General features: G+C 63.4%; 102 protein-coding genes, 1 tRNA gene and 12 pseudogenes (2 of these 115 only partly in view). 63 read left to right on the forward strand and 52 right to left on the reverse strand.

Annotated features, from left to right (window positions below; genetic code table 11):
- Window positions 1–46: the end of a YkgJ family cysteine cluster protein gene (locus tag HAP41_RS41620; RefSeq protein WP_028148856.1), read on the forward strand. 278 nt of this gene lie to the left of the window's left edge; the window shows 46 of its 324 coding nt (coding positions 279–324); its start codon lies beyond the left edge, outside the window; its stop codon occupies window positions 44–46.
- Here the strand turns inward: HAP41_RS41620 and HAP41_RS41625 are convergent.
- Entirely contained in the window at window positions 43–456 is a 414-nt protein-coding gene (locus HAP41_RS41625; protein WP_028148857.1) for a hypothetical protein, read from the reverse strand. The genes HAP41_RS41620 and HAP41_RS41625 overlap by 4 nt on opposite strands.
- Window positions 457–835: 379 nt before the next feature.
- The gene (locus tag HAP41_RS41630; RefSeq protein ID WP_175618257.1) at window positions 836–1,183 is read right to left on the reverse strand and encodes a DUF3307 domain-containing protein; all 348 of its coding nucleotides are present in this window, start codon (window positions 1,181–1,183) and stop codon (window positions 836–838) included.
- Window positions 1,184–1,585: 402 nt separating this feature from the next.
- Here HAP41_RS41630 and HAP41_RS41635 point away from each other — a divergent pair, with 402 nt between their 5' ends.
- The 4 genes from HAP41_RS41635 (at window position 1,586) to HAP41_RS41650 (ending at window position 5,440) form a co-directional block, all read left to right on the forward strand.
- A complete protein-coding gene (locus HAP41_RS41635; RefSeq protein WP_166078267.1) occupies window positions 1,586–3,031 on the forward strand; it encodes a TAXI family TRAP transporter solute-binding subunit in 1,446 nt (481 codons plus the stop codon).
- A 123-nt stretch (window positions 3,032–3,154) separates the two neighbouring features.
- Entirely contained in the window at window positions 3,155–3,373 is a 219-nt protein-coding gene (locus HAP41_RS41640; RefSeq protein WP_166078266.1) for a hypothetical protein, read from the forward strand.
- Window positions 3,374–3,532: 159 nt separating this feature from the next.
- The gene (locus tag HAP41_RS41645; protein WP_166078265.1) at window positions 3,533–4,642 is read left to right on the forward strand and encodes a cyclic nucleotide-gated ion channel; all 1,110 of its coding nucleotides are present in this window, start codon (window positions 3,533–3,535) and stop codon (window positions 4,640–4,642) included.
- 12 nt (window positions 4,643–4,654) lie between these two features.
- Complete coding sequence (locus HAP41_RS41650) at window positions 4,655–5,440, forward strand: enoyl-CoA hydratase/isomerase family protein (protein WP_166078264.1); 786 nt, start codon at window positions 4,655–4,657, stop codon at window positions 5,438–5,440.
- On the opposite strand, the gene HAP41_RS41655 is transcribed toward HAP41_RS41650, so the two are convergent.
- Both HAP41_RS41655 and HAP41_RS41660 read right to left on the reverse strand, forming a co-directional pair.
- On the reverse strand, window positions 5,441–5,863 hold the full coding sequence (locus tag HAP41_RS41655) for a DUF6157 family protein (protein WP_224580604.1): 423 nt from the start codon (window positions 5,861–5,863) through the stop codon (window positions 5,441–5,443).
- Between the two features lie 29 nt (window positions 5,864–5,892).
- A complete protein-coding gene (locus HAP41_RS41660) occupies window positions 5,893–6,537 on the reverse strand; it encodes a glutathione S-transferase family protein (protein WP_166078262.1) in 645 nt (214 codons plus the stop codon).
- An 84-nt stretch (window positions 6,538–6,621) separates the two neighbouring features.
- On the opposite strand from HAP41_RS41660, the gene HAP41_RS41665 reads away from it, so the two are divergent.
- Both HAP41_RS41665 and HAP41_RS41670 read left to right on the forward strand, forming a co-directional pair.
- A complete protein-coding gene (locus tag HAP41_RS41665) occupies window positions 6,622–7,605 on the forward strand; it encodes a helix-turn-helix transcriptional regulator (protein WP_166078261.1) in 984 nt (327 codons plus the stop codon).
- A gap of 138 nt (window positions 7,606–7,743) precedes the next feature.
- Entirely contained in the window at window positions 7,744–7,977 is a 234-nt protein-coding gene (locus HAP41_RS41670; RefSeq protein ID WP_166078260.1) for a hypothetical protein, read from the forward strand.
- A gap of 56 nt (window positions 7,978–8,033) precedes the next feature.
- On the opposite strand, the pseudogene HAP41_RS41675 reads toward HAP41_RS41670, so the two are convergent.
- The 5 genes and pseudogenes from HAP41_RS41675 to HAP41_RS41695 form a co-directional block, all read right to left on the reverse strand.
- A pseudogene (locus HAP41_RS41675) lies at window positions 8,034–8,891 on the reverse strand (fatty acid desaturase); the annotation flags it as partial.
- Window positions 8,890–9,725: pseudogene (locus HAP41_RS41680) on the reverse strand (IS5 family transposase). The pseudogenes HAP41_RS41680 and HAP41_RS41675, both read right to left, overlap by 2 nt.
- Before the next feature lie 91 nt (window positions 9,726–9,816).
- Window positions 9,817–9,921: pseudogene (locus tag HAP41_RS41685) on the reverse strand (fatty acid desaturase); the annotation flags it as partial.
- A 15-nt stretch (window positions 9,922–9,936) separates the two neighbouring features.
- The gene (locus HAP41_RS41690; protein WP_166078259.1) at window positions 9,937–10,956 is read right to left on the reverse strand and encodes an alpha/beta fold hydrolase; all 1,020 of its coding nucleotides are present in this window, start codon (window positions 10,954–10,956) and stop codon (window positions 9,937–9,939) included.
- A gap of 156 nt (window positions 10,957–11,112) precedes the next feature.
- Window positions 11,113–11,916, reverse strand: coding sequence for an MBL fold metallo-hydrolase (locus HAP41_RS41695; protein WP_166078258.1), 804 nt, complete (start codon window positions 11,914–11,916; stop codon window positions 11,113–11,115).
- Between the two features lie 153 nt (window positions 11,917–12,069).
- Between HAP41_RS41695 and HAP41_RS41700 the strand changes: the two genes are divergently transcribed.
- Window positions 12,070–13,455: a helix-turn-helix transcriptional regulator gene (locus tag HAP41_RS41700; RefSeq protein ID WP_224580603.1), complete on the forward strand. Its 1,386-nt coding sequence runs from the start codon at window positions 12,070–12,072 to the stop codon at window positions 13,453–13,455.
- Here the strand turns inward: HAP41_RS41700 and HAP41_RS41705 are convergent.
- From HAP41_RS41705 to HAP41_RS41715, 3 genes are all read right to left on the reverse strand, one after another.
- On the reverse strand, window positions 13,452–14,459 hold the full coding sequence (locus HAP41_RS41705; RefSeq protein WP_166078257.1) for a zinc-dependent alcohol dehydrogenase family protein: 1,008 nt from the start codon (window positions 14,457–14,459) through the stop codon (window positions 13,452–13,454). The genes HAP41_RS41700 and HAP41_RS41705 overlap by 4 nt on opposite strands.
- A 16-nt stretch (window positions 14,460–14,475) precedes the next feature.
- Complete coding sequence (locus HAP41_RS41710; RefSeq protein WP_166078256.1) at window positions 14,476–16,089, reverse strand: acyl-CoA synthetase; 1,614 nt, start codon at window positions 16,087–16,089, stop codon at window positions 14,476–14,478.
- Between the two features lie 68 nt (window positions 16,090–16,157).
- A complete protein-coding gene (locus HAP41_RS41715) occupies window positions 16,158–16,937 on the reverse strand; it encodes a FadR/GntR family transcriptional regulator (RefSeq protein ID WP_175617993.1) in 780 nt (259 codons plus the stop codon).
- A gap of 153 nt (window positions 16,938–17,090) precedes the next feature.
- Here HAP41_RS41715 and HAP41_RS41720 point away from each other — a divergent pair, with 153 nt between their 5' ends.
- Window positions 17,091–18,296 (forward strand): ABC transporter substrate-binding protein, encoded by a 1,206-nt coding sequence (locus HAP41_RS41720; protein WP_166078255.1) that lies wholly within the window; start codon window positions 17,091–17,093, stop codon window positions 18,294–18,296.
- A gap of 45 nt (window positions 18,297–18,341) precedes the next feature.
- On the opposite strand, the gene HAP41_RS41725 is transcribed toward HAP41_RS41720, so the two are convergent.
- Window positions 18,342–19,286 carry a helix-turn-helix domain-containing protein gene (locus HAP41_RS41725; RefSeq protein WP_028148873.1) on the reverse strand — a complete coding sequence of 315 codons (945 nt, stop codon included), beginning with the start codon at window positions 19,284–19,286 and terminating at the stop codon, window positions 18,342–18,344.
- A gap of 261 nt (window positions 19,287–19,547) precedes the next feature.
- Here HAP41_RS41725 and HAP41_RS41730 point away from each other — a divergent pair, with 261 nt between their 5' ends.
- From HAP41_RS41730 to HAP41_RS41755, 6 genes are all read left to right on the forward strand, one after another.
- The gene (locus HAP41_RS41730) at window positions 19,548–21,449 is read left to right on the forward strand and encodes an AMP-binding protein (protein WP_248577152.1); all 1,902 of its coding nucleotides are present in this window, start codon (window positions 19,548–19,550) and stop codon (window positions 21,447–21,449) included.
- Between the two features lie 40 nt (window positions 21,450–21,489).
- The gene (locus HAP41_RS41735) at window positions 21,490–22,461 is read left to right on the forward strand and encodes an ABC transporter permease (RefSeq protein WP_166078254.1); all 972 of its coding nucleotides are present in this window, start codon (window positions 21,490–21,492) and stop codon (window positions 22,459–22,461) included.
- 41 nt (window positions 22,462–22,502) lie between these two features.
- Window positions 22,503–23,519: a sugar ABC transporter substrate-binding protein gene (locus tag HAP41_RS41740; protein WP_166078253.1), complete on the forward strand. Its 1,017-nt coding sequence runs from the start codon at window positions 22,503–22,505 to the stop codon at window positions 23,517–23,519.
- Window positions 23,520–23,602: 83 nt separating this feature from the next.
- Window positions 23,603–25,720 (forward strand): ABC transporter permease, encoded by a 2,118-nt coding sequence (locus HAP41_RS41745; RefSeq protein ID WP_166078252.1) that lies wholly within the window; start codon window positions 23,603–23,605, stop codon window positions 25,718–25,720.
- The gene (locus HAP41_RS41750) at window positions 25,717–26,814 is read left to right on the forward strand and encodes an SMP-30/gluconolactonase/LRE family protein (protein ID WP_166105481.1); all 1,098 of its coding nucleotides are present in this window, start codon (window positions 25,717–25,719) and stop codon (window positions 26,812–26,814) included. Before HAP41_RS41745 ends, HAP41_RS41750 begins: the two co-directional genes overlap by 4 nt.
- Entirely contained in the window at window positions 26,811–28,307 is a 1,497-nt protein-coding gene (locus tag HAP41_RS41755) for a sugar ABC transporter ATP-binding protein (protein WP_166078251.1), read from the forward strand. The genes HAP41_RS41750 and HAP41_RS41755 overlap by 4 nt, the downstream gene beginning before the upstream one ends.
- A gap of 10 nt (window positions 28,308–28,317) precedes the next feature.
- Here HAP41_RS41755 and HAP41_RS41760 read toward each other — a convergent pair whose 3' ends face one another.
- From HAP41_RS41760 to HAP41_RS41770, 3 genes and pseudogenes are all read right to left on the reverse strand, one after another.
- Window positions 28,318–28,725 (reverse strand): DUF2059 domain-containing protein, encoded by a 408-nt coding sequence (locus tag HAP41_RS41760; protein WP_166078250.1) that lies wholly within the window; start codon window positions 28,723–28,725, stop codon window positions 28,318–28,320.
- Window positions 28,726–28,766: 41 nt separating this feature from the next.
- Entirely contained in the window at window positions 28,767–29,987 is a 1,221-nt protein-coding gene (locus tag HAP41_RS41765) for an OpgC domain-containing protein (RefSeq protein WP_166078249.1), read from the reverse strand.
- Between the two features lie 340 nt (window positions 29,988–30,327).
- Window positions 30,328–33,371: pseudogene (locus tag HAP41_RS41770) on the reverse strand (ATP-binding protein).
- A gap of 257 nt (window positions 33,372–33,628) precedes the next feature.
- Between HAP41_RS41770 and HAP41_RS41775 the strand changes: the two are divergent.
- The 7 genes and pseudogenes from HAP41_RS41775 (at window position 33,629) to HAP41_RS41805 (ending at window position 39,861) form a co-directional block, all read left to right on the forward strand.
- Window positions 33,629–34,574: pseudogene (locus HAP41_RS41775) on the forward strand (IS630 family transposase).
- Between the two features lie 142 nt (window positions 34,575–34,716).
- Entirely contained in the window at window positions 34,717–35,217 is a 501-nt protein-coding gene (locus tag HAP41_RS41780) for a hypothetical protein (protein ID WP_166078248.1), read from the forward strand.
- A 39-nt stretch (window positions 35,218–35,256) separates the two neighbouring features.
- A pseudogene (locus HAP41_RS41785) lies at window positions 35,257–35,514 on the forward strand (MATE family efflux transporter); the annotation flags it as partial.
- 89 nt (window positions 35,515–35,603) lie between these two features.
- Window positions 35,604–36,641: a thermonuclease family protein gene (locus HAP41_RS41790; protein ID WP_166078247.1), complete on the forward strand. Its 1,038-nt coding sequence runs from the start codon at window positions 35,604–35,606 to the stop codon at window positions 36,639–36,641.
- 356 nt (window positions 36,642–36,997) lie between these two features.
- Window positions 36,998–38,530 carry a tyrosinase family protein gene (locus HAP41_RS41795; RefSeq protein WP_166078246.1) on the forward strand — a complete coding sequence of 511 codons (1,533 nt, stop codon included), beginning with the start codon at window positions 36,998–37,000 and terminating at the stop codon, window positions 38,528–38,530.
- Window positions 38,531–38,539: 9 nt separating this feature from the next.
- Window positions 38,540–39,319, forward strand: a complete 780-nt coding sequence (locus HAP41_RS41800; RefSeq protein ID WP_166078245.1) for a DUF2182 domain-containing protein — start codon at window positions 38,540–38,542, stop codon at window positions 39,317–39,319.
- 188 nt (window positions 39,320–39,507) lie between these two features.
- Window positions 39,508–39,861 carry a hypothetical protein gene (locus HAP41_RS41805; RefSeq protein WP_166078244.1) on the forward strand — a complete coding sequence of 118 codons (354 nt, stop codon included), beginning with the start codon at window positions 39,508–39,510 and terminating at the stop codon, window positions 39,859–39,861.
- A 77-nt stretch (window positions 39,862–39,938) separates the two neighbouring features.
- Here the strand turns inward: HAP41_RS41805 and HAP41_RS41810 are convergent, their stop codons facing one another.
- From HAP41_RS41810 to HAP41_RS41865, 12 genes and pseudogenes are all read right to left on the reverse strand, one after another.
- Window positions 39,939–40,250: a chorismate mutase gene (locus tag HAP41_RS41810; RefSeq protein ID WP_166078243.1), complete on the reverse strand. Its 312-nt coding sequence runs from the start codon at window positions 40,248–40,250 to the stop codon at window positions 39,939–39,941.
- A complete protein-coding gene (gene ureG / locus HAP41_RS41815) occupies window positions 40,247–40,936 on the reverse strand; it encodes an urease accessory protein UreG (protein WP_166078242.1) in 690 nt (229 codons plus the stop codon). Before ureG ends, HAP41_RS41810 begins: the two co-directional genes overlap by 4 nt.
- Window positions 40,933–41,517 carry an urease accessory protein UreF gene (locus HAP41_RS41820; RefSeq protein ID WP_224580602.1) on the reverse strand — a complete coding sequence of 195 codons (585 nt, stop codon included), beginning with the start codon at window positions 41,515–41,517 and terminating at the stop codon, window positions 40,933–40,935. Before HAP41_RS41820 ends, ureG begins: the two co-directional genes overlap by 4 nt.
- A gap of 137 nt (window positions 41,518–41,654) precedes the next feature.
- Window positions 41,655–43,358 (reverse strand): urease subunit alpha, encoded by a 1,704-nt coding sequence (gene ureC, locus HAP41_RS41825; protein WP_166078240.1) that lies wholly within the window; start codon window positions 43,356–43,358, stop codon window positions 41,655–41,657.
- Window positions 43,359–43,370: 12 nt separating this feature from the next.
- Complete coding sequence (locus HAP41_RS41830) at window positions 43,371–43,709, reverse strand: urease subunit beta (RefSeq protein ID WP_166078239.1); 339 nt, start codon at window positions 43,707–43,709, stop codon at window positions 43,371–43,373.
- Window positions 43,706–44,281 carry a HupE/UreJ family protein gene (locus HAP41_RS41835; protein ID WP_166078238.1) on the reverse strand — a complete coding sequence of 192 codons (576 nt, stop codon included), beginning with the start codon at window positions 44,279–44,281 and terminating at the stop codon, window positions 43,706–43,708. Before HAP41_RS41835 ends, HAP41_RS41830 begins: the two co-directional genes overlap by 4 nt.
- A 9-nt stretch (window positions 44,282–44,290) precedes the next feature.
- Window positions 44,291–44,593, reverse strand: a complete 303-nt coding sequence (locus HAP41_RS41840) for an urease subunit gamma (protein WP_166078237.1) — start codon at window positions 44,591–44,593, stop codon at window positions 44,291–44,293.
- A 26-nt stretch (window positions 44,594–44,619) separates the two neighbouring features.
- A complete protein-coding gene (locus HAP41_RS41845; protein ID WP_224580601.1) occupies window positions 44,620–45,531 on the reverse strand; it encodes an urease accessory protein UreD in 912 nt (303 codons plus the stop codon).
- Between the two features lie 111 nt (window positions 45,532–45,642).
- Window positions 45,643–47,055: a lactonase family protein gene (locus HAP41_RS41850; protein ID WP_225048993.1), complete on the reverse strand. Its 1,413-nt coding sequence runs from the start codon at window positions 47,053–47,055 to the stop codon at window positions 45,643–45,645.
- The gene (locus HAP41_RS41855; RefSeq protein ID WP_166078236.1) at window positions 46,980–47,561 is read right to left on the reverse strand and encodes a cytochrome P460 family protein; all 582 of its coding nucleotides are present in this window, start codon (window positions 47,559–47,561) and stop codon (window positions 46,980–46,982) included. Before HAP41_RS41855 ends, HAP41_RS41850 begins: the two co-directional genes overlap by 76 nt.
- Window positions 47,562–47,585: 24 nt before the next feature.
- Entirely contained in the window at window positions 47,586–48,194 is a 609-nt protein-coding gene (locus HAP41_RS41860; RefSeq protein ID WP_166078235.1) for a cytochrome P460 family protein, read from the reverse strand.
- A gap of 247 nt (window positions 48,195–48,441) precedes the next feature.
- Window positions 48,442–50,100 (reverse strand): annotated as a pseudogene (locus HAP41_RS41865) (amidase).
- Window positions 50,101–50,202: 102 nt separating this feature from the next.
- On the opposite strand from HAP41_RS41865, the gene HAP41_RS41870 reads away from it, so the two are divergent.
- From HAP41_RS41870 to HAP41_RS41885, 4 genes are read left to right on the forward strand one after another with little or no spacing between them, the layout of a single operon-like run.
- Entirely contained in the window at window positions 50,203–50,820 is a 618-nt protein-coding gene (locus HAP41_RS41870) for a sulfite oxidase-like oxidoreductase (RefSeq protein ID WP_166078234.1), read from the forward strand.
- Window positions 50,807–51,568 (forward strand): ferredoxin reductase, encoded by a 762-nt coding sequence (locus HAP41_RS41875; RefSeq protein ID WP_166078233.1) that lies wholly within the window; start codon window positions 50,807–50,809, stop codon window positions 51,566–51,568. Before HAP41_RS41870 ends, HAP41_RS41875 begins: the two co-directional genes overlap by 14 nt.
- 5 nt (window positions 51,569–51,573) lie before the next feature.
- Complete coding sequence (locus tag HAP41_RS41880) at window positions 51,574–51,840, forward strand: DUF6510 family protein (RefSeq protein ID WP_224580600.1); 267 nt, start codon at window positions 51,574–51,576, stop codon at window positions 51,838–51,840.
- Entirely contained in the window at window positions 51,806–52,099 is a 294-nt protein-coding gene (locus tag HAP41_RS41885; protein WP_224580599.1) for a hypothetical protein, read from the forward strand. The genes HAP41_RS41880 and HAP41_RS41885 overlap by 35 nt, the downstream gene beginning before the upstream one ends.
- Before the next feature lie 29 nt (window positions 52,100–52,128).
- Here HAP41_RS41885 and HAP41_RS41890 read toward each other — a convergent pair whose 3' ends face one another.
- The 7 genes from HAP41_RS41890 to HAP41_RS41920 all read right to left on the reverse strand — a co-directional run bounded on the left by HAP41_RS41890 (window position 52,129) and on the right by HAP41_RS41920 (window position 59,074).
- Window positions 52,129–52,539 (reverse strand): DUF2000 family protein, encoded by a 411-nt coding sequence (locus tag HAP41_RS41890; protein ID WP_166105471.1) that lies wholly within the window; start codon window positions 52,537–52,539, stop codon window positions 52,129–52,131.
- 122 nt (window positions 52,540–52,661) lie between these two features.
- Window positions 52,662–53,432 carry an SDR family oxidoreductase gene (locus HAP41_RS41895; RefSeq protein WP_166078232.1) on the reverse strand — a complete coding sequence of 257 codons (771 nt, stop codon included), beginning with the start codon at window positions 53,430–53,432 and terminating at the stop codon, window positions 52,662–52,664.
- Between the two features lie 32 nt (window positions 53,433–53,464).
- Window positions 53,465–54,439, reverse strand: coding sequence for a zinc-binding alcohol dehydrogenase family protein (locus HAP41_RS41900; RefSeq protein WP_166078231.1), 975 nt, complete (start codon window positions 54,437–54,439; stop codon window positions 53,465–53,467).
- A 41-nt stretch (window positions 54,440–54,480) separates the two neighbouring features.
- Window positions 54,481–55,350, reverse strand: a complete 870-nt coding sequence (locus HAP41_RS41905) for an alpha/beta fold hydrolase (RefSeq protein WP_166078230.1) — start codon at window positions 55,348–55,350, stop codon at window positions 54,481–54,483.
- A 187-nt stretch (window positions 55,351–55,537) separates the two neighbouring features.
- Window positions 55,538–56,470, reverse strand: coding sequence for a helix-turn-helix transcriptional regulator (locus tag HAP41_RS41910; RefSeq protein WP_166078229.1), 933 nt, complete (start codon window positions 56,468–56,470; stop codon window positions 55,538–55,540).
- 340 nt (window positions 56,471–56,810) lie between these two features.
- On the reverse strand, window positions 56,811–57,425 hold the full coding sequence (locus tag HAP41_RS41915) for a response regulator transcription factor (RefSeq protein ID WP_166078228.1): 615 nt from the start codon (window positions 57,423–57,425) through the stop codon (window positions 56,811–56,813).
- A gap of 2 nt (window positions 57,426–57,427) precedes the next feature.
- Entirely contained in the window at window positions 57,428–59,074 is a 1,647-nt protein-coding gene (locus tag HAP41_RS41920) for an ATP-binding protein (protein WP_166078227.1), read from the reverse strand.
- A gap of 366 nt (window positions 59,075–59,440) precedes the next feature.
- Here HAP41_RS41920 and HAP41_RS41925 point away from each other — a divergent pair.
- A pseudogene (locus HAP41_RS41925) lies at window positions 59,441–59,662 on the forward strand (TMEM175 family protein); the annotation flags it as partial.
- Window positions 59,663–59,993: 331 nt separating this feature from the next.
- Here the strand turns inward: HAP41_RS41925 and HAP41_RS41930 are convergent.
- The 6 genes from HAP41_RS41930 to HAP41_RS41955 all read right to left on the reverse strand — a co-directional run bounded on the left by HAP41_RS41930 (window position 59,994) and on the right by HAP41_RS41955 (window position 63,631).
- Window positions 59,994–60,506 carry a YkgB family protein gene (locus HAP41_RS41930; RefSeq protein ID WP_084794953.1) on the reverse strand — a complete coding sequence of 171 codons (513 nt, stop codon included), beginning with the start codon at window positions 60,504–60,506 and terminating at the stop codon, window positions 59,994–59,996.
- A gap of 19 nt (window positions 60,507–60,525) precedes the next feature.
- A complete protein-coding gene (locus HAP41_RS41935) occupies window positions 60,526–61,212 on the reverse strand; it encodes a sensor histidine kinase (RefSeq protein ID WP_166078226.1) in 687 nt (228 codons plus the stop codon).
- Window positions 61,213–61,249: 37 nt separating this feature from the next.
- Window positions 61,250–61,504 (reverse strand): hypothetical protein, encoded by a 255-nt coding sequence (locus HAP41_RS41940; protein WP_063980878.1) that lies wholly within the window; start codon window positions 61,502–61,504, stop codon window positions 61,250–61,252.
- 134 nt (window positions 61,505–61,638) lie between these two features.
- A complete protein-coding gene (gene egtD, locus HAP41_RS41945) occupies window positions 61,639–62,598 on the reverse strand; it encodes an L-histidine N(alpha)-methyltransferase (RefSeq protein ID WP_166078225.1) in 960 nt (319 codons plus the stop codon).
- Window positions 62,599–62,675: 77 nt separating this feature from the next.
- Entirely contained in the window at window positions 62,676–63,119 is a 444-nt protein-coding gene (locus tag HAP41_RS41950) for a sigma-70 family RNA polymerase sigma factor (RefSeq protein ID WP_223153778.1), read from the reverse strand.
- A 212-nt stretch (window positions 63,120–63,331) separates the two neighbouring features.
- On the reverse strand, window positions 63,332–63,631 hold the full coding sequence (locus HAP41_RS41955) for a response regulator (RefSeq protein ID WP_248577153.1): 300 nt from the start codon (window positions 63,629–63,631) through the stop codon (window positions 63,332–63,334).
- 542 nt (window positions 63,632–64,173) lie between these two features.
- On the opposite strand from HAP41_RS41955, the gene HAP41_RS41960 reads away from it, so the two are divergent.
- The 6 genes and pseudogenes from HAP41_RS41960 (at window position 64,174) to HAP41_RS41985 (ending at window position 73,195) form a co-directional block, all read left to right on the forward strand.
- Window positions 64,174–64,701: a YkgB family protein gene (locus HAP41_RS41960; RefSeq protein WP_028148910.1), complete on the forward strand. Its 528-nt coding sequence runs from the start codon at window positions 64,174–64,176 to the stop codon at window positions 64,699–64,701.
- 407 nt (window positions 64,702–65,108) lie between these two features.
- Window positions 65,109–66,898, forward strand: a pseudogene (locus tag HAP41_RS41965) (ATP-binding protein).
- Window positions 66,899–66,989: 91 nt separating this feature from the next.
- Window positions 66,990–67,936, forward strand: a protein-coding gene (locus tag HAP41_RS41970) for an IS630 family transposase (RefSeq protein WP_166055883.1) whose coding sequence is annotated in 2 segments (ribosomal slippage) — window positions 66,990–67,329 and window positions 67,329–67,936 — 948 coding nt in all. Because the reading frame shifts where the segments join, the coding sequence is not laid out codon by codon here.
- 49 nt (window positions 67,937–67,985) lie between these two features.
- Complete coding sequence (locus HAP41_RS41975) at window positions 67,986–71,681, forward strand: ATP-binding protein (RefSeq protein WP_166078224.1); 3,696 nt, start codon at window positions 67,986–67,988, stop codon at window positions 71,679–71,681.
- A 163-nt stretch (window positions 71,682–71,844) separates the two neighbouring features.
- On the forward strand, window positions 71,845–72,732 hold the full coding sequence (locus HAP41_RS41980; protein WP_166078223.1) for a DUF427 domain-containing protein: 888 nt from the start codon (window positions 71,845–71,847) through the stop codon (window positions 72,730–72,732).
- Between the two features lie 145 nt (window positions 72,733–72,877).
- Window positions 72,878–73,195, forward strand: a complete 318-nt coding sequence (locus tag HAP41_RS41985; protein ID WP_166078222.1) for a hypothetical protein — start codon at window positions 72,878–72,880, stop codon at window positions 73,193–73,195.
- Between the two features lie 29 nt (window positions 73,196–73,224).
- On the opposite strand, the gene HAP41_RS41990 is transcribed toward HAP41_RS41985, so the two are convergent.
- On the reverse strand, window positions 73,225–74,220 hold the full coding sequence (locus tag HAP41_RS41990) for an AraC family transcriptional regulator (RefSeq protein WP_166078221.1): 996 nt from the start codon (window positions 74,218–74,220) through the stop codon (window positions 73,225–73,227).
- A gap of 130 nt (window positions 74,221–74,350) precedes the next feature.
- On the opposite strand from HAP41_RS41990, the gene HAP41_RS41995 reads away from it, so the two are divergent.
- Together HAP41_RS41995 and HAP41_RS42000 are read left to right on the forward strand one after the other, a co-directional pair.
- Window positions 74,351–74,887: a carboxymuconolactone decarboxylase family protein gene (locus HAP41_RS41995; protein ID WP_166078220.1), complete on the forward strand. Its 537-nt coding sequence runs from the start codon at window positions 74,351–74,353 to the stop codon at window positions 74,885–74,887.
- Between the two features lie 45 nt (window positions 74,888–74,932).
- A complete protein-coding gene (locus tag HAP41_RS42000; protein ID WP_028148915.1) occupies window positions 74,933–75,442 on the forward strand; it encodes a YkgB family protein in 510 nt (169 codons plus the stop codon).
- Between the two features lie 74 nt (window positions 75,443–75,516).
- Here HAP41_RS42000 and HAP41_RS42005 read toward each other — a convergent pair whose 3' ends face one another.
- The gene (locus tag HAP41_RS42005) at window positions 75,517–76,488 is read right to left on the reverse strand and encodes a LysR family transcriptional regulator (protein ID WP_224580598.1); all 972 of its coding nucleotides are present in this window, start codon (window positions 76,486–76,488) and stop codon (window positions 75,517–75,519) included.
- 34 nt (window positions 76,489–76,522) lie between these two features.
- Here HAP41_RS42005 and HAP41_RS42010 point away from each other — a divergent pair, with 34 nt between their 5' ends.
- The 5 genes from HAP41_RS42010 (at window position 76,523) to HAP41_RS42030 (ending at window position 81,018) form a co-directional block, all read left to right on the forward strand.
- Window positions 76,523–77,626, forward strand: a complete 1,104-nt coding sequence (locus HAP41_RS42010; protein WP_166105467.1) for an NADH:flavin oxidoreductase — start codon at window positions 76,523–76,525, stop codon at window positions 77,624–77,626.
- A 584-nt stretch (window positions 77,627–78,210) separates the two neighbouring features.
- Window positions 78,211–78,507 carry a putative quinol monooxygenase gene (locus HAP41_RS42015; protein WP_166078219.1) on the forward strand — a complete coding sequence of 99 codons (297 nt, stop codon included), beginning with the start codon at window positions 78,211–78,213 and terminating at the stop codon, window positions 78,505–78,507.
- 113 nt (window positions 78,508–78,620) lie between these two features.
- Complete coding sequence (locus tag HAP41_RS42020; protein WP_166078218.1) at window positions 78,621–79,346, forward strand: alpha/beta fold hydrolase; 726 nt, start codon at window positions 78,621–78,623, stop codon at window positions 79,344–79,346.
- Between the two features lie 55 nt (window positions 79,347–79,401).
- Window positions 79,402–80,328 (forward strand): MBL fold metallo-hydrolase, encoded by a 927-nt coding sequence (locus HAP41_RS42025; protein WP_166078217.1) that lies wholly within the window; start codon window positions 79,402–79,404, stop codon window positions 80,326–80,328.
- 459 nt (window positions 80,329–80,787) lie between these two features.
- Window positions 80,788–81,018, forward strand: coding sequence for a hypothetical protein (locus tag HAP41_RS42030; RefSeq protein ID WP_166078216.1), 231 nt, complete (start codon window positions 80,788–80,790; stop codon window positions 81,016–81,018).
- Between the two features lie 109 nt (window positions 81,019–81,127).
- On the opposite strand, the gene HAP41_RS42035 is transcribed toward HAP41_RS42030, so the two are convergent.
- Both HAP41_RS42035 and HAP41_RS42040 read right to left on the reverse strand, forming a co-directional pair.
- On the reverse strand, window positions 81,128–82,462 hold the full coding sequence (locus HAP41_RS42035) for an IS5 family transposase (protein ID WP_085398139.1): 1,335 nt from the start codon (window positions 82,460–82,462) through the stop codon (window positions 81,128–81,130).
- Between the two features lie 306 nt (window positions 82,463–82,768).
- The gene (locus HAP41_RS42040) at window positions 82,769–83,521 is read right to left on the reverse strand and encodes an SDR family NAD(P)-dependent oxidoreductase (protein WP_166078214.1); all 753 of its coding nucleotides are present in this window, start codon (window positions 83,519–83,521) and stop codon (window positions 82,769–82,771) included.
- Window positions 83,522–83,613: 92 nt separating this feature from the next.
- On the opposite strand from HAP41_RS42040, the pseudogene HAP41_RS42045 reads away from it, so the two are divergent.
- Window positions 83,614–83,920: pseudogene (locus HAP41_RS42045) on the forward strand (ArsR/SmtB family transcription factor).
- Between the two features lie 180 nt (window positions 83,921–84,100).
- Here HAP41_RS42045 and HAP41_RS42050 read toward each other — a convergent pair.
- Window positions 84,101–84,982 carry a PhzF family phenazine biosynthesis protein gene (locus tag HAP41_RS42050; RefSeq protein ID WP_135216236.1) on the reverse strand — a complete coding sequence of 294 codons (882 nt, stop codon included), beginning with the start codon at window positions 84,980–84,982 and terminating at the stop codon, window positions 84,101–84,103.
- Window positions 84,983–85,211: 229 nt separating this feature from the next.
- Here HAP41_RS42050 and HAP41_RS42055 point away from each other — a divergent pair, with 229 nt between their 5' ends.
- The 4 genes from HAP41_RS42055 to HAP41_RS42070 all read left to right on the forward strand — a co-directional run bounded on the left by HAP41_RS42055 (window position 85,212) and on the right by HAP41_RS42070 (window position 89,229).
- A complete protein-coding gene (locus HAP41_RS42055; RefSeq protein WP_166078165.1) occupies window positions 85,212–86,021 on the forward strand; it encodes an IS5 family transposase in 810 nt (269 codons plus the stop codon).
- Window positions 86,022–86,109: 88 nt separating this feature from the next.
- Window positions 86,110–87,159 (forward strand): type III polyketide synthase, encoded by a 1,050-nt coding sequence (locus tag HAP41_RS42060; protein WP_166078155.1) that lies wholly within the window; start codon window positions 86,110–86,112, stop codon window positions 87,157–87,159.
- Window positions 87,156–87,674 carry an isoprenylcysteine carboxyl methyltransferase family protein gene (locus tag HAP41_RS42065; RefSeq protein ID WP_166078151.1) on the forward strand — a complete coding sequence of 173 codons (519 nt, stop codon included), beginning with the start codon at window positions 87,156–87,158 and terminating at the stop codon, window positions 87,672–87,674. The genes HAP41_RS42060 and HAP41_RS42065 overlap by 4 nt, the downstream gene beginning before the upstream one ends.
- Complete coding sequence (locus HAP41_RS42070) at window positions 87,667–89,229, forward strand: DHA2 family efflux MFS transporter permease subunit (RefSeq protein ID WP_224580596.1); 1,563 nt, start codon at window positions 87,667–87,669, stop codon at window positions 89,227–89,229. Before HAP41_RS42065 ends, HAP41_RS42070 begins: the two co-directional genes overlap by 8 nt.
- Window positions 89,230–89,427: 198 nt before the next feature.
- On the opposite strand, the gene HAP41_RS42075 is transcribed toward HAP41_RS42070, so the two are convergent.
- Window positions 89,428–89,504, reverse strand: a tRNA-Met gene (locus HAP41_RS42075).
- Between the two features lie 311 nt (window positions 89,505–89,815).
- Here HAP41_RS42075 and HAP41_RS42080 point away from each other — a divergent pair.
- The 4 genes from HAP41_RS42080 to HAP41_RS42095 all read left to right on the forward strand — a co-directional run bounded on the left by HAP41_RS42080 (window position 89,816) and on the right by HAP41_RS42095 (window position 95,139).
- Entirely contained in the window at window positions 89,816–91,261 is a 1,446-nt protein-coding gene (locus HAP41_RS42080) for a coniferyl aldehyde dehydrogenase (protein ID WP_166078128.1), read from the forward strand.
- Window positions 91,262–91,378: 117 nt separating this feature from the next.
- On the forward strand, window positions 91,379–92,977 hold the full coding sequence (locus HAP41_RS42085; protein ID WP_176400476.1) for a GMC family oxidoreductase: 1,599 nt from the start codon (window positions 91,379–91,381) through the stop codon (window positions 92,975–92,977).
- A 105-nt stretch (window positions 92,978–93,082) separates the two neighbouring features.
- Complete coding sequence (locus HAP41_RS42090; protein ID WP_166105447.1) at window positions 93,083–94,054, forward strand: HlyD family secretion protein; 972 nt, start codon at window positions 93,083–93,085, stop codon at window positions 94,052–94,054.
- Complete coding sequence (locus HAP41_RS42095; RefSeq protein ID WP_166078112.1) at window positions 94,051–95,139, forward strand: FUSC family protein; 1,089 nt, start codon at window positions 94,051–94,053, stop codon at window positions 95,137–95,139. Before HAP41_RS42090 ends, HAP41_RS42095 begins: the two co-directional genes overlap by 4 nt.
- Window positions 95,140–95,306: 167 nt before the next feature.
- Here HAP41_RS42095 and HAP41_RS42100 read toward each other — a convergent pair whose 3' ends face one another.
- Complete coding sequence (locus HAP41_RS42100) at window positions 95,307–96,068, reverse strand: SDR family oxidoreductase (RefSeq protein WP_071916812.1); 762 nt, start codon at window positions 96,066–96,068, stop codon at window positions 95,307–95,309.
- 138 nt (window positions 96,069–96,206) lie between these two features.
- On the opposite strand from HAP41_RS42100, the gene HAP41_RS42105 reads away from it, so the two are divergent.
- The 3 genes from HAP41_RS42105 (at window position 96,207) to HAP41_RS42115 (ending at window position 98,672) form a co-directional block, all read left to right on the forward strand.
- A complete protein-coding gene (locus HAP41_RS42105) occupies window positions 96,207–96,719 on the forward strand; it encodes a CvpA family protein (protein WP_166078088.1) in 513 nt (170 codons plus the stop codon).
- A 184-nt stretch (window positions 96,720–96,903) separates the two neighbouring features.
- Complete coding sequence (locus HAP41_RS42110; protein ID WP_014498394.1) at window positions 96,904–97,686, forward strand: SDR family oxidoreductase; 783 nt, start codon at window positions 96,904–96,906, stop codon at window positions 97,684–97,686.
- The gene (locus HAP41_RS42115; protein ID WP_166078068.1) at window positions 97,683–98,672 is read left to right on the forward strand and encodes an NADPH:quinone reductase; all 990 of its coding nucleotides are present in this window, start codon (window positions 97,683–97,685) and stop codon (window positions 98,670–98,672) included. Before HAP41_RS42110 ends, HAP41_RS42115 begins: the two co-directional genes overlap by 4 nt.
- Window positions 98,673–98,676: 4 nt before the next feature.
- Here HAP41_RS42115 and HAP41_RS42120 read toward each other — a convergent pair whose 3' ends face one another.
- Complete coding sequence (locus HAP41_RS42120) at window positions 98,677–99,108, reverse strand: DUF3775 domain-containing protein (protein WP_028149244.1); 432 nt, start codon at window positions 99,106–99,108, stop codon at window positions 98,677–98,679.
- A 121-nt stretch (window positions 99,109–99,229) separates the two neighbouring features.
- On the opposite strand from HAP41_RS42120, the pseudogene HAP41_RS42125 reads away from it, so the two are divergent.
- From HAP41_RS42125 to HAP41_RS42165, 9 genes and pseudogenes are all read left to right on the forward strand, one after another.
- Window positions 99,230–100,082 (forward strand): annotated as a pseudogene (locus tag HAP41_RS42125) (MBL fold metallo-hydrolase).
- 224 nt (window positions 100,083–100,306) lie between these two features.
- Window positions 100,307–101,149, forward strand: a complete 843-nt coding sequence (locus HAP41_RS42130) for a fumarylacetoacetate hydrolase family protein (RefSeq protein WP_166078056.1) — start codon at window positions 100,307–100,309, stop codon at window positions 101,147–101,149.
- A 154-nt stretch (window positions 101,150–101,303) separates the two neighbouring features.
- Window positions 101,304–101,914 (forward strand): annotated as a pseudogene (locus HAP41_RS42135) (glutathione S-transferase family protein).
- A 23-nt stretch (window positions 101,915–101,937) separates the two neighbouring features.
- A complete protein-coding gene (locus HAP41_RS42140; RefSeq protein WP_166078035.1) occupies window positions 101,938–103,128 on the forward strand; it encodes a serine hydrolase domain-containing protein in 1,191 nt (396 codons plus the stop codon).
- 17 nt (window positions 103,129–103,145) lie between these two features.
- Window positions 103,146–104,015 (forward strand): MBL fold metallo-hydrolase, encoded by an 870-nt coding sequence (locus tag HAP41_RS42145; protein ID WP_166078033.1) that lies wholly within the window; start codon window positions 103,146–103,148, stop codon window positions 104,013–104,015.
- Window positions 104,016–104,138: 123 nt separating this feature from the next.
- On the forward strand, window positions 104,139–105,281 hold the full coding sequence (locus HAP41_RS42150; RefSeq protein WP_166078025.1) for an alpha/beta hydrolase: 1,143 nt from the start codon (window positions 104,139–104,141) through the stop codon (window positions 105,279–105,281).
- A 66-nt stretch (window positions 105,282–105,347) separates the two neighbouring features.
- Complete coding sequence (mbfA, locus tag HAP41_RS42155) at window positions 105,348–106,319, forward strand: iron exporter MbfA (RefSeq protein ID WP_085403465.1); 972 nt, start codon at window positions 105,348–105,350, stop codon at window positions 106,317–106,319.
- 232 nt (window positions 106,320–106,551) lie between these two features.
- A complete protein-coding gene (locus HAP41_RS42160; protein ID WP_166105445.1) occupies window positions 106,552–108,024 on the forward strand; it encodes an amidase in 1,473 nt (490 codons plus the stop codon).
- A gap of 126 nt (window positions 108,025–108,150) precedes the next feature.
- Window positions 108,151–108,504 (forward strand): nuclear transport factor 2 family protein, encoded by a 354-nt coding sequence (locus HAP41_RS42165; protein WP_166077998.1) that lies wholly within the window; start codon window positions 108,151–108,153, stop codon window positions 108,502–108,504.
- Between the two features lie 148 nt (window positions 108,505–108,652).
- Here the strand turns inward: HAP41_RS42165 and HAP41_RS42170 are convergent, their stop codons facing one another.
- A complete protein-coding gene (locus tag HAP41_RS42170; RefSeq protein WP_166077992.1) occupies window positions 108,653–109,741 on the reverse strand; it encodes a Zn-dependent alcohol dehydrogenase in 1,089 nt (362 codons plus the stop codon).
- 45 nt (window positions 109,742–109,786) lie between these two features.
- The gene (locus HAP41_RS42175; protein ID WP_166077979.1) at window positions 109,787–111,571 is read right to left on the reverse strand and encodes an acyl-CoA dehydrogenase family protein; all 1,785 of its coding nucleotides are present in this window, start codon (window positions 111,569–111,571) and stop codon (window positions 109,787–109,789) included.
- A gap of 222 nt (window positions 111,572–111,793) precedes the next feature.
- On the opposite strand from HAP41_RS42175, the gene HAP41_RS42180 reads away from it, so the two are divergent.
- Together HAP41_RS42180 and HAP41_RS42185 are read left to right on the forward strand one after the other, a co-directional pair.
- Window positions 111,794–112,495: an SDR family NAD(P)-dependent oxidoreductase gene (locus HAP41_RS42180; protein WP_166077962.1), complete on the forward strand. Its 702-nt coding sequence runs from the start codon at window positions 111,794–111,796 to the stop codon at window positions 112,493–112,495.
- Window positions 112,496–112,606: 111 nt separating this feature from the next.
- Entirely contained in the window at window positions 112,607–113,437 is an 831-nt protein-coding gene (locus tag HAP41_RS42185) for an enoyl-CoA hydratase (RefSeq protein WP_166077921.1), read from the forward strand.
- 105 nt (window positions 113,438–113,542) lie between these two features.
- Here HAP41_RS42185 and HAP41_RS42190 read toward each other — a convergent pair whose 3' ends face one another.
- Window positions 113,543–114,036, reverse strand: the 3' portion of a protein-coding gene (locus HAP41_RS42190) for a GNAT family N-acetyltransferase (RefSeq protein WP_166077909.1). 130 nt of this gene lie beyond the right edge of the window; 494 of the gene's 624 nt are visible here — the last part of the coding sequence; its start codon lies beyond the right edge, outside the window; the stop codon is at window positions 113,543–113,545.

Raw genomic sequence — 114,036 nt, forward strand, 5'->3', positions numbered from 1 at the left:
GATGGCGCGGCGGAAATTCGGACTGCCGGTAATCGAGGTCGCTTAGGCTGGAACGGCTACCGCTGGAACGGCTTCGCTGACCTCGTCGTCGAACCCGTCCTCAAGCGGTGCAAGCACCGAGAGCGGCTTGGTCGACAGCGTGATCGGCTTGCGGCCCCCCGACAGCGACGGCGACGATTTGACCGTGCTTTCGCGCGACAGCGCGTAAAGCGTCGAGCCGACGCGGCCGCCATTGTCGATCAGGTCACGCTCGTTGCAGCTGGCTGCGATCGCGACCGCCAGCGAATGCAGATGGCTGCGGCGATAGCAGAACAGCGCCAGCCTGGCGCGCGCGTCAGGGGAAACACTCTCAACCAGCCTCGGCAGGCCACTCTCGCTGGCGCGATACATCTCGCCAAGGAGCTCGTCGCGGACCGGGCAGAAATCGCTTTCATATGCGTCGCGGCTTGAAAACATTGCGGTTCTCCTCGTTGCCGAAGATGCAGCGCAATTCTCTAATGAAAGGTTAACCACGCCGCCCGGTAGTCACCCGGGGTCCTTGCGCCCTGGTCGCGAATCGGAGGCGCCCGAATGGGGGTCGGGCCACCACATCTGAGCCGATAAGTCGGGACGCCAATGCCTCCACGGCGTCATGGCCGGGCATAGCCGTCCGAAGGACGGCGTCGCTTCCGCTCGCCTTTGTCCCGGCCATCCACGGCTGGCCACGCGGCACGAAGAACGTGGATGCCCGGGCCTTCGCCTCGCCGAAGCGGCTTCGGCCGCGCAGGCGGGACAAGCCCGGGCATGACGACCTCTTGTGAATGCCGATCGACGACTATCCGCAGGCCCGCCGGCCTCAGTTCGCCGCCATGAAGATGGAAAGGCCGAAGCCGGTCAAATGATGCAGGGCCTGGTCGACGCCGATCAGGGTCCAGAACCAGGGATGCTGCAGGTCGACACCGAAATTGGCGGAGACGAACCCCTTGGCGCGGTCGATGGTGATGTGGATCGCGAAGTCGATGAACGCGACGAACCAGAATCGCGGCGCCACTATCAGGATCAGCGGCAGCGCAACCGCGAGGTGAATCAGGCAATGCACCAGAAGCGGCAAAGCCCAGCCGTGCTTCTGGTCCTTGCCGTGCGCCATCCAGGCGGTCTGGAGCACGAAATCGGCGATGATGTGCTTGAAGGTGAGCAGCAACATCCAGCCAATGAGCGCTTCGACCGGAACCGCCGATGACATGGGTGGAAACGACAAGCTGACGCCCTCATTGACGTGACAAGAAAGATCGGAGCGTTAGCGCAACTTCTTTTTGGACCGGTCAAATCGCCGGGACGTGTGATTTATGACATCTCCCGCGACGGAATGCAGCCGGGGGGAACTGGAAAATCGCCAACTGTGGCTAACTGGTGATAGGATGACCAATCGCCGCGGCCAGATCGAGTAAGGTTACCTCCGGCTCGAATTTTGCATTCCGGTACCGGCGCGCTATCATTGTCGGCAGAGAATATCGTTCTTTTTTCAGACGTTTAGGAATTGCAGGGCGCCCGCCGCGATCGCATTCGCGAGCCGTCCGCCACTCAGGAATAGGGCCGGAGTGCTGCCATGAGTACTGAAGGCCCAACCTCGTCACCGACCGAACCGCCGCCGCGGCGCCCCAAGGTGATCAAAACCAATCAGCAGCAGGTCTTTCTCTACGTCGTGCTGACCCTGCTGCTGTCGCTCGCCACCGTCTGGGGCGGCCGCGCCATGCTGCACAATTCGGAGACGCTGACCTTTGCCGTCGGCACCCCCAACAGCGACGAGGCGCTGTTCGCCGCCAAGCTCGCCACGCTGCTGAAGAACAACGCCTCGCGCTTCCGGATCAAGATCGTCAACAACGCAGACAATGCCAAGGCGCTCGCACAGTTCGACCGCAAGCAGGCCGACCTCGCCGTCCTTCGCACCGACACCAAGGTGCCGCTGCGGGCGCGCACGCTCGCGATCCTTGAGCACGATCTGGTGCTGCTGCTCGGTCCCGGCAACAAGAAGATCAAATCGCTCGCCGAGTTGAAGAAGAAGAAAGTTGCCGTCGTCGCCGAGAACGAATCCTCGCTCGCCTTCGTCCGTAGCATCCTCGACATCCCCGACGGTCCGGATGCCGCCAGGATCCAGATGGCGCCGCAGGGTGCAACGCTCGACAAGCTGTTTGCGCCGGCGAGCGGCTTCGGCGCGGTGATCGCCATCGTCCATGCCTCCAGGGCGGTGCGGGACAAGGCCTATGAGCAGGTCGCCAAGCGCGGCGGCTTCACGCTGAACGCGATCGACGAGGCCAAGGCGCTCGCGCGCAAGATTCCCGGCATTTCCAGCGAAACGCTGACTGCGGGCACGCTGTCCGCATCGCCGGAAATTCCCGACGACGACCTCGACACGATCGGGCTCGAATGGCTGCTGGTCGCGCAATCCAGGATGTCGGCGAGCACGGCGGGCGAGCTCGCGCGCGTCGTCTATGAGAACAAGTCCGCGCTCGGGCTCGACAACGGCTTCGCCAGCCGAATCGAGCCGGCCTCCGTCGAGAAGGATGCCTACGTGATGGCGCATCAGGGGGCGGCCGACTACATCAACGACGACACCAAGTCGTTCATGGATAAGTACAGCGACCTGATGTATCTGGGCGCCGCCGCGCTCAGCGTGATCGGCTCGATCTTCGCAGCGATCTACGCCAAGATCACCCGGATCGCGCCTGAGAAGGCTGGCGAGCTTTCCACCGCCGTCCTCGACATCGGCGAACGCATCGAGCACGCCCATTCGCTGGACCAGCTCGAATGTCTCCAGGATGAGCTGGAGGGCATTCTGCGCGGCGCGGTCATAGGTCTCAGGGACGGCACGATCAGTACCGACGGGCTCGACACCTTCAAGCTCGGCTACGAGTTCGTCCGCGACGAGATCGGCATGCGCCGCGACTATCTCAAACGCCACTGCGGCGAGGCCGACAAGGTCGCCCAGGATACGGCCCCTCCCCAGCAGGACGAGAGCAAGATCGTCGTGGTGAAGACAGCTCAGAGTGCCTGACCTGTCGATCTGACGGGTCTCGCAGCAGCGCCTTGCCGACATTTCCCGCGAATCGCCGGGCCGAATCCGCGAACCGCCCCCATCCACAACCGTTTGCTCCCGGATACAACCGGAGCACGCGCCATGCGTACACTCCTCGTCATCATCCTTCTGGGCATGCTGGTGGCGGCCCGCTATTTCGCCTATTCCGCAATGGCGATCGAGGGCGAGCCGATCCCGACGGAAGGCTATGTGGCGTTGGCGCTGGGCGCGGGTTTCGCCATCGTCGTCGGCATCGGCCTGATGATGCTGCTTTTTTTCAGCAGCCGCCGCGGCTACGACGAGCCGCCGCATTTCAGGTAGCGACCCGGATCCACCGCGGCACCGGGCTTTCCGCGCTCCTGTCCGACGATGCTGCGGGCAGTCCCCTGCCCGTCGTTGACGGCTCCTGCCTGGGCGGGCACTTTGGCGGTGGCGTCCCAGCCGGGACCGCAAGAGACACGACCGAGCCCGCCTTCCCGCATGTCCAAGCCGCTGATCCCCGCATTGGCCCAGTTCGTGGCCGCCACGGCCGGCCGCAACATGACCAAGGCGGCCTATGTGGCGGTCGGGCTCGGCGTGCTCAGCATGGTGCTGCTGACGGTCAACCCGGCCTATGAGACGGCGCACCGCTGGGTCGATGCCCTGCTATGGGCCTGCCTCGTCTATTTCGTGTTCGAATGGGTGGTCCGGCTGCGCCACATGGCACAAACGGGGCGCCTGTCGCTCTACATGACCTCCTCTGCCGGAGTGGTCGATGCTCTGGGCGCGCTGGCCGTGCCGGTCGCGCTCCTGATCGGCATCGAGCCGAAGACGGCGTGGCTGCTCAGCGTGCTCTGGGTATTGAAGGTGGTGCCGGGCATTCCGGGCCTGCGGCAGCTGCGCCGGGTGCTGGTGCTGGAATCGGGGCCGCTGGTCAGCGTGCTCGTGATCTTCCTGATGGTGGTGTTCCTCGCTTCCGTCGCTGAATATTTCCTGGAACGGGACGTGCAGCCCCAAACCTTCGGCAGCGTTCCCGCCGCGCTGTGGTGGGCTGTCGTCACGCTGACGACGACGGGCTATGGCGATGTCGTGCCGGTGACGCCGCTCGGGCGCGTGGTGGCGGCGATGGTGATGATCTCGGGCCTCGGCGTGTTCGGGCTGTGGACTGGTATCCTGGCGACCGGCTTTGCCGCCGAGACAAGGCGCGACAATTTCCTCAAGACCTGGGAATCCGTCAGCAAGGTGCCGTTCTTCGCAGCGCTCGGCCCTGCCGCCATCGCCGACGTCACCCACATGCTGCGCACCATGGAGCTGCCGGCGCGCACCATGATCATCCGCAAGGGCACGCAGGGCGACTGCATGTATTTCATCGCCGCCGGCGAGGTCGAGGTCGACCTGCCCGGCAAGAAGGTCCAGCTCGGCGAGGGCGCGTTCTTCGGCGAGATGGCGCTGCTCGGCAACAACAAGCGCGGCGCCAATGTCTCGACCACGAAGGTGTCGCGGCTGCTGGTGCTCGACCTCGTCGATTTCCGCGTGCTGATGGCGCGGCATCCCGATCTCGCCGAGACCATCGATGCGGAAGCCAAGCGCCGCACACTCGAAAACAAATAAATGGAGACAAGAATGTCGGACACAGCCGACGCAGCCTCAGGCCCCGTGCTCGAACGCGACGGCGCACGCGCCACCATCCGCCTCAACCGGCCCAAACATCTCAACCGGCTCCAGGCCGAGGATCTCGGCGAGCTGGTCAGACTTTTCGACCGGATCGAGGCCGATCCTGATATCCGCGTGCTGGTGCTGACCGGCACGGGGCGGGCCTTCTCGGCGGGCTATGACCTCAACTCGGTTGCCGAGCGCGCGGTCAGCGCCAACGAGCAGCAGAGTGCGGGCTCGGCGTTCGAGGTCGTCGTCAACCGGCTGGAGGATCTCGGCGTGCCGACGATCTGCCGGCTCAATGGCGGCGTCTATGGCGGGTCGACCGACCTCGCGCTCGCCTGCGATTTCCGCATCGGCGTCGACACCGCCGAGATGTTCATGCCGGCGGCGCGGCTCGGGCTGCATTACTACAGAAACGGCATCAAGCGTTACGTGACGCGGCTCGGCGTCGACAATGCGAAAAAGCTATTCCTCACCGCGCAGAAGATCAGCGCGCCGGAGATGCTGCGGATCGGCTATCTCACCGCCATGGTGCCGGTGGAATTCCTGGACGAGGAGGTCGACAAGCTCGCCACGGTTCTCGCCGGCAACGCGCCGCAGGCGATGGCCGGCATGAAGCGCGCCATCAACGAATTCGCCCGTGGCGAATTGGACGAAGCGGCCGCCGATCAGCGCCACCGCGACAGCATGCGCGGCGACGAGATCAAGGAGGGTATCAAGGCGTTCGCGGAAAAACGGCCGCCAAAATTCTGATCACGCCCGCTGCGACCTCATCGCGCGCACCTGCGTGAGCTTGGGATCGCGGACGAGCGCCTGGTAGCGCTTGCTGTCGACGGCGTAAATCGCGATCCGGCCCTCACCGTTGGCATGAACGCCCCAGCCGAAGCGCTTGCCCAGGCTCGACGCCCTCATGCACGCCTGCCCCCGGGAGAAGAACGCTTCACGGGCCGCATGCCTCTCCGTCTTCGGAGCCTTCACATCGAGCTCCCGTCCCGGCGCAGACGTCGCGAAGATCACGTCGTCGGAGGTGTGCTTGTAGGGTGCCTTGGCGATCATCTCGTATTGCAGGCACGCCACCGTCGGCTTTCCCGCGCGCAGCGGCGGCTCCTCGCGGGTATGCGCGGGACAGTCTTCAGCGACCCGGATGAAGGTGTTGAAGCAGTTGGTCGTGTGCATCGACTTTGTCATCTGCAACCCTGGATCATTCAACCACCTGCAGCCGCGGCATGCTGCGCCGCCATCTCATCGTCGGCGGCATTGATCCGCTGGAACGCGGGCCGGGACGTCATCCGCTCAGCATAACGAACGAATACACCTTTTTTCGGCACGATGCCGAACATCATCGTCCAGCTGAACGCGACACCCCACAAGATATCGGCAGCCGTCATGCGCTCGCCGAGCAGATACGGTCCCTTCGATAATTGCATCTCGAGGGCGCCCAGCATGGTGTCGTAATCGGCATAGGGCGACTGCATGATCGGCGCCGGCTCGCGCTGCATGAACTTGTCGATCAAGGCCGGCTCGAACGATGCGCCATAGTAGGCGATCCAGCGCAGGTAAGGACCGCGCAGCGGATCGTTCAGTGCGGGCGTCAGCCCCGCCTGCGGAAACAGATCGGCGAGATAGATGGTGATCGCGACCTGCTCGGTCACCAGCGCCTCGCCGTGGCGGACCGCCGGCACCTTGCCGAGCGGATTGATGGCGAGATAGGTGCCCTGGCGCTGCTCGCCGGCCTTCATGTTGAGGACGTGGAGATCGTAGGGCGCGCCCAACTCCTCCAGCAGCACCCGCGTGCCGGTGGCGCGGCTTTGCGGCGAATAATACAGGGTGATGCGGTTTTGATCGGTCATAACAGGTCTCCATCTGGCCGGCTGGCGATGGCGCTTGTAGCGGACCATACCTGACATCCTGTGTCAGGTATCGTTTAAGGGATCATGCGCGCGAGCAGAATGCTGTCGATCCTCACCACCCTCCAGGCCAGGGGGCAGGTCACTGCGCCCGAGCTTGCGGAAGCCTGCGAGGTCTCGGTGCGCACGATCTATCGCGACATCGACGCGCTCGCGGCGTCCGGCGTCCCCGTTTATGCCGACCGCGGCGCGGAGGGCGGCTATCGCCTGCTCGACGGTTATCGCGTGCGTTTGAACGGCCTGTCGCAGAACGAGGCGGAGGCCCTGTTCCTTGCGGGACTGCCGGGACCGGCCGCGGCGCTCGGGCTGGACGCGGCGATGATCGCCGCACAGAACAAGCTGATGGCGGCACTCCCGGCCAACCTTCGCGAAGACGCCGGGCGGATGCAGGAGCGATTTCACCTGGACGCACCCGGCTGGTTCGGCGAGACAGAAGAACCCAAACATCTGCGCACCATTGCCGGCGCGGCTCTGCGCGGGACGCTGATCAAGATCCGCTACCAGAGCTGGCGCGCGGAGAAGCAGCGCCGCGTCGCACCGCTCGGGCTCGTGCTGAAAGGCGGCAGCTGGTATCTCGCCGGTCACGTCGACGGCAGCACGCGCACCTATCGCATCGCGCGCGTGCTGGACTGTACCGCGCTCGACGATCGCTTCGATCGTCCCGCCGCGTTCGATCTCGCCGCCTATTGGCAGGCCGCGACGCTTCGCCTCGAAGCCGAGATGCATCCCAATATCGCGATCGTGCGGCTGTCGCCGTTCGGCGTCAAACTGCTCGACGCGCTGAGCCAGCCTTACGTCAGGGCGCGCACACAGATTGAAGAGACCACGGATGCCGACGGCTGGCGCATCGCGCGCGTGCCGACCGGCAAAACGACATGGCACGCGGCATCCGAATTGTTGCGGCTGGGGTCCGAAGCCGAAGTGCTGGAGCCCGCCGATCTCCGCGAGAAGATGGCGGAGATGACGCAGGCGATGGCTGCGCGCTATCGCGCAGCGGCGCGAAAAGCCTGACAGCGGCGCATTTCACCGAAGCTCACGAAACATTCCTGAAACACGATTCCTGCCTCGCGCCCTGAACGCGTTTGCGTCTCAGCCCGACGGAGAAGCAGGGACACAACAACGGCCTTAGCGCCACACTGGAGAATGAAAATGTTTCGTAAGCTTGCTCTTGGTCTGATCGCCGCTGGTTCGCTTGGTGTTGCCGCTCTCGCGCCAACCGCGGCTTCGGCCCACGGCTTCCATCATCACTGGGGTCCCGGCTGGGGCTTTGGCGGCGTCTACGTCAACACCGGCGTCAGCAATTGCTACCAGGAGCGCGTCGTCCGGACCCGCCATGGCCTGCGCGTCCGCGTCGTGAATGTCTGCGCCTACGGGATCTACTGATACCTGACGCCCTCGACAAAGCTCCGGTCGCATCGCGGCCGGAGTTTTGCATTGGGTTAACCAATCTGCCGATGCCGGCGAAACCAGGCCCAGGTCTCGCGCGTCGTCCTGATATAGCCGCGGCCGCGATAGACGATCTCGTTGTCGACGATCTCGTTCAGCTTCGGCAGCGCGTGAAACGGGATCGAGGGATAGGCGTGGTGCTCGACGTGGTAGGGCATATTCCACGCGAACCATTTGACGATCGCGCCGGTATAAGTGGTGCGGGTGTTCTGGAAGGCGCTGCGGGTGCGGTCGCAGCCGGTGTGCTCGGCATAGAGATAGGGCCGCAGGAAGAACTGCCCGATCACGAGCGGGACGATCCAGACCCAGAGCAGCAACGCTGAGGAAAACCACAGCGAGAGCGCGAGCAGCAGCGCATAGAGCCCAGCATAGGCGCGGGCCTCGCGCACGATGACGGCGCGCTTGTTTTCGGGAATCCAGGGCACGGTGACCTTGCCGGTGACGGCGTGGCCGAGCATCAACCGGAGGCGGCCGGCGACCTGAAGCAGGCCGCTATAGGCGAGCGCGAGCTGCGTGTCGGATGTCGGCTTCACGCCGACGATCAGCTCCGGGTCCTTGTCCGGATCCTGGGTGTAGCGGTGATAGTCCCAGTGAAACAGGCAGTAATATTCGTAAGGTTGTCCGATGATGAAGGCCGAGGGATAGCCGACCGCAAGGTTGAGGCCACGGCTCCTGAACGCGGTCTTGTGCGCGGTCTCGTGCAGCGCCATGAATAGGAAGGCGACGAAATAGCCCTGCACCGCCATCAGCGGCAGCGCCCATAACACGCCCCAGGCTGAAGAGACCTTCCAGACCAGCGCGCCGACCAGCACGACCAGGCCGTAATGGCTGAGAGTCTGTCCGGAAAGATTACCTTGGATTGCATAGCTTTCGCAGCATGAGTCGGATGGAGGCCAGCTTGAGAAAGGCGAGCGCCCTGTGATTGAAGCATTCCCAATCTTTGGACAGTCTTCGGCATCGCCCGAGCCAGGCAAAGGTACGCTCGACGATCCAGCGTTTGGGCAAGACGACGAAACGGTGAGCCTGATCGGAGCGTTTGACGATTTCGAGGTTCACGCGCTTCAGAGCGCTACGCAGCCCCTTCTGGAAATGTGGCCCTTGATATCCGCCGTCGGCGTAGAGCTTCAGAAGAAAGGGATAGAGGCCGAACAACGTTGCCATCAGGAGCACGCCGCCGTCGCGATCCTGGATGTCCGCCGCATGCACGATGGCGTGCATCAAGAGGCCTTGCGTGTCGACGAGAATGTGCCGCTTCTTGCCCTTGATCTTCTTGCCCGCGTCGTAGCCATGGAGATCATGAGGCCCCCTTTTTCAGCGCTTTTCACGCTCTGGCTATCGATGATGGCGGCGGTGGGAGAAGCCTCGCGCTCGGCCCTTTCGCGACATTCGACATAGAGGGCGTGATGAATTTTATCGAGCGTGCCGTTCCAGCTCCACAGATCGAAGTAGCCATACAGCGTCGAGCGCGGCGGCAGGTCCTTGGGGATCGCGCGCCACTGGCAACCTGTGCTCAGGATGTACATCAGCCCGTTGGCAATCTCGCGCAGGTCCACCGTACGCTTGTTGCCGCCGCGCTTGGCCGGCGGGATGCGAGGCGCGATCAGCGCCCACTCCTCGTCGGTCAAGTCGCTCGGATAGCGCAGGCGGCTGCGGTCGTAGCGTGCACGGTTCTCGGTAGTCCACATTGGCGGCGCGTCCCCATCGAATCAGGCCGCTCACCTTGAATCACAACCGATTCATTCGACTCAACATGTTTTGGAACAGACACTGAGACTTTTCGCGGCCCCCCCTGAGATTGGAGCGCACCGACAATTCGCGCAGCATGGCCGGGCTCAGCGGCTTCAGGCGATGGCCGGGCTCTGAAACGGTCGCGTCAGTCATGATCGAGGACTCGCCCTATTTGCTGAGAAGCTCTGCGACGTCGGCCTTGAGGAAGGCCTGGTCGCGCGGATTGTTGACGGGGTTGCCGGCGCGATGGCCGTGCAGCGACGGGATCGGATGCAGCACCGCCGATTTTGCGTTGACCAGCCTGCCGAGCTCGTCCTCATTGTCGCGGACATCGAAATAGCGGTCGGTCGCACCCGGCATCAGCAGCATGTGCGCCTTGATCGCGGCCAGCGCCCGATCGAGATCGCCGCCGAATGACGCGCAACGACTGATGTCACCGCGCTGCCAGATTCCGGCTTGCGCGAGGAGATCGTTGGCGTCACGCCGGGCAAAGGTCGCGTCCCAATTGCGGACCAGATAGTCCTCGAGCGAGGTGAAGCCCGCCTCGCGCCAGAGCTCGTCGCGATAGAAGCCGTGCGACATCGCCCAGCCGGCATAGACGCGTCCCATGGCGCGATAGCCGGCAACGGGCTTCTCGACGAAGCGGCCGTCGCGGAAGGCGGGATCACCGGTCAGCGCAGCCTTCACACTTTCGAGGAAGACGTAATTATAGGGCGCGCAGCGCGCACTGCCGCAGACCACCGCGGCCCGCGCGACCATGTCGGGATGCAGCGCCGCCCAATGATAGGTCTGCATGCCGCCCATCGACCAGCCATAGACCAGCGCGAGTTTTGTGATGCCGAAACGCTCGGTCAGCAGCCGGTGCTGGATCGCGATGGCGTCGTGATAGGTGATTTGCGGGAATGGCGCCTCGCCGGAATTCGACGGCGAGGACGACAGGCCGTTGCCGAACAGGTTCGGGATGATGATGAAGTAGCGCGTAGGGTCGAGCACGCCATCGGGCCCGATCAGCCATTCCGTGTCGTAGTGTTGGGCGCTGAACGAGGTCGGGTAGAGGATGACGTTGTCCCTGGCGGGGCTGAGGGTGCCGTAGGTCTTGTAGGCGAGCTTCATCGCGGGGAAGACGGCGCCGGACTGAAGCGTGACGTCGCCGGCTTCAAATATCTCGTAGTCGCGCTGCCCGGTCATGGGTCCAACTCCCGCTCACGCGGCCGCAGGATGCGCCCGCCGAGACAACGATGCATTGTTCGTGCCGGACCGGCAAACGCATCGTTGCGTCGCGCTTAATATCTGTACTTATAGTACAGTTATTAGATCAGAACAAGGGGGTTTGGTCGTCGCGCGTCAGGCGATGGCCGCGATGTATCGCTGCACGGACGCTGCGAATGCGGCCTTGGCACCTGAAGCGATGTTGCGGCCCCACCAGGCGCCGTAGATGCGGTCAAAGGCGAGCGGCTCCACAGCGACTGCGATCCGCCGCACCGCGGCGGCGTTGAGCGGCATGTAGTTCGGATAGGAGTACATGAAGCTGACGAAGCGGCGGTCCATCGTCACCTGCGCGATGTCGCCCGTGAGCAGCGCGCCCTTGCCATCCGCACCGCGCGCATGGTGCAGCATGGTGGCGCCCGCGAAATGACCGCCGGTGCGCAGCAGCAGCACATCGTCGGAGATGCGCTGCTGATCGCCGGTCCAATGCACGATCGAGGGATGCGGACGCGTCACCCATTGGCGATCATCGGCATGCAGATAGACCGGCACGCCGCCGAACGCCTCGCTCCAGTCGGCAAGCGCGCCATAGTAGTGTGGATGCGAGATCGCGATCGCCTTCAGCCCGCCGAGCGAACGCACATGCGCGATAGCTTCCGACGTCGCTAGCGGGACGCAGTCCCACATCAGACAGCCGTCGCCGAGCGGCACCAACAGCGCGCGCTGGCCGATCGCGAAGCTCGGCTCGGACCCGATGCCGGTGAGGCCGAGATCATCCCGCCAGGCAAGGCGGTGCCGTTCCGCCAGCGCTTCGCGTGTGAGGAAGGTTTGGCCCTTCCAGTTCACGAACTGCCGCTCGTCCTCGCAGATCGGACAGGATGCGGGCGGTTTTTCGCCTTCCGGAAATTGGGCGCCGCAGGTTTCGCAGGTCCAGAGAGGCATGGCCGTGATCCAGAAGAAGGAGGGGACACCCACGAGATGACGCCGTAGCCCTCCTCGCGAGTGCGGAGGAACCAACCCGGCTAGCACATGTTACTTTCCGGTCCGCCCCGGCGCCAGTTGGCCGGTCATGTGAGCCCGTCTTGTCAGCCCTGCTTGTGCAAGACCATTTCCGCCGGCCGTCATCCAACGCTCGATGGCTTCGCGCTCCCCTCCCCGCCGCTATCGGGCTGTCTTGGCTACAAGTTCGGCTATGTCGCCGTGTTCGTGCTGGCAGCCGCGTTCGGCGCCGTCGCGATTGCCTGCGTGCTGATGATCCCCGGAAAGGCGATCGACGATCGCGCCTCGCGCGGCTGCAACGAGGATGCCCCCGACAGCGCGCCGGATGCGTTCACCATGCTGCTCAAGCACCGGGCGCTGCTCGTGCTGGCGCTTTTTCATCTCGGCACACCAGGCTGCGGCACCAGGTCGCGGTCACAGGGCGTCATTGCGAGTGGCTTATCACGCAATCCAGCCCTTTTGCGGTTGCGGCGCACCGGCCTGACGATACAACCTGCCGTAAATCGCCAACTAACCTGCCCTTCCCGATCGATGATCCAGCCTCAACTCTCATTCGATGGCGACCCGAATGGCCAGGCCTATGAAAGCTGGCGCGAGCAGTTCTGCCGCCAGGTCGCCGACGTCGATTTCGTTCCGATCGGGGAAGGACGTGTTCACCGGACCATTTCACCGGCTATTCTTCCGCGCCTCCGACTCTCGGCTTCGTTCGGCACGCCGATGTCCTTCGTATCGCTGGGGACGAACGACGAATTGGTGATCACGATGTCGCCGAATTCGGCGCTGAGCGGGACCATGGGACGACGTCCGCTGGAGGTCGCCGCCGGCGACGTCACGATCGGCGACCCCTCGATCAAGGGCGCCCATATCACCCAGACGACGCACGGCAACTTCCAGACCGCGCTACTGCCGCGCAAAGCGCTGCTGCGCGCGTGCCCGAATGCCGAGGACCTGATCGCGCAGTCGATCCCCGGCGCCAATCCGATCACGTCGATGTTCCTGCGATATTATGACCTCGCGCACACTTATGCCGACAAGCTCGCGCCAGCGGAGCTCGATGCGGTCTCGCAGCATTTGTTCGACCTCTCCGTGCTGATGATCGGAGCGCGCGGCGATGTCGCCGAGCAAGCTCGCATGCGCGGCCTTGCGGCGGCGCGTCTCGAAACCCTCAAATCCGACATCCTGGCCCAGCTCGACAACCCCGCGCTGTCGCTCACCGTCCTTTCAGCCGCGCACCGGATCAGCCCGCGCACGATTCAGTTGATGTTCGAGCAGGTCGGCATCACCTATAGCGGCTTCGTGCTGGAGCAGCGGCTGCTGCGCGCCGAGCGGCTGCTTCGAAATCCAAACCTGCGCGCGCGCAAGATCATCGAGATCGCGCACCTCGCCGGCTTTCACGACGTTTCCTACTTCCACCGCGCATTCCGCCGCCGCTTCGGACGGACGCCCGACGACGTCAGGAAGCTCTCCGGCGAGATGGGCTAAGGAAACTCAACCACGATCTTGCCGAAGTGACCGCCCTGCTGCATCAGCCGCAACGCGTCCGGCACGGCATCGAAGCCGAACGCACGGTCGATCACCGGCTTCATGCCGTTGCGGCCTATCGCGGCCGTCATCCCCTCGAACATCCGACGGCTGCCGACTGACAGGCCGATGACGTGCAGGTTCTTGGAGAACAGGCTCGGTATCGCGATCTGCTGCGAGACGCCGGTGAGCACGCCGATCACCAGAATGTTGCCACCGACCCTGATAGCCTCGAGCGACTGCGCAAAGGTATCCTTGCCGCCGACCTCGACGACGTGGTCGACGCCGCCGCCGGTCCAGTCGGCCGCCGCCTTGCCCCATTCCGGCACCGAACGATAGTTGATGGTGTGGTCGGCGCCGAGCGTTTTGGCACGTTCGAGCTTCTCGTCGCTCGACGACGTCACGATCACGCTCGCGCCGGCGAGCTTTGCGAATTGCAGCGCGAAGATCGAGACACCGCCGGTGCCCTGCACCAGCACGGTGTCACCGGGTTTCACCCTGGCCTCCTCGAACAGCGCGCGCCACGCCGTGAGTCCGGCGCAGGGCAGCGTCGCCGCTTCCAGGAATGAAAGGTGCGATGGAATGCGGCTGACGCCCTCGGCATCGGGCAGCATCACCTCCTGCAACACGCCCGGTCGCGTACCGCCGAGCGCATAGCGGCGGCTTGTCGCCGACACCTTCCCGTCGATCCAGGACTGGAAGAACATCGGACAGACGCGATCGCCAACCGCGATGCGGGCAACGCCGTCACCAACCGCGATGACTTCGCCGGCACCGTCCGAGAACGGGATCAGCGGCAATCTCGTGACGCCGCCCTTGCCCTGCACCGTGAGCAGATCACGATAGTTGAGCGATGCCGCCTTCATCCGCACCGCGACCTGGCCGGGGCCAGGCGTGGGCTCGGGCAGATCGACCAGCTCCAACCCCTCGATCGACCAGTCGCGCGCGACCTGCCAGACCTTCATGGCGACCGCTCCGTGCTTACGCTCCAAAATTCTTCTGGATCGCCTTGTCGAGCGTCTCGCCGCCGACGAAGCGCTGGCGCAGCTCGCGCTTGAGCAGCTTGCCGCTCGGGTTCTGCGGCAGGCTGTCGACGAAGATGACGCGCTTGGGCACCTTGAAATGCGCCATCTGGCCGGCGCAGTGCTTGATGACGGCATCCTCGTCGAGCGTCTCGCCGGTCTTGACCACGACGATCGCGGTCACCGCCTCGATCCAGCGCGGATCGGGCAGGCCGACGACGGCAACTTCCGACACCGCGGGGATGCGGTAGACCATTTCCTCGACCTCGCGACTGGCGACATTCTCGCCGCCGGTCTTGATCATGTCCTTGACTCGGTCGACCACGGTGATGTGGCCCTCGGCATCGACGGTGGCGAGATCGCCGGAGTGAAACCAGCCGCCGGAGAACGCCGCCGCGGTCTTCACGGGGTCATTGTAATAGCCGGAGAGCAGATGCGGCGAGCGGTGCACGATCTCCCCGACCTCGCCGACTTTCACATCTTCCATCGCGGTGTTGACCACGCGCGTCTCGACATTGAGCACGGGCTTGCCGGCCGAGCCGGCCTTGCGCAGCTGGTCCTCGGGCCGCAGCACGGTCGCGAGTGGCGCGATCTCGGTCTGGCCGTAGAAATTCCAGAATTTTACGGCGGGCAGGCGACGCTGGAGTTCGAGCAAGACTTCCACCGGCATGATCGAAGCGCCGTAATAGCCCTTCTGCAAGGTCGACAGATCGGTCTTGTCGAAATTCGGCGAGCGCAGCATCGCGATCCAGATCGTCGGCGGTGCGAAGAACGAGGTGATCTTGTGCGCCTGGATCAGCGCCAGGATGTTGTCGGCGGTCGGCTTGCCCGTGATCACGCCGGAGGCGCCGAGATAGATTTGCGGCCCCAGGAAGACGTCGAGCTGGGCGCAGTGATAGAGCGGCAGCGCGTGCAGGAACTTGTCGTCCGCGCTCATGCCGCCGTCGATGATGCAGCTGACGTACTGCCACATCACGGCTTCATGGGTCAGCATCGCGCCCTTGGGCAGCGATTCGGTGCCGCTGGTGTAGACGATCTGTGCGAGATCGCGGCTGTCGACGGAAGCCTCCAAGAACGAGCCGTCGGGGCTGAGGAGATCGTCGAAAGTGGTGAGACCCGCGGGCGCGGATGCCGGATCCTCGCCCGGCAGCCAGATCATCTTCTCGACCGCGCAATCCCTGGCGCTTGCGGCCTTCGCCGGCTCGACGAAGTCGGGGCCGGTCGCGAGCAGCTTTGCGCCGGAGCTCTTCAGGATGAAATTGATCTCATCCGGGTTGAGCATGAAATTGATCGGCACCAGCACCGCACCGATCCGCGCCAGCGCGAAGCGCAACGCCGCAAACGCATGCGAATTGCGCGAGAGCACGGCAACGCGATCGCCCTTGCTGACGCCGAGACCGAGCAGGCCGCGTCCGAGCCGGTTGCAGATCGCGTCCATCTCGGCAAACGTCCCGCTCACATCGCCGCAGCTCACTGCGAGCTTGTTCGGCTCGCGGCCTGCCGAGCGGCGCAAGAGATCGCCGATGGAGTGCTCGCGCGCTTTCGAGATGGTGGCCGCGATGTCGCCGGTCATGTGCTCCTCCGTGTGATGTCTCTATTTGTTGGATTTCTTGGCTGAAATCTTGCGTCTTCATCAGGCGCCTATCTGCGCCGGGCCGCCTGGGCGTGCTCCATGTACATGTGCTCGACCGACCGATCGAGCGAGGCGATTTTCTCGAAACCGCGCCGCCAGTCCTGCAAGTGCCGGCGCGTCCAGAGCACGCCCGCCTCGCGGTCGCGGCGGCGGATTGCGTCGATCAGATGGCGATGCGCGGCGACGAGGCGTGGGCCGCCTTCGGCAACGCCGGTCACGATCATCTCTGTGGTCGGATAGAACAGCTGCGCCGCCGGCTCGCGTGCGAGCTGGAGCACGCGGTTCTGCGAGGCCTTGGCGACCAGCACGTGGAATTCGGCATCGCATTCGGCAAGCGTGGCCGGATCGCCGACCACGGCCTCGCTGCGCACGAGATTGTTGGTGAGCTCGGCGAGGTTCTCTTCGGTCGCCCGCTCCACCGCGCCTTCGATGCTCGCCACCTCCAGCGTCATCGAGGCCTCGTAGAGCTCGCGGAACGTCACCTCGTGCAGCACCAGTGCGCGGCTCAGGCGGCTTGCGAGCTTGGTGTAGCGCGGCAGGCAGGCGTGCAGACGGCGCGAGGAATCGCGGCTGATCAAGCCGCCCTCCTCCAGCACGCGGATGCCTTCGCGAATGGTCGAGCGGTTGACACCGAACTGGCGCACCAGATCATGCTCGGTGCCGATGGGATCGCCGGGCTTGATGCGCCCATTGACGATCTCGCGCTCGATGGCGTCGGCGACTTTCTGATAGGCCGGCGCGACATCGATCGGACGGAAGAGCGGCGAAATCGGCACGGTAGCCCCCAATGGCGATTGTCCGACAAACTATAGGATCGCCCCGAAGACGCGTCAAACTGCGTCATTCATGCCGCAGATGCAGCAAATTGACTCCTGGGGAACCTCCCTCTAACTTTGTCGGACAAAGGGACAGAATAGTCCCGTACAAGAGGAAACGTATCCATGAGACCTATCGCAGCACTCGTGTCTGCGGCCGGCTTGCTGTCGGCTGCCCTGATCGTCCCCGCCTCCGCCCAGCAGACCCCGCTCAAGATCGGCGTGCTCTCCGACTTCTCCTCGGTCTATTCCGACATCGGCGGCCAGGGGAATGTCGAAGCCACCAAGATGGCGATCGAGGATTTTGGCGGGCAGATGTTCGGCAAGCCGATCGAGATGGTCGCAGCCGACGTGCTCAACAAGCCCGACGTCGCCTCCACCATCGCGCGCAAATGGTGGGAGACCGAGGGTGTCGACATGATCATCGACCTGCCCACTTCCGCCACCGCGCTCGCGGTGATGGAGCTGTCGAAGCAGTACGAGAAGGTGATGATCGTGACCGATGCGGCAAGCTCCGACATCACCGGAAAATCCTGCTCGCCCTACACCGCGCACTGGACCTACGACACCTATTCCAACGCCCACACCGTCGGCAGCGCCATCGTCAAGAACGGCGGCGACAGCTGGTTCTTCCTCACCGCGGACTACGTGTTCGGTCATTCGATCGAGCGCGACACCGGCGATGTGGTAAAGGCAGCCGGCGGCAAGGTGCTCGGCAGCGTCAAGCATCCGCTCAACACGGCCGATTTCTCGTCATTCCTGCTTCAGGCCCAGGCCTCCAAGGCCAAGATCATCGGGCTCGCCAACGGCGGCGGCGACACCATCAACGCGATCAAGCAGGCCGGCGAGTTCGGCATCGTCGCCGGCGGCCAGAACCTGGCTGCGATCGTGATGTTCATCTCCGACGTGCACAGCCTGGGGCTCAAGCTCGCGCAGGGCCTGATCATCACCGAGGCCTATTACTGGGACCTCAATGACAAGACCCGTGCCTTCGGCAAGCGTTTCCAGGAGCGCATCAAGCGCATGCCGACGATGAACCAGGCCGCGACCTACAGCGCCACGCTGCACTACCTCAAGGCCGTGCAGGCCGCCGGCACCAAGGACACCAAGACCGCGATGGCCAAGATGCGCGAGCTGCCGGTGAAGGATGCCTTCACCGACAACGGCATCCTGCGCGAGGACGGCCGCATGGTGCACAGCATGTTCCTGTTCCAGGTGAAGAAGCCCGAGGAATCCAAGGGCCCGTGGGACTATTACAAGCTGCTCGCCGAAGTGCCGGCCGACCAGGCGTTTCGGCCGCTGAAGGACGGCGGCTGCCCGCTGGTGAAGTAACGCCGACAACGACGGACCTGCATCGCCTCGCGCGGTGCAGGTTCTCTAGCGCCGTCGCAAATCCGACGGGCTGTGGCCGAACTTCCTGCGGAACACCGTGCTGAAATAGGACGAACTGCTGAAGCCCAGCTGATAGGCGACCTCGGTGATCGACAGCGACCGCAGTTCCGGCCGCGTCAGCACGTCGTAGCAGCGCTGCAGCCGGCGATCCAAAATCCATTCGGACACCGAGACATCGGTCAGCCGGAAGAGATAATGCAGATGCCTGAGCGAGACGCCATTGCTCTTCGCAATCTTCTCCAGCGACAGATCCGCATCGGTGAGGTGCGCCTCGATCCAGGCCTTGACCGAGCGCAGGCGGGCCTGCGCAGCGCTCGCATCCTCGGAGAATTCGTCCCGCTCGCCCATGTCGAGCGCGAGCGCCAGCACGTCCATCAGCTCACCGCCCAGTCGCGTTCTCGCGGTCTCGTCCAGCGGCGCGCCCTCCGCGGCGAGCGTCGCACAGAACTCGGCGGCAATCCGGCCAAGGCCGCGGCTCGTGGCCATCGTAGTGACGACCGGCAGCCGCCCCTCGCTGAAGCGCGCCGAGAATTCCGCGCGCGGGATTTCCAGATAGAGCGATCGCACCTTGCCGACGCATTCGAGATCATAGGCCTCGGAGGCCGAGAAGATCGCGCTCACGCCGGGATTCGACAGCAGGGTCTGGCCGGCCTGGAGCACGTTGACCCGGCCCTGCTGAACGAATTCGACGTAGTAGCAATCCTTGTCGAGCTTCGCGATGTGCCGCTCGCGGCGCGAGATGCGCTGCTCCGACAGCAGGACGTCGGTCATCGTCACCGCGCCGAACCGTGCCTCGCGAATGAAGCCGTGATAGTCGGACCGCTCCTCGGCATTCACGTCGACATGGACGTAAACATCGCAGATCGCGCCTTGCCACGCGGCGTAGCGTTTGGACGGCTCCAGATCGTCTGTCGAAAACACCAGGTTCATCGTCCGCCCATCCGTTGCGCCGCCATGATGAACGTCGTTTGTGCATCGCACAAGCTGGCCACGCATCGAGATTCTAGAGGGCCGCCGCCTACACGCAAGACCGTTTGCGCGGAGAAGCAAAAGCTTTGCGCTCCGGAGCAAGCCGCGCTCCGGCATGTGGCCTATGAAGAACAAAAAGCAGTCCACAAAATAGGCGGGAAACGTTCGCTTGCGTCAGGTCCAGTCAACTGCTGCACAGCTTGCCGTGCCGCCCGAATGGCGATGCCCGTGAGCAGGGCCTTGACATCGCAAATCACAACGCGGTTCACGCACCCGGTCAAAACCATCGCCGATATCGAAGCGTTGGAGCAGCGGCCTTACGATTCGCTGGTCCCTTCCCGCAATCTGCTCGATCTCTTCGAAGCCACGGCGCACCTGCATCCCGATCGACCCGCACTGACGGTGCTGACCAAAGGCTCGCGCGAGCCGGGCGACGCGACGCTGACGCACCGGCAATTGCTTGCGGAGATCATCCGCGCGGCCAATCTGTTCCGGTCGCACGGGATCGGCGAGAGCGGCGGGACCGCCGCGTTCCTCTGTCCGATCCTGCCGCCACTGTTCCCCGCATTGCTCGGCGCCCAGGTCGCGGGCGTCGCCAGCTCGATCAACTATCTCCTGAACGAAGACGCAATCGCCGACCTGCTCGAGGCGCAGAATGCGACTGTGCTGGTGATCCCGGCCGAAGCGGCCGATCGCGCGATCTGGACCAAGGCGGCCAACATCGCGAAACGCGTCCCGTCGCTGAAGGCCATTTTTGTGATGGGCGCGACCGGTCCGCTGCCTGGAGGATTTCTAAACTTCAATGAGACGGCCGCGAGCCCGCGCGGCACACTGGACTTCGCACCTTCGACCGATCGCAATGCGATCTGCGCCCTCTTCCACACCGGCGGGACCACCGGACGACCTAAGCTGGTTCGGCTGACACATGGCAACCAGATCCATGCGGCCTGGAGCTTTGCGCAGGTCCACGGACTGGATGAGCTGGATGCCGCCGTGAACGGTTTTCCGCTGTTTCACGTCGGCGGCACCATGACGCTCGGCCTGTCGATTCTCGCTGCCGCCGGTCATGTGATCATCCCCTCACCGTACAGCCTCAGAAGCCCCGACGCGATCCGCGACTACTGGCACACCGTGGAGCGGTTTCGCGCGACCATCGTGAGCGGAGTGCCGACTTCGATTGCCGCTCTTGCCGAGGTGCCGATCGGGTCCTCCGATGTCAGCACCGTTCGCATGGCGCTCACCGGCGGGGCCGTGGCTCCCAAGGCTGTCAGCGACAGGTTTCAGGCGCGGACCGGGATTACCTTGTTCGAGACCTACGGGATGACAGAAACCGCGGCCGCGATCGCTTTCAATCCCGGCCGTGGCACTCCCGTGCAAGGCAGCGTCGGCTTCAGGGCGCCGTTCGCAAAGACCAAAATCGTCGCTCTGACTGATGCCGAGCTGAAGACAGAGTGTCCGCCTCTCACCAGCGGTCTTGTCCTCGTGAGGGGACCGCAGGTGTTTCCCGGATACGTCGATCCCCAGCACAACAAGGGCGTGCTCACCGACGACCACTGGATCGTCACCGGCGACGTCGGCTATCTCACCTCGGACCAACGCCTCGTGCTGACGGGGCGCGAGAAGGACCTCATCGTACGAAGCGGTCACAACATCGCCCCTGCCGCAATCGAGGACGTCGCGAACGCCTTCCCCGGTGTCCAGATGAGCTCGGCCGTCGGCATGCCCGACGCCTACGCGGGAGAGGTTCCAGTTCTCTTCGTGGTGCCCTCCCCCGGACAGACAATCGATCTGGCGCAATTGCGCGAGCATCTCGAACACAACGTCAATGAGCCTCCTGCGAGGCCGAAGCGCGTCGTCCTGCTCGAAGCTCTTCCGGTTACCGCCGTCGGGAAGATCTTCAAGCCCACGCTTCGCGATCTTGCCGTCCGGGAAAAGGTCAGGACCGAGATCGATCGCATCTTCGGCCCCGACACCGCGGCGGATATCCTCGTCGAGAAAGACGAGAAGCTCAATACAGTCGTCAGCATCTCGGTCCATTCCGGTGATCTGGATCGAACAAAGATGCTCGTCGAACGCCTTGCAACGCTTCCACAAACCTATCGCATCGAGAACCGATCGTCCTGACGGTCGCGCAACGGCCGGGTCGAAGAAAGGCAAGACGGGGATGAAGCGCTTTCGTTTCAATCAGCAAGAGATCGTCTTCGCAGTCTTCGCGCTGCTGTTCCTTGTGTTTTCGATCTTCCTGCGCGGCTTTCTGACGGCGGACAACATGCTGACGCTGCTCCAGAACGTGGCAGTGCTCGGCATCCTCGGCCTTGCCATGGCAATCGTCGTGATCGGACGCGGCATCGACATCTCGCTCATCGCAGCCCTTGCGGTGCCGCCGGGACTGGTGCTCCAGATGGTCCAGAACGGTCATTCGCTACCAGCCTCGCTGCTGACCGCCGTCCTGCTCACGATTGCCTTTGGCCTCGTCAACGGCTGGCTGATCGCCTATGCCGAAGTCCCTTCGCTGTTTGCGACGCTGGCAACGGGCCTCCTGCTGGCCGGGCTCGGGCAGACCGCGCTGTTCCAGCTCGACGTCGTGCAATGGAGCCCGGGCATGGACGGCTTCGAGCGGCTCGGACAGGGCACCATTCTCGGCATTCCGACGTCGATCTGGATGTTCGCAATCGCCTGCATCGTGGTCGCGTTCCTGCTGCGCCAGACGCGCTGGGGCGCCTATATCTACGCGATCGGCGACAACCCCTACGCCGCGCGTGTCACCGGCATTCCCTCACGCCCGATCATCGTCCTGCAATATGTGATCACCGCCCTGATCGGCTGCTTTGCCGGCCTCGTGATGGCGGCATCCGTCAACTCGATGCCGACCCGCATCTTCAACTCGACGCTCATCTATGACGTCATCCTGGTCGTCGTGCTTGGCGGCATCGGGCTATCGGGCGGCCGTGGCGGTGTGCTCAACGTCGTCATCGGCACGCTCGTTATCGGAACGATGCTCAACGGCATGACCATCATGGACATCTCCTACGCCGGGCAGAATCTCATCAAGGGCGTGGTGCTGCTGCTCGCCGTCATCACGGATTCCTTCCTGAATCCGCGCAACGAGGAAACGGCACAACAGGGCGACATCTAAGCGATCCAACAATAACGACAACCACAACCAAGGAGGAACCAATGAAGCATTTCGGCAACCCGACAAAGGCACTTGTGGCCGCACTGGGTCTCGCGGCAATGACCGCGCCGGCCCTCGCCCAGCAGGGTCTGGACGAGCCGTTCCAGAAGCCGTTCAAGGAGGCACTGGCCGGCAAGACCGTGGCCTATGTGCCGGTCGCCATGAACTTCGACCTCACCGAGGGCTGGTATGCCGGACTGAAGAAGGAGCTCGAGCCGTTCGGCGTCAAGTTCGTGATCCGCGACGCCAACTGGAACACCAACGCCGGCGCGCAGGCCGTCACCTCGCTGATCTCGGAGAAGCCAGCGGTGATGGTGGTTCATAATCCGGACGTGCAGACCTACGCCAAGCTGCTGCAGCGCGCCGAGAACGAAGGCATCTACGTCATCCAGATCAACATGGGCTCGGCCTATCGCAGCTCGGCCTTCGTCGGTGCCAATTGGGTCGAGATCGGCGAACGCCAAACCGAAGGCGTGGTCAAGGCCTGCGAGGGCAAGTCCAACAAGATCGCGATCATCCAGGGCGCGCTGTCGGCGGCCGCGAGCGCCTATACGCTGAAGGGCGTCGAGAACGTGCTCGCCAAGCATCCTGAGATCAAGGTGGTGTCGAGCCAGGCCGCCGATTGGGACGCTGCCAAGGCCAAGGCGATCACGCAGACGGTGCTGAAGCAGAATCCCGATCTCTGCGGCATCGTCGGCTTCTGGGACGGCATGGACATCGGCACGGCAGCGGCCGTCAAGGAGGCCGGCCTCACCGGCAAGGTGTTCGTGGCAACTTCCGGCGGCGGCGAGCGCAAGGGCGCCTGCGAACTGGTGAAGTCGGGCGCGTTCGATCTCAACATGAGCTACGACGTGCCGACCCAGGCCGCGCAGATGGCCGGCACCATCAAGTGGCTGCTGTCGTCGGGCATCAAGCCCGGCTCCGTCAAGGGCTCGGAATACACCACGCTGATTCCGATCACCAAGGAGAACGCCGATAGCCAGATGGCGTGCTGGAATCTCAGCGACCTCAAGAAATAATTGTCGCGACGCAAGACCCTGGCGTCCCGGACGATCTCACGTCCGGGACGTGGTCTCGAAACTTGCAAGGTCCCGGAATTCCGATGCGCGACACTCTGACAAGCCTGCGTTACCGCTACTGGCCCGATCATCTGCTCGGTGAAATCCTGTCCAAGCGATGGACCGAGACAGCTATCCCGGTCATCCTCCTCCTGATCGTCGGCCTCGCGCTCAGCCGGTCCATCGACAATTTCCTGTCGCCAGCGAGCCTTGCCGACACCGCGCGCCAGGCTGGAGAGATCGGCTTCATCGCGCTCGGGCTGGCGCTGGTCGTCATCGTCGGCGGCATCGACCTCTCCGTCGGTTCGATCTTCGCACTGACCGATTTCTGTGCCCTCTATCTGCTCGACGTGCTGGGCTGGCCGGTCCCGGCGGTGGTGGCGGCCACCCTGCTTTGCGGTGCGCTGCTCGGCGCCGTCAACGGCATCCTGATTGGATATTTGCGGCTGCGGGCCTTCATCACCACGCTGATCACCCTGATCATCTACCGCTCGGCCTACGATCTCCTGATCCAGCGCTACTCCAACGCGATCGCGTCGGCATTCCCCGACATCCCGTCCTGGGATTTCATCGGCAGCGGCAGTGTCTTCGGCATTCCGACCGTGGCGCTCGTCTATATCGTCATCGCCATCTTCGGCCATATCTTCATGACCCGCCTGCGCCCGGGCTGGCACATCACCGCGATCGGCGGCTCGCGTCGTTCAGCTTACAATTCCGGCATTCCCGTCCGCCGCACCATCGCGCTTTGCTACGTCGCAAGCGGTGTGCTCACCAGCATCGGTGCGTTGTTCTTCGCGTCCCGGCTCGGCACCGTCGGTGGCGACATCGGCGTCGGACTAGAGGTGATCGTGCTGACCGCGACGGTGCTGGGCGGCATCACGCTCGGCGGCGGCAAGGGCTCGGTCGCCAAATCGGCAGTCGGGGTGCTGATCGTGCTCCTGATCACCAATGGCCTGACGACCATGAATGCACGTGGCGGCGTCAACCGGATGGCGCTTGCCGGCATCCGGCTCGTTGCTGCCATGGTCGACATCCGCTGGCAGAAGAACCGAACCCGCATCATCAGCAAGGTCTACGTTGCGCCAACCTATCACGCGCTGCCTCCGCCTCCGCCGACCGAGATCGGGCAAGGCGGCCCGTTCGAGCAGAACGACAAGCTGCGCAACGTCGAGGCGATCGGCCTAGGCCGCATCGAGGCGCCGGAGGACGTCATCCTCGATCGCTACGACAATCTGTACGCGGGATCGCGCCATGGCGACATCATGCGCTTCCTCGCGCCCGACTATCAGAAGATGGAGGTGTTCGCCCATATCGGCGGCCAACCGCTCGGCATGGCCTTCGACCGCGAGGACAATCTCTACGTCTGCATCGGCGGCATGGGGCTCTACCGGATCAAGCCTGACGGCACGGTGGAAAAGGCGACTGACGAGACCAATCGCAGCATGCGCTCGGTCAACGATGACAGCCGCCTGCGGCTCGCCGACGATCTCGACATCACCGACGACGGGCTGATCTTCTTCTCCGAGGCCACCGTGCGTTACGAGATGGACGAGTGGCCGATCGACGGCCTCGAGGCGCGCGGCAACGGCCGCATCATCTCCTACGACACCAAGACCGGCGTGACGCGCACCGAACTGCGCGGCCTCAAATTCCCCAACGGCATCTGCGTGGCCAGCGACGGCCAGTCGATTCTATTCGCCGAAACCTTCGGCTGCTCGATCAAGCGCTATTGGTTCGCAGGATCAAAGAACGGCAAGGTCGAGGTCGTCATGGACAATCTGCCGGGCTACCCCGACAACATCAACCTCGCCTCCGACGGAAATTACTGGCTGGCGCTGGTCGGCATGCGTAGCCCCTCGCTCGACCTCGCCTGGAAGATGCCCGGCTTCCGCCGCCGCATGGGCAAGCGCGTGCCGGTGGACGAATGGTTGTTCCCCAACATCAACACCGGCTGTGTGGTCAAGTTCAACGAGCAGGGCAAGATCGTCGAATCGTTCTGGGACCTGCGCGGCGAAAACCATCCGATGATCACCTCGATGCGCGAGCATCGCGGCTATCTCTATCTCGGCGGCATCCTCAACAACCGGATCGGCCGCTACAAGCTCGACAACGCCGATCCGAACTTCGTCCAGTACGACAAGCGATGGGGGAAGCAATCGTGATCGCCGCCGTCAGGGAGTTCGCCAACCGCTTTCTCGGGCGCGGCGACGCCACCATCACCGTCCCGTCCTTCGACGGCGCATTGAAGCCCAACCAGAAGCTGGAATCCGCCGAAACCTTGCTGACATGCGAGGTGCCGGAGGATCTCACCACCGATGGCCGCAATCTCTTCATCGCGGCGGGCCCGCGGCTGATGTCTCTGAATGACGGCACGGCATCGGAGGTCCGCAGCTTCGAGCGGCCGATCTCGGCACTGTGTGCCCTCCCCGGCGGCGCCCTTGCGGTTGCGCTCGGGGGACGCGAGGTTCGGCTCTACGCGAGCCCCTCGGCCGGGCAGCCAAGCGTGACGTTTGCAGATAGCGCGTTCAATGCCGTCAACGCACTGACGCTCGCGAGCGACAACACGCTGATCGCGACGGACGGCTCGGCGACATGCGGCGTCGACGACTGGGCGCGCGACCTGATGGAGCTCAACCGGACCGGTCGCGTGTTCAGGCTGGATCCCGGCAACAAAACCGTGACACCGCTGGCTCAGGGGCTCGGCCATGCCTTCGGTGCCTGCGTGCATGGCAACGGCGTGCTGGTCAGCGAGAGCTGGCGCCACCGGCTCGTCCTTGTTGCGCCGGGCGCACCGCCGCGGACCGTGCTCGCTCACTTGCCCGTCTACCCCTCGCGGATGTCGAAGGCCGCGGGCGGCGGCTACTGGCTCACCGCCTTCACGGCGCGCACCCAGCTGATCGAGTTCGTGCTGCGCGAACCAGCCTACCGCAAGCGAATGATGGCCGAGATCGATCCGGCGTATTGGGTTGCCCCACGCCTGCGCTCGGGCTTCTCGTTCAAGGAGCCGATGCAGGGTGCACACATCAAGACCATGGGCGTGATCAAGCCGTGGGCGCCGCCGCGCTCCTATGGCCTCGTCATCCGACTCGATGCAGATGGCCAGCCGCTCTATTCGCTGCACAGCCGGGTCGACGGCGCCAATCACGGTATCGTTGCGGCGATCGAGATGGGCGGCGATCTCGTCCTGATCGCCAAGGGACCGGGCCGCGTGCTGCGACTGCCGCTGTCCGGTCTTGCCGAGGAGTTCCGCTCATGAGCGACATCGCACTCTCGCTGCGCAAGGCCACAAAACTTTACGCCGGCGTGCCCGCCATCGACGGGGTCGACTTCGACCTCCGCCGCGGCGAGATCCACGCGCTGGTCGGCGAGAACGGCGCCGGCAAATCGACACTGACCAAGGTGATGGCCGGCGTGGTGACACTGACGTCAGGGACCATGACGATCGACGGCGCCGACGTCGCACCACGGACACCGCTGGAGGCGCGCAATCTCGGCATCGCCATGGTGTTCCAGGAGAACAGCCTGGTGCCGACCATGACTGTCGCGCAGAATCTGTTTCTCGGGCAGGAGAAATTCTATAACCGCCTGCGCGGCATCTACATCGCTGCGCAGCAGTTCCTGCAATCGCTCAATTTCGACGTCACGCCGACCGCCACCGTCGGCGGCCTCGGCGCCGCCAAGAAGCAGATGGTGGAGATCGCGCGCGCGGTTTTGCACCGCGCCAAGGTCATCATCTTCGACGAGCCGACGGCGTCGCTGACGCCGGAAGAGAAGAAATACTTCTTTGACCTCGTCCGCGATCTCAAGAAGCGCGGGGTCTCGATCGTCTTCATCTCGCACGCCCTGGAAGAAGCTTTGCTGCTCGCCGACCGCATCACGGTTCTGCGCGACGGCAAGCACGTCGTCACCGACGATGCCACCAACTTCGACCGTGCGGCGATCGTGCAGGCCATGGTCGGGCGCGACCTGTCCAACACGCTCTACGGTGCGCGAAAGAGCAGCGTGCGGCCGCCCGGCGCGCGCGTGCTCACCGTGCAGAACCTGAAGATGGCGCCGATGGTGAAGAATAATTCCCTGTCGGTATTCGCGGGACAGATCACCGGCGTGTTCGGCCTCGTCGGGGCCGGCCGCACCGAAACGTTCAAGATCGTCTCCGGCGTGCTGAAGCGCGACTTCTTCCATGGCGGCGAGATCCTGCTGCACGACAAGCCGGTGCGCTACCGGGTGCCGGCGCCGGCGGTGCAGGCCGGCATCGCCTATGTGACTGAAGACCGCAAGGTCGAAGGCTTCTTCGAGACGTCCTCGATCGCACGCAACATCTATCTCGGCCTGCTGTCGAAATTTCCCAAGGGCCGCATGATGCTGTCGCGGCGAGAAAACGAGGCGATCGGCAGGACCTGGATCGAACGGCTCAAGGTTCGAGCGATCGGCAACGAGGGCAAGGTGGTCGAGCTTTCCGGCGGCAATCAGCAGAAGGTCGTGATCGCCAAATCGCTGGTTCAGGAGCCCGACCTGATCATCTTCGACGAACCCACGCGCGGCGTCGACGTCGGCGCCATCGTCGAGATCCACGAGTTGATCAACCAGCTCGCCGACGAGGGCAAGGCGGTCGTGGTCATCTTATCCTACCTGCCCGAGATCATGGCGCTTTCGGACCGCATCCTGGTCTCGCGCCAGGGCAAGGTCGTGGAGGAATTCTCCGCATTGGAGGCGACGGAGGAGAGGATCATGTACGCCGCGATTCACTGAGCATGACGGTCTACGGCTTGTGCGCTTTCTGGCGCAGCGCCTCGATGAGTCGCAGCTTTAGTTCATCTGCGGCCTTCTGGCTGACGTCCTGGCCGATCTGCGCGCTCGCCTGCGCCAGCGCATCGGACTTTTCCATAAACTTCCGGCCAGCAGGCTGGGCATAGAACGCCTCGATCTGGCGCAGCTCGTCGACGGTGATTGCGTCATAGTCGCGCTCGATCTCAGGCCGGTCCTGTGCGACCACGGGTCTCAGCTTGAGCAGGAGCTGCGGGAGCGCCGCGCGATACTGATCTGCGATCTTCAGCGTGGCGACGAGTTTTCGGGCAGCATCCATCGCCTCGGGCGACGGCGCTTGCGCCGACGCGTTGCAGACGAGGAGCAGGAGGGCGCCGGCAATCGTCAACAAAAATCTCGACATGCATCTCTCCCGAAAAATCGTCGCGGCGACGCGATGTGTTCTCAGCGGCGAGCCGGAGCCGCGCCGATGATCGTTACCGGCGCGCCTTCGGCGGCGGCCTCCCGCTCGTCGTCGACATCCGTCACCTTGACGAAGAGGCTGGGCACCCGCTCGGCGCGGTCGAGCAGCCACGCCGCCCCGAACATGATGGCGAAGCCGGCGAACGAGACGGCGAGTTGCTCCCAGACGCCCCTGGTGAATTGCATCAGGATCCAATGCGCCGAGAACGACAGGAACACGCTGAGGCAAAAGATCGGCAGCGAATGCTGGCCGCAGAGGATGACCGGGTGCAGCCATTTCAAATGCAACGCTTTCCAGTGGCGCGGGATGAAATAGGTCATCCAGATCGCCACCGCCAGAAAGTGCGTGAAGCGCAGCATGTCGAGGTCGGTCTTGTCGATCGGGTAGATCGCCTTGATCATCCATTTCGGGATCAGCGCCTCGAGCGCAGGGATGTGCCAGGTCATCACGATCAGCAGCGCGAAGAGGAGCCAGGCCGCGGCCAGCGTCATCGCCGCCTTCGACCACACCCATGTTGCGATCTTGTCGATCTGGCCGACGCCACACCAGGCGGCGAACACGAACATCAGCTGCCAGCAGAACGGGTTGAAGTACCAGGTCGTGCCCGGCGGATAGGAGGCGATGTTCCAGTCGAACCGGCGCGCCAACACATACAACACCACGGAGGCAGCCAGCGTCAGGTTCGGCCGGCGCACCAGGCCCCACACGATGAAGGGCGCGGCGAGCACCAGCGTGATGTAGAGCGGCAGCACGTCGAGATTGACCGGCTTGTAGCGCAGCGAGAGCGCCTGACCTATCAGGATGTCCGGATGGTCGAGAAAATTGTGAACGTTGAACTCGTCCGCATACATCGGGTTGTCGAACCTCCTGACCGTACGCGCGATCTGCGCAGTGAACAGCAGGAACAGCATGATGTGGGCAACGTACATCTCGCCCGCGCGCCGCCACAGCCGCTTCAGCGCGGCGAGAAACCAGCCGCCGGCGACGATCGGCCCGTAGATCCAGCCGACCAGATAGCCGGAGATGAAGACGAAGAACTCGGCGGCGTCGCTGAAGCCGTAGTTGCGCAAGGTCAGCCAGGCCACGACGTCGTGCGGGATGTGATCGAGGAAGATCATCCACAACCCGACGCCGCGGAAGAGATCGAGCCGCAAATCGCGCTCGACCGGCGCCAACAAAGCTGACTGGTCCCGTGTGCTCATGGCCCCGCCTCGTCCGGTGGGCGTCGCGCCGTCGCGGCGCCGAAAGATCGGATGCTAAAAAATGTAAATCACCTGGCCCTGCGGCTAGTGCCGACGGTAGCCGACCTTGGCGTCCGTGCAAGGGGCTTCGTCATCGGGGCGCGCAGACCGCGTCCGGCAAGTCATGAGACCTTGAACGGCGCTGGCTGGAGGTGGTGGTCGTCCCTGCAAAATGTCGAAAACAACCCCATGCACAGTAGAGACGGTCTCTTAAGTCCTTGCTTTGCCTGCGAAACTCAAACGACCCGTCGGGCAAAAAATCAGCCCGGCGGTACGATCGCACGCCAAGGAGGGAGCAGGGTCAGGTCAGCTCGCCGCCCCGGGCGAGCATCTCGGTCAGCATCGCCTCGGCCTTGTGCTGGAGCGGCAGCGCGCCGCTCTCGGAGGCGATCGCGATGGTCGCGCGCAGGGCGGCGAGGATGGCTGCCTTGTTCTCCTCGCCAGAGGATGGCGTCACCACGGCCTCGCCGAACAGGGCCTCGGCCTCGAGGCCGGAAAACCCCTGCTGGCGAGCGGTGTTGCGCGCCTCGCGCAGCATGTTCTGCGCGGCCTGGACGTCGCCGAGGCGGAAGGTTGCGAGCGCAAGGTAGATCGAGCTGCGCAGCACCGCCGAAGTATAGCCGACCGCCTTCGCCTCCTCGCGCGCCTCGGCCAGCATGCCGCGCGCCCGGTCGAACAGCCCCTGCTCCAGATAGGCGATGCCGAGATGACAGGCGAGCACCGGCACGAACAGCCGGATGCCGTGCTTCTGCGCCAGCACAAAACCGTCTTCGAGAATGGCAGCGGCCGCGGCCGGCTCGTTGCGGCCGAGCATCAGCCAGCCGCCGCTATAGGCGGCGGCGAGGGACGGTTGGTCTCTTCCGCGATTGCGGCAGCTTGTTGCTGGAGCTGGCCGGCGAGATCGAGTTCGCCCATGACCGTGCTGTTGATGCTGTTCATCATGCAGCACAGCAACAACGCGTATTTTGGGGTTGAACCGAAGGGAGCACTGGCCTCAGGCCCCGACAGTTGCGCGCAGGTCCGTGCGAAAAATCGATAGGCTTCCCGATAGCGCCCGGCAAGAAAATACACCTGGCCGAGTCCGTACTGTGCAGCGTTGAGCCAGCCCGGATTACCCCACTCCTCCGCAAGGCGCACGACTTCCTCGCCGATGGTAACCGCTTCGACTGGCGTGCCGTAGAAATTCTGTGCAGCCGCCATGACAGTCATGGCCGCCACTTTCCGTCCGATGTCATCGATCGCATCGGCGCGACGCTCGGCCTCCTTGCCGAGGTTCAGCCATTCGGCGATCTGGCCGGACGCAATGAACGCCGTACGCGCTTCGATGCGAACATCCACTGCAGTCGCTTCCCTCGCAGGATTGGTCGGCGTCATGTCCAGAGATCTCATGGCGATCTCGAAATAGTCAGCCGCATCGGTGAATGCCGATCGCGTCAGACATCTTCTTGCCGAGGCCCTCCCGTAGCTGAACGACTTGTCCCAATCCTTGGCCCGCGTGGCGTGATAGCAGAGCTTGTCGGGATCGTCGGTACCGCCTTCGCTGCCCTCGAGCGCCGAAAGGACGCGCGCATGGATGTCCTCGCGCACCTTTTCGACCATCGAGTCGTAGGTGACCTGCCGGACCATCTCATGCCGGAACTCCAGCGAATTCTCCAACTCGCTGTCGATCCTGACAAGCAACTCGGCGCGATCGAGCGCTACGAGGCACCCCTGTAGGACATCCTCGGACAGGGCCGCTATCTTCCCCAGCATGGCTTCGTTCGATCTCGGCCCCAAAGTCGCGGCGATCTGCAGAACGGATCGTTCTTGCTTCGACACCCGATCGAGGCGTGCTGCAATCACGCCCTGGATGCTGGTGGGAATACCGAGTTCGTCAATCGGACGCACGAGCGCAAGGTCGCCCCACTGGCCACGTAGCGTGCCGCTATCCTTCAATCCGCGACAGACCTCTTCAATAAACAGGGGGACGTTGGCGGTATGAGAAATGATCCGGCTCTTCAAGTCGGCGTTCGTCTCGGAGGAGCCAAGCATGTCTGCCAGCATGGCCAACCCCGAATCGTCGTCGAGGGGCCGCATTGCGACAATCTCTGCGTGACAGCGCGCAATCCGGACCGGCATGCCATTTGGCCGCGAGGTGAAGAGCACGAGAAGACCGGCCGCCTGTAGCGACGCAATGGCGGCAACGACGACATCGCTCGCCCGGTCGATCCAGTGCAGATCTTCGAGCAGAACCACCGTTCGCTGGCGATTGGCCAGGCCTCCGACGATCGCACAGCTAGCCTCGGAGATCGCTCGTCCTCGAGCGTGAGGCTCAAGCTCGTCCCAGTGAGGGTTCGATATCGGCAGATCGAGCACCGCGTCGAGCGCGGTCTGCTGGATCGCGGACAGGTGCTTCCGAGGATCCTCCGGACTGTCAGGATCCTTCGCCGCCGCATCCATTGCTGACCGCAAAATCCGCTTGAGCGTGCTGAAAGGCGCGCCCTGAAGGTTCGGGCTGGACTCGGCATCGATCAACCGCCAGCCATCGGCTTTCAACTGCTGAGCAAACTCATGCGCGAGCCGCGATTTGCCGATGCCCGCATCGCCAAGCAGCAGAACCGTCTGCCGGCTTGTCCTGGCGTTTCCGGCGGTGCGCTCCAGCAGAGCCCGCTCGGTCGCGCGATCGACGAAGCGAGAGACGCTGCGCGCCCGCCGCACCCGCCAGCTCGACAGGTCGCTCGCGCCTACGATCCGGTAGACCGGCACGGGCTGGCTGAAACCGCGCAAGGACTTGCCGCCTAGCGATTCGAATCGGACGTGTCCATCGGCGAGCTTTTGACAGGCTTCCGAGGCATAGATCTGGTTCGCCTCGGCCACCGCCTCCAGCCGCGCGGCCAGATGTTGGGCCGCGCCACCAATCTCGTAAACCTTGGAGAATTCGCTGGCGACCATGTAGGCAACGACATGGCCGGAGTGGAGGCCGACCCGCACCTGAAGTCCGGGGTCACCCAGGCTAGCCACGCGCCGGACGAGTTCGATCGCGGCGTGGCAGGCCATGGGCGCATGGTTGTCGTCGGCAATCGGGGCGCCGAACACCGCCGCAAGCCCGTCGCCCAGTTCCTTGCTGACGATGCCGCCGAACTGCCGAACCGCCCCTCTCATGGCCGCCAAGGCCGGCTCCAGGCGCGAGACCGCCTCCTCCGGATCAAGCTCTGCAACGAGCCCGGTGGAATCGATCACGTCGGCCCGGAGAATTGTGACAAACCGCCGTTCGCTATCGGGATCGGCGCGGCGCACGCCTGCACCGCAATTACGGCACCGGCTGTCGCCTGGGTCGATCATCGACTGACACGCCGTGCAAAGCATTCCCGTGCTCTCAAGACTTTGCAGCGGCATCGTCGGTCGGCCCTGCGAACTATGGCGACAAGATCGCTTATGAGCACCTGCTTAGCAACGGGGCATGCAGTTCATCCTGGGCATAGAGCCCCCGAGCTGGTTGCTGATCTGGACGATTCACAGTTCCAGGTGTTAGAGCATTTCCCGACCGGAAAGAATCGGGTGGGGATTCCCAAAACGGCGCGAGTCAGATTCAAGCTGCATGCTGGCGAGGGAGGCCAGCATGTATGGCCAGGGCGCTTTCGGTTGATCTTCGCCAAAGGGTGGTAGCCGCGATTGACGGTGGCATGTCCTGTCGACAGGCTGCTGAGCGCTTTGGTGTCAGCGCGGCCAGTGCAATCCGCTGGCGCGGTCGCCTCAAGAAAGTTGGCGACATCGTTCCTAAACGCCAGGGCGGTGACCGCAAATCGCAGCGCATCGAAGCGCATTCGCAATTGATTCTGGAGGCGGTGACAGCGAGGCCGGATATCACGCTTGCCGAGTTGCGAGAACTGTTGAAACGTCGTGGAATATCGACTGGCATCGCGTCGCTCTGGCGTTTTTTCCAGCGCAGAAAGATCACACTTAAAAAAAGACAGCGCACGCCGCCGAGCAACGGCGCGGCGATATAAATGCCGCACGTGAGGAGTGGTTCGAAGGGCAAATCGACCTTGCCCCTGAGCGTCTCGTCTTCATCGACGAAACCAGCGCCAACACCAAAATGGCGCGGCGTTACGGGCGCTCGCCACGCGGCGAGCGATGTCGTGCAGCTATCCCACACGGACATTGGAAGACGACGACGTTCACCGCTGGATTGCGCTCCGACGGTCTGATCGCGCCGCTTGTTCTGGACGGTCCAATGGATGGCGACGCTTTCCTGGCCTACGTCGAGCAATTGCTCGCCCCATCGCTGCGGCCGGGCGATACCGTTATCATGGACAACTTGCCCGCTCACAAGGTCCATGGCGTTCGAGAGGCCATCCAGGCGGTCGGAGCTAGCCTGCTCTATCTTCCGCCCTACAGTCCAGACTTCAACCCGATTGAAATGGCCTTCTCCAAACTGAAAGCGCTGTTGCGGACCGCCGCAGCCCGCACCATGCCCGATCTCTGGCAAGCAATCGCCAACGCTCTCAAACGCTTTCACCCGAGGAATGTCAAAATTATCTCGTCGCGGCTGGTTACGACGCAACGTGATCGGAAAACGCTCTAGCTTGCCAAGAGCTGCGCGAAAAAGTGGCTGCGAACGACGAGCCGCCAGGCTCTTGTTCTCGCCGTCAAGCTTCGCAAAGCTGCATATTTCCCGGGGAAGCCAAGCACTCATTGAGGGGCAGAATACATGGGCATGATCGTCTATACCGGTAAGCCATTTAAAGACCTGATGAACAGCAATTACTATCCGCTGGCGAACATGAAGAAGAGCGTGGCCAAGCTCAAGGCCTCGGAAGACATCGATCTACCGACTTTGGAATACGGCCAGTACCACCTGATTTTGAACCCGGCATCGAATTGGCCGCAGGGAAGCGCCAAGTATTGGCACAAGGAGAAGGGCCGAGCCCGCGTCGACCTCAGCACCCAGCCGAACACGGTCCCCCTGTCCAAGGATGAGCCCGGCGTCATCCCTCTGACACGGTGCGACCTGCTCGATGCCTGCGTCCGGAAGTGCTTCAACTCCGAACCGCCCATCCCGATGAAAACCAACATCATCAGCCACGCGGCGAGCGACGCCTATGCACATCGGCACGAGATCCGGTTGGAGTGGGAATACAAGAGGGGCTCGGACAAGCCGACGCTGCTCTATCTGACGATGGTCTGTCCGCATAAGCCTCCCAAGTCCTGATCTCGGGTCGAACCTGACGGGTCGACGGAGGAAGGTCCGATGTCATCGCCGCCTCGCCCAGCCGCGAATGCGTTGCTCGACGGACCGATCCTGCGCACGCTACTCTCGCTCGCCTGGCCGAATGCGCTCGCGTTTTCGGCTGGCACCCTGGTTGCGATCGCGGAAACCTCGTAGATCGGAAAACTGGGAATCGAAGCGCTTGCGGCGATGGCGCTGGTATCTGCCTGCGTGATGTTGACCATGAGCATGTCCGGCGCGGCAATGGGCGGGGGCCTGTCGTCGGCCCCGTCACGGGCCTGTCGCACGAAGATGATCCGCTACCTGCCGGTGCGTGCGCGAGTCGCCTCGATGAAGCGGTCGCCGCGTTCGTTTGACAGGAGCGCCCGATGCCCGTTGGACTGCTGGAGGTCGTAGGCACCATCGATGTCAGCCAGTTCTGGCCGGAGGGCCGGTCGGACGCCGACACCACCAAGGTCGTGGTGAATGTCGCCCCTGAGGCGATCCGCTTCCGCAAGAACGACTCGGTGCCGTTCCAGCCGACCCACGTCTTCGAGGGCGCCAAGGTCAAGGGCCGGACCGCGACGGCGCCGATCAAGAACGGCAAGCTCACCATTCGCCTTCAGGGCATCGACGCGCCGGAGCTGCATTATCAGCCCTCGCCGCTCTCGGCCGCCGAGAAGCAGGGCCTGAGCGACGCCAAGCGGCAGGCCTATCACGAGGTCACACACCCCTACCGGCAGTTTCTGGGCGCGACGACGAGCAAGGCGCTGCATGACTTCCTCAGCAGCGCCGGCGGGCCAACGCTCGCCTACCGCGTGTTCACCCATGTCGATGCGCCGAACGAGGTGTTCGACACCTATGGCCGGCTGGTCGGCGACATCGAGGTGACGGTCGCCGGCAAGAAAATCGACATCAACCACTGGCTGGTCGAGCAGGGCTTTGCCTATCCGACCTTCTATTCTTCGATGAACGACGACGAGATCAAGGCCTTCCTCGCGCTCGCGAAGCCCGCACGCGCGCAGAAGCTGCCGGTCTGGAAGCATCTCGCCAAGACGATTCCCGCTTTCGACTTCGACCTGCGCGAACCCAGGAAGAACGAGACCGACGTGCTCGCGACCGACAAGGGCCCCGTGATCCTGCCGAAGCTCTATCGCCGCTACACCAACTGGTCGGCGCGCAAGAAGGCCAAGGTGACGAGCCAGACCTTCCAGAAGTTTCTGGGCGAAGGCTCCGGCGGCAAGCCCGACACCTGCTACGAGATCGACGACTTCCTGACCAACGGCGTGCACTCGGCCACGCCGCGCAATTTTGCCGACTTCGTCGAGGGCGGCAAGACGATCAAGTTTCAGCCGGAGGGGCTGGTGTTCGGCGAGGCGCCGTCGAGTCTCGTGGGGGCGGACGGCAAGCCGATCACGACGTTCTGAGGAGGCGCGCGCGGCCGACCGGGATCGACGGCGTTTTGTCGCAGATTGTTGCCGGCCGTGAGCTCGCACGTTCATGCGCCGCTATTCTCCTGTCGTTGCAGGCATTTCCGGCGGCCGACGCCGGCCGATCAAAGGCTGCTCGCGCTAACGGTTAGAATTCGCTACTACACAACCATAGATTTTTCGTCTATTTTCCTGGCCGCGGCCATTGGGGAGCGTCCTCGGCAGAAGTCCGAGTGACCCAGGATGCCGGCTCTCAGAGCGAGCCGGTGGATGAGAGCAAGATCAATCCGGCGGAGCCGCCTGCCCGTTCTCTCGGCCGGCCGGCGCCGCAGTCAAGCGACAAGGAGAGCGGCATGCTGGTTCGACAGAACGTGTGGGAGCTTGGCGGCGACTGGGCGGATCCGATTCTCTGGTACGCGCGCGCGGTTGGCACATTGAGGCCGAAGCCGCTCAACGATCGAACCAGCTGGCGCTTCTGGGCCGGCATGCACGGCTATCATCAGGGCCTGTGGGAGTTCTACGGCTACAAGGCGCCCACCGAGCAGGTTCCTGCCCAGGCCGACTTCGACGAGTTCTGGCAGCAATGTCAGCACGGCAGCTGGTATTTTCTGCCGTGGCACCGCGGCTATCTGATCGGGTTTGAGAAGCTCATTCGTTCGACCGTCGTGACGCTCGGCGGGCCGCCTGACTGGACCCTGCCCTACTGGAACTACATCAAACCCGGTCAGGATGGCTTGCCGCCGGCATTCGGCAGCCCGGACTGGCCGGACGGCACAGGCAACAATCCCCTCTTCATTGAACAGCGGTGGGGACCCGGCGATCCCTCGCAGCCCGGCAAGGTCTTCGTCCCGCTCGACGCCGTGAACCTGGACGCGATGGACGTTCACGAGTTCACCGGTGTGGCAAGTGGCGGCGACCGCGGCTTCGGTGGCATCGACACCGGCTTCGAGCACGGCGGCACCAAGCATGGCGACATCGAAAGTCAACCGCACGACCAGGTTCACGGCCTTGTCGGCGGCGAGAAGATGTTCCCGGAGGCGAGCACGAGGCCACTGCCGGGACTGATGTCGTCACCGGTGACGGCCGGTCTGGATCCCATCTTCTGGCTGCACCACGCGAATATCGATCGGCTGTGGCAAAGCTGGAGGCAGAGCGATTCCCAAAACACGGATCCGGAAGAAGCCAGTTGGAAGAAGGGACCTGCCAGCCTCGGCCAGCACAAATTTGTCGTTCCTCTCCCCGACGGCTCGCCGTGGGAGTACACGCCGGAACAGATGTCGGACTTTGCCGGGGTGGGCTATACTTACAGCGATTTCTCGCCGGCAGGCGCGCCATTGGCGGCCGTCGCCGGCAGGACAGCGACATCATCCGGAGCGGTCGCGATGGCGAGATCGACTGGAGCAACAGTTGAGGTGCTTGGCGCCAATGCCCAATCGCTTCCCGTCGCAGGGAAAGGTGCCGAGACCTCCGTGCAACTCGATGCGCGTACGCATACGAAAGTTGCCGCCAGGCTGGCTGCGGGCCCCGCGCCCGGGGCGCGCGCGGAGCAGGTCTTTCTCAATCTGGAGAATGTGCGCGGATATTCCGACGCCACCGTGCTGCAGGTGTATCTGCAGTTTGCGGGGAAGGACGGCGCGCCGTCCTTCGAGCGGCAGGTCGGGAGCATCGGGCTGTTCGGCATCACCAAGGCGACGGAGAGCGATACCGGGCATGCGAGAGACGGCTTGTCGTACGCGCTGAACATCACCAAGCCCTATTCGGAGTTCGCCGGTTCGGGCACTGCCGATCTCGCAAAGGTCGGCGTTCGTCTCCAGGCCGTCGCGCCGGTGCAGCAGTCGGCCGACGTGAGTGTCGGCCGCATCAGCATCGTCCGACAGGGCGATTGACGGCCGCTCATGACGCCCGCGGCCTACGAGCGTCTGCAAATCCGTATTCCGCTCACCGTCGCGGCAGCCGCCGCGTGGGCGGCCGTCGTGGCGTTGTCGGACCAGCGCAGGCTCGTCGCCTTCTGCAACAGCGATGTCTGGCCGGCACTGTCGCTCGATCAGCTCGCCCTTGCCATGACGTTCTATTCGCCGACAACACTCGCCGGCGAATGGATGCTGATGGTCGCGGCGATGATGACGCCGATGCTCGCGGGCGCTCTTGGGCACGTGCGTGCGCGAAGCCTGCCGCGTCGACGCATGCGGTCGATGGCGCTCTTCATGATCGGATACTGGGCCATCTGGGCGGCCTGTGGCGTTCCCATCGTGCTGGCCGTGCTGGCGCTGCAACTGATGCAATCATCATCGATCGTCACGATCGCATTGGCGGGATCGCTCGTCCTGGTCTGGCAATTCTCCCCCGTGAAACAGATTTGCCTGAACCACTGCCACGACCAGCCGCCGCTGGCGGCGTATGGGATCAGGGCCGACCTGGCTGCTCTCGGATATGGCGTCACCCAGGGTATCTGGTGTTGCGGAGCCTGCTGGGCGCTGATGCTCGTTCCGTTGGCGACGCAAGGCGGCCATTTGCCGGCGATGGCCGCGACCAGTGCATTCCTGATCGCCGAGCGCCTGGACAAACCGCGGCGCCCGGCCTGGGAGGTACGATGGCCATCGACCGCTGCCAGGCTGCTATGGTTCAGGCTTGGCCTTTGGCGACGCTCGGAGAGCGCCGGAGTGAAGGCAACCTGATCGGTGCCGACGGCACGCGCGACGACGCGATTCCCGCAGGCAACCGGGCAAACTTTGCCGGCGACACCGCCGCACCGGCAATTTTTTCAAGCCGCCGATGAGCGCCAGCCCGGAAACATCGGGAAATCGAACGAAAGGATTTGGCACGCACGTTGCTTGCCCTTCGCGATCGTCTCGAGGGGCCGAACATGCAAGTCACGCCAGGAGCATCAATCTTCGGCTACCAGCCTGCAAAAGCCGGCTCAGCGACCGGTGCATCGAAGCCGCCGGTGACCGATAATGGTGGGCCCTCGCAAGCAAGCGAAGATGGCGCATCGGGCGACAGCAGCGTCGTGCAGGAATTCCTGAAATACGCGAAGATGAATCCCTTCGACCGTATGCGGGCTGCCATTCTGAAGAGCATGAATCTCAGCGAGGCCGACCTCGCCAACATGACCCCGGACCAGAAGGCGGCGGTGGAGCAGAAGATCCGGGACGCCATCGAAAAGCAGCTGGAGAAAAAGGGCCAGCAGCCCGGCAGCCTGGTCGACCAGTCCGCGTAACGACCGCGCGTCACCAGTGGAATGTCGCGCCTTGTCCGGTCTCACCGTGAAATGGGTCGTTGTAAAAGCGATCGTTCCTAGCAGGCTCCCGACTCGAACTTCACCACCTCATGATTGGTGATGACTTCTCGAACGACCAGGGCATGCAGCTTCCGGGTAAAATCCGGATCGAGCCCGCTCTGTGCGGCGAGGATGCGAAGCCGCTTCAATTGCGCCGCTTCGCGTCTGGGATCCCGGGATTCCAGTCCATGCCTGGCCTTGAGCTCTCCGATCGCATCAGTGCAGCGAAAGCGTTCTGCGAGCAGGTGCACCATCGCCGCATCCAGATTGTCGATGCTGCGGCGCAGCCTGGCGAGATCGCCGGCAAACTCCTGGTCATCATCCGTCATCGATCGGCACCTCCAGACAGCGTCGCGGCGGACAACCCGCCCTTCTGCAGAATGAAGCCCGCGATCTCGTCGACACCTTGGCCACTCTTCAGATTGGAGAGGATGAACGGTCGCGCACCTCGCATCCGCCGCGCGTCCGCTTCCATGATCTCCAGATTCGCGCCCACCATGGGAGCCAGGTCGATCTTGTTGATCACCAGCAGATCGGAACGCATGATCCCCGGCCCTCCCTTGCGCGGGATCTTCTCTCCTGCGGCGACGTCGATCACGTAGACGGTCAGATCCGCAAGCTCCGGGCTGAAGGTGGCGGCGAGATTGTCGCCACCCGACTCGACGAAGCAAAGCTCCGCGTCCGGAAATTTCAGGTTCATGTCGTGGATCGCCGCCAGGTTCATCGAGGCGTCCTCCCGTATGGCCGTGTGCGGACAGCCACCCGTTTCCACCCCCATGATGCGCTCTGCCGCCAATGCCTGCGCACGGGTCAGAATGAGCTGATCCTCCTTGGTGTAGATGTCGTTGGTGATGACGTAGATCTCGTAGAAATCGCGCAGGTGCTTGCACAGCGCCTCGACCAGCGCCGTCTTTCCGGAACCGACCGGACCGCCGATGCCGACGCGCAGTGGCCCGTTGGTTGCCGCAATGCCAGGTGTGCGGAGACACCTGCTCTCGCGTTCAATCGTCTTCATGAGCGAAACAACCTCGTATATTGGAGCTCGTGTGCGATGGACGCGAGCTCAACCATCAGGCCCGCCGAACCGAGATCGTCGACCGTCTCGCGGCTTGCGATTTCACTGCGCGACAGGATCGGCAGCTCGAGCGCCGCGATGGCGAGCTGACCATCGGTCTGACCGAGAGGCACCAATCGCACGCCCGCGCTCACCAGATTGGCGACATAGCTGTGCAGGAATGCCGGCAGCGCGATTTCGACGGCAATCCGTTCGCGCGCCGCCCGCGCTCCGAGCAGGACAGCCAGCACCGGCGGGCATTTCGGGTCGGAGAACATGTCCAGAATTCGATCCGGCCAGACACTGCGAAGGGTCGTAAGGCACGCCGACGATTGCTGTGCGGATTCGAGCACGAATTCGGATGTGCCGCGGGAAGCGGCTGCGAGTTCGGCCAGCTCCGGGAGCTGGTCCTCGGCGCCCTCGGCCACGCATCGGTAGGCTTCGCTGAAGAAGATGGCTTCGTTTCGGCCGGAGCCGTAGCAAAGGTCGGCCTCGAGCCAATCGATCAGGCTGCGCCGATCGGAGACATGGCCGGCCTCCACGGCCCACTCCAGTCCGTGCGAGTAGCTGTAGGCCCCGTTCGGGAACGACGGCGAGAGCCAGCTCTGCAGCCTCAGGAACGCCAGCGCCTGCTGTCCATAACTCTGATCTGTCATCGCACCACCATGCCGGCAACGCGTCAGTACATGAAATAGCGCTGCGCCATCGGGACCACATTCACCGGCGGACAGGTGAGGAGACGTCCGTCGGCTCGCACCTCGTAGGTTTCGGGATCGACCTCCATGCGGGGCAGCGCGTCGTTGAGGATCATGGAATGCTTGCCGATCGATCGCGTGTTCGAGACCGGCAGGAGTTGCTTGGCCAGGCCCAATTGTCTCGTCGTTTCGAGCGAGGCCTGACTGACGAAGGTCACGGAATTTCTGCCGGGAGAACGGCCGAAGGCACCGAACATCGGCCGGTAATATTCCGGCTGAGGCGTCGGGATCGACGCATTGGGGTCGCCCATGATCGCGGCGACGATCATGCCGGATTTCAGGACCATGTCGGGCTTGATCCCGAAGAACGCCGGATCCCAGACGACGATGTCCGCGAGCTTTCCGACCTCGACCGAACCGACATGGCGTGACATTCCCTGCACGATGGCCGGATTGATCGTGTATTTCGCGACGTAGCGCCGAGCCCTGAAATTGTCGTTCTGCCCGGTCTCCTCCGGCAACCGCCCGAACTGCTTTTTCATCTTGTCGGCGGTCTGCCACGTCCGTGTGATCACCTCGCCGACGCGCCCCATCGCCTGGCTATCCGACGACACGATCGAGAAAGCGCCGAGATCGTGCAGGATGTCCTCTGCGGCGATCGTCTCCTTTCGGATGCGGCTCTCCGCGAAGGCGACATCCTCCGGGATGCGGCGATCCAGATGGTGGGTCACCATCAGCATGTCGAGTGCTTCGTCGAGCGTATTCGCGGTGTAGGGACGCGTGGGATTTGTCGAGGCTGGAATGACGTTGCTCTCGCCGCAGACCTTGATGATGTCAGGCGCGTGCCCGCCGCCGGCCCCTTCCGTGTGGGCCGCATGGGTCGTCCTGCCCTTGAACGCGGCGATTGTGCGCTCGACAAACCCGCCTTCGTTCAGGGAATCGGTGTGGATCATGACCTGCACGTCCATGTCGTCGGCGACAGAGAGACAGCAGTCGATCGATGCGGGCGTTGCGCCCCAGTCTTCGTGCAGCTTCAGGCCGCACGCGCCGGCTTCGATCTGCTCGACCAGGCCCGCGGGTAGGCTCGCATTGCCCTTGCCGAAAATGCCGAAGTTCATCGGGAACCCATCCAGCGCCTCGAGCATCCGATGGATGTGCCATGGCCCCGGCGTACAGGTCGTCGCCGTCGTCCCTGCGGCGGGTCCGGTCCCACCACCCATCATGGTCGTGACGCCCGAGAAGAGCGCCTCGTCGATCTGCTGCGGGCAGATGAAATGAATGTGCGTATCCATTCCGCCAGCGGTGATGATCTTGCCCTCGCCCGCGATGATTTCCGTCCCCGGCCCAATGATGATCGAGATACCCGGCTGTATGTCGGGGTTGCCCGCCTTGCCGATGGCGGCAATGAGCCCGTCCCTGATCGCGATGTCGGCCTTGACGATTCCCCAGTGATCGAGGATCAGCGCGTTGGTAATGACCGTATCGACCGCGCCCTGCGCGCGCGTGAGCTGCGATTGTCCCATGCCGTCGCGAATGACCTTGCCGCCGCCGAACTTGACCTCCTCGCCATAGATCGTGAGGTCCCTCTCGGGCTCGATGAACAGATCGGTATCCGCCAGGCGCACCTTGTCGCCGACCGTGGGGCCGAACATCTGCGCATAGGCCGCGCGGCTCATCGTGTGGGACATGTCTTCCTCACCTTATTCGTTGGCGCCGGACGCACCGGTCGCCGATTCCAGAGGTCCCATCACGCCGCCGCTGAAGCCGTAGATGCGCCGCGCTCCGGCAAACGGAATCAATGAGACCTCGCGCGACTGACCCGGCTCGAACCGCACGGCCGTCCCGGCCGGGATATCGAGGCGGCATCCACGAGCGGCTGATCGATCGAACACGAGTGCGGCGTTCACTTCGGCGAAGTGATAATGGCTGCCCACCTGGACCGGCCGGTCGCCGGTGTTGGCTACGGCAATCGATGGTCCGGTCCTGTCCCCGTTCAGGACGATGTCGCCGTCAGCCGGAATGACCTCCCCGGGAATCATGCCACGCCTCCAAGCAGCAGCAGCCCGACGAGCCCGGCGCATACGCCCGCCGCGCGAAGCAAACTTCTTCTGGCCGCGTTTCCTCCTGAGAACCCGATGACCATGCCGGTCAGGAGAAGAGCGGCGGTCGCCGTCGTGAAGCCGATCACGTAGGGAACAAGCATCGAGGCGGCGTCAGTTCCGTGGGCGTGACCATGGAAGAACGCAAACAGGCCGACGGCCGCCGCGCCCAGCATGACGGGCATCCTGAATTCGAACGCAACGAACGCTCCCAGCGCCACCACCGAGAGGCTGATCGCCGCCTCCACAAATCCCAGCTCAAGTCCTGCGCTTGCCGCGGCGAAGCCGCCCAGCATCGCGATCAGGAAGGTTAGCGGCCACACGGCTCTCGCGGATCCGCCCACGAGCGCGCTCCACGTTCCCACCAACGTAATCGCAATCAGATGATCGGCGCCGCTGAACGGATGGACGAGACCGGCGTCGAACGAGCTGCCCGCCCCCTGAATGGGATGAGCGAAGGCCGGCGATGCAAGCAGGCTCAACGCGGCGACGCAAATCGCGATGATGCGCATCATCGACTCCTATCGGATCGGGTTGTGCACCGGGACAAGCTTGGTCCCATCCGGAAACGTCGCCTCCACCTGGATCTCGCGGATCATTTCCGGGATGCCCTCCATGACCTGCTCGCGGCGCAGCAGCCGGCCGCCTTCGGACATCAGGTCCGCGACCGATCGTCCGTCGCGGGCGCCTTCCATGATGGCATCCGAAATCAATGCGATGCTTTCGGGATAATTCAGCTTGACGCCGCGCGCGAGCCGGCCGCGCGCAACGATCGCAGCGAGGGCTATCATCAGCTTGTCTCGTTCCCGTGGCGTCAGATTCAAGATGCTCCTCCCACTTGGCCGCGCAGCTAACAGGACCACATCTTCGGCACTCCGAAGGGACCGGATCCGAGTTCATCGTCGAGTTGATCGAGGAAGCGGCACAGACCTCGCCTGAGATCCACGCTTGCAATCGCGGCGACCCGGACCACGATGATCGCGCCCACGATCGTGACGCCGCACGCGCATTCCAGGGACGCACCGATCTCGCGCAATCTCTCGAGCCGGGCCTCGAGACCCGGACCGAAATAGATCATCGTCGCGATCGCCTTCCAGTTCGAAAGCAGCGCCGTCTTCCGAAGCTGCAGGAGCGCCTGGTCTGACGCGAGGAAGCCATCTGCCCACACCAGACGGCCGTCGACCCTGACGCGCCAACTGTCCAGGATATGTCCGGCCAGAACCTCCTCGCCGCTCTCGATGCGGCCAAGAACCAGCCATTCGAGGGCGATCAATTCGGTGCCCGAGCACACATCGATCTCGGTCTGTCGCGCGATGCGCGCCTGGTTGAAGACGATCGTCTCTTGCGGAAGCCACGCAAGCCGGGCATTTCCCTCCGCCCTTAACCGCGTCCGGATTCGGGCAGGCCGATCCAGCGCCCGATAGACCTTCTCCGCGGCCTGCGTGGTCACCGCGACCGACGCATTGCCTTGAGCGACCACCTCGATCCTGATCTCGTCGCCACCCGCGACACCGCCCGAGGTATTAATGAGGACCGCCTCCTTGCGCCGGCGATCGTCGACATTCGGGAAGGCAACGGCCATCGGAAACTTCTGATAGACGTCGATGATCTCCGTGCCGTTTGCGGCACCGGAGAACACCACGCGAGCTTCCCCGACAGCGCGCTGCAGATCGAATTTTCCCGTGGCGCCCTGCCCTTCGCCCGGATGGCCGGGATGAGCCGCGGATGTCCCGCGAGAGCGCTCGTGAATTGCTTCAAACATCCGTCTCGGGGCTCATGATGGACCGTGTGTGTCTCGCATATCGGCGAGGGAGAGGCCGGGCGCGGAACGGCAATGCCGGCCACGCCCGGACCTCATGTCGCGAAACCGGGATCAGAAACCCGCAAGACCCTGGGAGCCGTTGTACGGGATCTTGACGCTGCCGATCTCCTTCAGCGAACCGTCCGGCTGGGTGCTGTAGCTGACCAGCTTCGAGGCGTTGCCGTAGATCTGATAGAGATAGGCGCCGTCGGGCGAGATCCAGCTATCGCTGGGACCGCTCGTCACGGTTCCGTTCAATCCCCTCGCGGTGCCGTCGCCGGGGACCTTCGGACACGCCGGATCGCACGCAATCTCCAGGCCGCCACCATTGATGCGGTAGCTGCTGATGTTGCTGTAGCCGAAATTCGTCGCGTAGATCGTGCGATCATCGGGCGCGACGGCCAGCCAGCACAGCTCGGACGGCAGGCCCGCGCTGGTGTCGATCTTGACGAGCGGGCCGATCTCGATCGAGCCGTTCTTCTCGATGGTGCAGATGGAGCATCCGTCACCGACGGCATAGCCGATCACGAACGTATTCGGACGCTGATTCAGGAACGCGATGTAGAACGGAGAACCGCCCTTCGCATCGTAGAACCTGGCCGTGCCGAGCGAGCCGTCCTTTTGCAGGGCGAACACGGCAAGGCCGTCCGGATCCGGTGCATTCGACGCAATCGAGTGCAACGCGCCGCCGGCGCGCTGGACCCAGAGAATCGGCGAGCCGTCGGGATACAAGCCGGTGAGCGCGATCGGCTCATCGAAAGTGGTGCCGACAAGCACGAGCTCCTCGTTGGGCGAGACCACGACCATGGTGGAGACACGGTTCCGCTTGCTGTACGTATTCACCGTGTATCGCTCGGGCCGCGTCTTGAGCATGCCTTCGGCATCGACCGACATCAGCCGAAGATGATCCGGTCCGAACGCGTGCAGCACGAAGAGGGTGCGCGTCGACGGAGCGAAAGCCAGCGATTTGGCCGTGCCGCTCCTGCCCTCGACCGGGTTGCCGGTCGACTTCACGTCGAGCAGCGTGAGACGACCGTCGCTCTCCAAGCGGAAGCTCGAAACGGAATTGTCTCCGCCATTGGTCGCAAACAAAAAGCGCCGATCGGATGTAATGATGACGCTTCCCGCACCCTCGTAGGAGTTGGGCGCGCTGTCCTGGCCGCTGATCGGCTTGAATTCACCGGAGCCGGCGCCGCCCGTCTTGATACGCGCGACCTCAGCCAGCTTGCCGTCCGCCTGCCGCGTGTAGTGAATAATGGCGTTATCGATCTCGTTGGTCTGGATATAGAGATGGCCAGTCTGCCCCTTCGACATTCCCATCTCGCTCGTCGTCGCCTCTTTAGCCATCTCTCGCTCCTTTGATGATTGGCTTTGGTAAATCGAATGACTTTCGGTGACCTGCACCATTGCTATGGCTTCAGCGGAGGGTATCCATCGACGTAAACCCAGTCGGACGCCCGCACGGGCACATGGCACGCCTGGCATTGGGCCCTGTAATTCGTCGTCGTCGTTTTTGAGCGATCGCCCGCGTCGAACCAGGACCATCCCCAGCCGTCGCCCCACAACGCGCTCTCCGGGTGACGGTTCGCGGTGTCCTTCACCATCACGAACCATCCCTTCAAAGCATCGGCGCGGCTGACGGTACCGGTCGTCATTTCGGAAGTTGCCGCCTTGAACACTTCCTTGACCAGCACCGCACCGTCCGGGAAGCGCTTGTCCTTCCGATAGGCGTCGATCACTCCAGGCGAGGCGTACACGACGTGAAGCTCCTTCGAGCCGTGAGTGTCGTCTGCCGCGATGGCCCAGCTTCCGAGGATTTGATAGGTCGTACGATAGTCATCGGGCACGTGCAGATGCCCGTCGCGGTCGGCGACACTCGCACCGGTCGAAACGCCATCCGCCGCGTTCGCCCGCAACTGTGACTGCTTGACCGCGGCCGCGATCCCAAGGATCACGACGACGGCGACACAGGCGGCTTTGAGGATTTTCATGCCGATTTTCCGCCGATTACGCGGTCACCGCGCGTCCTTGTTGTCCAGCAGCGGATAGAACTGGGTCCAGACCTCATCCTTCTTGGCGTTGGCGATGTGGCAGTAGGCGCACTCGTCCTTCGACTTCACCTTGGCCATCGACGCCTTCGGTTCGTGGTGATTGAAGTTGAAATAGCCCCACCCGTTGGTGTCGGCGAAGCGCTTCGAGTCCTTGACGGTCACGTCGGCGCCGTTCCACTTGCCTGGGAAGTAACCACGTCCCGACGCTTCCGTTCGCGAGCCGTCGGCATTCTCCTGCGGCAACGTCAGCTGCAGCTCCTTGAACAGGATCGTCCCCTCGGGGAATTCGCCGGTCTTCTTGTAGATCGCGTACGAGCCCGGCTCGATATAGACGTTGTGGAATTCCGGGAAATTCGCCTGCCCGCCGTTGAGGGCGTTCGGCGTCAGCGGCGATCCGACATAGACCCACTCGTGGAAATTCTTCGGCAGGAGCAACTGCCCGTCCGCGGTGTATTCCGGCAGATAGCGCGTATTGCTCTGGGCATTGCTATCCTTGAGCGACCCGAAGAACAGGATCGTTGCGACCGCACTGCCTACGATGACCGCCGCTGCTGCCTGGACTCTCACGCGCATTGTCTTCTCCCGCGACTGCGGCCGAACGCGCGAGGCGCCGGCACGATTGACCTGTCGACAGATGACTTAGCCAGTCGCGGAAGATCCTGCGCGCTGGGGATTGCTTCCGCTTTGGCCATCTTGATGCATTCCGTGCCGAACCTGCGATCGGTGAAGAGGTTGACGCTGCGGACGCAAGACGCGCGGCCCCAATCGGCGCCGCGATCGCGGCGCGGACGGCCATGGAAACGACCGAGAGAGTGCAAGGTTAGCGGGTGAGGTCTGAAAGCGGGGCTGCGCTCAGGGGGCGCTCGCGGCAGATCCGGTAATTGTCCTGCCAGGGGCGAAGCCGCTCGAAGGCCGCGCTCGCGGCCAGCACGTCGAAGTCGGCGTTTCGCCGACCTATGATTTGCATCCCGACCGGAAGTCCATCCGACAGACCCGCCGGAATCGAGGCTGCCGGATGACCGGTGAAGTTGACGAAGTAGGTCAGGCCCCATCCGATCAGAGGATCTATCTCGACACCATTGATCGACTTCGGTCCAACCGTGTTGCCGTCGCTGGCGTTGTCGACCGGCGGGCACGCGACGGTCGGCGTGACCAACAGATCGAATCTTTCAAGGACGTTCTGGAAGGCATCGTAAACCTCCGACCGGACGGCCTGGTCGCGGAAGAAATCGAGCCCCGACATGCGATTGGTCCTTTCGACCCAATCCATATATTCAGGCGGAAAGTCGTCGCGATGCTCGCCGAACAAATCGATGCCGTCGCGCTTCATGTTCTCGATCGCCTGCAGGTTCAGAAGCATGTAGAGACGCGACCAGACATCGCTCAGCTCCCGTTGCGAACGCACGATGCCGAGCTTCACCTCCTCGACGTGAGCACCGGCTTCCTCGAACGCCTGTACCGCGCGGCGGACCGTCGCCGCGACTTTTCCGTCGACCGGAAAGACGTCCAGATCCGGACTATAGGCAATCTTGAGGCCGCGGATCGAACGACGGGTCGCCGCGGTGAAGTCGACGGGCGGCTCGATCAGGCTGAAGGGATCTCGCGGATCAGGGCCGGCAAGTACGTTCAACGCGATGGCGGCATCTTCGACCGTCCGCGTGATGGGCCCTTCGAACAGGAACGGAGAGTCGGCCACGCCGAACGCGTTGGGACGCACGAGGAACGGCACGCGTCCGAATGACGCCTTGTAGCCATAGACCCCACACCAGGCGGAAGGGATTCGTATCTAGCCGCCGGCGTCCGTACCTTCTGCAATGGGTAGCAGTCCATCGGCGACCGCCGCAGCGCTTCCTCCGGATGAGCCGCCCGTGTTCTTGGCAAGATTGAACGGGTTGCGCGTGGGACCAAACAGGTAGTTGTCGCAGGTGCCTCGGAATCCCATGAGGGGGCTGTTGGTCTTGCCGAGGAACACGGCGCCGCCGCGCTTCTCCATGCGTTCGCAGAACACGCAGTAACCGTTCACGACGTGATGATTGAGCGCGCGGATGCCGCCCAGGCTCGCAGGCCAGCCCGGCTTGAAGTCGAACAGATCCTTGAGCGCAGACGGGATGCCGTGCAGCGGCCCCCACGACTCGCCGGCGACCAATGCGCGCTCGGCCTCTTTCGCTCTCGTGCGGGCGCCGTCGAAATCGAGATAGACCAGCGCATTCAGGCTCGGGTTGCGCGCTTCGATGCGCCGGATGAACGCATCGACCACGTCAACCGGCGACAGCTCACGCCGCCGGATGCGAGCCGCCAGTTCGTGCGCGGTGAGGTAAGCGAGTTCGTCGGAATGCAAGGGCTGGCTCACGCTCGACATCGTCTCCTCCTTCTGAACCACTTCAGGACGAAGCCGCATTTGACATTGAAACAGTTCTTGCCTGCGCAGCCGTGATTGCTTCGTCTTTCGCAATCTTGATGCATTCACCGCGACGGCCATCGACAAGGCATCGATCAGGGTTCATGTGCGCTGACGTGGGCTGCAGGTTACGCCGACGCGCGTTGGGACATCCTGCGCGTCACCGCACAAGGGCACGCTTCCATGGACCGACCTCCCGTTTCTCGCGGCTTCAAATCCAAACGACAGACGCCCGAAGCCGCCCGGCTGCCACCGGGTCAGTACCTGACGACCGACTTCCCGGTGCTGTCCGCCGGACCCACGCCGGAGACCCGTGTCGCCGACTGGAAGATTGCGCTTCAATTCGGCGGCTCGTTGTTGGGGAAATGGACCTGGGACGAATTCGAGGCACTGCCCCAGACCACGATCACGGTCGACATTCACTGCGTCACCAAATGGACCAAGCTCAGCACGGTCTGGCAGGGCGTCAGCTTCGACGATCTTCTCAAGGTGGTCGGGCTGAGCGAGCCGCCGGACGCCTATGTCATGGCGCATTGCGACGGCGGATACACGACGAACCTTCCGGTGATCGACCTGGTCGCGGGAAAGGCGATGATCGCGACCCGCTATGAGGGCCTGCCGCTCGCCCCGGCGCACGGCGGCCCCGCGCGACTCCTGGTGCCGCATCTCTACTTCTGGAAGAGCGCAAAGAGGCTGCGAAGGCTTCGCTTCATGCCCAAGGACGAGCCCGGGTTCTGGGAATCGCGTGGTTATCACAACTATGGCGATCCCTGGCGGGAGCAACGTTATGACGGCGACTGATGCGCCTCTGCAGCAGCCCAGGATCGCGTGGCAGTCCGGTCGCGTACAGGCCATCGTGGCCGAAACAAGCCGGGTGAGGAGCATCATCCTGCAGCCGGCCAACTGGTCCGGGCACTGGCCCGGCCAGCACGTCGACATCCGTCTTACCGCCGATGACGGCTATCAGGCCGAACGAAGCTACTCGATCGCATCGCCTCCGGAAGAAGAACTGCTCGCTCTCACGGTGGAACGGGTCGAGGACGGAGAGGTGTCCTCCTATCTCCTCGACGAATTGCGGGTTGGCGGCGCTCTCGAATTTCGCGGACCCATTGGGCGGCATTTCATCTGGAGCCAAGCGCGCGGTGGACCGATTTGCCTGGTTGCGGGCGGCACCGGGATTACGCCGCTGATGGCCATGTTGCGCCACCGCAGGAGGTCGCTCGCCCCCATACCGGCATCATTGATCTATTCGGCACGCAGCCTTGCCGACGTCGTGTACCGGGATGAACTCGATACGATGGCACGCGGCGACCGCGACCTGCGCCTGGTCTATGCGCTCACCCGCGATCATCCGAGCGACTGGAACGGACATCGGGGACGGGTCAACGAGGCCCTGCTCGCAGAGAACAGCTTTACGCGCGAGCAGAATCCCACGTTCTTCATTTGCGGTCCCACCAGGTTTGTCGAAGGCATCGCGAGCATGCTCGTGAAGCTCGGCTTCGACCCTCTCGCCATAAGAACCGAACGTTTCGGGCCAACAGGAGCATGATCGCCATGGCAGACAACATCGCCGACCTCATTCTTGGCGGTGATCCCGGCACACACTTGCTTCAAGAAGCCTTTGCCTTTGACATCACCCTGACGAAGATCCGGTGTGCGGCATGCAACACCGTGTCCTGCCTTGGCGCTCTCGCTGTCGACGGCGGGCCCGTGGAGGCACTGGTCAAGTGCGCCGATTGCGGAAGCGATCTGATGAGGGCGACGCGCACTCAGAGGGGATGTGTCCTTGAAATGCACGGTGCCCGGCACCTGTACTTCTGAATGCCGCGCCCGATCGCCCGCCAAACACCGAAATCAAAGACCCGCCATGCACGCTGAAGACGTCCACCTCGCTGAAATCGAGCGCCAGATTGCCGCCACCGCGGCGAAGCTTCGCGAGCTGATTGAACAGTCGGCCTCACATCTCGCCGCGATGAGCGAAGAGCTTGTCGGCCAGCGAATTGACGATCAGGCCGCACGGCTCGAGATTCTGATCAGGCGCCGCGACGAGCTCCTCAGAGCCAGATCCGGCGAAGACTGAAAAGGACGGCCGGGGCAGATCGGGAAGCGTCAGCCGTGAAATTTCAACCCGTCGACGATCTTGTCGATCACCTTGCGCTCGGCGCGCATGGAAATCCCAACCAGATTCAGGTCTGTGCGGGAAACGGCCTTCACGACTTCGCGGTTGGCGGCATCGTGAGTGGTCGTGAACATGTCCTCGGTATAGAGCCCCGGCGTCACTCCGCGCGTCAGTGCGCGATCGAGCGCGCGTGATAGCGCCGCGCGGTCGGCGCCATAGATCAGGATGGGCTGGCCGATCAACGGCAGATATTTTGTCCCGGAGCCGTCTTCGTAGGGGTCGCCGATGCAAGCTGGGAAAGCCGCGGCGATCCCGCTGGCGAGGAAAGAGGCCACGTTCAGCTTCTGCCACGGCTCAAGGTCGGTGCGGACCACGACCGCGATCTTGGTGTCAAACTGCATGACGGTTTTGTCGCTATCCTCAGCGCTCGCGAAGAGCGAAAGTGCCCTTACTCCATGCTTGCGCGCATCGAACGCTTTTGCAAGTGGCCCACTTCCGCGGACGCCCTTCGGGTGCAAACCGATTATATCGATTTCACCTCGCCGCCGTCCATCCGCAACGCCGAGCCGGTCATCCAGCGCGCGCCGGGCGATACGAGGAACGCCATCAACTCGGCGATCTCTTCCGGCTCGCCGTAGCGCGCGATCCCGGCGTCCTTGAGAAACTTCGCCGTAGCTTCCTCGACGGTCATGTTGTGCAGCGGCGCCCAGTGCTCGAGGTAGGAGCGGCGGCGGCCCGTCATCACCGGCCCCGGCAGGACGCTGTTGACCTGGACGCCATCGCTGATTCCCTTGTCGGAGAACGCCTTTGCCAAGGCGACGATTGCAGCGTTGATGGTGCCGACCGCGGCATAGGGCGCCTTGGGGAAAGAGGCCGAGTTTCCCGACATCAACACCACCGCCCCCTTCGCGGCCATGAGCGACGGCCAGGCGGCGATCGTGAGCCGCCGGGCGCCATGCAGCTTCAACGCCAGTCCGGCGTCCCACTGTGCCTCCGTCGTCTCGAACAGATCGACCTGAGGTACCGCCCCTGCGATATTGAGCAGGGCATCGATCCGGCCGAACGCCGCCATGGTCTGGTCGACGACAGATTGAGCGGCACGAGGTTCGGCCAGATCGGCATCGATCACCAGCACCCCGGCGCCGGCGGCCCGGACCGCCCTTGCGGTGTCCTCGAGATTGGCGCGGTATCGCGCCACCAGGGCAAGCGCCGAGAAATCGCGCGCCAGGCGCACCGCAGTCGCCCGGCCGATTCCCTGGCTCGCCCCCGTCACGATGGCGACTGATTTCGACATATGAACTCTCCCGAATACCAAGCTTGCAAATATCAGTCGCGAACGACGACCATCTTTCCGACGGCCTCGTTCGCCTCCATGACGCGATGCGCCTCGCGAATCTCGTCGAAGCGAAAGATCCGCGCCGGCTTGACGTCCAGCCGGCCGGCCGCGGCGTCGGCGGCGATTTCCCGCAGCGGCACGTCGGAGAGCGGGAACCCGGGCGTGCCGAACACGAAGCTGCCGAAGAAGGTCAGGTAGACGCCGCTCGGCATCTGCAGCAGCGGGTTGAAATCCGGAATCGGATCAAGCCCGCCGAGCCAGCCGGCGAGACAGGAGCGGCCGCCGCGGCGAAGCATGGCGAGGGAGTCGAGCACGACGCTGTTGCCGACGAGGTCCAGGACTGCGTCGACCTGCTTCGCCTCGGGCAGATGCTTTGAGAGATCGCGCCGTTCAATTTCGCACCGCGCGGCTCCGAGCTTCTCCAGCATGGCAAAGCGCTCCCGGCTGCGCGTCGTCGCGATCACCCGCGCGCCGGCATTGACCGCGAGCTTGAGTGCGGCCTGACCGAACGAGGACGTCGCTCCGCGAATGACGAGAAGCTGCCCCTTCTCGAGATCGAGATTTCGGAAGAGACAGGTCCATGCCGTCGCGAAGGTTTCGGGGATCGCTGCGAGCTCGGCCCAGGGCAAATCCGCATCGATCGATGCGACATTCGAGACCGGCGCACGCGTGTATTCGGCGTAGCTGCCGTTGATGGTCCGGCCGAGACCGCCCATCAATGCGGCCACCTTGGCGCCCACCCGAAATTCGCCGCCCGGGCACGACTTCACGAGACCGACGCATTCGATACCGCTGATCGGCGCCGCTTCGGCCCATTCGCCCCGGCGCATGTGCATTTCCGCATGATTGATGCCGAATCCCTTGACCTCGATGACGGCATGACCAGGCTGCGGCTCCGGCTCCGGAACATCCCGATAGACGAGGCTGTCCAAACCACCGAATTTTTCAAGAACGATAGCGCGCATGATGGCTCTCCTGACGTTTCTCGCGGCGAGGGAAGCGGCGGTTACCTATTCGAATTCAGCTGGCCAAGAAAATCACCGATCGCCGCTGCGATCTCCCGCGCATGAGTCTCGAGCGCAAAGTGCCCCGTGTCGAAGAAGCGCACTTCGGCGCCCGGCATGTCGCGCTGAAACGCCTTCGCGCCCGCCGGCAGGAAAAAGGGATCGTTCTTGCCCCAGACCGCCAGGAAGGGCGGCTTGTGCATGCGGAAGTAGGCCTGGAATTCCGGATACATGGCGACGTTGGTCCCGTAGTCGCCGAACAGATCGAGCTGGACCTCGTCCGCGCCAGGGCGCTCGAGATAATGGTTGTCCAGCGTGTATCCGTCAGGGGAGACCAGGGAGACGTCAGGCACCCCGTGGGTGTATTGCCAGACCGTCGTCTCTGGCGAAAGGAATGATCGCAGCACCGCCCGATTCGCTTGCGATGCATCTTGCCAGTAAGCCCGGATCGGGCTCCAGCCTTCGCTCAATCCCTCCTCATAGGCATTGCCATTCTGCGAGATGATGGAAACGATGCGCTCGGGATGCCGAAGAGCCATCCGAAAGCCCGTCGGCGCGCCATAGTCGAAGACGTAGAGCGAGAAGCGAGGAAGTCCGATGACTTCCGTGAACCGTTCGATCACCTGCGCCAACGCGGCGAACGTATAGGCAAAGCTTTCGCGCGCCGGCATGTCGGACTGGCCGAACCCGGGCAAATCCGGCGCCACCAGTCGGAAGCGATCCGAGAGCGCCGGGATCAACTCGCGGAACATGTGGCCGGCCGTCGGAAATCCGTGCAGCAGCAGCAAGGCGGGCGCGTCAGCCCGTCCAGCCTCCCGGTAAAATACGTTCAGTCCATCCACGTCCGCCTTGCGGTATCGAATGCTCGTCATCTGTGGTCCCTCCCTCGACACCTGTTGCGCCCGGTGAAATCGATGATCCGATGGCAGCCGACCCGAGGCGGTCTCACCTGGACATTTCGCGGCTCGGGGCGATCCGGTTACAGACTCCCCGGGGATTTCTGCCCGTACGAGACTGCCTGTCGCCTGCCCTGCCCGATCTATCGTGCCTCGGATCCATTCATTCGAACTCCCTGCGATAGTCCGTAGGAGTCCAACCCGTCGCTTTGCGAAAGGCGGAGCTGAAGGAGCTCGTTTGCGCATAGCCCAGGCTGAGTGCGATGTCCGTAATCGATACCGCGCGATCCGCCAGCCGCAGCTTGGCGAACTCCATGCGTCGCTGCACCTGATACTGGTAGGCCGGGATTCCGAACGACTTCTTGAAAGCGCGGCAGAAGTGGTGAACGCTGAGCCTGACGAGCTCGGCGAGCTTGAGGAGGCAGACCTGTTCTCCCAGATGCCCCTCGACGTACTCGACCACGACACGCTTCTGCCAACCCGCGAGACCTCCACGACTGACCGCTGCCGGTTCGCGAACAACATCGTGATCAGACCTGGAAAGCTCGTGGGCGAGCACGCCGCAAAGCGCTTCGAGGTAGGGCGCGCAATTCGTCTCGGCGCTCTCGATCGCCTTCTTCAATTTGGAGGCGGTTTCCCAGACCAGCGGATCCTCGAAGTATATTCTTGGCGCGAGCCCGGCCGCGCCGTCGTCGGACTTGTGAAGCGCGGCGGGATCGAAATAGAGGAAGGTCACCTGCGCCGACGAGGCAGTCTCATGCCATTCCCGATAGGCGCGTCCCGCCGGGACAAAGGTCAGCCTGTGCTCGGAACCGCGCAGCTTCGACGAGCAGAGGCCATCGATGGAGGTCTCACCGCTTTTCCGCGCTCCCTCGTTGTACAACGCCAGGAGATGTCTCGATCCCTGAAAGCGAAATTCGATCCTGTTGCCGACCGGGAGGTGAACGCTCTCCGAAAACCACCAGCGCCAGCCGATCCCAAGGCGCTTCACCGGCTCGGAAGGCGTTATGCTGACCGTCGGATGAAGCGTCGCGTCGGACGGCCTGGACGACAGCATCTCGTCCACCGGCCGGATTGGCGAAGCGGAGACCGCCATCCGTGGCGTGCTCTCACTCGAATTTGATACGTACATCCCCATCGTCGTCGCCCTGTTCTGTGCTCCGGATGGCCGCGTCCAATCGTCAACGACTTTCTGCACGGAGGAGATGCCCTGGTCGCCTGGATACGGGCGTTGAAGCCGCAAGCTGCACGTGGCGTTACCTCTCCGGTCAAGGCGCGCTGCCAACGCCGGATGGCAGCACCGCACAGTGGCAACATGCTTTTCATCGCGCTGGCGGGCAATCTCACGCTTGTGCTGTTCCGACCCATACTTAGGTATGGGCCGCATGCAGGGACGGTGCTGAGATGATTCAGCAGGAGATGCCAGTCCCGAAGCTTCAGCCTTGGAGCTGGAGCGCTTCTGCCATTCGAACGAGCATTGCCGCGGTTTTTGCCCCGAGCTTCCGCATCACGCTGCCACGATGCATCTTGACTGTCGCTTCGCTGATCGAGAGCTCGCTGGCGACCTGCTTGTTCATCAGACCGGATGCCACCAGCGTCATCACTTGCCGCTCGCGCGTGGTCAGGAGTGCAAACTTCTCCTGCAACTGCGCCAGGTGCGCGCTGTCGTCACGCCGATCGATGTCCTTTCGGATCGCGGCCGTGATCGCATCGAGAAGGTCCTGGTCCCGTATCGGCTTGGTGAGAAAATCGACCGCCCCCAGCTTCATGCCTCTTACCGACATGGGAATGTCGCCAAAGGCGGTCATCAGGATCACCGGGATTCCGACATTGATTTTCGTCAGGTACTCCTGCAGCTCCAAGCCACTCGTGCCGGGCAATCTGACATCGAGCACCAGGCACGCAGGGGCATCCGACAGTTCAACCTTGAGGAAATCCGAGGCTGATCCGTACAGGGCGACTTTGTAGTGCAGGGACTCGAGCAGGTCGCCAAGGGACTCGCGAACCGCGCGGTCATCGTCGACGATATGAACAACGCCGGAAGGAGGCATGTCTACCGGCTTTCCGACGTCTGAACCGCCTGGCGAAGCGGGAGAGCGAAGGTGAACTTCGCTCCGCACCTCCCGTTTTCTTCCACCCATAGCTGTCCTCCGTGGAGTTTCACTATCTTGCGGCAGATCGACAGTCCCAGACCGAGTCCCGCTCCCTTCGTCGTATAGAGCGTCTCGAAGACCCGCTCTCTATCAGCCGGGCTGATGCCGCCCCCCGTATCCGCGATTGCCACGGAAATCATACCATCGGCGACCCCCGAAGAGAGGGCCAAAATGCGGTTCCCGTCCTCGACCGCGGCCATGGCCTCGATCGCGTTGCGCACGAGGTTGAGGGCGACCTGCTGGACCTGAACACGGTCTGCTTCGACACGCGGCGATGATCGATCGAAGTCGGTACGGACGATGACCCCGGCACGCTCGATTTCCCTGTTCGACAGAAGCAGAACCTCCGCAACCGCATCGTTGATATCGAACTCGGCAAAATGGACCTGCGTGCCCCGCACCAGAGAGCGGACCCCGGTCACAACCTCCGCAGCCCGGCGTGCCTGCCTGATGATGCGCGCGACCGATTTCCGGGCCTCCCCGGCTTGAACGGGATCCCGGGCGAGCCATCGGAGGCAAGCTTCCGCGCTCATGATCATGCCCGTCAGCGGCTGATCGATCTCGTGAATGATCGAGCCGGCGAGCTCGCCAAGGGACGTCAGACCCGTCGCCCGTGCAAGCTCGTTTCGCGCGTCGGCGAGAGCCTGCTCCGCCGCCTTCCGTTGCGACACATCCGTGATGATGCCTTCCAGCTCGAGGTCTCCCGTGGGCCCCTCATCGAATTGTCCGACGGCCACGACATGCAACGTCTTGCCGTCCCGGTGGACCACGCGGTACTCGTGGGTGAATGGCGACTTCGTGCTGATCGCCTCGGTGAGGTCCTGCTCCAGCGCGGGGTAATCCTCGGGGTGGACCCGGCTCCTGAACACCTCGAAGGGCACGGGGTTTACGTCCAGGTCGATATCCAGGATGCGGTAACATTCGCGCGATCCGCGGGAGAGCAGGGTGCGCGTGTTCCAGCGATAGCTGCCCATCCCGCCGATCTGCTGACCTCTGACCATCCACATGTTGGTCTCGCGCAGCGCCTCGAACAGGCGGACGGATTCGAATGAGACGGCGGCCTGATTGGCCAGCATGGATGTCACCCAGACGCATCGCGGCGTGAAGATATCCGCATCTCCATCCGCTTCGAGATAGAGAACGCCGATCGCCCAGTGCTGGTGAATCAACGGCAGGCACAGCTGCGCTATCTTTCCAGACGGCGGGTTTGCGGGATCAATCAGTGCCGAGCTCTCCGCGTCGGCTTGCCTCACGACCGTTTGCTTTCGATCAAGCACCTGTTCGGCAAGGTCGCTCGGCAGGAGGAATTCGGCGTGCGGCGGGAAGGAGGCAAGGAAGTTCGCCCTCTCGCGCGGGAAGCTCGCATCGGCCTTGGCAAGCAACTCTCTTTGCCCGCTGAGCAGGATCGCCCCCCGACTGGCCCCGGAGTAACTCAGCGCCTCCATCAGGAGAGCCTTGGCCAATCCCTGATAGCTGATTTCTCTCGAGATAATCTGAAACGCCTTTGCGACCAGATCGAGTTCGTGCGTCTCGTTATCAAGCCTCATACCGAGATGTCTCGTCGTGAAAATCATTTCCAGACGTCTCGACGCATCACCCCGCCGCTTGCGTATCGAGGGGCGGGACGAGAGCGCGTCAGTACGCCGCAACATGTAACGGGACTTGCGAACGTTGCCAAGTTTGGTTGCGAGAGCCACGGTTCACGAGCCCGCGCCATGCACGTCGTTGCGCATTGCCCCGATTTTTTTCGAAGCAGGTGTAACCGATGCGACGGTTGCTCCGAATGTCCACGAAAGTGCGGAGCAACGGCATTGCGCCCCGCTGGCCGTCGGCATGCCTCGCCTGCTGTTCAGGCCAAATCGGGGCGTCGAGACACTGCCGCGCAGGCCCGCATCGGCAAGGAAACAGGAATGATGACCGCGGACTCTCCGAAGACAGAACGCCTGAATGCCCTCTCGGATGCGGTTTTTGCAGTCGTTATTACAATTCTCGCCCTGGACCTGCGCCCGCCACACGCTCCGAGCCTCGATGCTCTATTCGAACTCTGGCCGACCGTCATCGGCTACGCGGTCAGCTATCTCTTCATCGCCATCGTCTGGGTGAACCATCACCACCTTCTGCACTATGCAAGCGCAGCGACGCCCCGATTGATCTGGGGAAACTTCGCTCATCTGTTTTCAGTCTCGCTGCTGCCGTTCTCGACAGCCTGGATCGCGAGCTCAAAGCTGGCGCCACTGCCCGTCACCGTCTATGCCGGCGTATTCGCCCTGGTGAACGCGACCTATCTGTTGCTGTGCTGGGAAGCCGTCGACCGGCCGGCGATCGAGGAGATCCCGAGCCAGGCGCGCATGGTGATGCGCATGCGATCCTTGACCACCCTGTTCGGCTTCCTCGCCGCGGCGGCCGTCTCGTTGCACTATCCCATGTTCGCGCTGGCCATGATCTGCATCTGCCTTGCCGTGTATCTCAAGCCTCAGGTCGCAGGACACGGGCCGCATCTTGCTTCAGCAGATACAACGATACCGCAAGCAGCACGACATCCTTCATCAAGAACGGAACGTTGCCCGTCATCGCCGGAAAGCCGCCTGCAGCAGCGTCCCAACCGTCCGGCATAAACGGAATGATCGTGACTGTTGCGATGAAGGTGCCGGTCGACCCTAGGGCGCCCAGAATCCCGAGGCGCTTGCTCCAGAAGCCCGCGAATATCAAAGCACCAAAGGTCCATTCGGCGACGCCGAGGAACCAACTGGCGCCTTGATGGCCGAAAGCGGGATAGAGCCACCAGATCAGCGGACCGTTGCTGATGAAGGGGTCCAGGCGATCCGCCTCGTACGCCCACCATTTCTGGTAGCCGAAGAAGAAGAACAGGATCACCATCGACGCCCGGACGATGTGGTAGTCCAGGTCTCCCGCAAGCAGCCCCGATATCGGCAGCCTGCTTGCGAACGATTTGCGCTGGGCTCTCGCCAATGTACTCATGGTGCCGATCCTCCTGATCCTAACTCACAGGCCCTTGCGTGGTCAGCGCCTGACCGAGATCGATCAGAAGCCGGCAGACAAGGCCGTCGGGCGCGAAGTCGAGATCGACCTGCGCGCCCGGCAGGGCCCTTGCGATCAGTTGCGTGCCAAAGCCTCTGCGTTCGGGCTTGGTCACAATCGGTCCGCCGCGCTCGCGCCACTGGATCGCAAGACCTTGTCCGCCGAGATAGGGCGGGCTTTCCCAGATCACCTCGACGGCTCCTGCCGTCGATGTCAGCGCGCCGTACTTGCTCGCGTTGGTAGCCAGCTCGTGAATGATGACGTGCAGCGCCAACGCGATGTGCGGCTCCAGCGTGATATCCGGCCCCGCGAGCAGAATGCGGCCCCTGTGAAACATCGCGTGCGGTTTGAGCGTTCGCTCCAGCATCGCCGCGAGAGACACTCGCTGCTCTCCCGCGGATTCGATTATCCTGTAGGCATCGGACAGGGTCGCGATCCGTGCCGAGAGCGCCTCGCGAAAATCGGCGGTCGTATTCGCATCGGTGTTGTTCACGAAGCACAGAACGATGCTGAGGATATTGCGCATGCGATGCTGCAATTCCCTGACGACAAGCTCGAGCTCGTCATCCCGGATCGGGGCGATCCGCTCAAAGTGCGCGCACCCGCTTCCGCCGTCGTGGAACGAACCGGTGACAGTGTGCCTCATGTGCAGACCTATCGCTGTTTGCTGAACCGGATTTCGATCAACACCCGCGGCAGATTTTCAGCTTCTTGTCGAGATCTGCGTCCAGACCTTCCAGTTTCCGGTTGAAGTCGGTAATGCGCTTCTGCAACGCATCCTCGGCGACTGAATTCGGCATGAATTCATTGCCGCGCGGCTGCACCTGGACGGTCTCAGCCGGGCTCGGCGCTTTCGGCGACGGCGCCGGGAGCGGATCTGCCAGGGCGGTTAGAGGAATGGCGGCGAAGCTCAGGATGAGGGATGAACGGAGTTGCATGGTCGCGCCTCAACGCAGTTGATTGCCATGATGACGCGCACATTATGCAGCATGTGTACGAGCCTCGCTGTTCGTGGATTGCGCCGATTGAGGCGATATTGTTGGAAATGATTCCGTCTGCGCCCCGATTCATCCTAGGGTGCCGCTGGCGCGGGCCTTTGCTCTGCGAGAATGACTGAGAAGAGCCCGCTGTCGTCAGTCCAATCGGCGACGGGATTCCATCCGCCGGCCTGCAGCAGGACGAAGGCATCCCTCCGCCCGTATTTGAGGCTGTTCTCCGTGTGGATGGTCTCGCCGTTCGACAACGAGAAGACGCGACCATCGACCTCGAAGCGGACGTCGCGCGTGGCTTCCAGATGCATCTCGATACGCGCCTCCGCATCATTCCAGCGCGCCAAATGGAGAAACGCGCCCAGGGGAATCGAGCCGCCCAGCTCGCGGTTGATCCGGTGCAAGAGGTTGAGATTGAATGCGGCCGTCAGCCCTTGCGCGTCGTCATATGCCGGCAGGAGAACATCCTGATCCTTGATACGGTCGATGCCGATCAGCAGCATCGATCCGGCACCCAGGGTCACCGCCATCGCCCGCAACAGGTCGACCGCCGCAGGCACAGTGAGGTTTCCGATCGTCGACCCCGGAAAGAAGCCAAGGCGCGCAGTCGAGGCAATCTCGTCCGGCAGCGCAAAGGGATAGGTGAAATCGGCCTCGGTTGGATAGATCGGCAGTCCCGGGAATGCATGCGACAAGCCTACCGCAACCTCCCGGAGGAATTCGCCCGAGATGTCGATCGGCACATACGCAGAAGGCTCCGTCTCTGCCAGCAACAGTCGCGTCTTTGCCGACGAGCCTGAGCCGAATTCTATGACTGCGCGGCCCGGCCCCGCGAGCGCGGCGATTTCCGATACCGCGGACGCAAGGATCGATCGCTCGGTTCGTGTCGGGTAGTATTCGGGCAGCAGCGTGATGGCTTCAAACAGAGCCGATCCGCGACGATCATAAAGCCATCTCGCCGGAATTGCCTTTGGCGCGAGGCCCAGCCCTTCCATGATGTCATAGCGGAACGCCGCCGTCAGGTCGGCCACCGTAGATCGCATTTCGTTCTGGAGTTGAAGCAATTTCGGCTTTCCTTCGCACGAAGTCTCGGTCGACCCGGCCGGCGGCCGCAATGAAGTCAGGAGACCAATGTCGACAATTTCTTCAGGCCGCGGTGGATATTGATCTTGACCAGGGCCGCCGACTGTCCGGTCGCACCGGCCGCTCGCGCGATGCTCAGACCATTGAGCTTCACGAGGCGGATCACGCTCTCTTGCGCAGGCTTCAACCGGCCAAGGAGCTGGTCCAGCGCAGCAGCGCTGATCGCGGCACCTTCGTGATCCTCGATTGCGATGTCTTCGTCGAGTGCGAGCGCGCTGTAGCGAGACGCATCGCGCACGCGATCGACCCATTTGTAGCGGGCAATCGCCGTCACCCAGGCGCCGAAGGGCTTCGAGGCCGCAAACGTGTGGCGTTTCGCGTGAATGGCCAGAAGCACCTCCTGCCTCGCATCGTCGGCGGCGGGATAGGGAAGCCGGCGCGCGTAGTAGGCCCGAAGCCACAGATCCAGCTCCCGCAGCAATCGCTCGTATGCGTCTCCATCCCCTGCTCGCGCCGCAAGCAGAAGCCGGCCCCATCGCTCCGAACAATCGTTCCATCTCTCCCAACGGGCCGCCTTCCGGCGATCATGTCGCGGCGAATCCGTATCCCCCCGGGGTCGTGCACGCCCGGGCTCGTCGCCGGCAGACGATTGCGTCGCCATAGAGGACGTGATGTCGTCACCCGAGAGCGCTTTCATCTTCGAAGGCTCCTGTCGAGACACTCAAGCAGCGCGCTCGTTTCGAACGGCTTTCTGAGAAGGCAGAATGCGCCGATCGAGGCCGCTTCGGCGTCCAGCTGCTTGTGAGGAAGCGCAGTAATGAGAATCACCGGCGCTCCGACCTTCTGCTGCTGGAGCTCGCGAACGAGGTTCAGCCCGCCCATTCCTGGCATGTGAACGTCGGCAATGATGCAGTCGAAGCTGAACCGGCCGGCGTAGCTCAGCAGCGCTTCGGCCCTGTCAAACGGCTCGGAGCGGTAGCCGATCGATCGCATCAGATCCACCAAAGACAGGCACAGGGCCTCGTCGTCATCGACGACACCTACGTAAGGGACCTTCACCTGACTTACCCTCGCAAGACGCGATCATCATCGAAACGCGATCGCAACACGGGCGATTGAAGCGCAAGCCGCTCTCCAGTTGACCAGGCGGCTGCTGTCGTGACGTTCGATGCTTGTTCGCGAGAGGCACATGTTCGGTCTCCCCAACTGAGGAAAATCCAGTAGCTGCGCCTGGATCGGTTGCGCATGTCGGCCTCGAGCATGCGTTCGGTGGGTGCCTCCGATAATCTCGCGATTGTGATGCACAGACCCATACTTTGGTATGGGTTTGCGGCGCCAAGGGCGAGCCACCGAGGGCGACGCGATGTCAGGCCACGCCGATTCCGGTCGCCTGCGGCCGAACGGCGCAAGTTTGAGAAATGCACGATAACCCGCGCACAGCGCGTCCTTCGAAGCTTGGCTACCGTTCAGATCGCGACAGACGTCGACGCCGCCCTTGGCGCCAAACCGCGACCTCGAGGATGAGACGACATCCGATGGACCATCTCATAAAGAAACTGTCCGAGCTCGATCTGGTCAGAGGCGATTTTGACTACCATGCCACGCGTGTGGCGATGATCATCGTGTTCTTCGTCTTCAGCTGCCAGAAATGGTTCGACTACGAAGCGCACGCGTTGATTCCGTTCATCAGCAATGGTCCGCTGATCTTCTGGCTGTATCCGGTGTTTGGCGTGCGCGGCGCGGCCTACTTCCTGGGTTCAGCAGAATTGTTGTTTGGATTGCTTCTTCTGCTCGGCTTCTGGAGCAGAAGACTGGCGGTCCTGGGGTCGCTGGGTTCATGCGCGACCTATGTCGCCACCGTGACGATCATTCCGTTCTTCCCCGATGCCTGGGCCGCGCCGGCCGGCGGATTTCCTGCGGCCACGTTGCCTTTCCTCTTCCTCATGAAAGATGTCGTACTGCTTGCAGCTTCCGTCTATCTGCTCAAGCGGGATCTCCTCCGGGCAGCAGCCGACGTGTCGCCGGCTCAGAACGGGATTGTTCGACAGGAAGCGATGCAATAACGCCGGTTGGCACTGGAAGAGCAGGATCAGGGTCGTCCCCCGTGACGGGCGATGAACTGCTCGGCGACATCGGCGAGGTCGTTGCCGATGATCTGCGTGAGCGTAGGTTTGCGACGACGGCTTATAGACCTTGACGCTGTCCACGCTGAGCGACCTTTCGAAGACTCCCGCTTTTCTCCCGCGCTCAAGCTGGATGCTTCATCCACGGTTGAGCGGAATTGCCGATCAGAGCGCATCGGAACAACTCTTGTCGGTGACGCTGGGTCCGAACGGAATGTGGCTCATGCCATGGCTCCGATCCCGGCTATTGTTGGGGATTGGCGTTGGGAGTACGTTCCCGGACGGGACAGGTGAGCACCTTTCCCTCCTTTTCAATCGACTGGCCGGCTAGTTCCGGAGTCCGGCAGATGCACGTATCCTCGCGGGTATCCACGAATGGCAATGCCGGTCTCAAGGCGTCATGGGACGACGGCGAGCGCGTCTTTTGCCGTGAATGGCGCCGGGACGCCGATGGCGACGTCAACAGTGTCCTGACCGTAAGGGCGGCTACGGAACATCCGCCGGCCGCGGTCCTCGACCGGCTCGCCCATGAATACGCCTTGCGCGACGAGCTCGATGGGACCTGGGCCGTACGGCCGCTGGAGCTGATCCGCGACGGTGGTCGAACCTTGCTGATATTGGAAGATCCCGGCAGCGAGCCGCTCGAGCAGTTGCTCGGCGCGCCGATGAAGCTGGACCATTTCTTGCGATTGGCTCTCGGCATCACCACCGCCGTCGACCAGCTGCATCGGCAGGGCCTGGTCCACAAGGATTTGAAGCCGGCCAATCTTCTGGTGAGCGGAGCAGACGAGGTCAGGATCACCGGATTTGGCCTTTCATCTCGCCTGCCGCGCGAGCGACAGCAGCTCGAACCACCGGAGACCATGGCGGGCACGCTGGCCTACATGGCGCCCGAGCAGACCGGCCGCATGAATCGGTCCGTCGATTCCCGCAGCGATCTGTACGCACTTGGCGTGACGTTCTACCGGATGCTGACGGGCGTACTGCCGTTCACCGCGGCCAGTCCGATGGAATGGGTGCACAGCCACATCGCGAGACGTGCCGTTCCACCCGCCGAACGAGTCAATGGCGTGCCTTATGCCGTGTCGGCGATCATCATGAAGCTCCTCGCCAAGACGGCCGAGGACCGCTACCAGACCGCAGCCGGTCTCAAGAGCGACCTCGAACGGTCACTCGCCGAATGGGAAGCGCAGGGACGAATCGATGATTTCGTCCTGGCCCAAACCGATACACCGGACCGCCTGCTGATTCCCGAACGGCTCTACGGCAGGGAGCACGAGATCGAGGCGTTGCTCACCTCGTTCGATCGCGTCACCCGGAGCGGCACGCCCGAGTTGATCCTGGTGTCCGGCCCCTCCGGTATCGGCAAGTCCGCTTTCGTCGACGAAATGCAGAAGGCCGTGGTCCCGTTGGGAGGCTTCTTCGCCTCCGGCAAGTTCGATCAGCACAAGCGCGATATGCCTTACGCGACGCTCGCGCATGCGCTTCAAGGCCTTATCCGAGGCCTCCTCGCCAAGAGCGATGCCGATCTGGCACCCTGGCGTAGCGCACTGCACGACGCGCTGGGCCAGCTCGGTCAACTGATGGTGGATCTCGTACCGGAGCTGCGGCTGGTGATCGGGGATCAACCACCTGTCCCGGAGGCCCCCCGCAAGACGCACAGCGACGCTTCCAAGTCGTCGTTCGACGCTTCATTGGCATCTTCGCCAAGCCTCACCATCCGCTCGTGCTTTTCTTCGACGACCTGCAGTGGCTCGACGTGGCCACACTGGATCTGATCGCGTTTCTTCTGAACAGATCCGACCTGCAAAATCTGCTTCTCATCGCCGCCTATCGACGCAAGGATGTCGACGTCAAACATCCGCTGGCACAACGGCTCGTCGAAATTCGCGCCTCCCGTAAACGGGTGCGGGAAATCGACCTGGCACCCCTCACCCGCGCTGCCGTCGAGGAATTCACCGCGGATGCACTTCACTGCGAGCCGGCATACGCCATGCCCCTGGCGCAGCTGATATACGAGAAGACGAACGGGAATCCGTTCTTTCTCACGCAGTTTCTGCGGGCACTGGCCGAAGAAGAACTACTGGCCTTCGATCATGACAAGCGACAGTGGCGCTGGGATCTCGAACGCATCTAGAGCATTTTCCGACCGGAAAGAATCGGGTGGGGATTCCCAAAACGGCGCGAGTCAGATTCAAGCTGCATGCTGGCGAGGGAGGCCAGCATGTATGGCCAGGGCGCTTTCGGTTGATCTTCGCCAAAGGGTGGTAGCCGCGATTGACGGTGGCATGTCCTGTCGACAGGCTGCTGAGCGCTTTGGTGTCAGCGCGGCCAGTGCGATCCGCTGGCGCGCTCGCCTCAAGAAAGTTGGCGACATCGTTCCTAAACGCCAGGGCGGTGACCGCAAATCGCAGCGCATCGAAGCGCATTCGCAATTGATTCTGGAGGCGGTGACAGCGAGGCCGGATATCACGCTTGCCGAGTTGCGAGAACTGTTGAAACGTCATGGAATATCGACTGGCATCGCGTCGCTCTGGCGTTTTTTCCAGCGCAGAAAGATCACACTTAAAAAAAGACAGCGCACGCCGCCGAGCAACGGCGCGGCGATATAAATGCCGCACGTGAGGAGTGGTTCGAAGGGCAAATCGACCTTGACCCTGAGCGTCTCGTCTTCATCGACGAAACCAGCGCCAACACCAAAATGGCGCGGCGTTACGGGCGCTCGCCACGCGGCGAGCGATGTCGTGCAGCTATCCCACACGGACATTGGAAGACGACGACGTTCACCGCTGGATTGCGCTCCGACGGTCTGATCGCGCCGCTTGTTCTGGACGGTCCAATGGATGGCGACGCTTTCCTGGCCTACGTCGAGCAATTGCTCGCCCCATCGCTGCGGCCGGGCGATACCGTTATCATGGACAACTTGCCCGCTCACAAGGTCCATGGCGTTCGAGAGGCCATCCAGGCGGTCGGAGCTAGCCTGCTCTATCTTCCGCCCTACAGTCCAGACTTCAACCCGATTGAAATGGCCTTCTCCAAACTGAAAGCGCTGTTGCGGGCCGCCGCAGCCCGCACCATGCCCGATCTCTGGCAAGCAATCGCCAACGCTCTCAAACGCTTCTCACCCGAGGAATGTCAAAATTATCTCGTCGCGGCTGGTTACGACGCAACGTGATCGGAAAACGCTCTAGGAAAAAAGCTACGCCGAAAACGTCGCGCGTCTCATGGTCGGCAAGCTGAGCGGTTTGCGCGACGAGACACGTCGGGCCCTGCTGGAGCTGGCCTGCCTGGGCAACAGCGCCGAGATCGCAATGCTCTGCCTCGTGCACGGCGCATCGGAGCAGACGCTGCACGCGGATCTGCGAGACGCGACGCGTCTCGAACTAATTCGACGCCTCAAGAGCTCCTATGCGTTCGTGCACGATCGCGTGCAAGAGGCCGCTTATGCGCTTCAACCGGACCAAAACAGGCGAACGGCCTTGCACCTTCGGATCGGTCTGGTCCTGGCAGCGCAGCTGACGCCTGACGAAACCAACGAGCGCGTCTATATCGTCGCCAACCAGCTGAACCGCGGCATCGCCGCTTTGACGAACGGCGCTGAACGCGAACAGGTCATTGCCGTCAATCTCGCCGCGGGCCGGCGCGCCCGAAATGCAACGGCTTACCACGCGGCGGCAACCTACCTTGAAATCGCCCGCGAACTGCTCGGAGAGGAAGGGCATCCGCGGCGCAGCCGGGACGCCTTCGCGATCGGCCTGCTCCACGCCGAATGCAAATTCCTGCTCGGCGAGCTGAACACGGCAGAAGCGGAACTGACGGTCCTGTCGCAGAGCTGTTCGGACATTCAGGCGAGCGCCGAGGTCGCCAGACTCCAGGCGCAGCTATACACCACCGCGGGACAGCTCGAGCGAGCGGTCGACGTTTGCCTCGCATTCTTGCGCAGGACCGGGATTGACTGGTCTCCTCATCCCAGCCGCAGCGAGGTGGACGAGGATCGGCGGCGCCTGCGGAGCTTGACCGAAAAGCTGTCCGACGAGCAGCTTCATGCGCTACCGCCGATGACCGATCCGGATCATCGTGCGACCATGGGCGTCCTGGCCGACCTCCTCACGCCTGCGTTTCTCACCGATCGCAACCTCTCCGACACCATGCTCTTGGAGGCCACTCGACTGACGCTCCAGCACGGGACCAGCCCTGAAGCGTGCTACCCGCTGACCGCCATATTCGGCGTGCTCGCGAGCAATTCAACCGATGCTGAACTTGGATTCCGGCTATCGCAATTTGGCGCAGCCCTTGCTGACAGGCAGCCGCAGACAGGGCTGAGCGGCCGGGCGCTTTTGGTATTCGGCCTTCACGTGACCCCATGGATTCTCCCGATCCGATCGGGACGGCCGTTCATTCGGCGCGCACTCGCAATCTGCTTGACGACCGGAGATCTGGCATTCGCGGCGTATTCGCATCGCGGACTGATATCGGTGGATCTCTTCTGCGGCGATCCGCTCATGGACGTCTGCTCGCGCGCCGAGCGGTCTCTGGCATTCGCCGAGGGTCTGGGCGTCCGATTGGCTGCGGAGGGCCTCATCAGGCAACGAGATCTGGCGCAGAGCCTTATGGGGCGCAATGGCCGGAATGACTTCGAGAGCCCCGCGGCGCTTCAGCCCTCGGATGCGAGCGAACCGATAAGCGCCTTCTTCTACTACGCGACGCAAATTCAGATCGAAGTCATTGCCGGACGTGACGATGTCGCGATTGCCCTCGCCGCACGCGCGGAAGCGCTCTCATGGTGCGCCCGCTCTTATTCGGATTTCACCGAATACCGGTTCTACACGGCGCTCGCTCATGCCGGGGCTTATCACGCATCACGCCCCGAGGATCGCGAGCGACGCCTCAACGACCTCCGCGAACACCACCGCAAGCTGACAGTCTGGTCCAACCGTTGCCCCGCGAATTACGCTGCCCGGCAGAAGCTCGTCGCGGCGGAACTTGCGCGCATCGAAGGCCGCGAACTCGAGGCGGAACAGCTGTACGAGGAATCGATCCGATTGGCGCAAGAATCCGGCTTCGCCCAGATCGAAGCGATCGCTGCGGAGCGTGCAGCAGGGTTCTACGAGGCGCGCGGCATTCGAACGGTCGTCCTGTCCTACCTGACAAAAGCGCGCGATTGCTACGCGCGCTGGGGCGCCGAGGCGAAGGTGGGCCAGCTCGAGAAACTCCATCCGAACCTGCGGGAGCGAGGATCCGCGCTCAGCGCCGCGGGGACGATCGGAGCACCTGTCGAGCAGCTGGACCTTGCGACGGTTCTCAAGGTGTCGGAGGCTGTTTCAGGCGAGATCGTGCTGGAGAAGCTCACGGAGACCCTGCTTCGTTCGGCCATCGAGCACGCGGGTGCGGAACGCGGCGTGCTGATTTTGCCGAGGGGTTCCGAGCTGAGAATTCGGGCGGACGCCGTGACTGGCGGCGGTTCGATCGCTCTCGATCTCGCCGATTCGCCGATCTCCGCCACTGAAGTCCCGATGTCGATCGTGCTTTACACGGCTCGCACCCAGGAAAGCGTCGTGCTTGACGATGCCTCGACGAGCAGCGCGTTCGGCGGCGATGAATACATCCAGAAGAAGCACGTCCGATCAGCCTTGTGCGTGCCGCTCGTCAAGCAAGGCAGGGCGGTGGCATTTCTGTATCTCGAGAACAATCTCGCCTCGCGCGTCTTCACACCCGCCCGGATCGCGATTCTGAAATTTCTCGCATCCGAGGCTGCGACCTCGCTCGACAATGCCCGTCTGTACCGGGAGCTTCAGGAGCGGGAGTCGCGGATTCGCCGGCTGGTCGAGGCCAACATCATCGGGATCTTCATCTTCGATCACACCCCCGACATCCTCGATGCCAACGACGCGTTCCTGAAGACCATGGGATATGATCGCGAGGATCTCGCCGCAGGCCGGTTGCGCTGGGCAGATCTGACGCCGCCCGAATGGCAGGAGCGCACCGACCGCGCCCGGGCCGAATTGAAGGCGACGCGGGTTGTCCACCCGTTCGAAAAGGCGTTCTTCCGCAAGGACGGCAGCCGGGTGCCGGTGCTGACCGGCGGAGCCTTGTTCGACGACGAGCAAGAGCAAGGCGTTGCCTTCGTGCTGGATCTCAGCGAGCGCAAGCGCGCCGAAACCGAGGCACGCGAGAACGAGCAGCGTTACCGCGAGGCTCAGATGGAGCTGGCCCACGCCAACCGCGTGGCGGTGATGGGACAGCTGACGGCGTCGATCGCCCACGAGGTCAATCAGCCGAACACCGCCGTCATCGCCAGCGCGCAAGCGGCCTTGAGCTGGCTCGATCACCAACCGCCGGCGCTGGAGCAGACGCGCAGGGCGCTGACACGCGCCATCGAGAACGGCATCCGCTCCAGCGAGGTGATCGAGCGAATCCGGGATCTCGTCAAGAAATCACCGCCCAAACGGGATTCCCTGGCGATCAACAACGTCATCGGCCAAGTCATCGAACTCACGCAGGCTGAGGCGGCACGGAACGATGTGTCGATCCAGACGATATTCGCCGATCGTCTGCCCAAGGTCATCGGGGATCGCGTCGAGCTGCAGCAGGTCACGCTCAACCTGATCCTGAACGCCATCGAGGCCATGAGCGAGACAACGGGGGGCAAGCGCGAGCTGTTGATCCAGACCGCGAGAGCGGATGCCGAGAGCATACGCGTATCGATCACGGATTCGGGACCGGGCTTGTCGGCGGAGGGCCTCGCGCGGCTGTTCGAACCCTTCTACACGACCAAATCTGGCGGCCTGGGTGTCGGACTGTCGATATGCCGTTCGATCATCGTTGCGCATGGCGGCAGGCTCTGGGCGACTGCAAACGAACCGCGCGGAGCCGTCTTCCAGTTCACCGTACCGGTCGATGACGGCTTTACGGTTGGTTGAATCATCTCGGCTGGCGTCATCACACCGCAAAAATTGGTGGGATGACCTGTAACCAAGGCCGGGCCGCGGACGAAATATAGCCATCGGATCGCGCCGGCGAAGCCAAGCACGGGCCGGAAACAGGTCCGCCATCGACCGACGGTGTGCTGCAGGGAGAGATCAGTTGGGACTGTCCTGGCAACAAGGCCCGCTTTCAACGGGAGCAATCGGCCGCTTTCTCGTCCCCGAGCCGCTGCCCAAGCGACTCTTGTACGTCGAACCGTTACGCCGCCGCCTCCGCGTGCGCTTTGGGGGAAGCTGGATCGCCGAGAGCGAACGGGCGCTTCTGCTTTTCGAACCGGGCCGGTATCCTGTGGCTTATTTCCCGGAGGCCGATGTTTCCCCACATGTGCTGGAACGCACCGAGCACATCACTCAACACGCCGATCTTGGGCCGACGTCCTGGTACAGCGTTCGGGTCGACGAGCAACACATCGCGGCGCGAGGAGCATGGCGGCACACCAACCTGCCCGCCCATGCAGGCGATTTGCAGGGTCTGATCGCCTTTGCCTGGCGGGCCATGGATGCCTTCTACGAGGAAGACGAACGCATCGTGGGCCATGCCGCCGATCCCTATCACCGCATCGACATCCGCCAGACCTCTCGTAACCTCGTGGTCAACCACCAGGGCCGGGTCATCGCCGATACGAAGCGGCCGCTGGTCCTTTACGAGTCCGGCTTTGCACCGCGTTGGTACGTTCCACGTGCCGACGTCGATGAGTCTGCCCTCACTCCGGTCAAGCTCCAGACCTTCTGCCCGTACAAGGGCCTCTGCAGCTATTACTCCATCGGAGACGCGCGCCAGGCGGCATGGTCGTATCCCGACGCCTATCCCGAAGTCCGCCGCATCTCCAATTTTGTATCGTTCGAGCCGGACATCGTGACCGTCCATCTCGATGGCACGCAGATGCGTCTCGAACCCGGCCAATCGGTGGTGCCGCATGGCCCCGATCGTAATCTCGACATCGCCGAGGTGGTCGCCGAGCCAACGCCTGGTAGCCGGCCCCGCTGAAGCTGCAACCAGTCCTCTCCATCGACGCTCGTGAGACGAACGAGCATATCTTCGAGATCGCGCAGCATTCAGCCTTTCGCGTCCACGACTATTGTGGCCCGCAACGGAGCCGCTCATCCCGAGCCTCCACTACGGGACCGCCACAATGTCCCATCGTTCGAACCAGACACGCTCGATCCGCTCCGCTTTTGCGGGCCTTCTCCTGATCGGCTTGCTGTCGCCCGCACATGCCTCCGACCGGAACAGCTCTCTCGACGCCCTCCCCGATCTGCCGTCGCGGGCCGCCGCGCGTTTCGCCTCGGCCGAGCCGACGTCGCGCCTGCCCTGGCTCGCTCCGGTCGGCCACCGTCAGCCGAGCCGGGCCGATGCGCCTCAATCAGATGCTCCGTCGGCCTGGGAGCGTGAGCAGCAGCAGCGCGATCAGATGCTGGATCGCAAGCTCATCATCTGCCGCGGATGCTGAGCTAGCCCGGCCACCTCACGCTCGCCTGCCTAGGCATTCTCGCCAGCCGATGCCGTCTCTGCGCTCTTCGCCAGCTCCATCTCGTCAATCGTCGCAGGCGTCTGCGCAGCCTTTCGCCATTGCGCGGGAGTGATGCCCATGTGGCTCTTGAACGCCCGCTGGAACGCCGCCTCGGACAGATATCCGACCGCTTCAGCCACCGCTCCGGTCGAGAGCGAGGATTTCCTCAGTTCGTTCGTTGCCAGCGTCATGCGGATGTCGGTCAGCAGCTCGCTCGGCGAACGCCCGACCTTCTCCTGGAATTGACGAGCGAGTGTCGCACGCGACATGTTGGCGAGCTGCGCGAGCTCGGGCAGCGTCCACGCGCGCGCGGGCGCATTGAACATGGCCGCGACGACCGGCGCGAGGCGTGGGTGACCTGCGAGCGCAAGCAGCCCGCGTGGCGCGTCTCCGGTCTCGCTGGCGAGGCGCAGCACGAGCGCGAACATCGCCGTCGACAACGCGTTCAGCATCGCGCGGCCACCCAGCTGATCGTCTGCGGTCTCGCCGCGCATCAAGGCAACGAGACCCGCGAGCTGCCCCGCCGTGTCCCGCTCTCCGGCCTGCGCGCCGGCCCTCACGATCAGCACCGGCGGCAGATAGTCGCGCAGCAGCCGGTCGTGCGGCGGGGCGATCGAAAAATGTCCGCACAGTAGATCGAGCCGGGCGTCCGAGCCGGGATTCTCGCTGATCGTGAAGTTGAGTGACGCGCGGTTGCGGGCCTTCAGCGGCGCGGCTCCGCTGCCGTCGTGCATGACGTGCCGGGGGTTGCGCGGCAGCAGCAGAATGTCGCCGGCCTCCAGTAGCAACGGCCGGCCTCCCGCCGGATCGTCCAGCACCGCCGAGCCTGCGAGCACCGCATGGTACAGGATCTCGTTGACCTCGCCCGGCCCCTGCTCGATCCGCCAGGGCGCGCCGTAGGAGCAGCGCAGGTCCAGACGGCCGCGCACCGGCATCATCTCGAACAGCCGGCTCAGCCAATCCATCGTATTCACCTCTCAGTACGTCATTTGAGACGATTGAGCATATATACAAGCATATCAAGCATTCAACATCTCACATCGCGACCCTACTGTCACTCCGCAATCGTTCACCACCCCAACACGGAGTGCCATCATGTCCCGACTTTCCGTCCCGAACCTCGAAACTGACGCCGGCCCCTCCGGCCAGGTCTATGCCCAGATCAAGAAGGCCATCGGCAGCGTCCCGAACACCTTTGCGGCCATCGCCGCTCATGGCCCCGCTGCGCTCAAGGCCGTGCTCGCTGCCGACACTGTGCTCGCCTCCGGCGGACTGACCAAGTCCGACAAGGAGATCATCAAGCTCGTCATCAGCGAAGCCGCCGGCTGTGACTATTGTGTCGCCGCCCACAGCCATCTCGCAAAGCTCGTCGGCCTGGCGCCGGAGGTCCTGAAGCAGATCCGCGATGGCCGGCCCACTGGTGATGCCCAGCGCGATGCGCTGGTCGCTTTCGTCGACAAGCTTGCGCGCACCAGCGGCACCGTCAGCGACAAGGATTTCGTCGCGATCAAGGCCGCCGGCTACAGCGACAAGCAGCTCGTCGACATCAGCCTCGCCTTTGCCACCACCGTGTTCACCAACGTCTTCAACCGCATCAACGACACCGAGATCGACTTCCCGGCGGTCGCCTAACGCGACGGCCGCCGCGTCGCTCATCTCACATCAGGGATCACGACCATGACCATGCTTGCCAACACCCACACCGCCCAAAATCCTCTCGTCCGCGCCCTGCAGGGATCCGGCCTGCTCGCGGAAGATCTCGACTACCATGTCGTCCGCGCCTCGATGGTGATCATGTTCTTCTTCTTCGGTTACCAAAAGTGGTTTCCGTACGAGTTCGAACGGCTGGTCCCGTTCATCAGCAACGGCCCATTGATCTGGTGGCTCTATCCCGTGTTCGGCCATGCCGGAGCCAGCTATTTCCTCGGCGTTTCCGAATGGACCTTTGGCGGGCTGCTGCTCGCGGGCTTCTGGAGCCACCGGCTTGGCGTGCTCGGCGCCCTCGGCTCGACCGGCACCTTCATCGCGACCGTCACCATCATTCCCTTCATGCCGGAGGGTTGGGACCTCGCCGCGGGAGGCTTCCCCGCGATGACAGGCAACGTGCCCTTCCTGATGAAGGACGTCGTGCTGCTCGCAGTCTCCTTCTATCTGCTAAGGCAGGATCTGGTTCGCCTGACGCGGTAACAGGTCGCATTCTGCCCAGGGCGACACGTCGCCGGCGAGCTTTCCCGCTCGCCGGCGATTGCACGTAGCGACGATCACGGCAGTGTGCCCGCAAGCAGCCGTTTTCGCAGAGCATCAATGAACGCTCTGACCCGGACGGGCATTTGCGCGCGAGTCAGAAAAACCGCCCATATCCCGAGCTCAACCGGCGCGGCATCCGCCGGAACGATGCGCTTCAACTCTCCGCGTTCAATCTGCTCGTAAACATCCCAATAGGTCATCATGGCGACCCCCACGCCCGCAAGACAAGCCGCTCGAACCGTGCTGGCCGACAGCGGGCCGGCGATCCGGATCTGCTCCAATTCGCCTCCACGTACGAACGGCCAGGTCTCCATCGCATGAAGCTTGATGCAGGGGTGACTCACCAGATCGCCCAGCGTTGCCGGTTCGCCGAAGCGAGCGATATAGGCTGGCGATGCGCAGAGGATGTAAGGATTGTCGGCGAGCCTTGTCGCAATCATGTCGGAAGGCTTCATCGGCGCCACGCGGATCGCAACGTCGAGACCCATCGAAGCGATGTCGACGCGATCGTCACTCAGGACAAGATTGACCCGAAGCGCCGGGTTGTCCGCGATCAGCTTGGCCACGACGGGTACGATGACGGCATGGCCGATGACGTTCGGCGCTGTGACCTTGAGCACACCTGAGAGGCCCGAGCCGGCGGACGACACGGACTCGAATGCTGAATCGCGGGCGGCGATCAGGGCGGCGGCATGAGGCAAGAAGGCCTCACCCTCAGGGGTGAGCGATAGCGAGCGCGTCGTCCGATGAAACAGGCGTGCGCCCAGCTCGGCTTCGAGCGCTGCGAGCCTTCGACTGACCAACATTGGCGTCGTGCCCATCTCTCGCGCCGCAGCGGACAGGCTGCCGGCGGTCACGATGCTGCGAAACAGGGCCACATCCGCGAAATCCATTTTATAACGATAATCGATAAAGTGCTTAGCTTCCAGCCGGACTTCTGTCGGCTCACGGCAAGCTTTAAGTCGATCTCCAGCAAGGGAGGCCACTCCCGAAGTTAAAGGCTCTGGAGATTCAAAAATGATGGACCGCGAAGCGAAGGCGCTTTTCACGCCAATCGATATAAACGGCCGTACAGCAAAGAACCGTCTTGCTGTTGCGCCAATGACGCGCATCACGGCGACCCAGGACGGACGGGCCACCGAAACCATGACGCGATACTACGAGCGGTTCGCGCGAGGCGGGTTTGGAACGGTCATCACCGAAGGCATCTACACAGACCAGGCGTTCTCGCAGGGCTACGTCCATCAGCCCGGCATGACCGACGAAGTGCAGGCCAAGGCCTGGAAGCCGGTCGTCAAGGGCATCAAGGCGCACGGAGCGGTGGCCATCGCCCAGATGATGCATGCCGGAGCGATCAGTCAAGGCAATCGCTTTCGCGACAGCACGGTGGGGCCATCTGCCATTCAGCCCAAGGGCGAGCAGATGACATTCTATCACGGAAAGGACCGCTACGTGCTGCCGGCAGCCATCACCGAAGAGCAGATCGCCGACGCCATTGCCGGCTTCGCGGGCTCGGCTGCGCGAGCGATCCACATCGCCGGGTTCGACGCCATCGAGATTCACGGCGCCAACGGCTACTTGCTCGACCAGTTCCTGACCGACTACGCCAACAGCAGAACCGATCGCTGGGGCGGCACCACGGAGAACCGCGTGCGGCTAATCGTGGAAACCTTCAAGGCGGTGCGCGCGAAGGTCGGGAGCGCGGTGCCGGTCGGCGTCCGCATCTCGCAAGGCAAGGTGAACGACTATCATCACAAATGGGCGGGTGCGGAGCGTGACGCCGAAATCATCTTCGGCAGCCTCGGCGATGCCGGCGCCGACTTCGTCCATGTGACCGAGTTTGAGGCGTGGAAGCCCGCTTTCGCCAAGGACGGCCCGTCATTGATGCGCCTCGCCAAGCGCTACGCCCCCAAAGCGACGATTTTCGCCAATGGCAGCCTGCACAACATCGAGCAGGCGGTGGCTGCGCTCGACGATGGCGCCGATGTCGTCACGATAGGCCGCGGGGCCTTGGCGAACCCCGATCTGCCCAAGCGTCTGTTAGACCGCAGCTCTCTGGATGAATTTGACCCTGCGATCCTCGGCCCCATCGCTGACATCAAGGACACCGAACTGATGATGTGAGCGCGTCCCGCGACGTCGATGCCGAGGGCCGACGCTCTGAAGATAGCGGACGCATCGAAAGGAACGATCATGACGGACGCGATTTCCGATGCCTCGGTGGCGTTGTCGCTCATGCTGGAAGCATTGCGCATGCTCGATGGGCCCGAGCATTCGAAGGCTGCGGCCCACCTTCGAGCGGCCATCGAGGAGCTATCGCTTCACACCGCGCAACAGTTGCCTCCACCTCTCGGTGAGGCTCCGAGCAGGTCCTAAGTCGCAATCGGGCGCATGACCGCGACGACCTCCTTCATCGTTTCGGCACCGCTCATCTCACCGCACGACCCGCGAAGACGGCAGGGCCGCGATGGCCGATTTTATAAAAAGACTTCTGATATGGCGCTTATGAATTTTCAAATTCATTCTGGATCATCACTCGCAACCGAAAATTTGAATTATCTTAAGTCATTGAAAATTATAAAACTATGCAATTCATTCCGAATCACAACAAAGCGAACCAATCTCACTCGCTATTCGGTGTGTTTTTATAAAAACGCATTTTATATAGAGACGCACAACAGTCGGATGCAACCGAAAGGATCAATGGCATGGCCAAGTTCGCCTTCTTCGTCGAGTTGAAAGCCAATCGGGGCAAGGAAGCGGAAGTCGAGGCGCTCCTGAAGCAGGGCGCCGTGATGGCGAAGGCAGAGGCCGGAATAGCGGCGTGGTACGGGCTCAAGGAAGAGGAGCCGGGACGCTACGGAATCATCGACACGTTCAATGACGAAGTTGGACGAGACGCGCATTTGAACGGCGAACTTGCAAAGGCGCTGTTCGCGAAGGCAGGCGAGCTGTTTTCCGAAGCTCCCAAGGTGCACCGGCTTCACGTCATCGCCCAGAAATAGAGCGTCTTACCGAGGCTCTTCGTTGCAAGGCAGATGATGAGCTTGGGCGACGCGCCTTAACGAACACTTCAGCGAAGCGACCTCCTCCCGAATTCTCCCGAAAAGGACTCACGATGAACCAGGAATCGCCCAAGCCCACTGTCGTCCTTGTGCACGGGGCCTTCGAAGACGCGTCGATCTGGAATGGAGTGATTGAGAGGCTCCAGCGCGACGGCTACCCGGTCGTCGCCTTCGGCAATCCGCTGCTGGGCCCGGCAATCGACACCGCGTACCTGCGCAGCCTGTTGGACAAGATCCAGGGGCCCGTGATCCTGGCGGCCCACTCCTATGGCGGGGCCGTCATCACGCAGGCCGGGGACGACCCCAAGGTCAAGGGCCTTGTCTACGCGGCCTCCATCATGCCCGCGGTCGGGGAGGCAGCAACCCATTTGCTCGAACGGTACCCCGGCAGCACATTCCCCACGTCCGTCGAGCCGACCACGTACACCCTGCCCGACGGTACCAAAGGCACGTATCTCCTCTACCAGCCCGACAAGTTCCACAGCAACGTTGCCGCCGACGTGCCCGCGAGCGTGGCCGCCCTGATGCTCGCCGGCCAACGCCCCATGAACCTGGCGGCCCTGACCGAACCGCTGACATCCGCGGCATGGACGAGCAAGCCGAGCTGGCAAGTCAGGCCCCTGCAGGATCGCGCCATTCCGGCCGACGAATACAAGTTCGAAGCCGATCGCGCCCACGCTACCGTCATCGAGGTGAACGCTTCGCACGCCGTCCCCGTCTCCAACCCGGACGTCGTGGCCGACGTGATCAAACAGGCCGCCCGCGCAGCAGCGGAGTAACGGCGTCCGCAAAGCGCGGTTGTCTGGCATCATTCAAACGGGGAGGCCCCATCCGATGACGCAGGACGGTGAGCAAGAAGCAGCGCCGCCCTGGGATGCGGCTCGGGTCAACCTCACATCGAACGAACTGGCTCCCGGCGTTTTCGCGGTCATGCCTGACGACGTGTTCGAGAAAGACCACGTCGCCACCACCGCCGGCTTCGTGATCGGCGAACGCAGCGTACTCGTCGTCGAGTCAATGCTGAATGGCGATCTCGCCGCGCAGCTTATCGGGCTCGTACGTCAAGTGACGTCGAAGCCGATCCGCTTCCTCGTCAACACCAGCTATCACGGTGACCATGCCTACGGGAATTACCTGTTCCCCGACAGTACTGTCGTGATTCAGCATCCGGCGACGAAGCGCTACACGGAAGGAAGCTTCGAGGACGATCGCCGTTTCATGATCAGCCTCATGGGTAAGGGGAAGGGCATTGAACGCGTGCAGGCACGCGCCGCTGACATCACCGTCCCCGACATGATCAGCGTCGATCTTGGCAGCCGCATCGTCGAGGTCCGTCACTTTGGGTTCGCGCAGACGCCAGGCGATTTGGTCATATGGGCGCCAGACGCGAAGGTGCTTTGGGTCGGTAACATGATCCAAGCACCGTCTCCGGCGCTTCCGTGGCTCCTCGAAGGGCGGCACAAGGAGACGATTACGACCCTTGCGCGCGTGCGCGACTTCCTGCCGGAAGACGCAACCATCATTCCAGGCCACGGCCGGCCGATGCGTCCCGCGGACATCGAATTCCCGCTTCGCTATCTTCGCGAGCTCGACAGCGCCGTGCGCACGGCGATCGCAGAAGGTCGATCGATCGAGGCCACGCTCGAGGCGGTCGCCATGGCGCACTACGGCGAGTACAGCCTGTTCGATTGGGCGCACAACTCCGTCAACGTGCCCGCCGCCTTCCGCCACCTGCAAGAGCCGGACGGCGGATTGGCCTAGGGGAACACGCATCGGAGTCGACCGCGAGCCTGGAGCATCTCGCCGTGTTCTCAACTCTATCGATGTAGCTGATATTACGTCGATTTCTCCCTTGCGTCGCCGGGAGAACGTCGATGCCGCCGACGTGTGAACGCAGCAGCGATCGAAGCGCTTGCTGTGTGCATCACCTCATTGTCGGCTCGCAAGGCAACCCCTTTCGCTGATAGACACGGGATCGGAGGCAGCTTTCGCCATGGAGCAGTTCGACTCGCTCCGAATCTTCCGGACCGCACGTCGGAAAGCGACTGCGGATTGGTCGGTGCAAGGAAGTCTGCGCCCGTTGTGGTCTTCGCCCCTTGGGCGATCAATTTGCGGGAGCGACCCTTGGCGAAAGGGTTACAGGAAGGGGAAATCAAGCAGGAGCTGCAAAATGGCGGGCACCTGCGCAATGTCCTCATCATCACCTAGACGATCGAGGGTATGGCGGAGCACCTGGCCTATGTTCGGCCGAGCTGGCGACGCGAGTTCCTGCCGCTGCGAACCTGGGGCGACAAGGAAGATCGTACCTACAAGGATCTCGATCGGCTGCTCGTGCTTCTCCGCGACGACTTCGGCTATCGGGGCTTCATTGGGCTCTACATGGATGGTGATCCCGATCTCGTGCACTATCGCGCGCTTTCGGAAAGCGAAGAGGCCGACGACAAGCCGTAAAGCTCGGATCCGACGGTGCCGCTGCCTCACTGCGAGGCTCGCGGTGACATCAGGACTCTCACCCGCAGATTAAAAAGTCGTTCGTGAAGAACTGGCGGCGGCGCCCGGCTCAAGCGGTGTTTCGAGCCGGGACGGTCTCGAAGAAGGCTCGGATGATGACACGCAAGAGCTCTGCGAGCCATCGCAGCAGCAGACCGAAGTTATAGCCGGCGGCGGCGAGAACAGTGTTGATGCGGTCGCCGAGGCGTCCCTTGAGATAATTTCTGTCCATGCGGTGCTCGGCCTTGACGTGGCCGATGACAGGCTCGACAGCCGCACGACGCTTCATCTCGCGACGGATGGAAGCTGTGACGCGGCGGACCTGACCCGAGATCCAGACCCTGAACCGATGCGGGTGGTTGTGACCGCGATATCCTTTGTCGACGTGGATACGGCGAGTCTCCACCCCGGTGAGCTTCTCCATGTCGGCGATTACGGGACCGAGCGTGTGCCCATCGAAGGGATTGCCATGCAGGGCCTTGGCATGGAGCACGAACTGGCCGCCCTTCGGAGACGTCACAGGGGTGGCGATGCTGACCTTGCAGCCGAACTCGTAGGGCGCGCGGGCTTTACCTTTGCCGATGCACTCAACCTCCGGAGCATGTAACGCATAGACCTTCGGACCGCGCTGATGCTGATCCTGGCTGCGCACCTGCTGCGCTAAACCGAGCAACGGGCCGAAGCGAGCTTCCAGCACCGTATCGCCATCAATCTTGCGGCGGATGTCGCGGATGATCCGGCCAAGCCGTGTCCGCAGGAACTTGAGCTGCCGCCGGGCGCGTTTGAACTGGTGGGCGTGGGTATAGCGGCCGGTCATGATGGCGGCGCGCTTGGCCAGGCGCAGATAGCTCTGGCGTAGCGGCACACGGTTGCGCTTGGCGAGCCCGACCAGCTTGGTGATTGCTCGATGCAGCAGCCGCGCGTCGGTCGGATGTGCAACCGCCTTGGGCTGCACTGTGGTATCGACGACCACCCGTTCCAGGTCCTTGGGACCGATGGCGCCGGTCTTGTGCGCCACTGAAAGACTTTCCTGGATCAGGGCGACGAGCTGTTCCTCGCCGAGCCGCTGCCGCCAGCGTGTCATCGACGATCGATCGAACGGCAGACGGTGGCAGAAGCTCAATTCGCCGCAGAAGTATTGGTAATAGGGGTTCTCGATCCAGCGAGCGCACAGCACCTCATCTGACAGGTTGTGCATGTGCTTCAAAATGAACAGGCCGGCGACTAGCCGCGTCGGCAAGCCCGGCTGGCCCGACCCTGCTTGGCACACTGAACTGAAGCGCTCATTCAGGATGTTCCAGTCGATCAGCGCTGCCAACCGCACCAGCGGATGACCCATGTCGATGATCTGATCAAGCGCCGGAAGCAACAGGTCTTTCTGGCGATCATCCCTCGGCTTGCTCATCGCATTCCCCAATGTCGACGACGCCGTCAGGGAATCACGAATCGCCCAAAAGCAAAATCCTAAAACGCAAGAAAGCGAGGTCCAACACCCCGCTTTCCTGCAAAATCGAATACTACATCAAGACAAATTCTGCTTATTTCTCAGATCAATCCGCATTCTTCACGGACGACTAAAAATGGCTCGCTTGATGCGAGCCATTTTCTCATCGGGACCGGTGAAGTCCGAACGTGGCTGCGGGATACACTACCACGACCATGCCGGGACGACGCCGTTCAGCGATTTCGGGCCGCCAGGACACGTCGCGCGTCAGCGAAGGCCGCCGGTAACGTGAAGTGTCTCGCCCGTGACGTAGGACGCTTCGTCCGAAGCGAAGAAGGCCACCGCGGCAGCGATCTCCTCGACCTTGCCGATGCGGCCAAGCGGGGTGGTGGATTCGATCCAGTTGCGCATGTCGCCCTCGTGCAGGCCGGCGGATACGACGCCTTCGGTGGCGATCATGCCCGGATTGACGGCGTTGACGCGGATCTTGCGCGGCGCGAGCTCCTTCGACAGCACGGAGGAGATCGCATCCACCGATGCCTTCGTCGCGGTGTAGACGGCGGTGTTCGCCGGCGCGATGGTCGACACGCCGGAGCTGATGTTGATGATGCTGCCCCCATTGGGATTGAAGTGCCGCACCGCTTCCCCCGAGATCAAGAGAAGCCCGAGCACATTGAGGTCGAAATGCTTGTGGAAATGCTCAGGCGTGATGGCCTCGAGCGGCGCGAACTCGTAGATGCCCGCGTTGTTGACGAGGATGTCGATCGCACCGAACGCCTTCACGGTCTCGGCGACGACGCTCTTCACGTTTTTGGCATCGGCCAGGTTGCCGTGGACGGCGACGGCTTTGCCACCCTTGGCGATGATGGCGGCGACCACGCGGTCGGCGGCCTCTTTGCTGGCGCTGTAGTTGACGGCAACCGCCGCACCCTCGGCCGCAAGCCGGGCGGAGATTTCGGCACCAATGCCTTTGGATGCGCCGGTCACGAGCGCAACTTTGCCTTCGAGTCTCTTGGTCATCGCATGTCTTCCGTTGTTCGGCGGGATGCCGATATTCAATAGTTCAACAGTGAACTATTGAATGAGTTCAAGGGACGTGCTATATTTTGAGCATGGTGCAGTTCGTTCACCCACCGCGGGACGAGATTACACTCGCCGGGGTGCTTGGAGCTCTCGCGGATCCAATGCGGCTGCGCATCGTCAAAAGCCTGGCCGCGCAAAACGACTGCATGTCGTGCACCGAGGCGGCGCCCTGACATGGCGAAGTCGACCCTCTCGAACCATTTTCGGATCCTGCGGGAGGCCGGCCTGATCCGGACGTCAAAGCAAGGCGTCCAGCACCGCAACGTTTTGCGCGAAGAGGATATCAACGCGCGGTTTCCAAAGCTGCTGAAAATGATCCTGAGCTTTCCGGACTGAGGGCATTCGCGCACGACAGATTTGTGGAGCCGCAAGGTATCGGCTGATGTTGCCACCGGGCGTATCCCAAAACAAAAATGGCCCGAGCTTCCGTCCCGGCGCGGCGTGTTGCCCGGCGTTCGCGCCATGATCGATCTTCTGGCTACAGCGCTGAAGGCCCAGGTCTAGCGCGCCGACCTGCTAGGGCTGCAAGACATGTTGCTCCGCGCGCGTGACGGAGCCTCCAAGCAGGCAACCTACGGGCCGGCTGTCAGCGAAGCCGAGCCGCACCCGAATCTCGGACAACGACCCCATCGCCCGGCCCTGCATGATGGTGATCCGCGCGCTGTTGCGCTCGACCAGGCCGTTCTTGAGCAGTCCGAACGCGAGCGCCGCGGCGGCAATGCCGGTGGCAGCATCTTCCGGGTAGCCTGATGACTTCGGAAACTGTCGCGCCTCGAAGCGCCGTTCGCCCTGATGTTCGATGGCGTAGGGGTAAAGTCCGGTGGACCCGATCCGCCCGCAGCACGCCTCGATCTGCGCTGGGTCCGGCACCAGCTCATTGAGCTCACGGACGCCCTTGATCGGGATGAGCGTCTTCACGCGTGACGTGACGGCGTTCTGCACCGGCATATCAAGCAGATCGCGGCGCGACAGCTTGAGCGTCGACAGAACGTCCTCTTCTTCGGCACGCGAGAGATCAACGACCTTGCCGACAGGCTGGCTGATCTCGACGGACGGTTCGCCCGAGTCCACACGATCGACATAGCCCGTCACCGATCCGCTGCGTGTCTCGATGCGGACCTGTTCGCCCGGCAGGCGCCCCTTGGTCGCGAGGACCCAGAGCGCGCCGATGGTCGCGTGACCGCACATTTCCATCTCGTGTCGCGGAACCCAGAACCGGAAGACGTAGTCAGAGTCGAGTCCCGGCGCCGGCAGGACGAAGCCCGACTCATGCCCGAAGTGCCGGGCCACCGACTGCATCCCCGCAGCAGTCAGGTTCGATGCATCGATGACAATTGGACAGGGGTTGCCGCCGCGCCCCGTGTGGGTGAACACGTTGACAAGGTCGATCTCGGTCATTGGACAGCTCACTTCATGGAGTGCGCGACGGCGTCAACGATCGCGTTGGCAACGGTTTGATGGACCATGGTCAGATTCTGATGGCGCTCGAATGCCTCGCTGGGCGGAAGCGACAACCTCTGCATGTCGAATCCAAACCTGGGAAGTCGTAACGCTATTCAAGTTTTAGTGACATGTCCGGCTAGAGGCTGTTAGGGACTGATTAACCATAGATGTTGAGGTTTGCGGGATGTCGATTCCCCGCGAGCCTTATCCTTCTGACGTTTCCGATGACGAATGGGCGCTTGTTGCGCCGTATCTGACACTTTTGCCGGAGGACGCCTCGCAGCGGACGCATGCGCTTCGCGAGGTGTTCAACGGCCTGCGCTATATCGTGAAGACCGGCGCGCCCTGGCGCTGGATGCCGAACGATTTGCCGCCGTGGGAGATCGCCTATCAACAGGCGCAGCGGTGGTTGCGCGCGGGTTGTTTTGAGGCCCTGGCCGAGGATCTGCGCGTCATCCTGCGCCTTGCGGCTGGCCGACCCGCGCAGCCGACCGCCGCCATCATCGACAGTCGAACTCTACGCTCGACGCCCGAGAGTGGCGCCCGCGGCGCCTACGACGGAGCCAAGCGCAAAAAAGGTTCGAAGCTGCATCTGGCCGTCGATACGCTCGGCCATCTTCTGGCGCTGCATGTCACGCCCGCCAACACCGACGATCGCGCCGAGATTGGCCGGATCGCCAAGACGATTCAGGCAGAGACTGGTCAGAGCGTCGAAGTCGCCTTCGTTGACCAGGGCTACACAGGCGACAAGCCTGCAATGGCGGCTGCAGAACACGGCATTGCCCTCGAGGTCATAAAGCTGTCGCAGGCCAAACGAGGCTTCGTGCTGCTCCCAAGGCGATGGGTCGTCGAACGATCCTTCGCGTGGGCCACACGCTTCCGAAGACTTGTCAAAGACTACGAGCGATGCGCTCAGACCCTCGCCGATCTCCACCTCATCGCTTTCGCATGCATCATGCTCAAAAACGTCGCTAAACTCGCCGCTGGTTCCTAACAGCCTCTAGATCATTTCTTACAAGCGTCGAAATATTTGCACCGCGCCGATGTTTCTTATGCTGATGACAGCAACACCAGGATCCCCGATGCCCCCGGCTGCGCTGGTCTCCCTGGCGACGTCGGTGCCTCCCCACGTGTTTTTGCAAGAGGACGTGCTGACGGCGGCATGGGATGTCTTCGGCGCCCGCTTTCCCGAATTCGAACGGTTCTCAAGCATTTTCTCGAATACCGGCATAGTCAAGCGTCACGGCGTCAAGCCATTCGACTGGTATCTCGAACGACGAGGCTGGCCCGAACGCACCGAGGCCTTTCTCGAGGGAGCCGAAGCGCTATTTGTCGATGTCGCCGAGAAGGCGCTGGCGGGCGCGCAACTTGCTGGCGGCGATGTCGACACTGTCGTGACCGTCTCTTCCACGGGAATCGCGACACCAAGTCTCGAGGCGCGCGTTGCTCGCCGGATGGGCTTCCGGTCCGACACGATGCGTGTACCGGTGTTTGGTCTTGGCTGTGCGGGCGGGGTTTCGGGTCTATCGATTGCGTCGCGCCTCGCCCAAGCGCGCCCTGGCACCAACGTGCTGCTGGTCACGATCGAGCTCTGCTCACTCGCACTTCGCCTGGACGAACTTACCAAAGCCAACATCGTCGCCGTCAGCCTGTTTGGCGACGGCGCTGCTGCAATCGTGTTGCGCGCGGGCGATGGCGGTGCGACGCAGATCGAGGCTGCCGGCGAACACCTTTGGCCGGATACGCTTGGCATCATGGGATGGAGTGTCGATCCGGAAGGATTCGGCGTCATCTTTCGCCGCACCATACCTGACTTCGTCACGAGGCATTTCAACTCCGCCGTGACCGAAATTCTCTCCAGAATGCGTCTTTCAGTGGAAGACATTGACCGGTTCATCTGCCATCCCGGCGGCGCGAAGGTGATCTGTGCATTGGAAGGCGCGCTCGCGCTCGACCAAGGAACGCTTTCCCATGAACGACAGATTATCGCCGACTTTGGTAACATGTCGTCACCCACTGTATTGTTCGTGCTTGAGCAGGCTCGCGCGATAGGGCTGCCGGCGCGCTCACTGTTGACGGCGCTCGGACCCGGCTTCACCGCGAGCTGTGTCACGCTACGGCACACTGCGTGACGTTTGCTGAACTCATTCTCGGCGCCATCACGCTGCAACGCGTCGGCGAGCTCGTCATTTCGCGCGCTAACACTCGAAAGCTCCTGGCCCGCGGCGCCGTCGAGGTGGCCCCCCGGCATTATCCGTTGATCATCACGGTTCATGCCGCCTGGCTGTTGTCGCTGTGGGTGTTCGGCCGCGACCAACCGGTGAATGTCGTTGCCCTGGCCGGCTATCTTATCCTTCAGTGCCTTCGCTTCTGGGTCATCTGGACGCTCGGCTCACGATGGACGACGCGGATTATTGTTCTGCCCGAACAGCCGCTCGTGTCAGCGGGACCCTATCGATTTCTGTCGCATCCCAACTATGCCGTGGTTGCCGGCGAGATCGCCGTGCTCCCTTTGGTTCTGGGTCTGCCGCTGCTGGCCATCGTCTTCACCATCCTCAACGCCGCGGTTCTCGCGATCCGCATACGGGCCGAAAACCTCGCCCTCGCCGCATCCCGTGAGACATTATGCGTGGCGCATAATGACTGAACGGGTTACCGAGCCGAGTGCAGCTACGTGGCTTGGCTTCGTCCTGATGTGCCTCGGCATGTTCATGGCGATCCTCGACATTCAGGTCGTCGCCACTTCGCTACCCACGATCCAGAGTACACTCGCCATATCGCGAGAGGCGATGAGCTGGATTCAAACCGCGTATCTGATCGCCGAGATCATCGCCATTCCACTGACCGGGTGGCTTACGCGCTTTCTGACGCTGCGATGGCTGTTCGTTATTGCGATCAGCCTCTTTACCCTTGCCTCCATCGGCTGCGCGTTCAGCAGCAGTTTTACGACGCTTGTCAGCTTCCGCGTGCTTCAGGGTTTCGCTGGCGGCGTGCTGATTCCGGCGGTTTTTTCGGCTGTCTTTCTGCTGTTTCCGATCCGTTTGCATCCCGTTGCCACCACCATGGCCGGCATTATGGCCGTGCTGGCACCCACGGTCGGGCCGGTGGTCGGTGGCTGGATCACCGACACCTGGTCCTGGCATTGGCTGTTTCTGATCAATGTCGCTCCTGGGGTGGTCGCCGCACTCGCCACGCCAATGCTGCTGCCGCGCGAACGACTCCGGCTTTCTGATCTGGCTACTCTCGACGTGCCGTCTCTCGGACTTCTTGCGGTTTCGCTTGCATGCCTGGAGATCGGTCTGAAGGAAGGCCCGCAACGCGGGTGGCTTTCTCCATTCTGCTCCATCCTGATCGTCTTGAGTGCTGCCGCGGCAACCGTCTTCGCCATCCGAACACTCAGGGCCGCGCATCCGGTGGTCGAACTGTCGACATTTAGATCGCGCTCGTTTGCGATCGGTTGCGCATTGAGCTTCTTCCTCGGAGTTGGATTGTTCGGCTCGGTCTATCTCATGCCGGTCTTCCTCGCCTATGTTCGACATCATGACGCATTTGAAATCGGCACGATCATGCTCGTCACCGGCGTTGCGCAGCTTGCCACCGCGCCGATTGCGGGCCTGCTGGAAAGCAGGTTTGATCCCCGTTGGTTGTCGGCGGCGGGGTTTGGTCTGTTCGCGATCGGGCTGGGTTGCAGTGCATTCGAGAGCCGTGTCGCCGACTTCCAAGAAATGTTCTGGCCGCAAGTCTTGCGCGGCGTTGCGATCATGTTTTGCCTGCTGCCTCCGACCCGGCTGGCGTTGGGTTCGCTGACCGCATCACGGGTACCCGACGCAAGCGGCCTGTTTAACCTGATGCGAAACCTCGGGGGCGCAATCGGCATCGCGCTGATCGATACGATCCTTTACGGACGCACCGGCGGGCACGCCGACGCTTTGCGAGAGCGCCTGATTGCGGGCGATGTGACTGCGGCTCAGGCGATCGGGCTTGACGTCACGCTGTTTACCCACCGCCCTCCGCAGGTCTCCGATGCCACGGTTGAAGCCTATCTGCGTCCCATGGTCGAAAAGGCCGCGTTCGCGCTCAGCGCCAACGAAGCCTGGGCCCTCCTCGCTTGCGTGGCGCTGCTCGGACTGTTGCTCATTCCGTTCGCGGCCGGTCCCCTGGAAGGCACTGATGAGAATTCTGGTGATGGCGCACTCAATTGAGTGGTGAATAGAGATCGCAATTGCCGCGACGCCCCGCCCAACCAGCGAAGTTCGGCGCGGTTCGCTTAGCTATCTGAGGAAGGCCGCACTGACCGAGGGACTCGTCGTGACCTGAGACAGTAGGTGTCCGCCCCACCAAACAAAAATGGCCCGCGTGATGCGGGCCATTTTCGTATCGGAACCGGTAAAGTCCGAACTTGGTTGCGGGGATAGGATTTGAACCTATGACCTTCAGGTTATGAGCCTGACGAGCTACCGGGCTGCTCCACCCCGCGTTAAACCGTTGCGCGCCTTCGCCGAAATGCCGGGGACGGTGAATGAGGGCCGGCGCTATTCGCGTGGCTTGCTCTCGCGTCCCAAAGGCTTCCTTGGAAGGCAACCCCGGGGCAAAGCCCCTCGGGTGCGAGGCGTATGTACCAACCCGGGCTGCCTTTGGAAAGGGCCGCGGGGACGTTTTTTTCGACTTTATGACAGTGAGTTGGGCCGATTTCCGGCCCGTTTGGTGCGCTCTTGCCAGAAGTTCCACAAAGGGCCAGCTTGCGGCAACAAAACGTGGGGGGCCAACGCCATTTTCGGGAGGAACGCCATGGACCAGCCCCTGGATAAGTCCCCGGCGGGCGCCCCGCTTCGGGCCCTCAACGAGGCCTTCCACGCCATGGTTGCGCGGGCGCGCGCCGAGCCTGCACCTGACCTGGCCGAGCGGCTCGACCGGCTGGCGCGGCTGCGCACTGTTGTCGCCGACAACGAGGAACGTTTCCGGCAGGCGATCTCGGCCGATTTCGGCCACCGCTCGGCCGTCGAGACCACCATCGCCGAGACGATGCTGGTGTTCTCCGAGATCCGGCATGCGACCAAGCACCTGAAGAGCTGGATGGCGCCGCAGCGCGTGGCCACCGCGCTGCAATTCCTGCCGGCGCGCAACCGCCTAATCCCGCAGCCGCTCGGCGTGGTCGGCATCATCGCGCCCTGGAATTATCCGCTCCAGCTCACGCTTGCGCCCGCGATCGGCGCGATCGCCGCCGGCAACCGGGTCATCATCAAGCCAAGCGAACTCTCGCCGCACTTCTCAGTGCTGCTGAAGGAGACGGTGGCCGCGAAATTCGATGCCACCGAGCTACTGGTGACAGGCGTCGAGGACGAAATCGCAAAAGCCTTCGCACACCTCCCCTTCGATCATCTCGTCTTCACCGGCTCGACCCGGGTCGGCCGGCTGGTAGCGGAGGCCGCCGGGCGCAATCTCACGCCCTTGACGCTCGAGCTTGGCGGCAAGTCGCCGGCGATCATCGACGCCTCCGCCGATCTCGAGGAGGCGGCCGAGCGCATCGCCTACGGAAAGCTGCTCAATGCCGGGCAGACCTGCATCGCACCGGACTATGTGCTGGTGCCCGAGCGCTCGTTGCAGGCCTTCGCCGAAAAAGTACGCGCGCAGATGCGGCGCATGTTCGGCACCGATCCCGCCAACAAGGACTACACCTCCGTCATCTCCGACCGGCACTACGCGCGGCTGGAACATCTCGTCGCGGACGCCGCCCAGCGCGGCGCAAAGATTTTGCAACCGGCGAAGGCGGACGATCCGAACTGGAAAGCACACCGCAAATTCCCGCCGACGCTGATCGTCGGTGCGACCGAAGCAATGGCGGTGATGCAGGAGGAGATTTTCGGCCCCGTTTTGCCGGTGCTGGGCTATCGCGATCCGGCGGAGGCGATCGCTTTCGTCAACGCCCGCGACCGGCCGCTGGCGCTCTACTGGTTCGGCAAGGATCGCGCCGCCCGCGACGAGGTGCTGTCGCGCACGATCTCCGGCGGCGTCACCGTCAACGACTGCCTGTTCCACTTCGCGCAAGCCAACCAGCCGATGGGCGGCGTCGGCGCGTCCGGCACCGGCGCCTATCACGGCGAATGGGGTTTTCGCACGTTCAGCAAACTGAAGCCGGTGTTTTATCGCTCCAAGTTCAACCGCCTCGCCGACCTCTATCCGCCCTATGGCGGCAAGATCGCGCGGCTGGAGAAGTTGATGCGGTTCATGTCGTAGCTTTCAGTCATTGCGAGCGAAGCGAAGCAATCCAGAATCCCGCCGCGGGGACAGTCTGGATTGCTTCGCTTCACTCGCAATGACGAGAGGAAAATGCAGAGGGGGGGGGAAACATCAGTGACTGACACATTCGACTTCGTCGTCGTGGGCGCGGGCTCCGGCGGCTGCGCGGTGGCGGGGCGGCTGTCGGAGGATGCGGCGACGTCCGTGGCGCTGCTCGATGCCGGCGGGCGGAACGACAATTGGCGGATCACCACGCCATTCGGGCTCGCTTTGCCATACAGCGCGGCCAACTGGGCCTTCGATACTGTACCGCAGACGGGATTGAACGGCCGCATCGGCTATCAACCGCGCGGCAAGGGCCTCGGCGGCTCCTCGGCGATCAACGCCATGGTCTATATCCGCGGCCACAAATCGGACTACGACCACTGGGCCTCGCTCGGCAATGCCGGCTGGTCGTACGCCGACGTGCTGCCCTATTTCAAGCGCTCGGAGAACAATTCTGATTTCGACGGCGAGTATCATGGCAAGGGCGGCCCGCTGCATGTCAACAGACTGCGCTCGGACAATCCGATCCATGACGTGTTCCACCAGGCCGCGCGCGAAGCGCAGTTCCGCATCCGCGAGGACTTCAACGGCGAGGACCATGAAGGGCTCGGCAGCTACCAGGTGACGCAGCACCATGGCGAGCGCTGGAGCGCGGCACGCGCCTATCTGCATCCCCACATGGACAAGCGCACGAATCTGCGCGTCGAGACGGGAGCGCAAGCCACGAAGATCCTGTTCGAAGGCGGGCGCGCGGTCGGCATCGAATATGTGCAGGGCAAGCAGACCAAGCAGCTGCGCGCCCGCCGCGAGGTGATCCTCGCCGGCGGCGCCTTCCAGTCACCGCAATTGCTGATGCTGTCGGGTGTCGGCGATGGCGATGCGCTTCGTACGCACGGCCTCGGCGTCACGCATCATCTGTCGGGCGTCGGGCGCAATCTGCAGGACCATCCGGATTTCGTGTTCGTCTACGCTTCCGACTATCCGCACTTCGTTCATTCATCGCTCGGCCGGTTGCCATCCCTGCTCCGCGCGATCCAGCGGTATCGCCGGGAGCGACGCGGCCTGATGACCACCAATTTCGCCGAGTGTGGCGGCTTCCTGAAGACCAGCCCCGACCTCGATGTGCCAGACATCCAGCTGCACTTCGTCATCGCGATGCTCGACGACCACGGCCGCAAGAAGCACAAGGAGGCGGGCTTCTCCTGCCATGTCTGCCTGCTCAGACCGAAGAGCCGCGGCAGCGTAGGGCTGAAAAGCGCCGATCCGCTCGCTGCACCCATGATCGATCCGAACTTTCTGGGCGAGGCGGAAGATCTCGAGTCGATGGTCGCGGGCTTCAAGACCACGCGGCGGCTGATGGAGACGCCTGCGCTGCGCGCGCTGCAGAAGAAGGACATGTTCACGTCCGATGTGAGAACGGACGACGACATCCGCGCCATCCTGCGCAATCGCGTCGACACCGTCTATCACCCCGTCGGCACCTGCAAGATGGGCACCGATGCGATGGCCGTGGTCGATCCGAAACTGAAGGTGCACGGCATCGAGGGCTTGCGCATCGTCGACGCCTCGATCATGCCGACGCTGATCGGTGGCAACACCAACGCGCCGACCATCATGATCGGGGAGAAGGCGGCGGATATGATCAGGGGGGAGATGCGGACAAACTAGCGGTGCGGCACGAACGGGACTTTTCGAGCTGCAACCGGCCAGGATAGACTGCTCATCTAGCCCGGAGAAGTTGATGCCCGCCGCTGCCTCGGAGTTTTGCCTGACATGACGCGTGGACGACGGGTCGGACTTGCGGCAGCGATCGCGCTGGCGCTTTTCGTTGCCTATGAGGTGATATCGTCGTTCGTCGCCTTCACCGACGACGCCTATGTTCAGTCCGATCTGGTCGCGCTCGCGCCTCAGGTGACTGGGCGCATCATTGCCGTACATATCGCCGACAATCAGGATGTGGCCGAGGGCGACCTGCTTGCCAGCATCGATCCCGTACCTTTCCAGTTGGCCCTGGATCAGCGGCGTGCCGATCTTGCCGAGGCCCGCGCGCAGATCGCCTCCGACCAGCACCGGATCGCATCGGCACGGGACGCGTTGGCGGCGGCGAGCTCGGCCGCGGATTTTGCGAGCGAAAACGAAAAGCGCCTGACGACGCTCGCCTCGGCCCAGGATGTCTCCCGCGTCGCCCTCGACCAGGCGAGCGATACGCTGCGACGCGCGAATGCGGCACGCGACGCCGCACAGGAGTCGGTCGCGGCGACGGAGGCCACGCTATCCATGCATCAAGCGAGCCACGCCCGCGCCAATTCGGCGCTGGCGCTCGCAGAATGGCAGCTCGCCCGCACCAAGCTGGTCGCACCAACCAGCGGCACGGTCACGTCGCTCAGCCTGCGCGTGGGCGACACTGCACAGGCCGATGTGCCGCTGATCGGCATCGTCGATGCCCGCGCCTGGCGCATCGTCGCCAACTTCAAGGAAAGCTACATCCGCGGCTTTGCCGTCGGCAGCACGGCCTGGGTGTCGCTGGACTCAAATCCCTGGCATCTACGCCGTGCCAAGGTGACCGGCATTGCTCGTGGCATCAGCCGCGAACCCGTGCCCAATCGCCTCCTCAACTACGTGGCGCCGACCACTGACTGGATCCGCCTCAAGCGCCGCTTTCCGGTGACGCTGACGCTGGTCGATCCGCCACCCGACCTGAGACTCTATATGGGTGCCGACGCCAGGGTGGTCGTGCTGCCATGAGCGGGGCCGCGACGAGAGCGATCTCTGCATTGCGGCGGGAGTTGCTGGAGATCGATCTGGCCGGCCCACGCGGCCATCATTGCAGCCGAGTTGCACTGGCCGTCACGCTGGCCGTGATCGTGGCGCTTGTGCTGCGGGTGGACGCACCATGGTGGGCGGCGATCAGTGCCTTCGTCTCGACGCAGGTGACGGCGCCCTCTTCCTTGCGTCGCGGCGCCCTGCGCATCGTCGGTACGGCGATCGGTTCCGCTGCAGGCCTGCTCTTGAGCCCGTGGCTGATCGAGGACCAGGTTGCACTGAGCCTCGCACTGTTCGTCGCAAGCAGCATCGGCGTGCTCGGCCTGCAAGTCAGTCGCCACGGCTATGCCTGGCTGCTCGGCGCCGTCACAGCCGACATGGTGCTGCTCGCAACGCTCGACGATCCGACCTCGGCGCTGTCAGTCGCCTGCAACCGTACTGCCGAGGTGACGATCGGCACTCTCGCCGCCATTCTGGTCTCGCACCTGCTGTCGCCGCGCGAGGATCATGCGCCGCCACGTCCGCGGGCGCCGGGCTGGTCCGACCTTCTCGGCGCGCAATGGGCCTCGACCCAGCACGCAATGCGCGCGGGCCTTGGTGTGATGCTGGTGCCGCTGGCATGGAGCTGGCTGCAATTGCCGAGCTTCTCGCAGGCCGCAATCACGGTCGCGGCCGTGATGGCCGTGCCGGCAATATCCGACGACGATGCTGCGAATCGCGAGAAGATCGCGGTCCGTAGCACGCATCGCATCCTCGGCTGCCTGATCGGCGGCCTCGCCGGCCTCGCGGTGCTGATCGCCTCGTTCGAAAACTTCCTGCCCTGGCTTGCCGCGCTTGCCATCGGGGTCTGGGTCGGTGCGCATGTCCAGGCGAGCGCGCGCGATATCGGCTATGTCGGGACACAGGGCGCGGTCGTCTTCATCATGACGATGGTGCAGGGATCAGGGCCGCCGTCCAGCATCATTCCCGGCATCGAGCGCCTTGCCGGTATCACCGGCGGGCTGCTGATCGTCGAGATCGTGGCTATCCTGCTAACGCCCTCGGCTAGGAACGCGGAAACAAGATAATGCGGTAGCTCTTCTCCCTCTCCCCGTTCTTACGGGGAGTGGGTTGGGGTGAAGGGCTATCTCGGCAAAAACGGTGATAGCTGGACTCGCGGAGACTCCCTCTCACCCGGAATTTGCTCTCGCAAACTCCGGCCTCTCCCCGCTTGCGGGGAGAGGCGAAGTCGGGCTCAATTCAGCAGGAAACCACCATCGACGGTGATGACACTCCCCGTCATATATCGCGACGCCTTCGAGGCCAGCAGCAAAATCGCGCCGTCGAGATCGGACTCGGCGCCGACGCGGCGCTGCGGGATGCGCTTGGTCAGGCGTTCGCCCGGCGGAGTGGACCAGAAGGCGTGATTCATTTCCGTGTCGATATAGCCGGGCGCCAGCGCGTTGATGCGGATGTTCTGGCCTGCGAGCTCCAGCGCCATCGCCCTGGTTGCCTGGAGGATGCCGGCCTTGGAGATCGCATAGGGCGACACCGCCTTCAGCACGCCGGTGCCGAGCACGGAAGCGATGTTGACGATGTTGCCTTCCTGCTTGCGCGCGATCATGCGGCGCGCGACTTCGGTCGCGAGGAAATAAGCGCCTTTCAGATTGGCGCCGATCACGGCGTCCCAATCGGCTTCGGTCTGCTCGGTCGCGAGCTTCTCGATGGCGATGCCGGCATTGTTGATCAGCACCGTGATCGGACCGAGCGCGGCTTCCGTGGCATCCACGGCCTTGGCGATCGATGACATGTCAGTGACGTCGAGCGCGACCGCGGCAGCGCGGCCGCCCTTGCCGCGGATCTCCTCCTCCAGGCTCTTCAGCTTGTCGGTCTGCCGCGCGGCGAGCGCGACGGCCGCGCCATGGTCCGCCAGAACCCGGGCAAATTGCCGCCCCAGCCCCTGGCTCGCGCCCGTCACTAGGATGGTTTCTTGACTGACGTCGAATAAGTCTGACATGACGCTTGCCTTGAGTGTTTTCCCTGAGCTTTGGAGCCACCAATACAGACGATTTTAACGATCTGAAACCGGAATGATCGGTCCGGCGTTCATTCGTTCCATCGACGCAAGCGTTCCATCGAGGCAGGCCTGACGCTCATGAACAATTTCGATCTCGCGGTTTATGTGGCACTCGTCGTCGCGATCGGCTTCGGTTTCAGGACTGGCCTGCTCGGCAGCGCCATGACCATCCTCGCCTATCTCCTGGCCGCTCCCATCGCCGTCGGACTGATGCCGCTGATCGTGCCGCAGGTCGCGAGCAATCCGAACGCGCCGCTGCTGCAAAACTGGATCTGGTTCTTCGGCATCTTCGTGGTCGTCGGCATGCTCCTTGGTTATATCGGCCGCCTCGCGCTGAACGACACGATACGCGAAGCCGGGATCGGCGACCGGCTCGCCGGCGCCGCACTCGGCGCCGTCAGGGTCGGCCTCGTCGCCACCACCCTGGTGCTGGTGTTCGACCAGATCGTGCCGGCCAACCGCCAGCCGCCGTTCCTCGCCGGTTCGCATCTGCGGCCGCTATTCTCGGCGGCCGGCAAGATGGGCTTCAAGACATTGCCGCCGGAGGCCGCCGCCGCGATCGACCGCCTCAAGCAGGAACGGCGCATCTAGCTTATTGTCTGGGCATGATCTTTTCGGAAAACCGCTGCACACTTTTCCGGATCATGCCCGCACATTTGCATCGCCGCGCGACCGCGCCATGCATTTTGACGCGGCCCCCTCCCTTATCAGCGGCGCCACGATTGGCTAGAGTGCGGCCCGTCTAAAACCTGCCTGACATTACGGGAGTGAAACAGTGGATCTTGGGATCAAAGGTCGCCGCGCCATCGTCTGCGCATCCAGCAAGGGCCTCGGCCGCGCCTGCGCCATCTCGCTGGCGGAAGCCGGCGTTGACGTCACGCTGACCGCGCGCGGCGCCGAAGCCCTGAAGAAGACGGCCGACGACATCCGCAAGGCGTATCCTGGCGTGAAGGTCACCGAGATCGTCGGCGACATCACGACGCCTGCCGGCCGCGAGGCCGTGCTGAAGGCCTGCCCAGAGCCGGACATCTTGATCAACAATGCCGGCGGCCCGCCGCCCGGCGATTTCCGCAATTGGACCCGCGACGACTGGATCAAGGCGATCGACGCCAACATGCTCACGCCCATCGAGCTGATCAAGTCGACCGTCGACGGCATGATGGCGCGCAAGTTCGGCCGCATCGTCAACATCACCTCGGCGGCGGTGAAGGCGCCGATCGACATCCTCGGTCTCTCCAACGGCGCGCGCGCCGGCCTCACCGGCTTCATCGCCGGCCTGTCGCGCAAGACCGTGATCAACAACGTCACCATCAACGGCCTGTTGCCGGGTCCGTTCGAGACCGACCGCCTGACCGGCACCGCGAAGGCCGAGGCCGACAAGCGCGGCACGACGCCGGAGCAGATCCTGGCCGAGCGAGCAAAACTCAACCCGGCCGGCCGCTTCGGCCAGCCTGACGAGTTCGGCTATGCCTGCGCCTTCCTCTGCGGCGCCAAGGCCGGCTTCATCACGGGCCAGAATATCTTGCTCGACGGCGGCGCCTTCCCCGGAACGCTGTGAGAGCAGTCTGGTACGAGCAAACAGGACCGGCGGCGGATGTCCTCACCTATGGTGAGATGGCGACGCCGGTCGCTGGCCCAGGCGAAGTTCGCATTCGCCTGGAGGCCTCCGGCGTCAATCCGGCCGATGTCGGCCGGCGCGGCGGCAGCTATCGCGCGATGGAATTTTCGCGCGTCATTCCGAACAGCGACGGCGCGGGTTTCGTCGACCAGATCGGCGACGGCGTAACGCGCTTCAGGGTCGGCGACCGGGTCTGGCTGTTCAACGGCCAGCGCAACGGCCGCGCCTTCGGCACGGCGGCCGAATATATCGCGCTCGCCGAGCAGCTGGTGACGCCGCTGCCGGATCATCTTTCCTTTGCGGAAGGCGCAACGCTCGGCATCCCCGCGATGACCGCATGGTGCAGCCTGTTTGCGGATGGGCCGATCGTCGGCAAGACCGTGCTCGTCACCGGCGGCGCCGGCGCGGTTGGCCATTATGCCGTGCAGCTCGCCAAATGGGGCGGCGCGCAGGTGATCGCGACAGTCAGCTCGGCGATGAAGGGCGAGCAGGCCCGGCGCGCGGGCGCCGATCTCGTGGTCAATTACAGGGACGAGGACGTCGTCGCCAAGGCGATGGCGTTCACCGGCGGACGTGGTGTCGATCGCGTGGTCGATGTCGATTTCGGCGGCAACATCGCGACCACGTTGAAGCTGATGGCGCTCAATTCGACGATCGCCGTCTACGCCACCAACGGCAACCGCACACCCACGGTGCCGATGCGCGAACTGATGGAGAAGTGCATCACGCTCCGGACGCTGGTGCTGTTCGCGCTGCCGCCGGCGCTGCTCGCGGCGGCGCAGGCCGACATCACGAAATGGCTGGCGGCAGGGCCGCGCATTCACAACGTCGCGGCGCAGTTCGCGCTATCGGATACCGCGCAGGCGCATCTCGCGGTCGAGAAGGGTGACAAGCTCGGCACAGTGATCGTCGACTGCGCGCGATGACGACTTAGGATACCGGCGTGGTCCGCTCGTCGGTCCAGTCGATGCCGAGTTCGTCCATGCCATCGGCGAGCAGATCGCCCAGCATCGGCTCGCCCAGCAGATATTGCACCGTTTCACGACGCGGGTTCTTGTATTCACCGCGCGCCTCGGCGGCGCGGGCACGCAGATCGTCCCACTCCTCCACTTCGCCGTCGCCGCGGCCGAGCCACATCATCGTGACGAGGTCGAGCTGCTCGTCCTCGTTCAGCGCGCGGATGAAACCGGAGAGCTCGGCTGCGACCGGGTCGGAATTGGTGTCCTCGAGCACGTCGATCTCGTCATCATCAGAGGGATTGGAGCCCGAGTCAGGGTCGGACGCCGCCTCCTTGACGTCGAATTCGCGGGCCTTCTCGATGATGAAGGCGACCTTCTCGGCGGAAATAGCAAGCTCTGGCATCGTCGCTCTCTCTGGCTGTCTCGGGGTTCCCCCGATAACGCAACATCGCGACAGATGATCCATTGCGTTCGACGGCGGAAGGCCGCATCTTTCGCGAAAGCAAGAAAATTGGGATCGCCGCATGCCGTGGACCGTGGGCAAGGTCAAAATCACCAAGATCGTGGAAATGGAGACGGTCGGCTCGACCCGCTTCATCCTGCCGGCCGCGACCAATGACGAGATCCAGAAGCTGCCTTGGCTGATCCCGCATTTCGCCACCGAGGAGGGCCGGCTGAAAATGTCGATCCACTCGCTGGTGGTGGAGACGCCGACGCGCCGCATCGTGGTCGACACTGGCCTTGGCAACGACAAGCAGGGCCGCGGTGTCCCGGTCTGGAATAACCGCAGCACGCCGTTTCTGGAGACCATGACGGCGGCGGGCTTTCCCCCTGACAGCATCGACACCGTGCTGTGCACGCATTTGCATGTCGACCATGTCGGCTGGAATACAAAGCTCGTCGATGGCAAATGGGTGCCGACTTTCCCCAGGGCGCGCTACCTGTTCGGCAAGACCGAGTATGAATATTGGCGCGACTATACGGCCGAGCCGGACAAGGTCGCGGTGTTCAACGATTCCGTGAAGCCGGTCGTCGATGCGGGCCTGACCGAGTTGATCCCGAGCGATCACCGGCTCTGCGAGGAGATCAGCGTGATCCCGACCCCCGGCCACAGCCCCGGGCATATGAGCGTCCTGATCGAGTCCGGCGGCGAACAAGGGTTGCTCAGCGGCGACGTCGCCCATCACCCCTGCCAGATGGCGCATCTCGACTGGTGCTCGGTCGTCGACACCGATACGCGCCCAATCGGCCGCGTCGCGGCACAAGGTGTTCTCGCGCTTTGCCGATACCCCGACGCTGGTGATCGGCGGCCATTTCTCGGCCGGGCACATCAAGCGGGACGGGGATGCGTTCAAATTTGTGGCGCTGCAATCGTAGGGTGGGCAAAGCCACCGGGTCGCGCGAATGCGCGCCCGATGACAGGCTCCGCGTGCCCACCATACCGGGCCATCAAAAAGAATTGGTGGGCACGGCGCTCCGCGCCTTTGCCCACCCTACAAAGGAAGGGCTGCAATGCGCCCCACTTTGAGCGGTTGAATTTCCCGCCGCCCTGTTCCATGAAGCTATTTAACCGATCGGTCCATCTCCAGGGAGAAACGAGAATGAAGCTTGTTCGTTATGGCGAAAAGGGTGCGGAAAAGCCCGGCCTGATCGACAAATCCGGCCAATTGCGCGATCTGTCGGCGCATGTGAAGGACCTGACCGGCGAGGCCTATTCGCCTGATATCCTGAAGAAGCTGGCGGGCCTTGACCCGGCCTCCCTGCCCGCCGTCTCCGGCAAGCCGCGCTTCGGCGCGCCCGTCACCGGCATCTCGAAATTCGTCGCAATCGGCCTCAACTATAGCGACCACGCCAAGGAAACCGGCGCTGCTATCCCGACCGAGCCGATCATCTTCATGAAGGCCAACACCTCGCTGTCCGGCCCGAACGATGCGGTCGAGAAGCCGCGCGGCTCGACCAAGCTCGATTGGGAAGTCGAGATCGCCGCCATCATCGGCACCCGCGCCAAGTATGTCTCGGAAGCCGATGCGCTGAACTACGTCGCCGGCTATTGCGTCTGCAACGACGTCTCCGAGCGCGCCTTCCAGACCGAGCGCCTGGGTCAGTGGACCAAGGGCAAGTCACACGACACCTTCGGCCCGGTCGGCCCGTGGCTCGCCACCAAGGACGAGATCAAGGACGTGCAGAACCTGTCGATGTGGCTCGACGTCAACGGCCAGCGCCGCCAGACCGGCTCGACCCAGACCATGATCTTCTCCATGGCCAAATGCGTCTCCTACGTCTCGCAGTTCATGACCTTGCTGCCGGGCGACATCATCACCACCGGCACCCCGCCCGGCGTCGGTCTCGGCATGAAGCCGCCGACCTTCCTCAATGTCGGCGATGTCGTCACGCTCGGCATCGAAGGCCTCGGCGAGCAGCGCCAGGAGATCGTCGCGGCGTAAGCCGTGATCAGCACACTCGTCGTCATGCCCGGGCTTGTCCCGGGCATCCACGTCTCGCAGTCTAGCCGCGTGGAAACGCGTGGATGGCCGGGTCAAGCCCGGCCATGACGGAGGAGACACCGTTCGCTCAAGACCGACCGCAGGGAATCGTCAGATGAAACTCTCCTTCTCCGCCGCCTCGCCCTTCGCCCGCAAGGTGCGCATCGCCGCGATCGAGCTCGGGCTGATCGACAAGATCGAGCTGACGCCCGCGACCGTCGCGCCGGGCACGGTCAATGAGGATTATTCGCGCATCACGCCGCTGAAGAAGCTGCCGGTGCTGATCACCAATGACGGCGACGTCATTCTGGATTCCTACGTGATCGTCGAATATCTCAACGAGATGGCCGGCGGCAGCCTGATCCCCGATTACGGCCCGCGGCGCTGGAAGGCCAAGACCAATCACTCCCTGATCAACGGCATGCTCGATTCCATGCTGCTGTGCCGCTACGAGAAGATGGTGCGGCCGCAGGGCCTGCAATGGCAGGCGTGGTCGGACGACCATTGGAACCGGGCCTGGACCGGCAGGCGCGCTTCGAGAACATGCCCGAAGTTTTGAACGGCCCGTTCGACATCTCGCAGATCGGCCTCGTGTGCGTGCTCGGCTATGCCGACTTCCGCTTCGCCGATTGCGGCTGGCGCAAGGCCTATCCGAAACTCGACGCCTTCCACCAGAAGATGCTGGAGCGCCCCTCGGTCAAGATCTCGGTGCCTCCAGCGGCGTAAACTAGGCTGCGGGGAGAAGGACGATGCGCGATCGCTTCCCCCGCCTCAGCATTATCGGCGCGAGCCTCGTGCTCGCGTTGACCGTCTCAGCCACTTCCGTGCAGGCCGACGGCATGGCGCCTGGACAACGAAATGTCGCCTGCGAATCGCCATCATCAATCGATGACGGCTGGACGACTGCATCGCCCAACAGCGTTGGCATGGACGGCATGCGGCTCTGCAGCATCGCTGCACGGCTCGATCAACGCGCGACCTCGGTCCATTCGGTTGTCGTCGTGCGCCACGGCAAGCTCGTCTTCGAGCAGTATTTTCCTGGCTACGACCAACCCTGGGGACAACCGGACGGCCAGCACGAATTTACCGCGACGACGAAGCATGACATGCGTTCGGCATCGAAGAGTGTCGCTTCGCTGCTCGTCGGCATCGCGATCGATCGCAAGCTGATCGAAGGCGTCGACGAGCCCGTGCTCAAATTCTTCCCCGACCATCAGGCGGCGAAGCAGGCGGGCTGGGAGGCCATCACGCTGCGCCATCTGCTAACGATGTCCTCCGGCATTGAATGGGACGAGGCACGGTCCTGGACCGATCCGAAAAACGACGAGCCGCATCTCACCTTTGAGGCCGATCCGATCGGCTATGTGCTCGCAAAGCCAGTCGCTGCGCCGCCCGACGTGCTGTGGACTTATAATGGCGGCGGGACTGAACTGCTCGGCAACATCCTCGAACGCGTCTCGGGCAAGCCGCTGGAGGCATTTGCTCGCGAGGTGCTGTTCCAGCCGCTCGGGATCAGCGATTTCGAGTGGAAAGCCTATAAGAACGGCAAGATCGCAGCGGCCGCGGGCCTTCGCTTGCGGCCGCGCGATGCGGCGAAGATCGGCCAGCTCGTGCTCAATCGCGGCCAGTGGAACGGCCGGCAGATCGTCTCGGCCGACTGGATCGCACAATCTACCACGCCGCGCTTCCAGGCGATCGGCTATTTCGGCAGCACGATGTTCTACGGCTATCAATGGTGGATGGGCCGCTCGCTCGCCGGCGACAAGGAAATCAAATGGGTTGCTGCCTTCGGCTGGGGCGGCCAGCGCATCTTCATCGTGCCCGAGCTTGATCTCGTCATGATGACCACCGCTGCCCAATACGGCCAGCCGAAGGAAGGGCTGGCCGCGATCGACATTCTCACCAACATCGTCATTCCATCCGTGCGCGACGCGCACTGATCACTGGGGAAGCGAGCATGAGCCTGAAATATACGGTCGGCGATCTCACCATCCATCGCGTCATCGAGCAGGAAACCTCGTTCGTCCCGGCACTGGAAATGCTGCCGGGATTGACGGCCGAGGTGCTGGCCGAGAACCGGGCATGGATGCGGCAGGCCAAGGCGCTGGACGAGCAGGACGTACTGCTCCTGTGCTTCCAGTCCTATGTGGTGAAGACGCCGCACCACACCATCCTGATCGACAGCTGCATCGGCAACGACAAGCCGCGCCCGCAGCGGCCGAAATGGAACATGAAGACCGACGACACGTACTTGCGCGGACTCAACGCAGCCGGGTTTGCGGTCGACGACATCGATTTCGTGATGTGCACGCATCTGCATGTCGATCACGTCGGCTGGAACACGCGACTGGAGAACGGCCGCTGGGTGCCGACCTTCCCGAAGGCGCGCTATCTCTTTGCGAAGCAGGAATACGACCATTGGTTCGCGGAGAATGCAAAGGCGGAGATTCCGCCCTTCGCCGACAGCGTGCTGCCGGTGGTCGAGGCCGGGCGTCACGAGCTGGTCGGCAACGATCACCAGATCGGTGATCACGTCCGCATCCTGCCGACGCCGGGACATACGCCCGGCCATATCGCCATCACGATGGGCCGCGGCAAGGACGACGCCGTGTTCTCCGGCGACCTCATGCATTCAACGCTGCAGACGCTCTATCCGGAGCTGTCGATCAAGTTCGACGTCGACCCGGCCGCAGCGGCGAAAACGCGCCGCAGCTTTCTGGAGCGCTATTGCGACACCGACACGCTGTGCTGCACCGCGCATTTCCCCTCGCCGTCGGTCGGGAAGATCAGGCGCAAGGGCAGCGCGTTCGTGTGTGCGGCGGTTTAGCGCGCGGCAATCGCCCGGCTTCCGTCATGCCCGGGCTTGTCCCGGGCATCCACGTTCTTACAATCAACGGCAACAAGAACGTGGATGGCCGGGACAAGCCCGGCCATGACGAGGAAACAAAAAATGGCCGACCTCCCCGACATCCCTCTCCCCGCCGGCATCCGCTCGCGTTACGTCGACGGCATCAACGGCTTGCGCATGCATGTGCTCGAGGCAGGCTTCGAGACCGCGGGCCGGCCCTGCATCCTGCTGCTGCACGGCTTTCCCGAGCTCGCCTTCTCCTGGCGCAAGGTGATGCCGGTGCTGGCCGCGGCCGGCTATCACGTGATCGCGCCGGACCAGCGCGGCTATGGCCGCACCACGGGATGGACCGCGGATTACGACGGCGATCTCACGCCGTTCTCGCTCCTCAACCTCGTCCGCGACGCGCTCGCCCTGGTGTCGGCGTTCGGCTACAGGCAGGTCGATCTCGCCGGGCATGATTTCGGCAGCCCGGTCGCGGCCTGGTGCGCCCTGATCCGGCCCGACGTGTTTCGCTCGGTGACGCTGATGAGCGCGCCCTTCGGCGGAGCGCCACCGATGCCGTTTGGCACGGTCGATGTGCCGGCAAAGCCTGCAGTCGAAGACCCCGTGCATCGCGAGCTCGCCGCGCTGCCACGCCCGCGCAAACACTATCAATGGTATTACGCGACGCGCCCGGCCAACGCCGACATGCAGCACGCGCCGCAGGGCGTGCACGATTTCCTGCGCGCCTACTACCACCACAAGAGTGCGGACTGGACCGACAACAAGCCATATCCGCTGAAGTCGTGGTCCGCGGGCGAACTCGCCAAGCTGCCGACCTACTACGTGATGGACGCCGGCAAGACGATGGCGGAGACGGTTGCGAAGGAGATGCCCTCGCCGGCCGCGATCGCCGCCAACCAATGGCTGCCGGACAGCGACCTCGCCTATTACAGCGCCGAATACGGCCGCACCGGATTCCAGGGGGGCTTGCAATGGTACCGCTACGGCACCTCGGGCATGCTCAACAGCGAGATGCAGCTGTTTGCGGGCCGCAGCATCGACGTGCCCTCCTGCTTCATCTCGGGCAAGCAGGATTGGGGCACCTATCAGCGCCCCGGCGTGTTCGAAGCGATGCAGGGGCGCGGCTGCACGAAGATGCTCAGCTGTCACCTCGTCGACGGCGCCGGCCATTGGGTGCAGCAGGAACAGCCGGCCGAGGTGAGCCGCTTGCTGCTCGAGTTCCTCGCAAAAGCCGCCTGATTTGACCCGGGAACCCCGGCGCCTTATATAGTTTAGAATAATTCTAAACTATCAAACAGGGCCGCTGTGAAGACTTTTGCCGAACTGACCGAGCGCGAGGTGCTTGCGGTCGCGATCTCCTCCGAGGAGGAGGACAGCCGCATCTACATGACCTTCGCCGAGGACTTGCGCGAGCGTTACCCGGACACGTCGAAGATTTTCGAGGAGATGGCCGAGGAGGAACGCGGCCACCGGCATCGGCTGCTGAAACTCTATGAGGAACGCTTCGGCCAGCACCTGCCGCCGATCCGCCGCGAGAACGTCAAAGGCTTTCTGCGCCGGCGGCCGATCTGGCTGACGAAAAACCTGCCGCTCGACACCATCCGGAAAGAGGTCGAGACCATGGAGCTCGAGGCCGAGCGCTTCTACGCGCGAGCCGCCGAGCAGGCCGAGGATGTCGGCGTGCGCCGCCTGCTCGGCGATCTCGCCGAGGAGGAAAAGCATCACGAGAACCGCGCCGTCGCGCTGACCGACGAAATCCTGAAGCCGGACGTGCGCGCCGAGGAAGATCGCACGCGACGGCGGATGTTCGTGCTGCAATATGTGCAGCCGGGCCTCGCCGGCCTGATGGACGGATCGGTCTCGACGCTGGCGCCGCTGTTCGCCGCAGCTTTCGCCACCCACCAGAACTGGCAGACGTTTCTGGTCGGCCTCGCCGCCTCGATCGGCGCCGGCATCAGCATGGGCTTTGCCGAGGCGCTGTCCGACGACGGCTCGCTCACCGGGCGCGGTTCGCCATGGCTGCGCGGCATCACCTGCGGCGCAATGACGACGCTCGGCGGGCTCGGCCACACCCTGCCTTATCTCGTCCCAGACAGCTGGCCGAACGCATTCTGGATCGCGACGGGAATCGCCGGCGTCGTCGTGTTCTTCGAATTGTGGGCGATCGCCTTCATCCGCGCGCGCTACATGGACACCCCGTTCCTCCAGGCCGTGTTCCAGATCGTGCTCGGCGGCGCGATCGTGCTGGCGGTGGGGATCTTGATCGGGGCGGCGTAGCTACCTCGGTGTCATGCCCCGCGAAAGCGGGGCATCCAGTACGCCGCGGCCTATCCGATCAATCACAGCCGTCTCGGAATACTGGATCGCCCGGTCAAGCCGGGCGATGACACCGACCTTGTGCTTGGCTGTCCTCGTTCCGTCCTACCGGCATATCAATCGCGATCAAACGGCGGTTGCGGCATTCGGTCAAACTGCGCATCATCCCATCAGGGAAGCGCAGGAGCATGTCGTGGCGAAATCGGAATGGAGTTACAAGAGCGCGGTCGAGCTGTCGGCCGCGTTGACCGCAAAGAAGGTCTCCGCGGTCGAGCTCACGCAGGATGCGATCGATCGCATCGAACGTCACGACGGCAAGGTCAACGCGATCTGCGTCCGGGATTTCGACCGTGCGCTTAGCGCCGCGCGGGACGCGGACGCGGCGCGGGCGCGCGGCGAGCGGAAGCCGCTGCTCGGCCTCCCAATCACCGTGAAGGAATCCTACAACGTCGCCGGCCTGCCCACGACCTGGGGCATTCCCGCGCAGAAGGATTTTGTCGCAAAGGAAGACGCACTGCCAGTCACGCGGGTGAAGGACGCCGGCACCGTCATCGTCGGCAAGACCAACGTGCCGCTCGGGCTCGGCGACTGGCAAAGCTACAACGACATCTACGGCACCACCAACAACCCCTACGATCTCGGCCGCGCGCCGGGCGGCTCGTCCGGCGGCTCGTCTGCCGCGCTCGCCGCGGGCTATGGCCCGCTGTCGATCGGCTCCGACATCGGCGGCTCGCTGCGCGTGCCCGCCTTCCATTGCGGCATCTATGCGCACAAGCCGACCTTCAGTCTCGTCGCCATGCGCGGCCACACGCCGCCGCCGCTGCCGCCTTTGCCGTTCGAGCGCGATCTCTCGGTGATCGGCCCGATGGCGCGCAGCGCCGCCGATCTTTCGCTTGTGCTCGACGTGATGGCCGGGCCCGATCCGATCGACGCTGGCCTCGCCTACCGGCTCGAGCTGCCGGCGGCGCGCCACACGGCATTCAAGGATTTCCGCGTGCTGGTGATCGATACCGATCCGGTGCTGCCGACCGACACCGCCGTGCGCGGCACGATCAACCGGCTGGCCGACAATCTCGCCAAGGCTGGCGTCAAGATCGAGCGCAGCAGCCCGCTGCTGCCGGATTTCGCGGCCTCCTCGCGGCTCTATATGCGCATGCTGATGTCGTTTCTCGGCTCGACCTTCGCGCCGGATGTCTACGCCGGCGCCAAGGCAGCCGCAGCGGCGTTGCCAGAGGGCGACAACAGCTTGGCTGCGGAACGGCTGCGCGGTATCGCGCTCAACCATCGCGACTGGCAGGCGGCCAACGGCGGGCGCACCCGCCTGCGCGCGCAATGGCGCGAGCTGTTCAAGACGTACGACGCCGTGATCTGCCCGGTGATGCCGACGGCAGCCTATCCCCACGACCATTCGCCCGAGCAGGAAAAGCGCCGGATCAAGATCGACGGCAAGGAGCACGTCTATCCGGACCAGCTCGCCTGGCCGGGCATCGCGACGCTCCCCGGTCTGCCCTCGACCGCGATTCCGACGGGCTTTGCGCCTGATGGACTGCCCATCGGCGTGCAGATCGTCGGCCCGTGGCTGGAAGACCGCACGCCGCTCAAGCTCGCCGAGCTGATCGAGCGCGAATTCGGCGGGTTCGTGCCGCCCCCTTTGTTCAATGACTAGTGCCTCCCGTCATTGCGAGGAGCCCTTGCGACGAAGCAATCCAGACTGCATCCGCGGAGACATTTCTGGATTGCTTCGCTACGCTCGCAATGACGGAGTAAAATAACATAGAGGGAGAGAAACGTCATGAGCCAAGACCTCGACCAGCTCACCGCGCTCAACCACGACTATGTCGCCTCCGTACAGAACTGCGACGTCAAACGCTTCGACGAAATCCTGGCGCCGGAGTTCTTTTGCTCCAATCCCGACAAGACATTGGTCGACCGCGCCGCCTTCCTGGAGCAGACGGCACGGCCGATCGCGATCCGCAATCTGCATGCGCATGATGTCATCATCCGCATCATGGGCGATTTTGCCATCATTCACGCAGCCACCAGCTACACCACCGCCGACGGCCAGCAGGCGACGGGGCGGTACACCGATTGCTGGACGAAGAAGAACGGGACGTGGCTCGCGGTATCAGCGCACGTGTCGCGGTGAGGTAGGCAAGCCATCCTCACACTCCGCTGTCATGCCCCGGCTTGACCGGGGCATCCAGTACGCCGCGGCAATAGTCGGTTCACACAGCTTCCGCCGCGGAGTACTGGATCGCCCGCTTTCGCGGGCGATGACACTGTCATTGCGGTTGCTAGCTATCAAACACAATCACGCTGCGCAGCGTCTTGCCGGCTTTCATGTTGGCAAAACCCTCGTTGATCTCCGGCAGTTTCAGCTTGGCCGAGATCCAGTCCTCGAGGTGCAGGCGTCCGCGCAGGTAGAAATCCACCAAGCGCGGCATGTCCACGCGAAAATGGTTGGAGCCCATCGATGAGCCCTGGATCCTGCGCTCGCGCAGGAAGTCGAAGCCGTGCAGCTCGATCTTCTGGCCGAACGGAATCATGCCGACGATGGTGGCCGTGCCGCCGGACGCCAGCATGCCAAAAGCCTGCTCCGCGGTCTCCTTGCGGCCGAGCACCTCGAAAGAATGATGCACGCCGCCATTGGTGAGGTCGCGCACCTGCTTCACGACGTCGCCGCCGGCGGGATTGATGATGTCGGTCGCGCCCAGCTTGGTCGCGAGCTGGAGCTTTGCCGGATTGGTGTCGATGGCGATGATGCGTCCGGCGCCCGCGATCTGTGCGCCGTTGATCGCGGCCATGCCGACACCGCCGCAGCCGATCACGGCCACGGTCTCGCCGGCCGTCACCTTCGCCGTGTTCACCACCGCGCCGTAGCCGGTGATGACGCCGCAGCCGATCAGCGCGGCGAGATCGAGCGGCATCTCCTTGCGGATTTTGACGATGGCGTTCTCGTGCACCAGCATCTGCTCGGCGAAGGACGAGAGGTTGAGGAACTGGTGCAACTTCTCGGGCTTCGACCATTGCATCCGGTTCGAGGCGCCCGGCAACAGCTTTACGGTGGTGTCGGTGCAGAGCACGGTGCGGCCCGTGGTACAGTTGTCGCAGGTGCCGCAGAACACCGACAGGCACGTCACGACGTGATCGCCCGGCTTCACATAGGTGACGTCGGAGCCGACCTGCTCGACGATGCCGGCGGACTCGTGCCCGAGCACCGCGGGCAGCGGATGCGGATACAGGCCTTCCATGAAGTGCAGATCGGAGTGACAGAGGCCGGCGACCGCCGTGCGGATCAAAACCTCGCGTGGGCCCGGCTTCGGCAGGCTGACATCCTCGATGACCAGCGGCTGATTGACTTCATAAAGGACGGCGGCCTTCATCGAGCACTCCCTATCGCTTCTTTTGGTTTGAGCGTGGAGTGCAGCCTACGCTGCCAGAACCAGTTCGCCAACCTCGCTCATGCCGGCGTCGCGATCCCCGAGCAGCAGCGCTGCGATCTTCGCTTGCACGGCATTTTCCGTCAGTCGGAACGGATCGCTCGGCGCCACGCGATGGTCGATCACCAGCCGCGACAGCAGCAGCCGGCGCGCATCGCCGCGCATCTCGTGGATGCGATGCGCTTCCCAGGCGAGCGCGACCGCGCTTGCGACGTGATAGAGCAGGCTGGTCGCGCGGCGCGCATCGGCCTCGTTCTCGGAATTGCCCGCGACCTCGCGCGCGAAGCCGACGGCGCGATCGACGAGACCGCGCAAATTGTCGCGCCAGGCCTGCGGGACCGACACGCTATCATCGAGCCGCGCATGCAGATCGGCTGATAGCGCGGATTCGGCGCCGTGGCGGCCGACCGCGCGCCGGAGCGCATCGATCGCGACGATGTTGCCGGTGCCCTCCCAGACCGAGCCGAGATGCGCATCGCGCAGCAGGCGGGGCGTGGCGAATTCCTCGATATAGCCGATGCCGCCGCGCATCTCGAGCGCATCGCCGCAGACTTTTCGCGCATCGCGCGTCGCACGGAATTTCAGGGTCGGCGTCAGGATGCGCAGCAGCGCGGCTGCATCCTGGCTGCCGGCCTCGGCGCGGTCGAGCGCGTCGGCGGTCAGAAAACTCATCGACAGCGCCTGCTCGACCGGCAGCATGATCTTCAACATCTGCCGCCGTCCCAGCGGCAGGTCGATGATGCGCTTGCCGAACACCACGCGGTTCTTCGCCACCGTCATCGCATCATGATAGGCGCGGCGCATCAGCGCGGTGGATTTGACGCCGTTGGAGAGCCGCGACGAATTGACCATCTCGGCCATCTGCACGAAGCCGCGGTCGAGCTTGCCGACCGCATAGGCGATCGCGCCTTCGAGCTTGATCTCGCCCGAGGCCATCGAGCGGGTGCCGAGCTTGTCCTTGAGGCGCACGATCCGATAGTGGTTCTGCGAACCGTCGTCGAGGAAGCGCGGCATCAGGAACAGGCCGACGCCGCGCGTGCCGGGGCCGGCGCCTTCGGGACGCGCCAGCAGCATCACGACCTTGGCATCGGCGTTCGAGCAGAACCATTTCTCGCCATGGAGGCGCCAATGGTCGCTCTCCTGCACGGCACGCGTGGTCAGCGTACCGACATCGGAGCCGCCCTCCTTCTCGGTCATGAACTGGCCGCCCTGGGTCAGCTTGCTCATGTCGGTCTGGGTCAGGCCGTCGAGATATTTCGCCTTCAGCGCCTCGCTGCCGAAATTCGCCAAGAGCTTTGCGCAGCCGTCGGTGACGTTGATCGGGCAGCCCATGCCGAATTCGGTCTGGTTGAACAGGAAGGTGAAGGCGTGCTTGGCCACGACGGGATATTTGTCCGGCCAGCCCATGATGCCCTTGCGGATCGACAACGCATGGATGCCGAACTCGCCGAAGGCCGCGCTCTCCAGTTCGCGATAGGCCGGGTGATATTCGATCCACTGCACGTCGCGGCCGAACTTGTCGCGCTGGTGCAGCACCGGCGTGTGCCGGTCGGCGAGCCGCGCGCAATCGTCGAGATGGCCACCGGCGAGTTCGCCGAGGCGATCGAGATGCGGCTCGATGTGGCGGAACAGCGGGTCCGGCAGATGGATACGCAACAGATCCGTCAGCGCCGGATCGGCGCGATAGAAATTCACGCCTGATGTATCGGGCGCCAGCAGACCGGATGGTGCGGCCGCGACACTTTTTGGCTCACCTGTGACCGGCTTGTGCATGATCGTCCTCTTCGTTCCCGCCCGACGGCAATTCTTATCGCTTGCCGCTTGGGATGATGTCGATCATGCTCCAGTCGCAAAGGCGGATAAAGCCGCAAATTGTCAGGGAGGCATGATCGCCGTGAAGGAGCAATTCGCTCTGCGGAATTATGATCGACCCGGCTGGTTGTCCGCACGGCGGATGCATAGATCAGCGGCTTCCCGTCTCCGAGAGATCACGCCATGGAACATCCGAAATACAAGATCGCCCTCATCGTTGGCGCCGGCGAAGGCCTGAGCGGCTCGTTGGCGCGTCTGCTGTCCGCGCAAGGCATCCGCGTCGCGCTGGCCGCGCGCAAGATCGAGAAATTGGGCGCGCTCTGTCGCGAGACCGGCGCCAAGGCCTATGCCTGCAACGCCACCGAGCCTGAGGAGGTCGAGCGGCTGTTCGGCCTGGTCGAACGCGAGATCGGCACGCCCGACCTCGTCGTCTACAACGCCAGCGGCCGCACGCGCGGGCCGTTCGTCGATCTCGTTCCGGCGGATGTCGCGCAGGCGATCGCGATCAGCGCCTATGGCGGCTTCCTGGTGGCGCAGCAGGCGGCCAAGCGCATGCTGCCGAACAAGCACGGCGCGATCCTGTTCACCGGCGCCTCGGCGAGCGTCAAGGGCTATGCGCAGTCGGCCTCCTTCGCGATGGGCAAGTTCGCGTTGCGCGGGCTGGCGCAGAGCCTGGCGCGCGAGCTCTCGCCGCAGGGCATCCACATCGCGCATTTCGTGATCGACGGCGGCATCCGCAGCGCGGCGCGGGCCGAACCCGCCGACAAGCCGGATTCGATGCTCGATCCCGACGCGATCGCGCAGAGCTACTGGAACGTGCTGCAACAGCCGCGCAGCGCCTGGAGCTGGGAGCTGGAGCTGCGGCCGTGGGTGGAGAAGTTTTAGACGCGCTGCCGTAGCGTGGGCAAAGGCGCGCAGCGCCGTGCCCACCATCACGACGAAACAACAAATGGTGGGCACGCGCGCTTTGCCCACCCTACAAGGGTAGGGAGCGACATGACCACGGAAACCACCATCGATACCGGCACCAACGAACTCCTCTGCGTCATCCGCGACCGCGTCGCAGTGATCACGCTGAACCGGCCGGAGGCGCGCAACGCGCTGTCGGACATCTTGACGCCGGCGCTGCGGACGATGATCCGCACCTGCGGCGAGAGCCCCGAAGTCGGCGCGCTGCTGATCACCGGCGCGGGCGCGGCCTTCTGTGCCGGCGGCAACGTCAAGGGCATGGGCGCGCATCGCGACCCGAAGAAGCTCGAGATGTCGTTTGACGACAAGGTCGCCGATCTCCAGGAACGGCAGCGGCTGCTCACCGGCGCGCTGGTGTCGGTACGCAAGCCGACCATCGCCGCCCTGCCCGGCCCCGCGGTCGGCGCCGGACTCGCCATCGCCATGGCCTGCGACATCCGCATCGCCGCGCAATCGGCCTTCGTCTCCACCGGCTACGCCCGCATCGCGCTGAGCGGCGACTACGGCATCGCCTGGCTGCTCACCCGGCTGGTCGGCACCGCGCGAGCCCGCGAGTTGCTGTTCACCGGCGATCGCGTCGACGCCGCGCGCGCCGAGACAATCGGCCTCGTCAACCGCGTCGTGCCCGACGACAGGCTGCAAGACGAGGCCTTTGCGCTGGCCAAATCGCTCGCCGAAGGCCCGCGTCAGGCGCTGCGCTACATGAAGGACAATCTCGACGAGGCGCTGCTGTTCGATTTCGAGACCGCCCGCGACCACGAAGCCGGACGGCTGATCCGCCTGACCACGACTGCTGATCACAAGGAAGCCGTGCAGGCCTTCATCGAGAAGCGGAAAGCGGTGTTCACGGGAAAGTAACCCGCGGTTTGACGATCGCAGCCCAGATGGAGCGCAGCGAAATCCGGGCTACGACGAACAAAAAAAAGCCCGGCTCTGGATGACCAGGCCGGGCTCGGAGTGGTGTCAGGCCGAGGCTGAGGGGCTGTCGGCCTGACGGGAAAGGGCGGCGAGGCGCCAGCTCGCGCAGGGAATGTCTTTCGGTGCGACGGCGATCTCCTTGTCGAAGCGCACCAGCTTCCAGTCATCGGGATGATTGACGAAAGCGAAACCGGATTTGCGGGCGAGCGAGATCATGGTCTCGTTGGAGCGCAGCGTGTCGCCGAACATGTGCTCGGCACCAAGAGCTGCCGCGCGGCATTCGAGATTCTTCATCAGCGCGGTGGCGATGCCGTGGCCCTGCCAACGGTCGTCGACCGACAGGCCGAACTCGAGTGTCGAGGTCTCGGCATGGAAGGCGTAGCGCGCTTCGGCGATGATGGTCTCGAAGCCGTCGACCATCTTCGTCGCGACAACGGAAAAGCGCTCGCGCGCGCCGACATCGAGGAACTCGCTCAGCAGGCTCTTCGGCAATTCGCTGATCGCACCGAAGAAGCGGTTGTAGCGGGAGCGGGTCGAGA

The sequence above is a fragment of the Bradyrhizobium barranii subsp. apii genome (genome assembly GCF_011516635.5).
Classification (GTDB): Bacteria; Pseudomonadota; Alphaproteobacteria; order Rhizobiales; family Xanthobacteraceae; genus Bradyrhizobium; species Bradyrhizobium barranii.

Excerpts from the sequence above, each read along its gene's own strand:
- HAP41_RS41625 (WP_028148857.1), bottom strand. The coding sequence starts at position 456 with ATGTTTTCAAGCCGCGACGCATATGAAAGCGATTTCTGCCCGGTCCGC.
- HAP41_RS41630 (WP_175618257.1), bottom strand. The coding sequence starts at position 1,183 with ATGTTGCTGCTCACCTTCAAGCACATCATCGCCGATTTCGTGCTCCAG.
- HAP41_RS41635 (WP_166078267.1), top strand. The coding sequence starts at position 1,586 with ATGAGTACTGAAGGCCCAACCTCGTCACCGACCGAACCGCCGCCGCGG.
- HAP41_RS41640 (WP_166078266.1), top strand. The coding sequence starts at position 3,155 with ATGCGTACACTCCTCGTCATCATCCTTCTGGGCATGCTGGTGGCGGCC.
- HAP41_RS41645 (WP_166078265.1), top strand. The coding sequence starts at position 3,533 with ATGTCCAAGCCGCTGATCCCCGCATTGGCCCAGTTCGTGGCCGCCACG.
- HAP41_RS41650 (WP_166078264.1), top strand. The coding sequence starts at position 4,655 with ATGTCGGACACAGCCGACGCAGCCTCAGGCCCCGTGCTCGAACGCGAC.
- HAP41_RS41655 (WP_224580604.1), bottom strand. The coding sequence starts at position 5,863 with ATGCACACGACCAACTGCTTCAACACCTTCATCCGGGTCGCTGAAGAC.
- HAP41_RS41660 (WP_166078262.1), bottom strand. The coding sequence starts at position 6,537 with ATGACCGATCAAAACCGCATCACCCTGTATTATTCGCCGCAAAGCCGC.
- HAP41_RS41665 (WP_166078261.1), top strand. The coding sequence starts at position 6,622 with ATGCGCGCGAGCAGAATGCTGTCGATCCTCACCACCCTCCAGGCCAGG.
- HAP41_RS41670 (WP_166078260.1), top strand. The coding sequence starts at position 7,744 with ATGTTTCGTAAGCTTGCTCTTGGTCTGATCGCCGCTGGTTCGCTTGGT.
- HAP41_RS41690 (WP_166078259.1), bottom strand. The coding sequence starts at position 10,956 with ATGACCGGGCAGCGCGACTACGAGATATTTGAAGCCGGCGACGTCACG.
- HAP41_RS41695 (WP_166078258.1), bottom strand. The coding sequence starts at position 11,916 with ATGCCTCTCTGGACCTGCGAAACCTGCGGCGCCCAATTTCCGGAAGGC.
- HAP41_RS41705 (WP_166078257.1), bottom strand. The coding sequence starts at position 14,459 with ATGAAGGTCTGGCAGGTCGCGCGCGACTGGTCGATCGAGGGGTTGGAG.
- HAP41_RS41710 (WP_166078256.1), bottom strand. The coding sequence starts at position 16,089 with ATGACCGGCGACATCGCGGCCACCATCTCGAAAGCGCGCGAGCACTCC.
- HAP41_RS41720 (WP_166078255.1), top strand. The coding sequence starts at position 17,091 with ATGAGACCTATCGCAGCACTCGTGTCTGCGGCCGGCTTGCTGTCGGCT.
- HAP41_RS41725 (WP_028148873.1), bottom strand. The coding sequence starts at position 19,286 with ATGAACCTGGTGTTTTCGACAGACGATCTGGAGCCGTCCAAACGCTAC.
- HAP41_RS41730 (WP_248577152.1), top strand. The coding sequence starts at position 19,548 with ATGCCCGTGAGCAGGGCCTTGACATCGCAAATCACAACGCGGTTCACG.
- HAP41_RS41735 (WP_166078254.1), top strand. The coding sequence starts at position 21,490 with ATGAAGCGCTTTCGTTTCAATCAGCAAGAGATCGTCTTCGCAGTCTTC.
- HAP41_RS41740 (WP_166078253.1), top strand. The coding sequence starts at position 22,503 with ATGAAGCATTTCGGCAACCCGACAAAGGCACTTGTGGCCGCACTGGGT.
- HAP41_RS41745 (WP_166078252.1), top strand. The coding sequence starts at position 23,603 with ATGCGCGACACTCTGACAAGCCTGCGTTACCGCTACTGGCCCGATCAT.
- HAP41_RS41755 (WP_166078251.1), top strand. The coding sequence starts at position 26,811 with ATGAGCGACATCGCACTCTCGCTGCGCAAGGCCACAAAACTTTACGCC.
- HAP41_RS41760 (WP_166078250.1), bottom strand. The coding sequence starts at position 28,725 with ATGTCGAGATTTTTGTTGACGATTGCCGGCGCCCTCCTGCTCCTCGTC.
- HAP41_RS41765 (WP_166078249.1), bottom strand. The coding sequence starts at position 29,987 with ATGAGCACACGGGACCAGTCAGCTTTGTTGGCGCCGGTCGAGCGCGAT.
- HAP41_RS41780 (WP_166078248.1), top strand. The coding sequence starts at position 34,717 with ATGGGCATGATCGTCTATACCGGTAAGCCATTTAAAGACCTGATGAAC.
- HAP41_RS41790 (WP_166078247.1), top strand. The coding sequence starts at position 35,604 with ATGCCCGTTGGACTGCTGGAGGTCGTAGGCACCATCGATGTCAGCCAG.
- HAP41_RS41795 (WP_166078246.1), top strand. The coding sequence starts at position 36,998 with ATGCTGGTTCGACAGAACGTGTGGGAGCTTGGCGGCGACTGGGCGGAT.
- HAP41_RS41800 (WP_166078245.1), top strand. The coding sequence starts at position 38,540 with ATGACGCCCGCGGCCTACGAGCGTCTGCAAATCCGTATTCCGCTCACC.
- HAP41_RS41805 (WP_166078244.1), top strand. The coding sequence starts at position 39,508 with ATGCAAGTCACGCCAGGAGCATCAATCTTCGGCTACCAGCCTGCAAAA.
- HAP41_RS41810 (WP_166078243.1), bottom strand. The coding sequence starts at position 40,250 with ATGACGGATGATGACCAGGAGTTTGCCGGCGATCTCGCCAGGCTGCGC.
- ureG (WP_166078242.1), bottom strand. The coding sequence starts at position 40,936 with ATGAAGACGATTGAACGCGAGAGCAGGTGTCTCCGCACACCTGGCATT.
- ureC (WP_166078240.1), bottom strand. The coding sequence starts at position 43,358 with ATGTCCCACACGATGAGCCGCGCGGCCTATGCGCAGATGTTCGGCCCC.
- HAP41_RS41830 (WP_166078239.1), bottom strand. The coding sequence starts at position 43,709 with ATGATTCCCGGGGAGGTCATTCCGGCTGACGGCGACATCGTCCTGAAC.
- HAP41_RS41835 (WP_166078238.1), bottom strand. The coding sequence starts at position 44,281 with ATGCGCATCATCGCGATTTGCGTCGCCGCGTTGAGCCTGCTTGCATCG.
- HAP41_RS41845 (WP_224580601.1), bottom strand. The coding sequence starts at position 45,531 with ATGTTTGAAGCAATTCACGAGCGCTCTCGCGGGACATCCGCGGCTCAT.
- HAP41_RS41850 (WP_225048993.1), bottom strand. The coding sequence starts at position 47,055 with ATGCCAGGCGTGCCATGTGCCCGTGCGGGCGTCCGACTGGGTTTACGT.
- HAP41_RS41855 (WP_166078236.1), bottom strand. The coding sequence starts at position 47,561 with ATGAAAATCCTCAAAGCCGCCTGTGTCGCCGTCGTCGTGATCCTTGGG.
- HAP41_RS41860 (WP_166078235.1), bottom strand. The coding sequence starts at position 48,194 with ATGCGCGTGAGAGTCCAGGCAGCAGCGGCGGTCATCGTAGGCAGTGCG.
- HAP41_RS41870 (WP_166078234.1), top strand. The coding sequence starts at position 50,203 with ATGGACCGACCTCCCGTTTCTCGCGGCTTCAAATCCAAACGACAGACG.
- HAP41_RS41875 (WP_166078233.1), top strand. The coding sequence starts at position 50,807 with ATGACGGCGACTGATGCGCCTCTGCAGCAGCCCAGGATCGCGTGGCAG.
- HAP41_RS41880 (WP_224580600.1), top strand. The coding sequence starts at position 51,574 with ATGGCAGACAACATCGCCGACCTCATTCTTGGCGGTGATCCCGGCACA.
- HAP41_RS41890 (WP_166105471.1), bottom strand. The coding sequence starts at position 52,539 with ATGCAGTTTGACACCAAGATCGCGGTCGTGGTCCGCACCGACCTTGAG.
- HAP41_RS41895 (WP_166078232.1), bottom strand. The coding sequence starts at position 53,432 with ATGTCGAAATCAGTCGCCATCGTGACGGGGGCGAGCCAGGGAATCGGC.
- HAP41_RS41900 (WP_166078231.1), bottom strand. The coding sequence starts at position 54,439 with ATGCGCGCTATCGTTCTTGAAAAATTCGGTGGTTTGGACAGCCTCGTC.
- HAP41_RS41905 (WP_166078230.1), bottom strand. The coding sequence starts at position 55,350 with ATGACGAGCATTCGATACCGCAAGGCGGACGTGGATGGACTGAACGTA.
- HAP41_RS41910 (WP_166078229.1), bottom strand. The coding sequence starts at position 56,470 with ATGGCGGTCTCCGCTTCGCCAATCCGGCCGGTGGACGAGATGCTGTCG.
- HAP41_RS41915 (WP_166078228.1), bottom strand. The coding sequence starts at position 57,425 with ATGCCTCCTTCCGGCGTTGTTCATATCGTCGACGATGACCGCGCGGTT.
- HAP41_RS41920 (WP_166078227.1), bottom strand. The coding sequence starts at position 59,074 with ATGAGGCTTGATAACGAGACGCACGAACTCGATCTGGTCGCAAAGGCG.
- HAP41_RS41930 (WP_084794953.1), bottom strand. The coding sequence starts at position 60,506 with ATGAGTACATTGGCGAGAGCCCAGCGCAAATCGTTCGCAAGCAGGCTG.
- HAP41_RS41935 (WP_166078226.1), bottom strand. The coding sequence starts at position 61,212 with ATGAGGCACACTGTCACCGGTTCGTTCCACGACGGCGGAAGCGGGTGC.
- HAP41_RS41940 (WP_063980878.1), bottom strand. The coding sequence starts at position 61,504 with ATGCAACTCCGTTCATCCCTCATCCTGAGCTTCGCCGCCATTCCTCTA.
- egtD (WP_166078225.1), bottom strand. The coding sequence starts at position 62,598 with ATGCGATCTACGGTGGCCGACCTGACGGCGGCGTTCCGCTATGACATC.
- HAP41_RS41955 (WP_248577153.1), bottom strand. The coding sequence starts at position 63,631 with ATGCGATCGATCGGCTACCGCTCCGAGCCGTTTGACAGGGCCGAAGCG.
- HAP41_RS41960 (WP_028148910.1), top strand. The coding sequence starts at position 64,174 with ATGGACCATCTCATAAAGAAACTGTCCGAGCTCGATCTGGTCAGAGGC.
- HAP41_RS41975 (WP_166078224.1), top strand. The coding sequence starts at position 67,986 with ATGGTCGGCAAGCTGAGCGGTTTGCGCGACGAGACACGTCGGGCCCTG.
- HAP41_RS41985 (WP_166078222.1), top strand. The coding sequence starts at position 72,878 with ATGTCCCATCGTTCGAACCAGACACGCTCGATCCGCTCCGCTTTTGCG.
- HAP41_RS41990 (WP_166078221.1), bottom strand. The coding sequence starts at position 74,220 with ATGGATTGGCTGAGCCGGCTGTTCGAGATGATGCCGGTGCGCGGCCGT.
- HAP41_RS41995 (WP_166078220.1), top strand. The coding sequence starts at position 74,351 with ATGTCCCGACTTTCCGTCCCGAACCTCGAAACTGACGCCGGCCCCTCC.
- HAP41_RS42000 (WP_028148915.1), top strand. The coding sequence starts at position 74,933 with ATGACCATGCTTGCCAACACCCACACCGCCCAAAATCCTCTCGTCCGC.
- HAP41_RS42010 (WP_166105467.1), top strand. The coding sequence starts at position 76,523 with ATGGACCGCGAAGCGAAGGCGCTTTTCACGCCAATCGATATAAACGGC.
- HAP41_RS42015 (WP_166078219.1), top strand. The coding sequence starts at position 78,211 with ATGGCCAAGTTCGCCTTCTTCGTCGAGTTGAAAGCCAATCGGGGCAAG.
- HAP41_RS42020 (WP_166078218.1), top strand. The coding sequence starts at position 78,621 with ATGAACCAGGAATCGCCCAAGCCCACTGTCGTCCTTGTGCACGGGGCC.
- HAP41_RS42025 (WP_166078217.1), top strand. The coding sequence starts at position 79,402 with ATGACGCAGGACGGTGAGCAAGAAGCAGCGCCGCCCTGGGATGCGGCT.
- HAP41_RS42030 (WP_166078216.1), top strand. The coding sequence starts at position 80,788 with ATGGCGGAGCACCTGGCCTATGTTCGGCCGAGCTGGCGACGCGAGTTC.
- HAP41_RS42035 (WP_085398139.1), bottom strand. The coding sequence starts at position 82,462 with ATGAGCAAGCCGAGGGATGATCGCCAGAAAGACCTGTTGCTTCCGGCG.
- HAP41_RS42040 (WP_166078214.1), bottom strand. The coding sequence starts at position 83,521 with ATGACCAAGAGACTCGAAGGCAAAGTTGCGCTCGTGACCGGCGCATCC.
- HAP41_RS42050 (WP_135216236.1), bottom strand. The coding sequence starts at position 84,982 with ATGACCGAGATCGACCTTGTCAACGTGTTCACCCACACGGGGCGCGGC.
- HAP41_RS42055 (WP_166078165.1), top strand. The coding sequence starts at position 85,212 with ATGTCGATTCCCCGCGAGCCTTATCCTTCTGACGTTTCCGATGACGAA.
- HAP41_RS42060 (WP_166078155.1), top strand. The coding sequence starts at position 86,110 with ATGCCCCCGGCTGCGCTGGTCTCCCTGGCGACGTCGGTGCCTCCCCAC.
- HAP41_RS42070 (WP_224580596.1), top strand. The coding sequence starts at position 87,667 with ATGACTGAACGGGTTACCGAGCCGAGTGCAGCTACGTGGCTTGGCTTC.
- HAP41_RS42080 (WP_166078128.1), top strand. The coding sequence starts at position 89,816 with ATGGACCAGCCCCTGGATAAGTCCCCGGCGGGCGCCCCGCTTCGGGCC.
- HAP41_RS42090 (WP_166105447.1), top strand. The coding sequence starts at position 93,083 with ATGACGCGTGGACGACGGGTCGGACTTGCGGCAGCGATCGCGCTGGCG.
- HAP41_RS42095 (WP_166078112.1), top strand. The coding sequence starts at position 94,051 with ATGAGCGGGGCCGCGACGAGAGCGATCTCTGCATTGCGGCGGGAGTTG.
- HAP41_RS42100 (WP_071916812.1), bottom strand. The coding sequence starts at position 96,068 with ATGTCAGACTTATTCGACGTCAGTCAAGAAACCATCCTAGTGACGGGC.
- HAP41_RS42105 (WP_166078088.1), top strand. The coding sequence starts at position 96,207 with ATGAACAATTTCGATCTCGCGGTTTATGTGGCACTCGTCGTCGCGATC.
- HAP41_RS42120 (WP_028149244.1), bottom strand. The coding sequence starts at position 99,108 with ATGCCAGAGCTTGCTATTTCCGCCGAGAAGGTCGCCTTCATCATCGAG.
- HAP41_RS42130 (WP_166078056.1), top strand. The coding sequence starts at position 100,307 with ATGAAGCTTGTTCGTTATGGCGAAAAGGGTGCGGAAAAGCCCGGCCTG.
- HAP41_RS42140 (WP_166078035.1), top strand. The coding sequence starts at position 101,938 with ATGCGCGATCGCTTCCCCCGCCTCAGCATTATCGGCGCGAGCCTCGTG.
- HAP41_RS42145 (WP_166078033.1), top strand. The coding sequence starts at position 103,146 with ATGAGCCTGAAATATACGGTCGGCGATCTCACCATCCATCGCGTCATC.
- HAP41_RS42150 (WP_166078025.1), top strand. The coding sequence starts at position 104,139 with ATGGCCGACCTCCCCGACATCCCTCTCCCCGCCGGCATCCGCTCGCGT.
- HAP41_RS42165 (WP_166077998.1), top strand. The coding sequence starts at position 108,151 with ATGAGCCAAGACCTCGACCAGCTCACCGCGCTCAACCACGACTATGTC.
- HAP41_RS42170 (WP_166077992.1), bottom strand. The coding sequence starts at position 109,741 with ATGAAGGCCGCCGTCCTTTATGAAGTCAATCAGCCGCTGGTCATCGAG.
- HAP41_RS42175 (WP_166077979.1), bottom strand. The coding sequence starts at position 111,571 with ATGCACAAGCCGGTCACAGGTGAGCCAAAAAGTGTCGCGGCCGCACCA.
- HAP41_RS42180 (WP_166077962.1), top strand. The coding sequence starts at position 111,794 with ATGGAACATCCGAAATACAAGATCGCCCTCATCGTTGGCGCCGGCGAA.
- HAP41_RS42185 (WP_166077921.1), top strand. The coding sequence starts at position 112,607 with ATGACCACGGAAACCACCATCGATACCGGCACCAACGAACTCCTCTGC.